We start from the raw sequence: 100,876 nt of genomic DNA, 5'->3' as shown, positions 1-100,876 counted from the left end.
CCAAAGCGCCCATACGGTTCGTTTTGTTCCTAGTTTCAACATAACCCTGTCGGATACAGATCAGCTTGCCGTCCTTATGGCCTGCCTGCTGGGCATCGTCTTAGGGTATTCACCAATATTTTTATGACGGAAAGTCCTCTATCTTTCCTCCTCAAATGATAAAATTTGGGAGGTTAATCATGAAGCTCGCGAAGTGTTTAAGCGCCTTGGCCTTGGGCTCCGCCCTATGGGCAGGCACGGCCCAAGCCGAAGACGGCACGTTTAGCCAAAAATCCCTCACCCCTGAAGTCGCCGTTCAGTTGGCGCAGGCCACGTTGGAGGCATGTCGGGCTGAAGGCTATCAAATCGCCGTGGCCGTGGTGGACCGGGGCGGCAATTTGCAGGCTTTGATCCGGGACCGCTTTGCCGGGCCCCACACCCCCGTGACGGCGGAGCGTAAGGCTTATACGGCGCTGAGTTTTAAAGCCAACACCACGGACCTAGCCGCCAGCACCCAACCGGGTATGGCGTCCAGCGGCACGCGGGGCATTCCTAAGGTCTTGATGCTGGGTGGCGGCGTGATGATCGAGTCTGGCGGCTCGCTTTTGGGCGGCATCGGTGTCAGCGGCGCGCCGTCCGGTGAAGCGGATCAGGGCTGCGCCGAAGTTGGGCTGGAAGCCATCGAAGACGTATTGGGGTTCTAAACAAAAAGCCCCGGATGACCGATCATCCGGGGCTTTGTCGTTCTTAAACGTGCTTAAGCGTCATCCACATTGATGGGAACGCCCGGCGCATGTTTGGTGGCGCGCACGGACAGAGCGGACTTCACGTGGGAAACGTTGTCGGCTGCGGTCAATTTGTTGGTGAGAAAGTTTTGGTATTCTTCCCAATCCGGTGCCACGACTTTGAGCAAGAAATCGATCTCACCCACCAGCATGTGACATTCGCGCACTTCCGGCCAGGACCGCACCAGGTTTTCAAACGCATCCAGGTCTGAATCCGCTTGGCTTTTGAGGCCCACATGGGCAAAAACCGTGACGTTGTAGCCCAACGCACGGGCGTCGAGATCTGCGTGGTAGCCTTGGATAAAGCCCGCTTCTTCCAATGCGCGCACGCGGCGCAAACACGGTGGGGCGGAAATTCCAGCGCGGCGCGCCAGTTCCACGTTGGTGATGCGGCCATCAGACTGCAGATCGTGCAGAATGCGGCGGTCGATTTGATCGAGTTTCACACGCGAATCGGACATTTTATTCGGGGCTCCTTTTTCATCGGAGTAATTATATTACGCGAAGCACCTAAGCAAGCGGAAAGCGCCAAAACCATGAAAATTCCATGAAATTCCCGGTTTTCCACGCCTAATCCGTCTCGACGACTGGACGCGCCCAAACCCTGGGCTTATCTTAGGGCAACTTTATTTCCGGCTTTGAGGATTCGCGCCCAAAGCCCATACATTACATGGAGACCCCGTTCATATGTCCACGACGCATCACACCAAAACCTTGATTGTCGGTTCAGGCCCTGCAGGCTGCACGGCGGCGATTTACGCCGCGCGCGCCATGTTGGAGCCGATTATGGTGCGCGGACTGCAACCGGGTGGACAGCTGACCATCACCACGGACGTGGAAAACTATCCGGGCTTTGCCGAAACCATCCAAGGCCCATGGCTGATGGAAGAAATGGAAGCCCAAGCCAAGAACGTCGGCACAACCATCATTGACGACATCATTACCGAAGCCGATCTGTCTTCGCGTCCCTTCAAACTGACGGGCGACAGCGGCGACATCTACACCTGTGACACCCTGATTATTTCCACCGGCGCTTCGGCCAAGTGGTTGGGTCTGGAAACGGAAGAGACCTTTATGGGGCTTGGCGTTTCAGCGTGTGCCACGTGTGACGGGTTCTTCTATCGTGGCAAAGAGGTCGCGGTCGTCGGCGGGGGCAACACGGCTGTGGAAGAAGCTTTGTATCTCACCAACCACGCGTCCAAAGTCACGCTGATCCACCGCCGCGACGAGCTGCGCTCTGAAAAAATTCTGCAAGATCGTCTGCTCAAACACGACAAGGTCGAAGTTCTGTGGGACACCACACTGGACGAAATTCTCGGCAACAAGCCGGGCGGGGCCGAGCTGCCATTGGGCGGATCCATGACACCGCCGGGTGTGACGGGCTTGAGCCTCAAAAACGTCAAGACCGGTGAAATGAGCACCCTTAACGTGGACGGCGTGTTCATTGCCATCGGCCACAGCCCCAACACCGACCTGTTCAAAGGCCAGCTGGACATGGACGATGGCGGCTACATTCTGACCAAGCCCGGCACGCCGATGACATCGATCCCCGGCGTGTTCGCTGCGGGTGACGTTCAAGACCACACGTACCAACAAGCCGTGACCGCAGCGGGTTCGGGCTGCATGGCCGCACTGGACGCTGAACGCTTCATTAGCGAGTTGGACGACTAAGCCGACACGGCTGAAAAAGACTGGAAAAGACGATGGACCGCCTGCGCGACCCCGATACCGGTGTAATGGACTGGGATAAACTCCGCATTTTCCATGCGGTCGCAGAAGCCGGCAGCTTCACCCACGCGGGCGAAATGCTGAATCTCAGCCAATCGGCGGTCTCGCGCCAAATCTCTGCGCTGGAAGACAGCCTGGGCGTGGCCTTGTTCCATCGCCACGCGCGCGGCCTGATTTTGACCGAGCAAGGCGAGCTGTTGGACGCCACGACCAAAGAAATGTTCGCCAAGCTTGCGTTCGCCACCGCGCAAATTCGCGATTCCCGCGAACGTCCGCAAGGTGAGCTGCGCGTCACGACGTCTACGGGTTTGGGCTCCATCTGGTTGACGCCGCGCATCAAAGACTTTGTCGAACAATACCCGGACATTGACCTGTCTGTGGTGCTGTCGGAAGACGAGCTCGACATTTCCATGCGCCAAGCCGATGTCGCCATCCGCTTGCGCCCGCCGACCCAGCCGGATTTGATCCAACGCTTGTTAATGGAAGTGCACTACCGCGTCTACGCTTCGCCCAGCTACATCAAGAAATACGGCATGCCGCGCACGCCCGAAGACTTGGATAACCACCGTTTGGTGATTTACGGCGAAGACGCCATGCCACCCGTGTCCAACCTCAACTGGTTGATGGAATTGGGCGACACCGGTAAAGAACGCCACCCAGCACTACGGGTGAACAACATCTACGGCATTTATCGCGCCGTGCGCGGCGGCATTGGCATTGGCGCCCTGCCCGACTACATGACCAGCCACGCCGAAGACATGATCCAGTTGTTCCCCGAAATCAAAGGGCCCAGCTTCAACACCTACTTCGTCTATCCCGAAGAGCTGCGTAAATCGACCAGAGTCGGCGTTTTTCACGACTTTTTGCTGAGCCGCATCCGCTCAGGGCGCTAACCCCTGCGCAAAAAGCATACCCAAATCGATATTTTTTCCGTCACGAAAACGTCACAATCCCCCTGTTTTCAACACGTTCAAACTCCAATTAGCCAAAAGAATGCGCAGAAATGCGCTCTTTTGACCCAAAATCATGCAAATCGTTACAATGGTCATGCAACAGATGCATGGCTGCCTTTCGAAAGTGTCTGTAGTGCACTGCAGCACAAAACCGTATATTCAACTCAGTTCGATGCTGCATCGCAGCAAAGAACTTCCGGGCCACATGGCTCGGATGGGCTCCCGGTTCCACCATCCCCTTATCACCCTCCCCCGGGAATTCTGGAACCGGTTAGAGCCCCACGTCTCCCAGACGTGAAGCCTCCCTGTTAGACTCGCCCTGGATCCTTGTGATCCAGGGCTTTTTTTTGGTTTGGCCTCAGCCCCACCTGTGGTTCTATAGTTCCCTGAATTCACAGGGAAAACAACATGACCACCAGCCACTCTTGGATCGAACGCTTTCCAGCGTTATCAGCGCTCGGCGACGAGGTCGCGGGGCGCTTAGGCGAGATGAGCCAAATTGTGGAGTTACCTGCCAAAACCACGGTATTTCACCCAGGAGACGAACCCCAGAACTTCTTGCTGGTATTGGACGGCGTGGTGCGCGTACAGATGACGAGTGAGACCGGGCGCGAGATCGTGCTTTATCGGGTTGATCCCGGAGAAACGTGCATTCTCACCACCACGTGCTTGCTGGGTCATTCCGCCTATAACGCCGAAGGGATCACCGAAAGCCCGGTCACAGCCGTCGCCATTCCTGCCAAACACTTTCATGAGATCATCGGCCTGTCCCCGATGCTGCGCGACTTTGTGTTCCAATCTTATGGTGAGCGCCTCACACACCTGCTGAGCCTTGTGGAAGAGGTCGTGTTCGCCCGCCTGGAGGTCCGCGTCGCCAGATTGCTGTTGGAACGCTCCGACGCGCACGGCGTTTTAACCTTGACCCACCAACAATTAGCTGTGGAATTGGGCACCGCGCGCGAAGTTATCAGCCGACAGCTCAAGGAATTTGAGCGCCAAGGCTTGGTCAATCTCAAGCGCGGGAGCGTCGAATTGGCGGATGTAGATGCGCTCGGCAGACTCGCCAGCTCCTAATTTTTGGTGTTATGTGACAACGTTACAGACTTAAGGGGGGAGAGGTATTAAGCTCATCCTCAATTCACGCGATATACCTGAGCTAAATAAAGGAGTTTTTCCATGAACGTCGGTAGCATTGATCGCATTTTGCGCATCCTCATTGGCGTCGTCGCCGTCACTTTCGCTCTGCTGAGTAGCCACCCGCTGGCCATCTGGGGTGCGTTGGGCGTTATTCCGCTGTTTACGGCCGTTGCTGGCTGGTGCCCGCTGTACATGCCGCTGGGCATCAGCACCTGCGCCAAAGAAGAATAGGACCGATTCGCGGCCTCACCCGCCCATAATGGCGTTTTGGCCCTGAAGGTTCAGAAAAAGGCCCGGATTCTCGTGTGAATCCGGGCCTTTTTTATCAACTTTTGTGATCAAAAAAATTTATGGCTTCAATATAAAGTTATGGATAAGCCTGTATTTTATCGATTTATCAATTAGATACCCACACCGGACATACGAGTTTGTCATATCATTTTTTACTGGACAGTTAATTAGAGTTTGCTTATATTAGGATCATACGATGTACCAACAAAGTTTGTTGCATCGGGAGACCGTAGGGCTACCTCCCCTCCCCCCTCTGACACCTTACGGATTCTCCTTAAGAGACTCTCTGTCTCCCCCAGGACAGAGACCTCCCTTTCGAACTGGCCGGGCTCTTTGAGCCCGGCCATTTTTTTCTTCGAAATCCTAAAAGATCAGTTCGCGCGGCTGGACACCACTTGATCGGCGTATTTGCCCGTCAATTCCTGTAAATGGTCATAGCGGAAGTGGAACGTACCTACGCCCAAGGTTTGGGAACGCAGATCAATGATCAGATCGTGCATTTCAGACGCCGGCAGATGCGCCGTCACTTCATCCCAACCGTGCCAGTTCTCACGCGGCTGAAACCCCAAAATCTGTCCCCGCCGAGACGAGATAATCCGCTGGGCATTGGACGTGTAACTGGTGGGTACGGACACCCGCACCTCGCAGATGGGCTCCAGCAATACCGGTTGGCAATTGGGCATGGCTTCGCGCATGGCCTGTTGTGCCGCCTTCTTAAACGCATAGTCCGAACTGTCCACCGCATGGTGCTGGCCGTCGGTCAAGGTCACGTGAATGTCGACCACCGGGAAGCCCAAGGGGCCGCGGCTGAGATACTCGCTCACGCCGGCCTCAACAGCCCCAATATATTGACGCGGGACCGATCCGCCGTGAACGGCCTGTTCAAAAGTAAAACCTTCACCCCGGCCTTGCGGTTTGATGGCGATTTCCACATCCCCGAACTCACCGTGTCCGCCAGATTGCTTTTTGTGACGTGCGCGGTGCGTCGCACTTTTGCGGATGGTTTCTTTATAAGGCACTTGCGGTCGTTTGGCCGACACATCCAAAGCATGACGCCCGGTGAGCTTATCCATGGCGATGCGCAAATGCATTTCGCCTTGACCCCACAGTACCAACTCACCCGTGACTTGGTCGTGTTCAAGTGTCAACGATGGATCTTCGTCGCACAGCTTGTGAATGGCGGCGGTGAGTTTCACTTCATCCGCGCCTGCGCCCATATCAATGGCCACGGAATAAAGCGGTGTGAGCGGCTCGGGCCAATCTGAACCGCCTGTACCGAGGCTATCTCCGGTCTTGGCTTTGTCTAAGCGGCCTAAAGCAACCACCTCGCCTGCTTGGCCTTTTTTCACTTTGTCGAACTTCTGGCCTTGCACATGGTACAGACCCGAAACGCGGCCTTGGGCAAAATCCTGACCGTCTTTGATTTCCCCTGACCAAATGCGCGCGATGGAGATCTTGCCCATGTGGCCTGCATGCAGGGTTTTGAACACACGCGCCGTGGAACCGCCGACGCCCAGGCGTTCGACCGTTTCCGACACGTCAGGGCTTTCATGGCGCAACGCCTTCCACAAACGGCGAATGCCGTTGTCGTGTTCGGCGGAGCCAAAAAACACCGGAACGATGTCATCGTGGGCTAAGTCGCGCGACAAGTTGTCATAGACCTCTTCTGTGGAGGGATTGACGTTTTCCAGCAGTTCTTCCAACAGCGTGTCGTCGAAGTCGGCCAAAGTTTCCAACATCTCTTCGCGGGCACCCATTTCCTGTTCAATGGCACTGTCGGGGATTTCGATCAGTTCGGATTGCGCGTGGTCGTTCCATTTGAACGCGCGCTCGGACACCAAATCGATATGCCCCGTGACGTGCCCGTCTTCGCGAATGGGGATTTCGCGCAGCACCAAAGGGTGCTTGGAATGTTCCTGAAGCGCTTCCAGCGTGGCTTTCACACTGCCGCCGTCTTGGTCCATTTTGTTGACAAAGACCATGTGCGGCACGTCGTGTTCGTCCAACAACCGCAGCGCAGGACCAACCGTGAGCGCTTTTTCAGGATCGGCTTCGCACACCACAATCGCGGCGTCGGCAATCATCAAAGTGTTTAAACTGTCTTGGAGAAGTTCGACCGAGCCGGGACAATCGATAATGGTCCAGGGGTCGTCTAAATATGTGCAGTGCGCGATGTTGAGCTCGGTCGACATTTCCCGGGCCCGGGCTTCTGGTGCCCCATCCCCGACGGTATTGCCGTCGCGCACGCTGCCTTTGCGGTGAATTTCACCCGCCGCCATGAGCAGGCTTTCCATCAATGTGGTTTTTCCAGATAAGTATGGACCAACAAGCGCCACGCAACGGGGCGCAGAATGGGTCTTTGCCATCAACAACCTCCCTTTCCCATTAGAAGCCGTGCGGCACACCCGGCCGCAACGGCCTTATTTCTTGTTTTCGTTATCTTTATGGGAAAATGGTACGACTCTTACGCCCAGAATCCAAGGCCCCAAGGGGCGACATCGCAAAATTGTCATTGTTCAAAGAATTGACAGACGCTGACATTCTCCATAGGCTAATTGTACTACCTCCCCAGATTATGCAATAATAAGACAAATATACCTTTTGGTATATTGAGTGGGGAATACAATTGAGTGGACCAGACCAACACAATGCGCAAGGCATGAGCCTTTCGCGCGTATCGATGATAGCCGGTATCGGCCTGATCGCCGTCATCTTTATCGTCGCAGCTTTTTCGACACCAACGTTGATGCATGTCAAAGGCATGACCACGGCCCAATCAAGCAATGCACCGCGCGCCAATGAACAGCAACGCCTCGCCATGGTGGCTGAACACATGTCGAAATACGGTCAGCAAGCCATCGAAGCGGCTGACGCTGAAACCCGTGCGCTTGCGCTGACGCATTTCAAAGAAAACGCCGCTGAGATTTTGAGCTCCGACGTCATTGCCGACAAAACCATTGTCGAAGAAGCCGTCACCGCCATCGACACAGCAGCCGCCAAGACCCAAGAAATCGACGCGTTGTTGATGCAACAAAACAAAGGTGTCGACCGTATGCCCAAGCTGGTGGACGACATCTCCATCACGCTGGCCCCGGTGTTGGACGAAGACTTGTCTTCGGACACGGACGCTCTGATTGGTGCCCAGCAGATGTTGTTGGCGCTCTATCGTGGTCAAAACGTGATGAAATTGGTCCCCCACGCCAATGATCCGAAAAAGGCCCGCCTGCACCACATCGCGTTTCGCGGCGCTTACAACTTGGTCAAACAAGCCAATGAACGCTTGGCCGACACCACCGAGGATTTGTCCAACCTGCCCGGGCAGATGGACGAAATGAAGTCCTTGGAGGCCATCTTCAAACTGCGCACGCAAATCATCGAAAAACAAACCGAAGCCGAAGCCGCCACTTTGGTCGCGCAGACGAAGCTGACCGAAACGGTGAAGAACCTGGTCGAAGCCGCGAACACCGCGTCTCAATCCATCATCCATGACGCCGCCGAAATCGACAACGAAACCACGTTCTTGATGACAGTATTGCTCATCGGCGCGCTGCTTTTGCTGGTGGCTATGGTTGGTATGGGGCTGGTCATGCAAGTGCAGATTTTGCGCCCGCTTCACGTCTATGCCGAACAGCTGCGAGAATTGGTGAAAGGTAACCTCACCAACGATCCTATCGATACAACGTCGAAAATCGCCGAATTCCACGATATCGGCGAAGCGGCAGACAGTTTGCGCAACATGATGGCTGAACGCGCTCAAGCCATTAAAGCCGAAGAAGAACGCAAACGCCGTGACGCCGAAGAACGCCATGAGGCCCGCCAGCAAATGGCCGACAACTTCGAACGCGCCATCACCGGTGTGGTGGATGCCCTGACCAAAGCAGCCACGGACATGCAAGAGGCCGCCGAAGGCCTGAACGAAACGGCGGAACGCACCTCGAGCCGTTCGTCTTCTGTGACCAGCGCGTCGGAACAGGCCTCTGCCAACGTGCAAACCGTGGCGTCCGCGTCCGAAGAACTCACGGCGTCCATCGGTGAAATCCGCCGCCAAGTGTCGCAATCGACCCAAGTGGCAGGCTCGGCTGTGGTCGAAGTGGACGGCGCCAACGACAAAGTCCAAGGCTTGGCCCTGGCCGCCAGCAAAATCGGCGAGGTCGTGGCGCTCATTACCGACATTGCCGACCAGACCAATTTGTTGGCGTTGAACGCAACCATCGAAGCCGCGCGGGCGGGCGAAGCGGGCAAGGGCTTTGCGGTTGTTGCCTCTGAAGTGAAAAACCTCGCCAATCAAACGGCCAAAGCGACGGAAGAAATCTCGTCCCAAATCGGTGGCATACAAGGGGCCACGGATGACGCCGTGCGCGCCATCGGCTCCATTGGGGAAACCATCAACCAGATCAGCGGCATTACGTCCACGGTGGCGTCGGCTGTCGAAGAGCAAGGGGCTGCGACGCAAGAAATTTCGCGCAACGTTGATCAAGCCTCGCGTGGCACGCAAGAGGTCTCGCAAAACATTGCCGAGGTTAACGAAGCCGCCATCGACACTGGAACGGCTGCCGAACAGTTGTTGGATTCAGCCAAAAACGTGGCCCAGCAATCAGTGTTGCTGAACCACGAGGTGACCAAGATCTTGACCGAATTCAGGGGCGACGAGTCCGCCGCCGACGCTTAAGACGCGGGATCGCTGGGGGTATCGCTGGGTGCATCGCCCCCGTCCGTGGGATCGGTCGGGGCTGGGTCTGCGGGGGTGTCCCCTGTGCTCGCCGTTTTGCCTGTATAAGCGTTCATCAACGTCGTCGCCAAGGTCTGCACCGGCTCAGGCGCGGAGTTCGTGATGGCGGTGGTGATGGCCGTTTCGGTGTCGGACCATTTGCTGTCCAACATGGATTTATAAATCGCCGTCGCGTCCGTTTCGGACACCGGCACGGTGAGGCTGAACGTCACGGTGTTGGTGAACGCCGTGTAATCCGTCGCAATATCTATGTCGACACTATTGAAGTTCATGGTTTAGGCCCTCACGATTTTGGGGTGTCGTTGGACTGTTTTTTGGCGGGCGCCTGCTTTTGCGGCGCGGCGCTGATCAAGAAATCCAGCGCACCGGACACAGCCACGGGGGCAAAGGTCTTGGCCTGAGCTTTCAGTGAATTCCAATCGCCCCCGTCCATGGCCGCCTTAATGGCCTTGGCCTGATTGGGCGGCACGGGAATATCCAACTCAAAATGAATCCGCGCCGTCTGCATGGTGCAGTCGGCCTCGAATGCAACGGTCACAACGTCCATCGCCATGTGCGTTTCTCCCCAAATGGTTCAAACAAGTCCTTGTCGTAAGGGAAGACGGGGGAGGGGCTGGTTTGTGATGAATAACTTGTCTCAAATCAAATTGCCCTCGATAGAGTTGTATTTTCGACAGTCTGTATTGACAAAAACGCCACTTGTTTATTGTAAATAACGCATATATATTTTTGCAAATAACGCATTTTCTAAACTGATAATCTCGCACAAAAAATGGCTGAAAACGACATAATTCTGCCCAGATGGCAATCTCAAACGATCCAAACAGCAATGGCGGAACGGCGCGTACTTTTGCTGGTTGGTCCACGTCAGTGTGGCAAAACCACATTACTGGGAGACCTCAATGTGAAGGGCGCGGAACTTCGCACACTTGATGACCCAACATTACTCACGCTAGCTCAAAGTGATCCCAAGAGCTTCGTTTCCCATCAATCAAGCTTATTGATGATTGACGAAATTCAACGTGCACCTGCATTGCTTCCCGTCATCAAACAGGTTGTCGATCAAAATAGGCGCCCTGGGCAATTTCTTTTGACGGGATCGGCAAATATTCAAAGTTTACCTACGGTACAAGAATCTCTCGCGGGACGAGTCACAAAAATCAGGCTACGCCCCCTTAGCCAAGGCGAAATTAAAAAAAATACCCCAAAATTTCTCAAAAAGGCCTTTGCAGGCGACTTCAACTACAGTTGGGAAGTCTATAATCGTGACCAAATCATGGAAATCGCCTTTCGCGGAGGATTTCCTGAGACCATCCACATGGAACCTCGTGCCCGCCGAAAGTGGCACAAAGACTATATCGACGCTTTGTTGGAGCGTGACCTCAAAGATATCGCCAAAATCCGAAGAAAAGAGGCCATGGCCGACTTGGTTAAAGTCATGGCATCGTGGTCATCAAAGTATATGGACATCTCTGCAATCGGGGCCAAGTTGTCTCTTCAACGCCAAACGCTGGAAACCTACATCAATGCCCTAGAGACGCTGTACTTGGTCGAACGCGTGCCCCCTTGGACAAAAACCGATTACCAACGTGTCGGCAAACATGCCAAAGGGTTCATGAGCGATAGCGGTTTAATGACCTCACTATTGGGATGGAACGCAGATCAGGTGCGTTTGGATTCAGACCGTATAGGTAAGCTATTTGAGACTTTTGTCTTTGCCGAACTCTCCACGCTAATAGACATTGGTGGTGAGGATTATCAGCTGTATCAGTACCGTGATCGTACGAAACACGAAATCGACTTCTTGATCGAACGCTCAGACGGTGCCTTGCTTGGCGTGGAAGTCAAAGCTTCAACGGTTGTTCAAGAAAACGATTTCAAACACCTCAGATGGTTCAAAGACAACCTGATCGGAGATAGACCTTTTGTCGGCATTGTTCTTTATGCTGGTGAATTTTCTGGTTCCATGGGCAACAATATGTTTGCCGTCCCATACGGTGCCCTATGGTAAAATAGTCTCATAAAAAACGGCCCTCAAAACTGAGGGCCGTTTTTGTTTGAAGAGGTATACGCTTACGACAGCGCCGCACAGAACTTTTGGATGCGGGTGCAGGCTTCCGTCAGCGCTTCGTTGGACGTGGCATACGACACGCGGAAGTACGGGCTGAGGCCGAAGGCTTCGCCGTGCACGGCTGCGACGCCTTCGCTTTCCAGCAGGGCCGTGACGAAGTCTGCGTCCGTTTCGATCTTCTTGCCGTCCGGCGTGGATTTGCCGATGCAGCCTGCGATGGAGGGGTAGACGTAAAACGCACCTTCCGGCATGGCGCAGGTGATGCCTTCGGCTTCGTTGAGCAGTTTCACCACCAAGTCTTTGCGCTCGGCAAAGGCGGCGTTGTTGCCGACCATGAAGCTGTGATCGCCGTTCAATGCTTCCACAGCGGCCCACTGTGCGATGGAGGTCGCGTGGGTAGAGCTTTGGGACTGGACTTTGTTCATGGCTTTGATGACGTCTGCCGGACCCGCCGCGTAACCGATGCGCCAGCCCGTCATGCAATAGGCTTTGGACACGCCGTTCAGCGTCATGGTGCGCTCAAACAAACCCGGTTCCACCTGAGCGGGCGTGACAAATTCGAACTCATCGAACACGATGTGTTCGTACATGTCGTCGGTCATGACCCAGACGTGGCTGTTTTCGGGCTTCATGAGAACGTCGGTCAACGCTTTCATGTCGTCGCGCGTGTACGCCGCACCCGTCGGGTTGGACGGCGAGTTCAAGATCAGCCATTTGGTTTTGGGCGTGATGGCGGCTTCAAGTTTTTCCGGCGTCAATTTAAAGCCGTCTTCCACCGGGCATTCGACAAACACCGGCGTGCCTTCGGCCAACAGCGTGATGTCCGGATAAGACACCCAGTACGGAGCCGGGATGATGACTTCGTCGTCCGGGTTCACGGTGGCCATGAACAAGTTGTAGATGGACTGCTTGCCGCCGGACGCCACTTGGATTTGATCCGGCGTGTAGTCCAAATCGTTGTCGCGTTTGAGCTTGTCGCAAATGGCTTGGCGCAGTTCGACAATGCCGGGCACGGCGGTGTATTTGGTCTTGCCCGCGTCGATGGCGGCTTTGGCAGCCGCTTTGATGTGATCCGGGGTATCGAAATCCGGCTCACCAGCGCCAAGACCGATAACGTCACGGCCAGCAGCTTTCAGCTCGGCAGCTTTCGTGGACACGGCAATGGTGGGAGACGGTTTGATGCGGCTCAAACGATCAGCGATAACGGACATGTTATGACCTCTTAATAAAAGTGGATGTACAGCGCGAAATTACGCCGAACCGACCCAAACCGCAATACGCGATTGGGTGGGTAATTGCGCTTTAAATCTCAGGTATTTAGCTGGCTTTCGGTTTGTCGAAGACAATGCCGTAGTGATACGGCGGCAGCTCGACCACACCGTGGAGACGGAATCCGACGGGCAAGACTTCGTCCATCACCGCTTCGGGTGTCATGCGCATCACCGTTTCGGGGCCGCGGGGCTCGCCCAGGACCGTGGTGTCTTCGCGCGGACGGAAGTGCCAGTTGACGATGGCCAACTGCCCGCCCGGTTTTAAGATGTTGAAGACTTCGCGCGCCATGCGTTGTTTTTCCGGACAGCCGTGAAACGTGTTGGCGATCAGCACATATTCCGGCGGCTGGGGCATTTTGCCTTGCAACGTCGTGGCGTCGCCTTCAACCCAGCGGATGGTGCCGTTGGCCACCCCGGCACGGTGGGCGCGGTGTTTGGCTTGTTCCAGCATGGCCGGGTCCAAATCCAGGCCCGTCACCTTGCCCATGCCGCCGACGATGTGCGCCAAGGACGTGGTAAAGTGACCGTCACCACAACACAAATCCAACACAGATGTTCCAAAATCGATGCCCAATCGGCGCAGGACGCCTTCCGGGTCCGGCCACAGGGCCTTCCACCAATCGCTATCCGGCATTCCCGTCGCCGGGAATTTCGCAGGATGGTTCATATTTGATCCCGTCAACTGACGGCTCCCCTTTATATTTATTCCGAAATTTATAGCCGGATTCTCATTTTTAGGCGAGTCGCCAAGGCCCTTGCGCCTGTGGATAAACGGCCTATAACAAAACCATGAACGATCTCGTCAAACCAGGGTTTCACCCCGACGCCCAACCCGCCCCCCAGCCCAAACCTGGGGAAGGCCAACCGTTTGAGCTGGTTAGCGATTTTGAACCCGCAGGCGATCAGCCCCAAGCCATTGTGGAGCTGGTCGAAGGCCTGAACGCAGGCGAAAAAGATCAAGTTCTTCTGGGTGTTACGGGATCGGGCAAGACCTTCACCATCGCCCATGCCATCGCCCAAGTGGCAAGGCCGGCGCTGGTTCTGGCGCCCAACAAGACACTCGCCGCGCAGCTTTATGCGGAGATGAAAGAGTTCTTCCCCCACAATGCGGTGGAATATTTCGTCTCGTATTATGACTATTACCAGCCCGAAGCTTACGTGCCGCGCACCGACACCTACATTGAAAAAGACGCGTCCATCAACGAACAAATCGATCGCATGCGCCACTCGGCCACGCGGGCCCTGTTCGAGCGGCGCGACGTGATCATCGTCGCATCGGTGTCGTGTATCTACGGTATCGGCTCGGCCGAAACCTACGCCGACATGGTGGTGAAGCTGGTTGCGGGCCAAGACTACGACCAAAACGACGTGCTGAAATCCCTCGTCACACTGCAATACAATCGCAACGACGCCGCGTTCGGACGCGGGACCTTTCGGGTGCGCGGCGACGTGGTTGAGATTTTCCCCAGCCACTATGAAGACCGGGCGTGGAAGCTGAGCTTTTTCGGTGATGAATTGGAGGCGATCTATGAGGTCGATTCGCTCACGGGTGAAAAAACCAATGAGCTGGAAGCCATCACCATCTATCCCAACTCCCACTACGTCACGCCGCGCCCGACCTTGATCCAGGCCATGCCGCAAATCAAGGCAGAGCTGAAAGACCAAGTGGAAAAATTCCGGGCGGAAAACAAACTTATAGAAGCCCAGCGCATCGAAGAGCGCACCACGTTTGATCTGGAAATGATGGAAACCACTGGGCATTGCAACGGGATTGAGAACTATTCGCGCTACTTAACCGGGCGCAATCCGGGTGAGCCGCCGCCGACGCTGTTTGAGTATCTCCCCGAAGACGCGGTGATGATCGCGGACGAAAGCCACGTCTCCATCCCGCAAATCGGCGGCATGTACAAAGGTGACTTCAACCGCAAAACGACCTTGGCAAGCTTCGGCTTTCGTTTGCCGTCGTGCGTCGACAACCGCCCGCTCAAATTCGATGAGTGGGAAGCCATGCGCCCGCAGACCATTTTGGTCTCCGCCACCCCAGGGCCTTGGGAAATGGAGCGCACCGGCGGTGTCTTCACCGAACAAGTGGTGCGCCCGACGGGCCTGACGGACCCCGACACCATCGTGCGCCCGGTCGCCGAACAGGTCGATGACCTGTTGCACGAATGCAAAGAGGCTGCGGCCAAGGCGCAACGCGTGCTGGTTACGGTGCTCACCAAAAAGATGGCCGAAGAGCTGACGGAATACATGCACGAACACGGCGTGCGAGTACGTTACATGCACTCCGATATTGATACGTTGGAGCGCATCGAGATCATTCGCGATTTACGCCTCGGCGCGTTTGACGTTCTGGTGGGCATCAACTTGTTGCGTGAAGGTTTGGACATTCCCGAATGCGCCCTGGTGGCCATTTTGGATGCAGACAAAGAAGGCTTCTTGCGTTCCAAGACTTCGTTGGTGCAAACCATCGGCCGCGCGGCGCGCAACATCGAAGGCCGGGTGATTTTGTACGCCGACAAGATGACCGACAGTCTCAAATACGCCATCGATGAAACCAACCGCCGCCGCGCCAAGCAAGAAGCCTATAACTTGGAGCACGGCATCACGCCTGAGAGCGTCAAAAAACACATCACGGACGCCCTGGGCTCGGTTTACGAACAAGACTACGTCACCGTGGACACGGGTGCGTCCGGCGACGACAACTTGGTGGGCAAATCGCTCAAAGATCATATGGTGGATCTGGACAAGCGCATGAAGCAAGCGGCTGCGGACTTGGAGTTCGAAGAAGCCGCACGTCTGCGCGACGAAATCCGCAGGCTGGAAGCCCACGAGCTTGGCTTGGACCGCGCCGGTGTGTCAAAATCAGCCGCGCAAAAAGCCGGAGCGGGGCGCAAAAAGAAAAAGAAACGCACAGGCGTTTAAGAATTTGGATTAGAGATTGATGCGTAAAGTTTTGTTGTTTGTCATCCGGGTTTTGTCCCTGCCCCTTTACATCATTCCGGCGAAGTTGCGCTTAGGCCTGATCAAGGGGTTGATGGTTTTGGATTCCCGCGTAGGCGGGCCGGACGACGCCATGCGCCGCCAGTTCCAAATTTTGGACATGGCGGAAAAAGTCATTGCCGAACGCGCCCTGGCCTTTGGTGAGGGCATCCACCCCAAACACCGCCTGACGCGCTATCACGACTTTTTTGTCGACAATATTGAAAACGCCAGCACGGTCTTAGACGTGGGTTGCGGGTATGGCGCCTTGGCGCGCTCCATCGCTGCGCGGGTGGACGGGGCGAAGGTCACCGGCATCGACAGTGACGAACCGCGCCTCACCCAAGCGCAAACCACCGACAATCCCGACGGCGTGAACTTTGTTTTGGGCGATGCATTGAAAGACCTGCCGGACGGGTCCTGGGACGTCATGGTGCTGTCCAACGTTTGGGAACACATCGAAGACCGCGTGGGCTTCATGCGAGGCCTGCTTGCCAAAGTACAACCCACCAAAGTCCTGATCCGTGTCCCGGTGTTTGAGCGCAATTGGCATCTGCCCATGCGCAAAGAATTGGGCATCGGATACTTTTCCGACGACACGCACTTTATCGAACACACCCTGGCTGAGTTCAAAGACGAAACCGAGCAGTCAGGCCTTCACATCCTCAGCCAAGACATCCGCTGGGGTGAGATTTGGGCCGTATGCAAGCCCGTGGGGCATGGCTAAATGCGCGTTGGCGACACCACCCAGCTAGACACCCCGGCAGGCGTCGCCAAAGACGCCCACGGCGACATCTGTCGTTTAGCCGAAGGGCGCAAGGTTCTCAACGTCGGGGCAGCGGGGAACGCACGCTATTATCGTGATCACGGTCACGACGGCTGGCTGCATGCCCGCTTAAACGGTGTTGCCTCCGAACTTGTGGGGCTCGATCTCGACCAAGAAGAAGTCAACGCCGCTAACGCGCTGGGGTTCGCGGTTAAGCTTGGCAATTGTGAAGTCGCAGACCTGGGCCAAACCTTCGACCTCATCATTTTGGCCGATGTGTTGGAGCACGTGGACAATCCCACGCGGGCCCTGCAAAACCTGATGACGCACTTAAATCCAAGCGGCAAAATTGTCATCACCACGCCCAACGCCACGTTCTTTGGCAATGTCACCAATGCCCTGCTGAGGCGCGGCCCGAACGTCTATTGGGACCACGTGAACCTGTACACACCGGAAAACATCCAGGCCTTGTGCGACCGCCACGGCTGGCGCTTGTCCCGCTCGGCGATGTACTCCTTAACGGACGCACGCACGACGACCAACACAATCAAAAGCGCGATTATCCACATGGCCGCAGGACTTTTTCCGAGACTCCACGCCGCATTTCTTTGCATAATCGAGCCTATCGATTAACCCAGGACCACCGACCATGTTTGGACCCAACAGTAAAGTCCCGCTTCGCTCCACCGCCGTGGCATGTGCTGTGCTGCGTCCCGAAGGCGACTTTTTCGAAGTCCTGGTCATGTGCCGCACGTTGGAACCGCTCGACGGGGTTTGGTCCTTGGTCACCGGGCACGTGGACGAAGGCGAAGAAGCCTGGGCGGCGGCGCATCGCGAAGTCATCGAAGAAACCGGGCTGACACCCACGTCGTTTTACACCGCCAACTATGTGGACCAATGGTACAACGCGCATGTAAACGTGATTGAGTTGGTGCCCATCTTCGTCGCCTACGTAAACGCAGGTTCCGAGGTGCACATGAACGATGAGCATTCCGAATACAAATGGCTGCCCATCCGCCGCGCCATCGACCACATCCCGTTTCACGGCCACAAAGTCGCCCTCGACCACATCCGCCACGCGTTCATCGAAAATGAGCCGCCGAAGTGGTTGAAGGTTAGCATCTAAACAAAAAAAGCCCACAAGAAAAGCCCGGAGGTTTTCGCCTCCGGGCTTTTCTGATTGTGTCGGTCGTTTAGCCGTTGCGGATGTTGTCGAGGAACTTATCGACTTCGGAGCGCAAGGTTTCAGACTGAATGCTCAGTTCGTTCGCCGCGCCCAACAACTGGGAAGCGGACGAGCCCGTTTCGCCGGCAGCCGATTGCACGCTGGCGATGTTCGAAGACACTTCAGACGTGCCCGCCGAGGCTTGCTCAACGTTGCGCGCAATTTCTTGCGTCGCGGCCCCTTGTTCTTCAACAGCAGACGCAATGGTCGAAGCGATTTCGTTCATCTGCGTGATGATGTTGCCAATGGATCCGATGGCCGTGACGGCGTCTTGGGTTGCCCCCTGGATGCCGCCGATTTGAGACGAGATTTCTTCCGTCGCTTTGGCCGTTTGGTTCGCCAGATTTTTGACTTCGGACGCCACAACCGCGAAGCCTTTGCCCGCTTCACCAGCGCGCGCCGCCTCAATGGTTGCGTTCAAGGCCAACAGGTTGGTCTGATCCGCAATGTCGGTGATCAAGGCCACAACCTCGCCGATTTTTTGCGACGAGTTTGCCAAGCCGAGAACCTGTTCGTTGGCACTTTCAACTTCAGCCACAGCCGTGGACGAAATCTGCGTCGATTGCGCAACTTGGCGTGAGATTTCGGAGATCGAGCTGGACAGCTCTTCCGACGCACTCGCCACCGTTTGCACATTGGTCGCCGCTTCTTCCGAAGCCGACGCAACCGCGACGGATTGCTTCGACGTTTGTTCTGCCGTGGCGGACAAGGCCGTTGCCGAAGACTGCATTTCGGTCGCAGCCGACGACACGGTGTTGACCACACCGCCGACACTGTTTTCAAAATCGTCCGCCATGGACAGCATCAGATCACGCCGTTCGCGCGCTTGACGTTCTTCGTTGGCTTTCTGTTTGGCTTCCAAACGTTTCACTTCGATGGCGTTCTCTTTGAAGACTTGAACCGCTGAGGCCATTTCACCAATTTCATCCGCACGATCCCGAGAAGGAATTTCAGCGTCCAAGTTGCCCCCAGCGAGGACCCCCATGGAACCGGTCATGCCAACGATGGGATTAGCAACACTTTTAGCGATGAAGAAGCCTGCTGCTGCGATCAAGATCGTGCCAACTGCGGCAATGATCAAGATTTCGAGCTGCAACGTCGTCACCGCGTCAAAGGCTTCGGCTTCGTCGATTTGCGACACAGCCACCCAGTTCAATCCCTCAAACTCGATTGGAATGTAACTGGTGATAATGTCGTGGCCCGTGATATCTTTGAAGTAGCCTTCCCCGGTTTCACCACCAAATGCACGGTCGATATAATCCCCCGTCATTTCGAAGCCCATGCGCAGGTTTTCATTTTCTGACAACATGGCCGGAACAGAGGTCCGCAAAGAGACCAAACCGTCTTTGTCGCCCAGAAAGTATGTGTCCCCTGTTTCACCCATACCGGAACGCTCATTGGCAATGGCCTCCAGCGGGGCTTCGGGAATGCGGAATGCCACAAAGCCGATCATCTTGCCGGACGGGTTGTGAATCGGTGCGCCCATGAAGCCCGTGAACTTATTGTCGTTGGGCTCATACGGAGAGAAGTCAACGACTTCAACCTTTCCGCTTTCCCGTACTTTATGCCACAATTCATTCAAGGGGGAATCGACGTACGGACCGTTCGGATCCAAGCCGATATTGGTACCAAGCTCCGGACCTTGAAGTGCTGTGTACATCACGTGACCGTGCGAGGTGCAGACCATATACAGTTCGTCGTAGCCGTATGACTTTGCAAATTTAGCCAGCGGCCCGCCATAATCTTCCCAGATCTGTTTGTATTCGTCCGTGGAAACATCGTACGCCCCATCTGGTGGCGTATTCATTTTCACGTGGTAAACACGCAACGCTTCAAAGGCATCGTAAACAAATTCGCTTTCGCCCAAAGCGGTGATATCGGTGCGGGTGCGTTTAAGCAGTGCTTCGACTTGCGACTTCTTGATTTTTTTTACCGCATCGAGCTGATTGAAGGCTTGTTCTTCGAGCGCGCTGCCGGCTTCGTGTTCAGACACAATGCCAACAATCGCAAATGGCAATAGCCCGATCAGCAAGTACGAGACGATCAGTTTGGGGGTCAATCGTAATGACATAGCTCGTTCCCTCAAGACATTTTTATATTAGTAAATTCTACTACAGAGCCGCATACAATCAACTCTTTTCGGAATAAAAAACCGAAAATTCAATGGCTTATCATCACACTAATTCATTATGAAGAGGACAGAATGTCCGGCGTTTGCATCCAGACCAAATGCCACCCCGACGGCCCGGCCGTGCCCGTGTCGTCGCGCTGCAAACATACAATCGTCGCCGGTGTGAACCCCACTTGCAGACCGTCTTCTGTTCCCGTCAGCAAGCGTGCCGCGATGCGCTCCATGAACGGCAAATGTCCGACGACGCAGATATCGCCCCCTGCCGCTTGTGCGCCGTGATAGAGATGGTCGGTGCTGTCGTTGGGGCTTAAGCCTTCCATTTCCAACGTAGAGTGCCCCGGCCAAATGGCGTTGGCCAAGATATTCGCTGTTTCTTGCGCACGTTTTTTCCCCGAATGCACGACCTCGTCCACGCGCACTCCGGCCACGTCCAGAAAAGCCGCCATGCGCACCGCGTCGGCCACGCCCTTTTCGCTTAAGGGCCGTTCTGGGTTGTCGGCTTTGGACAACGCATCGGCGTGTTGCACAAGGTACAGTTTCATCACAGCTGCTCCCTCAATCCTCCATGGTTTTGGGGCCGCGGATGATGCGCGGATTGAGCATCCAACGCAGCACCCAGTTGTCGCCCCATTTGGCCGGGCTCAGCGCCATCACCGAGCCTGTTTTCACCTCGACCAAGTCGTTTCCCGGCTTGCCCGTCACAAGTTGAGAAACCGCCGAGCCCATGAACGGTTCGTGCCCGCAGACGATTGTGGGCTCTTTCCAGCTCTCCGCCAATTTGGCGAAGGCTTTCACATCACCCCATGGCTCAATGCCGGATAGGAGTTCCGGTTCGACTTTCGGGGCCAAATGAAGGCCCAAAATTTCCGCCGTTTCGTGCGCACGAACCAGACCAGAATGGAAGATGTGTTTGATCGGAATGTCCTGGCGTGCCATATGTTGGCCGATCATGTCCACATCATAGCGTCCGCGCGGCGACAAATGACGGTTGGCGTCTTCGTCCGCTCCAAACTCGGCCTTACCGTGGCGCACCAAATATAATCGCATGTAAACTCCCTATCCGTGACCCCCAGCGCTTATCAGAGGATTTCAGCACATCCCAGTTCTCCAAACAACGCATCAATTGGATCAGTAAAGTGTGCTTAAACATGCCTTTTCAATGAAAGATTGACCGTGCTACGCGAAACGGACTATTTTCAGAACAACCTCATAAACAAATAATGTGGACTTGAGACGTGGACTTCATTCAGTGGAACGAAAATTACAAGGTCGGCCATAAGGTCGTGGACTTTGACCACATCACCCTGGTCAACATCACCAACGACTTGTTTATGCGGGTCGAGCGCGGTGCTAAAAACGCCGAAATCGCGAGCATTATCCATCACCTGATCGATTATGTAGAACGCCATTTTGAGCGCGAAGAAGAGCTGTTTTTGAACTCCGCATATCCGGACAAAGACAAGCATCTGGACATGCACAATGACATTCGCAAAACTGTGAAGGACATTGCGACGATCTACCAAACCAATCCAGATGCCATCAACATCCGTGAAGTCTTGGAATTTCTAAAAAAGTGGCTCACCAATCACATCATGAGGGCCGACCAAGGCTACGCCGAGTACCTGGAAAACTAATTCCCGCCACTTAAATCCCAGAGCTTAAGCCCCGCGCGCCGCGTCGTGCACAACCTTGCCCAAAATGGTGGCCGGGACGACACATGTGCTGCCTTCGTCGGCCATGATTTCGGTGGCGCGGTTGTAGATGTCCATAACCAAGTCGGCCAAGTCGATGCTGAGGCCCTTGGGTAGCTTGGAAAACAGACCGTCCATCTGCACCACCAAACGCTCAATGCCGATGCGCAGTTCGACTTCGCTTTCTGCATTTTTGGAAATGTCGGCCACTTTGCGCGCCAGCACCAAGACGAAGCCTTTGCTCCAACACGTGATGCGCGCCTTGTCGCCCTGGGCGGACAGCAGCTCCATATCCTCAACGGTGAGCTGTTGAGCAATGGCCGTGGCGTCCAGTCCTTTGGACACGGCGTCATAGAGCTTCAAGATAAGCTCGGACAACACATAGCCCCGGCATTTCGTGCCTTTTGGGCACAGTAAGCAGTTCTTCATTTAGGTCCCCATAGATGTTCGTTTACAAGCCCCAAGGCTTGGCCCTTCTCCCTGTCGGGATATGTTACACAAATTGGAAAAGGACGACAAAACAAAACGGGCCCCCGCAAAGGAGCCCGTTTTATAGATTTAGCTGGTCAGCTGGATCAGTGAGCCGCAGGGCTTGCGCCCAGAGCACCCAGCATGGCTTCAGCCGTTGCGATTTCTGCTTCGGCGTTGGCTTTTTCCACGTCGCTGGATGCTTTTTCCAAAGCCGCTTGAGCCGCTTCGAGACGGGCTTGTGCGGTTTCTTCGTTGAGCTCCATCACGGACGTGGCTTCTTCCGCCAACAGCGTGCAACGGTCGGGCGTGACTTCAACGAAACCGCCGGAGACGAAAATGCTTTCCATCACCTTGCCGTTTTCGTGGATGTCCACCACACCCGGGCGCACGGTTCCGATCAGCGGCGTGTGACCCGCCAATACACCGATGTCACCTTCGGAGCACGGTACGACGACCATGTCCACACCTTGGGATTTAACCAGGCGTTCCGGTGAGACCAGTTCGAATTCGACCCGTTCGGCCATGTGCTTTACTCCAACTTAAGAGAGGATTAGGCAGCTTCCGCAGCCATTTCCTTCGCTTTTTCGATCGCTTCGTCGATGGTGCCAACCATGTAGAAGGCCGCTTCGGGAAGGTGATCGTATTCGCCTTCGACGATGCCTTTAAAGCCTTTGATGGTGTCTTCCAAGGAAACCAGTTTACCCGGGGAACCCGTGAAAACTTCAGCAACGTGGAACGGTTGGGACAAGAAGCGTTGGATTTTGCGTGCGCGAGCAACGATCATTTTGTCTTCTTCGGACAGTTCGTCCATACCCAAGATCGCGATGATGTCTTGCAGACCTTTGTAGGTTTGCAGAACCTGCTGAACTTCGGTGGCAACGCCGTAGTGTTCTTCACCAACAACGCGCGGATCCAAAACGCGGGACGTGGAGTCCAGCGGATCAACAGCCGGGTAGATGCCGAGCTCGGCGATCTGACGGGACAAAACCGTGGTTGCGTCCAAGTGAGCAAACGAGGTTGCCGGTGCGGGGTCAGTCAAGTCATCCGCAGGAACGTAGATAGCTTGCACAGACGTCACAGAACCTTTTTTGGTGGAGGTAATGCGTTCTTGCAAAGCACCCATGTCTGTGGCCAACGTCGGCTGGTAACCCACAGCAGACGGGATACGACCCAACAAAGCGGACACTTCGGAACCAGCTTGAGTGAAGCGGAAGATGTTATCCACGAAGAACAACACGTCCTGGCCTTCTTGGTCGCGGAAGTATTCAGCCAGCGTCAGACCCGTCAGAGCCACACGTGCACGTGCTCCCGGCGGTTCGTTCATCTGACCATAAACCAGGGCAGCTTTGGAGCCGTCACCTTCGAGGTCGATAACGCCGGATTCGATCATTTCGTGGTACAGATCGTTACCTTCACGGGTACGTTCACCAACACCGGCAAACACGGAATAACCACCGTGGCCTTTTGCGATGTTGTTGATCAGTTCCATAATCAGAACCGTTTTACCCACACCAGCACCGCCGAACAGACCGATCTTACCGCCTTTGGCGTAAGGGCCGATCAAGTCAACGACTTTGATGCCGGTTTCCAGGATTTCCGCGTCCGTAGACTGGTCTGCGAATTCCGGGGCTTCGTTGTGGATCGGTGCGGTTGCTTTGGTTTCAACCGGGCCACGTTCGTCAATCGGCTCGCCGATGACGTTCATGATACGGCCCAGCGTTTCCGGACCAACGGGAACCGAGATCGGCTCGCCGGTGTCGTGAACTTCTGCGCCGCGTTGAATACCGTCGGTAGAGTCCATAGCAATCGTGCGAACGACGTTTTCGCCCAAGTGCTGTGCAACTTCCAAAACCAGGCGTTTGCCTTCGTGCTCAAGATCCAAAGCGGTCAGGATGTTGGGAAGGTCTCCCGACGGGAAACGCACGTCGACAACGGCGCCCAAAACCTGAGTGATATGTCCGATGTTTGCCATCGCTGTAGCTCCTTAAAGGTATCAGCGTATTCTTACAGCGCTTCCGCGCCGGAGATAATTTCAATCAATTCACTGGTGATCGCCGCCTGACGCGAACGGTTGTACGTCAGCGTCAACTTGTCGATCATGTCCCCAGCGTTGCGGGTAGCGTTGTCCATAGCGGTCATGCGTGCGCCGTGTTCGGACGCCGAGCTTTCCAACATAGCTTGGAAAACTTGAACACCGAGGTTCTTGGGAAGCAAGACTTCCAAGATTTCGGTTTCTTCGGGTTCGAATTCGTACGCAGCTTTCAGCTCACCGTCGTCAGCCGGGTCCATTGCATCGTCCGATGCAAACGGGATCAGCTGGGTGTTCGTGACGATTTGCGTCATGGCCGATTGGAATTTGTTGAAGACGATGGAGCAGACATCAAACTCGCCTGCTTCATACATTTCCGTGATCTTATCGGATACGGCGGTTGCTTCGGCGTATTGGATGCCCTTCTTGCCGCCGACACCAATGACGCTATCAACGATATCGCCTTTGAATTCAGCTTTCAGAAGGTCCGCACCTTTGCGCCCGACACACAACAGTTTCACCGTTTTGCCTTCGCCCTTCATCTCGTGAACGAGACGACGGGATTCGCGAACGATGGAGCCGTTGAAGCCGCCACACAGGCCACGGTCCGAAGTGAAAACGACCAACAAATGCGTCTGGTCGTTACCGTTACCGGCAAGAAGCTCCGGACCACCTTCCTGACCGGCGAAAGAGCCGGCAAGGGAACGCAGCACCGTGTCCATGCGCTCGGAATAAGCGCGAGCGGACTCGGCGGCCTCCTGGGCGCGACGGAGTTTAGCCGCCGCAACCATTTTCATGGCCGAAGTGATCTTGCGCGTCGATTTGACGCTGTCGATCCGGTTTTTTAGGTCCTTAAGGTTAGGCATGAGACGTTGTCCCGCTCCGTTCCTAAGCTCTCAAATTAAGCAAACGTTTTAGTGAAGTCTTCGATGAACTTCGCCAGTTTGCCTTCGGTTTCTTCAGACAGCGCTTTCTCATCGCGGATGGTGGCCAGGATGTCGGCACCTTTGGAGCGGAACTCGCCGAGCAAAGCATGCTCGTAACGGGTCACGTCTTTGGTGTCGATCTTATCCAGGTAGCCTTTAACACCCGAGTAGATAATCGCAACCTGCTCTTCAACGGTGAGCGGGCTGTACTGCGGCTGCTTCAAAAGCTCGGTCAAACGTGCACCACGGGCCAGCAGTTTCTGCGTCGCCGGATCCAAGTCGGATGCGAACTGCGCAAACGCTGCCATTTCACGGTACTGAGCCAGTTCCAACTTAATGGAGCCAGCAACCTGCTTCATGGCTTTCACCTGAGCGGATGAACCCACACGAGACACCGACAGACCGACGTTCACAGCCGGGCGGATGCCTTTGTAGAAGAGTTCCGATTCCAAGAAGATCTGACCGTCGGTGATGGAAATCACGTTGGTCGGAATGTATGCGGACACGTCACCAGCTTGGGTTTCGATGACCGGCAGAGCCGTCAAAGAACCGTTGCCGGCTTTGTCGCCCAGCTTACAGGCGCGTTCCAACAAGCGAGAGTGCAAGTAGAACACGTCACCCGGATAAGCTTCGCGGCCCGGCGGGCGGCGCAGCAACAGAGACATTTGGCGATACGCAACAGCTTGCTTGGTCAAATCATCGTAGAAGATGACCGCGTGCTGGCCATTGTCGCGGAAGAATTCACCGATGGTCGCACCCGTGTACGGTGCCAAGAACTGCATCGGAGCCGGGTCGGAAGCGGTAGCCGCCACAACCACGGAGTATTCCATCGCGCCGTTCTCTTCGAGAGATTTCACCAACTGAGCAACCGTGGAGCGCTTCTGACCGACAGCCACATAGATGCAGAACAGCTTCTCGCTGTCCTCCGTCGCGGCGTCGTTAATGCTTTTTTGGTTGATGATGGTGTCGATGATCACGGCGGTTTTACCGGTTTGGCGGTCACCAATGATCAATTCACGTTGGCCGCGGCCAATGGGGATCAGAGAGTCGATCGCTTTCAAACCCGTTTGCATCGGTTCGTGAACCGATTTACGCGGGATGATGCCCGGGGCTTTCACTTCAACACGACTGCGGGTCGCGTCTTCGATCGGGCCTTTACCGTCGATGGGGTTGCCGAGACCGTCGACAACACGGCCCAGAAGGCCTTTGCCGGTCGGTACGTCAACGATTTCACCGGTACGTTTAACAGTGTCGCCTTCTTTGATGGTACGGTCATCGCCGAAGATAACAACACCAACGTTGTCTTCTTCGAGGTTGAGCGCCATGCCTTTAATGGCGCCCGGGAACTCGACCATTTCACCGGCTTGGACATTGTCCAAACCGTAAACGCGAGCGATACCGTCACCAACGGACAGGACCTGACCAACCTCAGCAACTTCTGCTTCGGTTCCAAAATTAGCGATTTGATCTTTCAGAATTGCGGAAATTTCCGCGGCACGGATATCCATTATCCAATCCCCTTCATTGAGAGGTGTAGTTGCTGCAACTGGGTTTTAAGCGACGAGTCGATCATGCGGGAGCCGACCTTGACGATCATGCCGCCAAGCAGACTTTCGTCCACCTCGGCCTCCACGGAGACATTGGTCCCCACTGCTTTTTTCAACACGTCGGAAACGGCAGAGAGTTGAGCATCGCTCAACGTCTTCGCCGAAACAATCTGCGCCGTGGCTTCGCCCCGGCGGTGAGATAACTGACTGAGAAACGCCTTGATCATGCTGTCCAGCGCAAACAAGCGACGGTTTTGAGCGACGGTTCCAACGAAGTTGGACGTGAGCTCATCCATTCCGGCTTTGTCGGCAATGGCCGTCATAACCTTGGCTTGTTCGGAGCGGGAAAGGACCGGCGAGGAAAGGACAGAGCCCAATTCTTCGCTGTCTTGGATCAAAGACCCCAATGCTTTGAGGTCTTCGGCGACTTTGTCCAGCTTGTTTGCGGACTCGGCCAGCTCGAATAGAGCTTTGGCGTAGCGGCCCGCAAGGCCGGTTGTACCTGTGGTCTCGGATGACACCTGGGAGAATCCCTGACCTGAGTGTTAGCCTGAGGGGCCTTAGTGGCCCCCTTTTCATGAATGTCGCACCGCTGCATAAAGTGTTCATGCTGCTAGTGCGAACGCGGTGTTATCTATCACACGGTTTTGGGCCTTGCAAGACGACTCTTCGGATATTTTTTTGCCCGGAATTCTTAGGCTTTGGCAGGTTTGTGACAAACTGCCGTACATGCCATTTTGCACATATTAGCCACCGCCGAAATGAACCCTCTCAAAAATTTCACAAATGGCGGAATTCCGCCCATAATTCACATACAAAAAGCAGCTTTTGGAGACGTTCTAGATTCTGCATAGATTCCGCAGGTGCGAAATCGGTTCAATTTTAGGCTTACAAAAAACTTTGCGGATCGACGTCGATTTGGATTCGGGCACCCTTGACGCGGGTGACGCGGCCTAACCATTCGCTCACAATTTTTTGCGGTGCAACACCAGATTCCAGTTTCATGAGCAATCTGTGGCGAAATTTGCCCCGCAATTGGGCCAAAGGGGCGGGTGCCGGGCCCAAAACTTGGACCCCGTCATATCTGGGCGCCGAACGCGCCAGGTTGGCGGCCTGATTTTCCACATCGATGACGTTTTTCCCCGACACAATCAGCGACACCAAGCGTCCGAACGGCGGCATGGAGAGTTCTTCGCGCGCGCGGATCTCTTCGGCAATGAAGCTGTCGCGCACGCCGGACTTCATCGCCTGCATCACCGCATGGTCGGGCTGAAACGTCTGCACCAGCACGCGGCCAGGCTTGTCCCCGCGCCCGGCGCGCCCGGCGACTTGATACAAAAGCTGATAAGTCCGCTCCGCCGCACGCAGATCGCCCCCGGCCAGACCGAGGTCCCCATCCACCACGCCCACGAGGGTCAACAGCGGAAAGTGGTAGCCCTTTGCCACCAATTGCGTGCCGATAATTAAGTCCACGTCGTGACGCTCAATTTTCTCCACCAACGCTTGGGCGGCCATGGGTCCGGTAATGGTGTCGGAGCTCGCCATGGCTAAGCGGGCGTCGGGGAACGTGTTCATGGCCTCTTCGGCCAAGCGCTCCACCCCCGGCCCGCACGCGGCAAAGGTGCCTTCGCAAGAACATTCGGGGCACTGGGTGGGCATCTGAATGTTGTGGCCGCAGTGGTGACACTGCAAACGCCCCCGCACCCGGTGTTCCACCAGCCACGCCGAACAGTTGGGACATTTCATGCGAAACCCGCAGGTCCGACACAGGGTCAGCGGCGCATAGCCGCGCCGGTTCAAAAACAGCATGGCCTGCTGGCCCGCTTCGAAGGTTTGGGTGAGCGCCTCTTGCAAACTGGGCGACAACCAGCGCGTCGCGGGCAGCTTTTCCTTGCGCATGTCGATCAAGTCGAGCTCCGGCAGAACCGCACCGCCATGGCGTTCGGGCAAATGCAACAGGGCATATTTGCCGGTTTGTGCATTGATCACGCTTTCCAGCGATGGCGTGGCCGAGGCCAAACAAACCGGGATTTTCCCCAAGTGCCCACGGACAACCGCCATGTCCCGGGCATGATAGATAACGCCCTCTTCTTGTTTAAAGGCCGGGTCGTGTTCTTCGTCCACGACAATCAGGGCCAAATCTTTGTAAGGCAGAAACAAAGCCGAGCGTGCACCGACCACGACGCTGGCCCGTCCGTCCGCCACCGCGCGCCACGTTTCGCGCCGTTCGCGCTGGCCCAGGTCTGAATGCCACTGGGCCGGGCGCGCGTCAAAACGCTTTTCAAACCGCGCCAGCCACTGTGACCCCAGCGCGATTTCCGGCAACAACACCAAAACCTGTTTGCCCTGGCGCACAGCTTCGGCGACGGCTTCGAAATAGACCTCGGTCTTGCCCGAGCCCGGCACGCCGTCCAGCAGCATGGATGTATAGCGTTCCCGCCCCACCTTCGCCGCCATTTGGTCGGCGGCATATTTCTGTGCTGGCGACAGCTCTGGCCCCGCTTTGTCCGGGTCGGGTCGATCGAAGTGCTGAGGCCGGACCTGTTGGGCTTCGACCAGCGCGCCTTGTTTGGCGAGCCCCGCAACGACCGCAGGCGAGCACCCGGCCTCCAACGCCGCTTCGGACGCGGTGAGCGGCGGGCCGTCTTTGAGAACCTTCAACACACTTTCGCGGGTCTTGGTCATTTTGATGTCAGGCAGCGGGTCGGCCACACGGTAGGCCTTCACCCCCTTGGGCGGTTCAATGGCGTCGGTCACACTCATGGCCATCTTTAAAACGGCACCCTGAGACGACAAGGTGTAGCTCGCGACCCAATCGACGAATTTGCGCGAGACTTCGCTCATGGGCGGGGCGGGCAACTTTTCAAAGACGGCGCGCAATTTACTGTCCGCGACGTCCCCCGCGCCTTCGCCCCAAACCACGCCGATGAGCTTGCGCGGCCCCAATGGCACGCGCACAAAATCGCCGGGGCGCAGGCTTAGGCCTGGCGGGACTTTATAGTCATAGACCTTACCCAACGGCACCGGCAGCAAAACGCCGCACCGTTCACCTGGTCCCATTTCCATCGAATCGTCACTCATGGCCCTAAGCTTAAGTCCAAATGCTTGGAAGGAAAGCCTTAACGAATATGGATCAGAATATGAACCCATCGATTCGCCCCATCAACCGGGGCATTTGCGCGAGATGCCTAAACAGGGGCCAGAGGGACGACCATGAGCAGCACACAACACGCCAAATCCTTTTTAAGTGAGGATGAAATCGGCCAATACTTGGTGAAACACCCGGATTTCTTTTCCAGAAACCCGGACGTTTTGGTGCAGATGAACGGCCCCGTGGCGCTGGAGCGCCCCGACGGCGCGATCGATTTCCAAGCCGCCATGGTCGACAAAATGCGCGACGAGATGCAGAACCTGACGGCCTGCGCCCAAGACGTGATTGAGACCAGCCGCACCAACATGACCTACCTGACGCGCACCCACGCGGCGACCTTGGCCTTGTTGTCGGCCCAAGACGCCGAGCACATGGCGCGCATCATGACCCAAGATTTACCGCTGTTGCTGGACGTGGATTGCGTCAGCTTCGGCTTCGAACAAGACTATAAAGCCGAAGCCGCGCTGCGCCTGCCCGGCGTCAAAATGCTGCCGTTCCATTATCTGGATGCGACTTTGGGTGAAGGCGCCGATGTGGCTTTGGTCCGTGACATGCTGGATGACGGCACCGTGTTTGGCGAAGACAGCACCATGGTGCGTTCCGCAGCCCTTGCCCGTTTGCGGCCCAACGCGACACTGGCGGGCGGTGTGCTTGCCTTAGGTTCCTCCATCCCCGGCGCGTTCCACCCGGGCCAAGGCACCGACTTGCTCAACTTCTTGGCGCGGGTCACTGAAAAGCTGTTCACCAAATGGCTGTCCCAGGGCTAAACGGTACACCTCTGCAAGACGTTCCGGCGGCGCCGGATGTTGTGAATGCGCTGTCCAAGTGGCTGGATTGGCTCAGCCATGAAAAACGCTATAGCCCCCACACAATCGACAATTACCTACGCGATTGTGCAAAGTTTCTGAGCTTTCTCAGCGCCCACAAAGGCCGCGCGCCCGACCTCAATATGTTGGACAACCTCAAAGCCCTGGATTTTCGCAGTTGGCTGGCGCGGCTCAATGACGCCGGGAAAAGCCGCACCACCATGGCCCGCCAGTTTTCATCGCTGCGCACCCTTTATAAATATCTTGAGCGCGAAGGGCTGGTGAACAACGCCGCCGTTCACGCTGTGCGCACGCCCAAGCTGCCTAAATCTGTGCCCAAGGCGTTGACCATGGAAGACGCCCTGGAAATGGTCGAAACCGTGAGCCAACTCAGCGACGAGCCCTGGGTTGGTAAGCGTGATGAAGCGTTGTTGAAACTGCTGTACGGCTGTGGTCTGCGCATCAGCGAAGCCCTGAACCTCAACGTCTGTGACATTCCCGCAGGCGACACCATGACCATCACCGGCAAAGGCAACAAGCAACGCGTCGTGCCGGTCCTGCCTGCCGTCAAATCCGCCATTGAAGCCTACGTCAAAGCATCGCCCTACCCGCAGACCCAGGACAGCCCGCTGTTTTTGGGCGTGCGTGGAAAACGCCTTAACCCCGGCACCGCCGAAGCCCAAGTGCGCAAAATCCGCGCGCTGATGGGTTTGCCCGATTCCGTCACCCCGCATGCGCTCCGCCACAGCTTCGCCACGCACCTGCTCAGCGGTGGCGGAGACTTGCGCACCATCCAAGAATTGATGGGCCACGAGACCCTATCCACCACCCAGCGCTACACCGATGTCGACGCCCAACGCCTGCATGCGGTTTACTCCACAGCGCACCCGCGCGCCAAACGCCGGCGTTGAAGACTTAAAGACCCACCACACCCCGCACCAAGTCCTTCAAACCCCACGCAAAAACCGTGGGCGCATAGTACTGCCCTTGTTTTGAGCTTTTCTAATATAAAACTGATCAACTGATAAAAAACGAAGGGGAGAACGACACCATGAAACGTACGATATCCGTCGTGCTTGTGAGCTTGGCTGCGCTGTTCGGCGCAACCTCAACGGCCATGGCTGAAACCGTCATGAAACCGTTCATATTGTCGTCGGTGGAATCCGGTTCCGTCGAAGCGCGCAAAGCTCAGGTTTCTGCAAAATTGGACCAAGCCGGGTTCGACATTGTTGGCACTTATGCACCGTTCGCCGGGGCGGAGGTTTTGATTGTCACCAATGACCATCTGAAAAAACAAGCCGCCAAAACCGAATTTGGGGCTTATGGCGCGGCGCAGCGCATCTCCATCACCGATATGAACGGCGAAATTCAAGTCGCCTACACCAACCCTGCCTATATGGCGGCGGCTTATCGCATGGACGCCGATATGGCCCCCGTTGCCCAAGCCCTGGAAACGGCGCTGGGCAATCAAGGTGAATTTGGCCCCGAAGAAGGCATGACGGCGGATGATCTGGAAGACTATCACTACATGTTTTTGATGCCCTACTTCGACGACCCGAACCGTTTGGGCTCCGCCAAATCGTACACGGAGATGGTCGAACGTATCGAAACCAACCTCGCCCAAGGTGTCGGCGGAGCCAGCAAGGTGTATCGCATTGACATCCCCGGCAAGGAATCCACCGTCTTTGGCATTGGCCTAAAAGGTGAAGGCGAAGAGGGCCGCCAGCAAGACGATGCTTGGGTCATGAGTGAGATTGACTTCAAACCAACCCGGTCCACCGCGCACCTGCCGGTCGAAATCGTGGTCAGCGGAAAATTCGCCTGGGCGTTGTCCGCGCGCTTTCGCATCGCCATCAATTTCCCCGATCTGAGCATGACCGGGGACAACAGCTTTATGAATATCATGGGTGCACCCATTGCCATTCAAAAGGCCCAGACCCTGGTTGCCGGGGGCACGTACACCGGTGACGGTAAGTATGCAGACTAACAAGCGTCCAAGTTTAAGCCGCTGGCAACATATGACTTTCTCTATGTTGCCAGCGGTTTTCTCAATCTGACGCAGACCTGACTTATAGGCTTCACGCAATCACAATCAAATTGTTCCAATTGCCTGATAGTTCTAAGTATGGTTAAATTCGATCAACCATAAGGAGAGCGCGCGTGAATTCCTTACATCCCGTACAGCTTGACCCTGTAGACTCGCAAAACTGCCTGGACGAGATCACACGCCGTGCGGCCCGTGTGGCCTTAGGGGGGCATGATGCTGTGCGCGTGCCATACATCTGCCAATTGTCAGGGTCGGCAGAAGAGTTGATGTTGATCAGCACCTTCGCCGCTGAGCGCATGGTTGTCGCCACCAACGGTCAAATTGACGTTCTCGAGGCCCGCTTACTGGCGTTGGTGCATATCGCCAAACTCTGCATCACGGACATTGCCGAATTGATGCACATGTCCACCAAACGTTGCCAAGTCCTGTTGGACGACTTGGAGCGGCGCGGCTTGGTATTTTCCCACAACGTCGACGGTATGGCGTGTTACGTCCAAAACGAAGGCGAAGTCCACAGCCAGTTCACCGATTTGGCCTTAGGCGCGTTGCACGCTTAAAACATTTGTTTTTCCACACGCATTCTGACTGTTGTGTCAGACACGTTCGCATTATCTTGAAGCCATAGAAAAGGGATGGCGTTTTACACATGGTCGTTTTCACACGGGATCGAAGAATTCTCCATGCTCTGTGGCGAAGTGGCCCCAGGTTTGGCTGCGCACGCGCCCTTTTGGTTATCGTGTCGATTGTTGCTTGGGCCTCTCCATCCCTGGCGAAAGATGACAGCAAAGATTTCAGCTACAAAGTTTTGGGCCAAACCATTCCGACCTACGAAGGTCGCCTTGATCGCGACAAAGTGGACGCGTCGAGAAAAACCAGAAGCCGCCCGGGCGTGTTCAAAGGGAATTACGTCGGGTGCAAAAAGCGCGAAGACATCCTGGCCTACAACCAAGCCAAAACAGACGATGACCGAAAGCTGATGTCCAAAATCAAAACGCGGGGGCGGTGCGTTCTGTTGTCGGGACGCAGCTATCGCCCCGTGATTGTCGGGTATGACACCAGTGCCGTTATCTTAACAAAAGACCGCTCGGGCACTTTGACCTGGGTGATGACCCTCGCACTGGTGGTTGCCCCCCCGCCATCCCGGCCTGCATTTTTTCAATATGACGATTAAGCAGAACGCAAGATTTTCGCCTTAATCTTGTTCATTCCAAGGCTTGGGGATGAAACAAGATGCTGAAAGAAATCCTTTTCCTAACCACCGGCAACCTTCATGGTTGGGCCACGCGTCTCATATCTGGCTTATGTGCTGATTTGGAAAACGTCGGCCTGACCGTTGAGCGGGTCGCCTTGGATCAACTGGCCCGTGAAGACATTAATCTTCTCCTCGATAAGCTTGCAACGCCGTCTGAAGATCGTCTTTTGATAACGTTCAACGGCCGGGTTGAGTTTCCAGGCCAACTTCCCAATGGCGAACCTTATAAGCTGGGGTGTCGCCACTTGTGCTGGATCGTGGACAATCCGGGGGCTCATTTACAAGCTCTGCGCCGGCTCCCACCCGATACATACATCGGCGTCATTGACGAAAGCCATATATCCGCGCTGCGCTGGCTTGATTTGGATCTTCAAGGTCTCTTTGTTCCGCACAAACCCGACAGCTTGTCCATTGACTTCGCGTCTCAAAGCAACAGAACAAATGCCGTCGCCGTTCCAGGAAACATTGGTCCCGTCCTGTCCTGCGAGGCCTTCAAAAGCCAAAACCCGCCCCAGCTGCACCCCTACATTGAGGCCGCCTGTGCAGCCGCCGAAACGCTCAGCCGCAAACCTGGCGTCGTCCATGACCTATTTCAAGACAGCTGCACGTCTGTAGGCGCCAACATGGCTGAGCTCAATGCCGATCTGCGTTCCGGTTTGTTGTCGTATATCGAGAGCACAGGACAAAATCTGGCGCGACGCAGATTGATCAAAGCCCTTGCCAATCACGTTGAAGTGGATGTCTTTGGTGACGTTGCAAACCCCGCCGAATTCGACGGCAAAACCATCTACTTCCATGGCGTAAGCGATTATGAAACCGTCTTAAGCGCATGTGGCACACGGCAAGCCGTGGCGAATGTCACGCCAAAGTATGCCAGTGGCGCGACAGAACGCGTATGGGATGCCTTAACACAAGGCGCACTGGTTTTATCCACGCAGACAACGCAGCTGTCGGGCGCGTCAGATATCCCAGGGGTTCGTTTTATCGACTTGGAATTGGACGATGAAGACCTGTCACGCTCTTTAGCTAAATGGGTCCAAGGTGACGCGCTTTCAAAAGAACGTGCACGACTGGCGGACCAGACATATACAAACGATCCAACCCAGTCCCGCGCCCAGCACATCGTCAATTATTTTTCCGATTGAGAGACACGCATTGCCCCCATTGCCCCGTCAACAATGGGGTATTGGCTATACCAACGCTCACCGATAGATAGAGCTTGTCCTCCCGGTTTAAACAGTGCTTTAATTTATGTATGATGAAACGCACATTCTATCTTTTCACAGCCATTGTCTTTCTCAACGCTTGTGATGATAGCCCTGAAAAATCTGTGACTTCTGAATTGGCCGCCGGGGAAGCAATCTATCAAGAGCATTGCGCCCAGTGTCACGGGCCGGACCTTCAAGGACAGCCCAACTGGCAGGTCCAAAACGCGGACGGGACCGTGCCCGCCGCGCCGCTAAACGGCGAAGGACGGGCCTGGAAGCTCAGCGACGACTTGCTGTTTCGCTCCATCAAATTGGGAGGCACGTCCATCGTTCCATCCAATTTTCCAAGCAACATGCCAAGTTTTCAAGAGCATCTCACAGACGAACAAATCTGGATCGTGCTGCGCTATATCAAAAACCGCTGGACCCCCATGGCCCGCGCGCGCCAAGAACGCATGAATACGAAATAAGTCTGCAGACGCAAAAGGCCGCGCGACCCATGGGGATCGCGCGGCCTCGAAACCTTACGGTCGAATTGACCTTACGGCTTTTTCGGCGTGGTGTAAGGAACTTCTTTTTGGAACTCAACCCACGTGGTTTTGTAACCGACGTAGCCTTTTTCGTTCGGCTCCATTTGGGTCGTGGTCAGGTATTCGGTTTTACCTTCAGGAACCTTATCACGCATGCTTACGTTAGCCATGAATTCACCTCTCGTTAGACAGTCGAGACCCCCTCAACCAGCGACAGCGCTGAACGTGATCCCAACAGATTTTTCTCATATTTCGAAAACATAATATACAGATTAGGCTCAAACATGCAAATCCCCTTTTTTCAGGGGCCAAATTTGCCCAAAATCCAACAAAAAAGGGCTCAAAAACAATCCAACGCATTTCGATCTCTGAACGAGCGTCCCCGACAAACCATAAGGAGACATTTCGTTCAATTCTGATAGGCTGAGCCTGATCAATCCATGGTTTCGGCAAGCCACAGAAACTCTTGCAAAAGTGATTGCAATAACCGTACGTTACACTGGGGGATAAAAAATGCTCGGAAATCCGTTTATGAGAAACACAGGTATTTACCTCGTTCTCTTGATCGTTTTCGCTAGCGGTTTTGCCCACGCTAAAAATCTAGATGATAAACACATGCCCGCAGCGGTGCAGAAGCCGGTCCTGCCCATCGTCTATCATCCAAATTACAACATCCGTTTTCTCGGTCTCGAAAATTTTCACCCATTCGACACGCGAAAATACGAAAAGATTTATGACTATCTTGAAGGCGCTGGTCTATTCGACCGATTTGATCCCGTGCAAGCATCAATGCCAAGTGAGGCCGATCTCTTGCGGGTGCATCCACCAGCGCATTTAGCTTATTTAACAACTGCATCAGCAGCAGCGAAGTACACGGAAATGTCAACATTGGCATACCTGCCCAATGATTTAATCGACAATGTACTGACCTCTCGCCAACGGCTGGCCACCGGCGGAACGGTCATTGCTGCTCAGCTTGCATTGAAACACGGATGGTCAATCAACTTAGGTGGGGGGTATCACCATGCCGGGCAAACGACTGCTGAGGGATTTTGCGCCTATGCCGATGTGCCCATTGCCATCGAACATGTTCGGGCGAACAGCTTAGGCCCAAAGAAATTCCTGATCATTGATTTCGACGCACACCAAGGCAACGGGCATGAAAGCATCTATGGCGATGATCCAAACGTGAGAATTTTGGATGCCTTCAACGCGCAGGTATATCCCTATGCCCAGCACCTTTACGGCGCAATTGATTGGTCCGTTAAACTCGGTATGGGCACGCCAACAGAAGTCTATCTTCGGACAATCAAAAATGCCCTACACAGCGCCACAACGCAGTATCGGCCTGATTTGATTTTTTATTATGCTGGCTCCGACATCCTGAGCGGGGATCCTTTAGGTGGATTGGACGTCTCTCCAGAGGGTATGGCAGCCCGCGACCTTGCCGTTTTCCTTGCCGCAAAAGAGCTGGAAATTCCGATCGTCATGACCCTCTCTGGCGGGTATCAGAAATCCAATGCCGATCACATCGGCAAGTCCATCATAGGTATCCTGACAGCTTTTGATCTTTTGTAGACCGCCCGATCAACCCTTGATACCCGAAACTTAGCGTCGTTGTGGCGGTCGCTGTTCTGGATCAAATCCAACAAAAAGGGCGCGGAATGGCTCCGCGCCCTTTTGATACTGAAAACGTCTGGATTAGACGTGTATAGCGCGTCCCAAGCAAGCTAGGGCGGCTTCTTTGACCGCCTCGGACGTGCCGGGGTGGGCGTGGGATGTGCGGGCGATGTCTTCGGACGAGCCGCCGAATTCCATCGCCAACGCGACTTCTTGGATCAGCTCACCTGCACCCGGGCCGATGATGTGTGCGCCCAAGACCTGGTCGGTTTTGGCGTCGGCCAAAATCTTCACGAAGCCTTCGGTGTTGCCCACCGCACGCGCGCGCGAATTCGCCATGAACGGGAACTTGCCGACGGTGTAGTCAATGCCGTCTTTTTTGAGGCCTTCTTCGGTGCGACCCAAAGCGGCAATTTCCGGCTCCACATAGACAACGCCGGGGATGGCGCCGTAGTTCACGTGGCCGGCTTGACCGTCCAAGGTTTCGACCAAGGCGATACCTTCTTCTTCGGCTTTGTGGGCCAGCATCATGCCGCCGATGACGTCGCCGATGGCGTAGATGCCCGGAACGTTGGTGTTGAAGTGACCGTCGGTTTTCACAAACCCGCGCTCATCCGTTTCCACGCCCGCTTTGTCCAGACCCAGATTGTCCGTGAACGGACGACGGCCAATGGCCACCAGAACCACGTCGGCTTTAAGCTCTTGCGCGTCGCCACCCGCAGCCGGTTCGACCGTTAGCGTCACGCCGCTTTTGGACGTTTTCGCCGCCGTGACTTTGGTGCCGGTTTTGAAGTTCATGCCTTGCTTTTTCAGCGTGCGCTGGGCTTGCTTGACCACTTCACCGTCCATGCCCGGCAAAATCGCGGGCAGGAATTCGACCACGGTGACGTCCGCGCCCAACCGGCGCCAGACCGAACCCAGCTCCAAACCGATAACACCGCCGCCGATGACGACCATGGATTTGGGAACTTTGGGCAGGCTCAATGCACCCGTTGACGTGACGATTTGTTTTTCGTCGATGTCCACACCCGGCAGCGGAGCAGGCTCGGAACCCGTTGCGATGATGATGTGTTTGCCGGTGTAGGTGTCGGAACCCACTTTGATTTCACCGGGTTTGGTGAATTCGGCAGCGCCGACAATACGGGTGATTTTGTTCTTTTTGAACAGGAAGTCGATGCCCTTGGTCAGATCGCCGACCACGGCGTCTTTGCGCCCCAGCATGGCTTTCAGATCCAGCTTGGGCTTGGCAACTTTCACACCGTGGGCTTCCATGCCGTGCGCCGCTTCTTCATAAAGATGCGAAGACTGCAGCAACGCTTTGGACGGAATACAGCCCACGTTCAAACACGTCCCGCCCAGCGTTTCGCGTTTGTCGACGCACGCCGTGTTGAAACCCAATTGCGCGGCGCGGATGGCGGCGACGTAACCGCCCGGCCCGCCGCCGATGATGATGACGTCAAATGCGTTATCGGCCATTTGTTAAATCCTCACCTTTTCTCTTAAGCGTCCAACAGGATGCGTTCGGGATCTTCCAAGCACTCTTTAACGCGCACCAGGAAGGTCACTGCTTCGCGACCGTCAACGATGCGGTGATCGTAAGACAGCGCCAAGTACATCATCGGACGAGCTTCGATAGAACCGTCTGCCATGACCATGGGGCGTTGCTGAATTTTGTGCATGCCCAAGATGCCCGATTGCGGCGGGTTCAAGATCGGCGTGGACAACAACGAACCGAAGATGCCGCCGTTGGTGATGGTGAACGTACCGCCCGCCATTTCGTCCATGGTCAAACGGCCTTCACGGGCACGCGTGCCATAATCGGTGATGGACTGTTCGATGCCGGCAAAACCCAACGTGTCACAGTCGCGAACCACCGGAACCACCAGACCGTTTTCGGTGCCGACAGCGATGCCGACGTCATAGTGGTTTTTGTAGATGATGTCGTCGCCGTTGATCTCAGCGTTGATCGCCGGCAACTCACGCAGTGCGGTAACGCACGCTTTGGTGAAGAACGACATGAAGCCCAGCTTGACGCCGTGTTTCTTCAAGAAGTCGTCTTTCAAACGATTGCGGCATTCCATCACGTTGGTCATGTCGACTTCGTTGAACGTGGTCAGCATGGCCGCCGTGTTTTGCGCTTCTTTCAAGCGTTCGGCAATGCGGCGACGCAGACGTGTCATGGGCACGCGTTCTTCGCGCGGGCCGACCGGGCGCGGCGGATACTGTGCCGGGCTTGGTGCTGCGACGCTGGCCGAAGCATTGGCTGCAGCTTCAGACGGGCTTTGTGCCGGAGCCGAGACAGCTGCGGGTGCCGGAGCAGCCTTGGCCGTTTCCAAATGCGCCAACACGTCGCCTTTGACGATGCGGCCATCTTTGCCGGTGCCGCGAATGGCCGACGGGTTGATGTTGTTTTCGGTGATCAGCTTTTGCACCGCCGGGGACAGCTGATCCGCAGCCGACGTGCTGGCCGCAGCAGGTGCAGCTGCAGGTGCCGGAGCTGCAGCAGGTGCCGGAGCTTCAGCCGCAGGGGCCGGAGCCGCCGGAGCAGCCGCTGCGCCGCTTTCATCAATGGTGCCTAAGATTGTGTCGAGCTCAACATCGGTGCCTTCAGGGGCGGCGACGTTGCTGAGCGTGCCAGCAGCCGGGGCCGGAACCTCGACCGTGACTTTATCGGTTTCCAACTCGACAATGGGTTCGTCTTGCGCCACGGCTTCGCCCGGTTGTTTAAACCATTTTGCGACCGTTGCTTCAGTGACCGATTCCCCCAGAACAGGCACTTTAATATCGGTAGCCATTTTTTTGACCTCTCACTTCCATACTGCCCTTTTCGGGCATCTAAAATTCGTTCGTTAACTTAGTATTGGGGACGTTGGTGCGGCTGCACCAAGTCTTCCAGGTTTCCAGACAAGGCTTGGTCCACGATCCATTTCTGCTCTTCGTGGTGGCGCGAATTGAGACCCGTCGCCGGGCTCGCAGCACCACGGCGACCAACATAGTTGGTGACCAAGTGATCGTTGTTCAAATCGCGCAAGATGGTGTCGAGCCGTTGACCGACAAAGAACCATGCACCCATGTTGGCCGGTTCTTCCTGACACCAAACCACGTCGGCGTGCGGATAACGGCCAAGTTGTTGCATGAGACCTTTCCACGGGAACGGATAGATTTGTTCCAAACGCACAATGGCGACGTCTTTGATCTCACGCTTGCGGCGTTCTTCCAACAGATCGTAATAAACCTTGCCGGAGCAGACCACGACACGCCGGACCTCTTTGTCCAAGACCAAGTTGTCGTGTTCCGGCAAAACGCGGCGGAAACGCGTGCCCGGACCCATTTCGCCCAAGTTGGACGTCACCAACTTGTGACGCAGCAAAGACTTCGGCGACATGACGATCAGCGGTTTGCGCAAGTTGCGGCACAGCTGACGGCGCATGACGTGGAAGAACTGCGCAGGCGTCGTGACGTTGACCACTTGCCAGTTGTCTTCGGCAGACAATTGCAGGTAACGCTCCAACCGTGCGGAAGAGTGTTCCGGCCCCTGGCCTTCATAGCCGTGGGGCAGCAACATCACCAAGCCCGACATACGCAGCCACTTGGTTTCACCGGATGACACGAATTGGTCGATGATGACCTGTGCACCGTTGGCGAAATCGCCGAACTGAGCTTCCCAAATGGTCAGGCAGTGCGGATCGGACAGGGAGTAGCCGTATTCAAAGCCCAACACGCCGGCCTCTGACAACGGGCTGTCGATGACTTCGTAGTGCGCCTGGTCGCCCGGGCGAATGTTGTTGAGCGGGATGTAGCGCTCTTCGTTTTCTTGATCCACCAAGACCGAGTGACGATGCGAGAACGTACCACGACCGGAATCCTGACCCGACAAACGCACACCGTGACCTTGCACCAAAAGTGTGCCGTAAGCCAAAGCTTCCGCCGTGGCCCAATCGACGCCTTCTTGGGTTTCGATCATTTTGCGCTTGGCTTTGAACTGGCGCAAAATTTTGGTGTTGGTGTGGAACAGTTCCGGCGGTTCGGAAATGGCGTGGCCGACTTCGCGCAGCAACTCCATTTCACACGACGTGTCGTCGTCGCGCATTTCTTCCGGACCTTCCAGATAGAACAGCCCAGCCCATTTGCCTTCCAACCAATCGGCTTTGTTCGGTTTGTAACCGGCTGCCGATTGGCGTTCTTTTTCCAAGAACCCGGCAAAATCACCTGTCATCCGATCGGATTCGGCTTCGGTAATGACACCTTCGCCCACCAACTTCTGCGCATAGATTTCGCGCGTGGTCGGATGGTTGGCGATGGTCTTGTACATCACCGGGTTGGTGAACATGGGCTCGTCACCTTCGTTATGGCCGTGGCGGCGATAACAGAACATGTCGATGACCACATCCTTTTTAAATTCCTGACGGAACTCAGCGGCGATGCGTGATACGTGAACCACGGCTTCGGGGTCGTCGCCGTTGACGTGGAAAATCGGTGCTTGGATCATCTTCGCCACATCCGACGGATAAGGCGAGGACCGCGAATACGACGGGTGCGTCGTAAAGCCGATTTGGTTGTTGATGATGATGTGCACCGTGCCGCCGGTCTCATAGCCGCGAAGCTGCGACAGATCCAGCGTTTCCGGAACCAACCCTTGGCCTGCAAACGCGGCGTCACCGTGCAGCAAGATGCCCATGACTTGGTCACGTTTAGTGTCACCCTTTTGACGCTGCTTGGCGCGCACCTTCCCCAAAACAACCGGGTTGACGCATTCCAAGTGAGACGGGTTGGCTGTCAGAGACAAGTGAATGCTCTCACCGTCAAACACACGGTCAGCCGATGCGCCCAAGTGATACTTCACGTCGCCGGACACGTCGAGTTCGTCTGGCACGACCGACTTGCCCAAAAACTCGGCGAAGATCGACATGTAGGGTTTGCGCATGACCGAAGCCAAGACGTTCAAGCGGCCCCGGTGGGCCATGCCCATGATAACCGACTTAATGCCCAACTGGCCGCCGCGCTTGATGATTTGTTCAATGGCGGGGATCACACTTTCGCCACCGTCCAAACTGAAACGTTTGGTGCCTTTGAACTTCACGTCCAGGAATTTCTCGAAACCTTCCGATTCCACCAAGCGTTCCAAGATGGCGCGCTTGCCTTTGAGCGTGAAGTCGGTCTGGTTGCGGATACCTTCGATACGGCGCTGGATCCAGGCTTTTTCATCCGGTTCCTGGATGTGCATGAATTCCACGCCGACGGACGAACAGTAGGTGTCTTTCAACACCTGCAAGATTTCGCGCAGCGTTGCCGTTTCCAGGCCCAACACGTTGTCGATGAAGATCGGACGATCCAGATCGGCGTCGGTAAAACCATACGTGCGGTAATCAAGCTCGGGGTGCTGGGTGCGCCCTTCCAAACCCAACGGGTCGAAGTTCGCAATCAAGTGACCGCGCACACGATATGTGCGGATCAACATCAAGGCACGAATGGTGTCCTTCGTTGCTGCACGAATGGTGTCTGCATTGGGTGCGGCGGCTCCGACCATTTGCGGCATGTATGCCACGTTTTGCGCCATGTGCGCTTGTTCGGATTTCGGTCCGGCTTCGGCTTCAAGCAAGCCGCTAGAACTGAACTGGCCAACGACGCCTGTGTCGCTCGGTGACCAGGAAGCGCCTGTGAGATCGACGAGAATTTCACGTTCTTCGTCATCCAAGGCGGAGAAATAATCCTGCCAGGTCTGATCGACCGTTTTGGGATTCTCCGTAAACCGGGCATAGAGCTCGGCTACGTATTGCGCGTTAGCGCCTGAAAGAAATGTATCCGCGGATGCCATGATCCCTATTTTCGGGCCGCCCGGTCTTAGGGCCAGATCGTCCCGCCTCTGATTGTAAGTCCCCAGAAAATTTCGCCCGGCAAGCTACCTCAACTTGCCGGGCGAAACCGAATGCTCTAGCCCTTCAGGACATCCAGCATTGTTTTACCGAGCGTCGCCGGTGAGTCTGCGACGGAAATTCCGGCGCTCTTCATGGCTTCGATCTTATCGCCTGCGGTTCCTTTGCCGCCCGCGATGATCGCACCCGCGTGACCCATGCGGCGTCCCGGAGGTGCCGTAACGCCGGCGATGAAGCCGACCACAGGTTTTTTGGTTTTGGACTGTTTCAAGAACTCTGCCGCTTCTTCTTCAGCAGAGCCGCCGATTTCACCGATCATGATGATGCTTTCGGTTTCGTCGTCACCTAAGAACATGTCCAAGCAGTCGATGAAGTTGGTGCCATTGACCGGATCGCCGCCGATACCGATGCAGGTCGTTTGACCCAAACCGGCTGCGGTGGTTTGACCCACAGCTTCGTACGTCAACGTACCGGAACGCGATACGATGCCGACGGTGCCACGGGTGTGAATGTGACCCGGCATGATGCCGATTTTGCATTCACCCGGCGTGATGACGCCCGGACAGTTCGGGCCGACCAAACGGGTGTTGGAATTTTCCAACGCACGCTTGACGCGGACCATGTCCACAACGGGAATGCCTTCGGTGATGCAAACAGCCAGTTCGACTTCGGCGTCGATGGCTTCCAAGATGGCGTCCGCAGCGAACGGCGGCGGCACATAAATCACGGAAGCATTGGCGCCGGTTTGATCGACAGCGTCAGCAACGGTGTCGTAAACCGGAAGGTCCAAGTGCTTAGTGCCACCTTTGCCCGGCGTAACGCCACCGACCATGTTGGTGCCATAAGCAATGGCTTGTTCGGAGTGGAAGGTGCCCTGCGCGCCGGTGAAGCCCTGACAGATGACCTTGGTATCTTTACCTACGAGTACAGACATCTTACGCGGCCTCCTTCACGGCTTTGACAATTTTCTCGGCAGCGTCGGACAAGTCGTCTGCGGAAACGATCGGCAGACCCGATTCTTCCAAGATCTTCTTGCCCAGCTCCACGTTGGTGCCTTCGAGGCGAACCACCAGCGGAACGTTCAGGCTGACTTCGCGAGCCGCTGCGACAACGCCTTCGGCGATGACGTCGCAGCGCATGATGCCGCCGAAGATGTTGACCAAGATGCCTTCGACGTTGCTGTCGGACAGGATCAGTTTGAACGCTGTGGTGACGCGTTCTTTGGTGGCCCCGCCTCCAACGTCCAAGAAGTTCGCCGGATCGCCGCCGAACAGCTTGATGATGTCCATGGTGGCCATAGCCAAACCTGCACCGTTGACCATACAACCGATGTTGCCGTCCAACTTAATGTAGTTCAGGTCGTGGCGTGCCGCTTCCAGCTCAGCCGGATCTTCTTCGTCTTCGTCGCGCAGTTCAGCCACGTCTTTTTGACGGAACAGAGCGTTGTCGTCGAAGTTCATCTTGGCGTCCAGCGCCATGACAGCGCCTTCGCCGGTGACGACCAGCGGGTTGATTTCCATCATCGAAGCATCGAGATCGTTGAACGCTTTGTACATGCCCAACATCAACTTCACACCCGCGCCGACCTGCTTGCCTTCAAGGCCCAGGGCGAACGCCACTTGACGGGCGTGGAACGGCAGCATGCCGGTCGCCGGATCAATGGTGACGGTGACGATTTTTTCAGGCGTTTTTTCGGCGACTTCTTCGATGTCCATGCCGCCCTCGGTGGACGCCATGATGGTCACGCGAGACGTTGCGCGATCAATCAGGTAGCTGAGGTACAGTTCCCGGGCGATGTCGCAGCCTTCTTCGATGTAGACGCGCTTGACTTCTTTGCCTTCCGGACCCGTTTGATGGGTGACCAGTTGCATGCCCAGCATGTCGTTTGCGGTGTCGCGGACGTCTTCGATGGATTTCACCACTTTGACGCCGCCGCCTTTGCCGCGTCCACCTGCGTGGATCTGGGCTTTGACGACGTACACCGGACCTTCCAGTTCTTTGGCAACGGCTTCAGCCTCGGGCGCGGTGTAAGCCACCTTGCCGTTCGGCACAGCGACGCCAAATTTGGCGAGCAGCTGTTTAGCCTGATACTCGTGAATGTTCATTTGACTTTCCTCTCAGACCTTAAGGGGTCTGCCCTCGGTTATTATTTCTTGGTCGCAGCTTTTTTCTTAGCAGGGGCTTTCTTTTTTGCAGGAGCCTTTTTCTTAGCCGCAGCTTTTTTCTTAGCAGGCGCTTTTTTCGCAGCTGCTTTGTCTTTAGCACCAAGCTTCTTGATGGTATCGACCAGACCAAACACAGACTTCACAGATTTGTTGAAGAGCGCTTTTTCGGTGCGGTCCAATTTAATTTCGATGATTTTTTCGACACCTTTGGCACCAATCACAACCGGAACGCCGACGTACATGTTTTTGACGCCATACTGGCCTTTCAAGAATGCAGCGCACGGCAGAACGGCTTTTTTGTCTTTCAGGTAAGCTTCAGCCATTTGAATGCCTGCAGCCGCCGGAGCGTAGTAAGCCGAACCGGTTTTTAACAAACCAACGATTTCAGCACCGCCATCGCGGGTACGCTGAACGATTTCGTCGATGCGTTTTTGGGTGGTCCATTTCATGTCGATCAAGTCGGTCACCGGGATGCCGCCAACGGTAGAGTAGCGGGGCAGCGGAACCATGGTGTCGCCGTGACCGCCCAGAACGAATGCGGAAACGTCTTCAACGGAAACACCGAACTCTTCAGCCAAGAACAAACGCATGCGACCGCCGTCCAAAACGCCAGCCATGCCGACGACCATGTGGTGCGGCAGGCCGGAAGCTTCGCGCAGCGCCCAAACCATGGCGTCCAGCGGGTTGGTGATGCAGATCACGAACGCTTTCGGTGCGTATTTTTTGATGCCTTCGCCGACTTGCTTCATGACGCTGACGTTGATGGACAGCAAGTCGTCGCGGCTCATGCCGGGCTTGCGTGCAACGCCTGCGGTGACGATGACCACGTCAGCACCTTTGATGCCAGCGTAGCTTTTGGTGCCTTTGAGAGATGCGTTAAAGCCTTCAATCGGGCCAGACTGTGCGATGTCCAAAGATTTACCTTGGGGAACACCGTCCATGATGTCGAACATCACGATGTCGCCAAGATCTTTTGTCGCGGCCAAGTGAGCCAGCGTGCCGCCAATATTACCAGCGCCGATGAGTGCAATTTTGTTGCGTGCCATTGGAATAACCCTATCCCTGTCTTTGAGCGTTCGTAGAATTCAATAAAAGAACGCCCTGTGAGTGTTTAACTAAACCCACCAGGACCCTACCCGGCCCCGGCGGAGCGTGCGCGCATGTTGCGGCGCACAAAAATCTGCCAGTTTCGTAGCGCAATTTGACCTCCCAAACAAGGCAAAACTGCCCAAAGGGGTGGGATTCATTTCAAATCACACATTCATGTCGTTTTTCTCGGCCTATTCCCCCCTCAACCAACGCGTTTCGCGTGTTGTCGTTGCATGTAAGACTCCGATTGCATCTCCACAAGGCGGGATGCGGTTCTCTCGAACTCAAAGGACCCCTCGCCTTCGTTGTAGAGGTCCATGGGCCCCACGTCTGCTGAGCAAATCAGCTTGACGTGGCCTTCGTACATGGCGTCGATCAGCGTCACGAAACGCCGCGCCACATCTTTGTTGTCCGGTCCCATTTCGGGGATGGACGGAATGATGATGGTGTGAAATCGCCGGGACAGTTCCAGATAGTCCGCCGGGCCCAAGGGCCGTCCGCAGATGTCTTCGAACGCGACCATGGCCACACCTTGCGCAGCCTTGGGCACAGCCACGTCGCGGCCTTGCACCGGGATGGAGGCGGCGTGCGGGCGCGCACCGTGGGTCAGCGTTTCGAACGCCTCGTCCAACTTTTGGCGCGCGGCTTCGTCGTCGGGATAGAGGAACACTTCCAACTGTTTGAGGTGCTCAAGACGGTAATCGGTGCGGCCATCCAGTTGCAGCACGTCCATTTTGTCTTCGATCAAGTCGATGAACGGCAAGAACTTTTCGCGCTGCAGGCCGTCCTTGTACAAGTCTTGCGGCGGGCGGTTCGAGGTCGAGACCACGACCACACCTTCTTCGAACAAAACTTCGAACAGGCGCGACAAGATCATCGCATCGGCAATGTCGGTGACTTGGAATTCATCAAAGCAGAGCAGCGTCGCTTCATTGGCGAGTTGTTCGGCAATGGGGGGAATGGGGTCCGCTTCACGACCTTTGAATTTTCGGTATTCATTGAGGCGGATGTGGACTTGCTGCATGAAGGCATGGAAGTGCACCCGGCGTTTGCGCTTCACGGGAGCGTCTTCGTAAAACATATCCATCAGCATGGATTTGCCCCGGCCCACGCCGCCATAAAAATAGAGGCCCTGGGGCGGGTCTTCGCGCCTGCGTCCCAGACCGAATCGTTCCTTCCAGCCCATCTGGCCGGATTGGCGCTGATAAGCTTGGAGCGCTTTGAACAGGCTTTGGAGTTTTTCAACGGCAAGGGCTTGCGCCGGATCGTGCTTCAATTCCTTTGAAGCAATCCGGGCGCGGTATTCGAAAAGCGGACCTGCCGGGACCAAATCCCCAACGTCGGACATCGGTTATCGTTACCCTCATTTCGCATCTGCACAATGCATAACGTAGGCATTCGAACCCCCCGTGTAAATAACTGTTTTTACTGTACTTTAAGCCTCTAATATTAGAAATCGCTTCAATATGTAACTCTTTTGTGACGTGGCACGAACACAGGGGCGCATCCGTCGCTTGCCCGGGCCCTGAGAAGCAGGCAGACTGTCAAGAATCCTAGAGCACATGGGGGTACACCGTGATCGGTGAAAGTCTTTTGGCCCACGAGCCAGCCGTCCGTCTATCGGCCTTTTTCGGCATCTTCGCCGTCATGGCGGCGTTGGAGCTGTTGGCGCCGCGTCGCGAATTGACGGTGTCTAAGGGGCTGCGGTGGTTTTCTAACCTCGGCATCGTTGCGCTCAACACCGCCATCGCACGGGTGATTTTCCCCATGGCCCCGGTGGCGTTTGCCTTTGTGTGTGCTGAAAACGGCTGGGGTGTTTTGAATATTTTAGACTGGAACGGCTGGCTGGAATTGGCCTTGGCCGTGGTCTTGCTGGATTTTTTCATCTGGCTGCAACACGTCATGGTTCATGCGATCCCCATGCTGTGGCGCTTGCACCGCATGCACCATACGGACTTGGATTACGACGTCACCACCGGGGCGCGGTTTCACCCGGTTGAGATTTTGCTGTCGTTTGGCATTAAGTTCTGTGTCATCGCCCTGTTGGGCGCAAGCCCGGTGGCCGTGCTGGTTTTCGAAGTCATCTTGAACGCCATGGCCATGTTCAATCATGCGAACTTTAAATTGCCGCTGGGGTTGGATGCGGTTTTGCGCCTGTTGGTGGTGACACCGGACATGCACCGGGTGCACCATTCGGCCATACCGCGCGAATGCAATTCCAACTTCGGCTTCAACCTGTCTGTGTGGGATCGCGTCTTCGCCACCTACACGGCCCAGCCGGAATTGGGCCACGAAGGCATGCAGATTGGCTTGGATATGTTTCGCGAGGAAAAAGATGAACGTTTGGATCAAATGCTGATCCAACCGTTGCGCGATGCCAAAGGCGAGTACGCCATTAACCGAAGGGATTGGGACTGATGGTGATGAAAGCCGGACGCGAAAGCGCTGAGTTTAATTTCGACGTTCAACACATCGGCCTGGATTTGGACTTTCACCACCCCAAAGGCCGACAGTTGCGTCTGGCCGACCAAGTGGTGGCGCAGTTTGAGCAAGACCGCGAGCACGCTGAGATTTTCATCCAAAATGCCTCGGGCGACGGTTTTTCCACCGAAGAGCTGCTCAGTTGGTTTTTGATGCAAAGCCAAACAACACTGGCACAACATGTCCCTGAAAAAGCTTTAACAGAAGCCTTGGACACGGGTGCGGGTTACGTGTTTGTGACCTTTCCCATACGATTTGAAGAAAACACCTTTCACATGCTTACCGAAGACGGCGCACAGGATTTGTCCGCGCTTAAAGTTATGTCGAAAGTCACCATTGAAAAACGCGTAAAGGACTAGCTATGGAAGACAATCGCAGCCCCGAAGAGATCATCAAAGCCCAACGCATGATGGTCTCCATCTTCGGCTTCGCCACGTTGATGTCGACCATCTGGATGACCTTGATGGCCTTCAGCGGCATCACCATGGGCCAAGAACAAGGCGGGGAAACGTTCGCACAAATTCTCACCTATTGGGGCATGGCTTCACCGCTGGTGTGGATTTTTTGCAATGTCATGGCGTTTACCAAAATCAATCGCGGAGACGCAGACGGGGCGAAGTATTATCCGCTGATCCCGGCCTTTTGGGCGATCATTTGGTTTGCAGCGCAGGTTTCGGGTTAGCTCAGAATCGGCTGAATTTTTGCCAAAAGCTCTTGGGCAGAAACGGGCTTGGTCAATAAGTCCACTTTGGATTGGGAAATCTTATCCAAATCTGCGGGAAGCGTATTGCCGGACAGAATGATGCACGGCACCTCTTTCCCCCACTGTGCCGTGCAGGTTTGAAACAGCTCCAACCCGTTCATTTTTTCGTCCAACTGGTAATCGAACAACAACAAATCCGGAAGTTTCTGCGTTTTGATGGCGAGCAGCATGGTTTCGTGCGCAGAGCTCATGGCGATCACGCGCACACCCCAACTGTTCAACAACAACTTCATGGCACTGCGCACAGCTGCATCATCTTCGGCAAGCCACACAAGGCCGTTGAGGCTGGGCTTGGTGTCGTCGAGTTTCAGCTTCGGCCTCAACACCAAAGATTTCGGGTCTGCATCCAAAGGAATGAGCAACGAAAAGATCGAGCCCGCATCGGGCGTCGACGTCAAAGAAATCGGATGCTCTAAAATTTCCGCCGTCCGGCGCACGATGGACAGCCCAAGCCCCAAGCCCTTGGCGCGCTGACGTCCTGGGTTGTTCAATTGGTAGAAATCGTCGAAAATGCGTTCCTGTTCATCCCGGGGGATGCCCACCCCATTGTCGCAAACTTCCAGGCGCAGCATATTCTCGTGTTTGCGACACCCCACGACCACGCGCCCGCCTTCCGAATAGCGCACCGCGTTTGAAACCAGGTTATCAACGATTTGTTTCAACAAAATGGGGTCGCTCTTCACATGGTACGAGCTTGGCACAACGGTTAGCTTCACCCCACGATCACCGGCAAAGGTCGAATACGTTTTCGTCACATGCAACAACACGTCATCAATGGCAAACACCGAAATATCTTTTTTCACGATGTTGGCTTCCAGCTTGGACATGTCCAGCAACGCATTCAACAATTCACCCAACCCACCGATGGCCTGTTCGATGTTGTCGAGAAAGAACAGGTTCTTCTCCGCACTGTCCAGTGCTTTGCTGGCCAGCCCTGAACGCAACACTTCACAAAACAACTTAATCGCCTGAAGCGGCTGGCGCAGGTCGTGGCTAGCCGCAGCCAAGAACTGGCTTTTGGACTGGTTGGCCAGCTTCGCTTCGCTCAAGGCCGACAGCACATCGGCTTCACGCTTTTTCGCGTCCTTGGTGCTGGCGTCCAACATTTGTGCGACGCGTTTGATTTCCAACGGGCCGTGCACGTCGAAATCCGTGTGATCGCCTGCGGCATGGGCCTGGACTTCGTCATAAAGTTTGTTGAGCGGCTTGACCAAGCGGGTGTGGATGAACATCCAGGTCAACAAAACCACCAAGGCCGTCAGCATCAAAGTCCCGATCAACAGCGGCATACGCCACGCCAAAATGTCGTTGGTTTGATGAGAAATCTCCAAGGCTTTGTTGCGCGACTGGAAATAGATTTCATTGGCGATATAGATCATGCGATCCGCAAGGCGTTTAAAATGGGCAATTTGACCATCCAAAACGGCGTCTAAACGCAGTTCTTGCGACCGCAACGACAGCGCTTCGGGTTGGGCAAACTCTTTGATCGGTGAGGTATCCAAGAGCCCGCTCAGCAAGGGGCTTAGGTTCCGTTCCCAACGGTGATAGGCATTTTGCGTTTGCGCCGCGAACAACAGTTGGATCAAGGTCACCGCCCGATGGTCGTCCTGGGTCAACCTGTGTTGTCCGGGCCTGCGCAAAATTGCTTCTAATTCTTGGAGCTGATGAGTGAGCTCATCACGCACCTGGGTTCGCTGGGATGAGTTCTCGCCAATCTGCGCCGCCAGTACCGAAAATTCGACCACCGTTACGTTCAAGGTTGCCCAAAGTTCGTGGTCAACGTCCATACCTTCCAACTGGTCAATGTCCGTATTCAACTGCTCGGTCCGGTCGCGCACAGCACGATACGCGGATTCGTGAGAGGCAATAGACTTTGCGCCGACCAACGAAGAGGTCATGGCGCTCAACGTTCCGGTTCTTTCCGCAAGTTCCAAAGCGCGCGAAATCAGTTCCAAGTGAGACGTGCTGATTTCGTTGAGATCTTGGCGCACCACCGTCAAGGTCGCCAAGGCAAACACCAACCCTGCTGCAATAATGGTGACGGAAATCACAAACAGCGCATAGAGTTGGGAAGAGAAGCGAAAACGCCCCTGGGCCTTTTCTTTGTGTGCGCTGTCTTGAAGCTGCATGGTGTGCCAGCCTAAAAAATATGGTGAATCAACCGGGTTATATGTTAAGGGATATTGTATCTTTGACTAGGCCGAATGGAATTGTCTAATGCGCTTAATTTACTTGTTTTTTGGCTTTCTGCTTGCCAGCACAACCACAGTAAATGCGGGCATCACGCTCCAGTCAACCCTTGAGCGAGGGTACGTGCGGTGTGGCATCGGCGAAACCACCCACTTGGGCTTTACGTTCCACAACACCAATGGGCGGGTTGAAGGTTTCGACATCGATTTCTGCCGCGTTGTCGCGTCGGCTTTGTTTGGCGATCCCGACCGCGTGGATTTTAGTGTGGTCAGCAATGAAAAGCGCCTCACGCTTTTGTCCGCTGGCGAATACGACGTTTTGTATCGCACCACCACATGGACATTGATGCGAGACGCCGGCACAGGCTTGGACTTTGCCGGCGTCAACATGTATGACGGGCAAGGCTTTATGGTGCACGCCGACAGTGGGGTCACCACTTTGGCGGACCTGGGCCCTGCAAACATCTGCGTGAACGCCGACACCACGACGCATAAGAACCTTGAAGACTACATCAAGCTTCACAAAAAACCGTGGACGGTTGAGCTGGGCTCCAACGAAGACATTTTGAAAAACAACTTCTTCACCCGCAAATGCGACGCCTATACCGATGATCGCTCTGGCTTGGCCTCCATCCGCGCCAGTGATGCACCCCTGCCCGAACGCATCCGCATTTTACCCGACACCATTTCCAAAGAGCCTTTGGGCGCGGTCGTGCGCAACGACGACCCACAGTGGTTCGACATCGTCAAATGGTCGTTGCTCGCCACTGTCGAAGCCGAAGAACTGGGCTTGAATTCCAAAAACATCGACGCTGCCAAAACGGCGACGTCCCCCGCGTTGCGTCGCTTTACGGGACAAACGTCTGAGTTAGGCGATGCCTTGGGTCTGCCCCAAGATTGGGCCTACAACGTGATCAAACACGTCGGCAATTATGGTGAAATCTTTGAACGCAATGTCGGCGAGCAAACGCCACTGGGATTGAGCCGCGGGTTGAACAACCTGTGGACCAAAGGCGGTTTGATGTACGCCCCGCCCTTTCGTTAATCGGCGTTGAGTTCCGCCATGCGATACTCGGCAGCATTTTTATCGGACGCAACCAAATCCACACGGCCCAGATTCAGCAGTTTAAACGCGGCTTCTTCACTGGGGACTTCGTGCACGGACACGCCACGCTTTTTTAAATAATCCGTCTTCGCTGTTCAGTTGGATGTCGGCACGATGGCTTTTTCGGTCAATGTGCACGGCAAAATCGATAAGGGTGCCAATCCACGTGAACAAGTCTTCCCGGTCCGGCGTGCGCGCGACGGAAAACAAAACTGAGTTGGGTGTGTTTTGAACAGTGGAGTACGCCCGCGCCCCAGCAAGCGCGAAAATCAAAACAGAGTATATCCACAAGAAAAAGGCCGCCCCAAAAGGAGCGGCCTGTTCTTTGATTTGAACCAACTTTGGTTTAGCGGCGCTTCAACAGCAAGTGTTTGATTTCGCCGATGGCCTTGCCCGGGCTTAAGTGTTTCGGGCAGGTGTTGGTGCAGTTCATGATCGTGTGGCAGCGATACAAGCGGAACGGATCGTCCAAGTTATCCAGACGCTCACCCTTGGCTTCGTCGCGGCTGTCCGCAATCCAACGGTAGGCTTGCAGCAAGATGGCCGGGCCTAAGTAACGATCACCGTTCCACCAATAGCTCGGGCAGCTGGTTTGGCAGCAAAAACACAAGATGCATTCCCACATCCCGTCGAGCTTTTCACGCTCTTCCACCGATTGCAGACGTTCCGCCGTCGGTGCGGGGGTGTCGGACTTCATCCACGGTTGGATCGAAGCGTACTGCGCGTAAGGCACAGACAAATCCGGAACCAAGTCCTTGATCACCGGCATGTGCGGCAGCGGATAGACTTTGATGTCGCCGCGAATGTCCGCAATCGGCTTGGTGCACGCCAACGTGTTGGTGCCGTCGATGTTAAACGCGCACGAGCCACACACACCTTCGCGGCAAGACCGGCGGAAGGTGAGCGTGGAATCCAGCTCGTTCTTGATCTTGACCAAGCCGTCCAAAACCATCGGACCGCATTTGTCGAGATCGACTTCGAAGGTATCCAAACGCGGATTTTCACCGCTGTCCGGGTCATAACGATAGACCTTGAACTTGCGGATGTTCGTCGCACCCTCAGGGGCTTTGACGTACTTGCCTTCAACGACTTTCGAGTTTGCGGGAAGACTGAGTTCAACCATTTTCTTTCTCCTCTTCCCCTCTTAGTACACGCGTGCTTTGGGTTCGATGTATTCGACTTCGTCCGTGAGCGTCCAGGTGTGGACCGGGCGATAGTCGAGCTTGACCTTGTTTTGTTCCAGATCAAGCCACGAAACCGTGTGCTTCATCCAGGTCTCGTCATTGCGATCCGGGAAGTCGTCGCGGGCATGTGCGCCACGGCTTTCTTCGCGGTTCAAGGCCGAGTGAACGGTGGCTTGCGCACAAGCCAACAAGTTGTCCAGTTCCAACGCTTCGTTCAGGTCCGAGTTCCAGATCATGGAGCGGTCCTTCACGTCGACTTCGGAGAAGCCCGAGCGAATGTCGTCGATCTTCTTCTGACCGTCGTTCAAGACGCCCGCTTCGCGGAACACGGCGGCGTTGCGCTGCATAGTGCGTTGCATGTCGTCGCGGATAGAGGCAACCGACAATGCGCCGTCTGCGTGACGCAGCTTGTCCAAACGATCCAGCGCTTTGTCGGCGCTGTCTTTGGGCAGTTGCTTTTGCTCTTCGCCAGGCTTCAAGGTTTCTTTCGCGCGGATTGCAGCCGCACGACCGAACACCACGATGTCCAACAGAGAGTTCGTACCCAAACGGTTCGCACCATGGACCGACACGCAGGCCGCTTCGCCAATGGCCATCAGGCCGGGGCAAACCGCATCCGGGTCGTCTGCGGTCGGGCGCAGCACTTCACCGTAAATGTTGGTGGGAATGCCGCCCATGTTGTAGTGCACCGTCGGGATCACGGGGATCGGTTCGCGGGTCACATCAACACCGGCAAAGACCTTGGCACTTTCCGAAATGCCGGGCAGACGCATGTTCAAGGTATCGGCACCTAAGTGTTCCAAGTGCAGCATGATGTGGTCTTGTTCGTCGCCCACACCGCGGCCTTCTTGGATTTCCATGGTCATGGCGCGCGACACAACGTCGCGCGATGCCAAGTCCTTGGCGGTCGGGGCGTAACGTTCCATGAACCGTTCACCGTTGGCGTTGGTGAGGTAGCCACCTTCACCGCGAGCGCCTTCGGTGATCAGCACACCCGCGCCGTAAATGCCGGTCGGGTGGAACTGAACGAATTCCATGTCCTGCAGCGGAAGACCGGCACGTGCCACCATGCCGTGGCCGTCGCCGGTGCAGGTGTGCGCCGACGTGCAAGAGAACCAAGCCCGGCCATACCCACCCGACGCCAGCACGGTTTGCTGGGCGCGGAAACGGTGGATGGAGCCGTCTTCCATGTTCCATGCGATCACACCGCGGCAGTTGCCTTCGTCGTCCATGATCAGATCAAGGGCGATGAACTCGACGAAAAATTCCGCGTCGTGCTTCAAGCTTTGTTGATAGAGCGTGTGAAGAATGGCGTGACCCGTACGGTCGGCGGCTGCGCAGGCGCGCGGCACCGGGGCTTCGCCCATGTTCTTCATGTGACCGCCAAAGGGACGTTGGTAGATTTTACCTTCTTCCGTGCGCGAAAACGGCACACCGAAGTGCTCCAGCTCGTACACGGCCGGAACCGCGTTGCGGCACATATATTCAATGGCGTCTTGGTCACCCAACCAGTCGGACCCTTTGACCGTGTCGTACATGTGCCACTGCCAGCTGTCTTCGTCCATGTTGCCCAGCGCAGCGCCTATGCCGCCCTGTGCCGCCACGGTGTGAGACCGGGTTGGGAAAACTTTGGTGATACAGGCCGTCTTGAGGCCCGCTTGGGTCATACCGAACGTGGCGCGCAGACCCGCACCACCTGCGCCGATGACGACGCAATCGTATGTGTGATCAGTAATCTGATAAGATTTTGTCATAGCGCGTTACCCAGCAATCGAGATTTTGAAAATGGCGAAGATGGCACCGAAGCCAAACACGACAGCGCCGTATTTGACAAATAGCAAAAGGCCAACCTTCCAAATTTCGGAATGGATGTAGTCTTCAATCACGACCTGCAGGCCCAATTGCGCGTGGTGGAACATGGTGACCACCAACAAAACCAACAATACCGAGTTGCCAAACTCGCCCGCCCACGCGGTGAACGAAGCGTAATCCGAACCGGTCAACGAAATGACGGAAATGACGAACCACAGTGCCAACGGCAGCAGAGCGACGGCGCTCATGCGCTGTGCCCACCAGTGGTGCACGCCTTCCTTAGTGGAACCCAGACCACGCACGCGGCCCAGTTTCGATTGCAAGATGCGTTGCTCCTGAGGAGTGTTAATCATTGTATCCGCTCCTCCTTAAAGCTTATCGACATGGCCGTAAGCCATGAGCCAGGTGATAATCGTCAGCGCAGCAGCAACCAGCACGCTCAGCAAGCCGGTGAAGCGCACCGTCGGCAGGTCGAAACCCAAACGCATGTCCCAGCCGATGTGACGGATGCCGTTGCACATGTGATAAAACAGCGCAAACGTGAAGCCGAACAACACCAAACGGCCAAACCAGGATTCCAGCAAGGCCTGGGCGCGTTCAAAGGCTTCGGGGCCGTATGCAGCGGAAATCAGCCAATAGGCCAACAACAACGCGGCGAACGACAAGGCGACGCCGGTGATCCGGTGCAAAATCGACAGGACGGATGTGATTTGCGGGCGATAAACCTGCAAATGTGGTGATAGAGGTCTGTTCGTGTCAGGCATGAGCAGTGCTCCCCTCCCTTCCAGAGGTCCAATGAAACCCGTCCCCCAACGGGTATGATATCAATGCTTCACAGTATCTAAGTGGATCGTGTCCGATCTATTTTCCACTTAAACACGGCGCGGCATCAAAACAGTATAGTCAAAATCCAAAACGACAGCCGGATCGTATTTTCCTTCGTCGTCTTTGTACGGGAAGCCCTGGGCGTTTTGATCTTTCAAACCCACCGTGCGCAGGCGCAAAGCGCCCAGGCCCGGATGACCCGGAACTTCCATTTTTTCCAAAACTTCCGACCACGCATAAACGGTGTTACCCGCAAAGATCGGAGCGACGTGACGCCCGCCGTTGATGGCGGCCACCTTGAACGCATTGCCCAATCCGTTGAACGTGATGGACCGGCAAATCGAAATCACATGTCCACCATAGACGATCCGCTTGCCAAAGCGGCCATCTTTTTCTGTGTGCTGGTTAAAATGCACCCGCGCGGTGTTTTGATAGAGGCGTGTCGCCAAAGCATGTTCGGCTTCTTCGACGGTGAAACCATCAACGTGATCGATTTTTTCGCCGGCTTCGTAGTCTTCCCAAACGAACGGGCTTCCGGCCAAGGTGAAGTCGTATTCCTTCATGTCCAAATCGGTCGGTGCGGCCAAGTGTTCGGCGGTGACGGCCTTGGGCAGGTCGGGAACAACCGTTTCAGGTGCGGGGTTGGACGGGTCTTTTTTGTTGACCATCACCCAGCGCACGAAGTCGGCAACCACTTCGCCTTTTTGGTTTTCGCCCACGGTGTGCACGTAAACCACACCCGTTTTGCCGTTGGAGTTTTCTTTCAAACCGATGACTTCGGATTTCGCCGTCAGGGTGTCGCCTGCATAAACCGGGGCGACCATGCGACCGTTGGCGTAGCCCAAGTTGGCAACCGCGTTGAGCGAAATGTCAGGCACGGACTTGCCAAACACCACGTGAAAAACCAGCAGGTCATCCATAGGCGCGGCTTCGTATCCGATGTCCATGGCGAACGTGTCGCCGGACTGAACCGCAAAGCGCGAACCGTACAGGGCGCAGTACAACGCCACATCGCCTTCGGTGACGGTGCGCGGCGTGGCGTGCGCGATCAACTGGCCGAGTTTAAAATCTTCAAAAAAGTTTCCGGTGCCGATTTTGTTGGACATGTTTTTTCGTGTCTCCCTTACCCAGCGTCCGCCAGGTCGGCTTCCATTTGTGAAATCAGATCGGACAGGGCGACCAAGCGTTTGGCTTCGGCAACGTGAAGATTCTCCACCAATTTGCCGTCAACCACAACCACGCCTTTGCCTTCAGCCTGGGCGGCTTCGAACGCGTCGATGATGGTTTTGGACCACGCGACGGCCTTCTCGCTCGGCCCGAAGACTTCATTGGCTTTGCCGACGGTTTTCGGGTGGATCAGGGTTTTGCCGTCAAAGCCCATTTCCAGGCCTTGCTGACAGGAATAGGCAAAGCCTTCGTCATCGGCCAAGTCCAAGTGAACGCCGTCCACAATCGCCAAGCCGTAAGCCCGCGCAACCAAAACGCAGTGGCTCAAAGAAGACTGGAACGGTACGCGTTCACGGGTGTGGTGGCCGTGCATATCTTTGGCCAAGTCCGACGTGCCCATGACAAAGCCGCCAACGCGGTCGCTAGCGGCGCCAATGTCTTGCGCGTTCAAAATGCCCAAGGGTGTTTCCATCATGCACCAGATTTTTTGTTCTGCCGGAGCACCGGCAGCGTCCATGATGCGTTCGGCCTGGCGAATCATGCCTGCGTCTTCGACCTTCGGCAGCAAAATGCCGTCGGCACCGGACGCGGCCGCCGCGACGATGTCGTCATAGCCCCAAGGTGTGTCCAAACCGTTGGTGCGGACCAAGATTTCGCGCTGTCCGTAACCGCCTTCACCCAAAGCTGCAACGATCTGTTCGCGGGCCTGCTCTTTGGCGTCCGGCGCAACAGCGTCTTCCAAATCCATAATCAGAGCGTCACACGCAAGCGTGCGACCTTTTTCAAGGGCGCGGGCGTTGGAACCCGGCATATACAGAACACTACGGCGCGGACGCGCGGTCGTCGGCATGGGGAGGCCTCCACTGATAGATCTATTTTTTTGTGGGTGCGAATTATTATTGTGCACCTGCGAAGGGTGCAATATGCCCTTGTTGAGCCCTCAAGGCAAGCCCCGGTTTTCAACGCAAGGATGCCGCACTGACAGGCCACTAACCACCTTCAACTGCTGGTTAAATTAGCAAAAAGTGCAATATCTTGATATTGCCGCCCAATCGCCCGGTAAAACTGTATTTTGCGGGCCCCTTGAGCCCGGTTTTCGGCGGTGCAAACCAACTGGGCCCAACCGCACGAAGATGCCGCCCCCTCGGGAATAGATCCCCAATTGTTCAAGCTGCACACTTTTCTCTCGCACCCGCTCACGCGCAAACCATATATAAGGGCAAGCTAAATTGAGTTGTAATCTTATTTGTGTTACCATTAAAAGAAAGCAAGCTGTGCTTGAGGAGGACGAGATGGGACAACAATGTTACCTGTCCAAGATCAAGTTCCTGATCGTTGATGACAACACGTTCATGCGCACGATCATTCGGCGCATTCTCATGGCGTTGGGCGTACACGATGTGTTAGAAGCCCGTGACGGTGCCGAGGCGCTTCAAATCTTGCAATCTTGTCCGGTCGACATCGTCTTGTTGGATTGGGAAATGACCCCGTTCGATGGGATCGAGTTTGCGCATATGGTGCGCACGTCCGACGACATTCAAACCCCCTACATGCCCATCATCATGATTTCTGGATATTCAGAGTATTGGCGCATTTCCGCCGCGCGCGATGCTGGTGTGACGGAATTTCTGGTCAAACCGATTTCGGCCAATTCCCTGTTCTCACGCATTCGAAATGTGATCGAAAATCCGCGCCCATTTGTGGCTGCACCGGGATTTTTTGGTCCGGACCGCCGCCGTCATGATGTCGCCCACGATGAAGAACGACGCGAACACGGCCCCAACGAAATCGCACCGGATCGCTCCATGAGCCAGGACGAAATCAACACATATTTCAATTCAGAACCGGGTGCGGCCCGTTTGGCCAAATATCATTCTGAAAACGAAGAAGACATACATTCACAAACGCATTAGACTCAAAGATACATAACCGAATGGCCTGATTATGTGTCCTGTATTTACAAGCAAAACAGACAAATCCGACGACGAACACGGCTATCTTCATAATCTGCAATTTCTTGTGGTCGAAGACAGCAGTTTCATGCGCGAGATTTTGCGCGAAGTGCTGATGCATTTTGACGTGCGTCAAATCCGCGAAGCCAACGACGGAGCCGAAGCGCTTTCCATCATGAAGACATGGTCGCCGGATATCATCTTACTCGATTGGGAAATGCAGCCCTTCGATGGGATCGAATTCACCCGCACCGTCCGCAATCAAGTGGATAGTGAAGACCGCTTCGTCCCCATTATCATGGTGTCGGCGCACTCGGAATTTTGGCGCATTCAACAGGCCCGCAACGTCGGCGTGAACGAGTTTTTGGTCAAACCCGTATCACCGAGATCCCTGTTTTCGCGCATCCGCGCCGTGATCGAACGCCCGCGCCAATACATCAGTGCACCGGGCTTTTTTGGTCCCGACCGTCGTCGCCAAGACCTACAAACCGCCCAAGAGCGCCGCGCCGACAACCAGGAAATCTCGGTCCCCGACGAACAGCTTATGGAACAAGACCAAATCAACGCCATGTTCAACCCAGACTCCGACCACCCCGACGATCAGGTGCAAGAGCCAACGGCCAAGCCCTAACGCAAAAATGCCCCGACGCAGGCGCCGGGGCGTTTTCTTTTAACATGTCTGATCTGGCTTATTTGCCCAAATAGTCACTCGCTAAAATCTCGGCGATTTGCACCGTGTTCAGCGCCGCGCCTTTGCGCAAGTTGTCGGACACGCACCAGAAGTTCAACGCGTTCTCCGTTGAGGCGTCATCGCGAATGCGCGAGATATAAACCGCGTCTTCGCCCGCGCACTCTGCCGGGGTGACGTAGCCCTCGTCTTGGCGGTGGTCCACCACGACGCAACCGGGCGCTTCGCTCAAAGCTTCGCGGGCTTGGTCGGCGGACACTTCGCGTTCGAATTCCACGTTGACCATTTCGGCGTGACCGATAAACACCGGGACGCGCACGCAGTTGGCGCAGACTTTGATCTTCGGATCCAAAATCTTCTTGGTTTCGACGACCATTTTCCATTCTTCTTTGGTTTGGCCGTCGTCCATGAATTTGTCGATGTGCGGGATGACGTTGAACGCGATTTGCTTGGTGAAGTTCTCACGATGCTTCTCCGCCGGTTCGTTCATATAGACGCCGCGGGTTTGGTTGAACAGCTCGTCCATGGCCGACTTGCCACCACCGGAAACGGACTGATACGTAGAAACCACGACGCGCATGATCGTGCCCAAGTCGTGCAGCGGCTTCAACGCCACCAACATTTGGATGGTGGAGCAGTTGGGGTTGGCGATGATGCCCTTTTTCTTATAGTCCGCGATGGCTTCAGGGTTCACTTCGGGAACCACCAGCGGCACGTCCGGGTCCATGCGAAAATGCGACGTGTTGTCCACGACCACAGCCCCCGCAGCCGCAGCTTTGGGGGAAAACTCGGCAGACACCGAAGCGCCCGGGCTGGACAGCACGATGTCGGTTCCGGTGAAGTCATACGTTGCCAAGTCTTCGCATTTCAGCGTTTTGTCATCGCCATAAGCGACTTCTTTGCCGACGGACCGATGGCTGGCCAGCGCGACGACTTCGTCGGCCGGAAAGTTGCGATCGACCATCGTTTGCATCATTTCGCGGCCCACATTGCCCGTGGCACCGACGACGGCGACTTTAAAACCCATTTTCTTCTTCTCCTATGTAAGAGCCTTTGGAAGTGCTCCAAGGGCCCCATACACCGAAGCCCGCGGAGCTGTCCGCGGGCCTGGTTGCATTCTAAGCAAAACCGAAAGCCCGCTAAACAGCAGTCTTGGTGGTTTTGGTGGTGGTTTTTGCAAAGGACAGCCCAAGCACGGGCGCGCCAGCGGCAGGTGCCGTGGCGGAGAAATTCTCAAAATGTGCCGAAACGTGGCTCATGTCTTGTCCTTAGCTTTAAATCTTGGGGGATTTGTAGCGGGATTTGAGGGGTATGGCAAGGGAATGCTTTAGCCATTTACTCAACCCAGTTCCGACTTTATGATTGTGCGCGCTTCATCTATGCATACATTTGATTGAGGATTTTGATTAGTGACATTAAAAAAAATCTGGGTTGCCTCCACTGTATTAAGCGCTGTCGCTATCCTCAGCGGCTGTCAAACGACGAACACCGCTTCTCCACATGACACTTGGCTCATCAGTCTCGTTAAAAAGCACTGTGCAGGGCCCAGAGCAGCAACGAGCATCGAAAATTATCTCAACGATGTTGAGATTTGGACAGCTTCAGCGCCGGACCAAGACGGTTGGATCAAGGCCAAGGCATACCGACGCAGTCAGGGTCTCGATATATATGCCAACACCAAAACGTCTGAATTGGCCTGTTCAACGGCAGAATGGAACGACGGTCAAGCCAGCGCAAAGCACTTTATTGCGACTATACCCCCTTACGGGAAGTAGGAAATCATGCCGACAAAACTTATATTTTTCCCCGTCTTTCTAGCTCTGGCCGTTGGGGGCTGTCAGACAAGTGGGTATGCACCTGGTGTGGACCCAAGCGTGGGGCGATTTGCCCAATATGTGATTTCAAGGACTTGTCGCATTGTCCATACCAATAATAGTTCTTCAGACGGGCACGCCCCAAATCCCGACAACCTCCTGATCAATACACTCTCAACTGAAGCAGACGGCTGGACGGTAATCGATTTCACATATTATACCTACAGCAACCAACGACTGGACGGGAATGCCATATACAGCCCGGATCGACGCATGGGAACCTGCTCTACGAACAGAGATAATGCGAGATCGTTGAAAGATGGATTTTACCCATAGCTCCCGTCACAAATAATACCTGACCAGCAAAAAGCCGGGCCTCTTTCGAGACCCGGCTTTCTTTGTTTTTCAGAACTTTGAAAAAGCTTAATTCAGCTTCTCCAGCTCCTCGATCACCGCATCGCCCATTTCAGATGTGCTGATTTGGGTGCAGCCGTCGGTCATGATGTCTCCGGTGCGCAGGCCTCGGGCCAGCACGCTTTGCACCGCGCTGTCCAACTGATCCGCGTCATCGCCCATGTCGAAGCTGTAACGCAACATCATGGAGTGGCTGAGCAGCATGGCCAGCGGGTTGGCTTTGCCTTCGCCCGCGATGTCGGGGGCCGAGCCGTGGACCGGTTCGTACATGGACGGGATGCGGCCCGTTTTTGGATCTTTGGTGCCCAAGCTTGCGGACGGCAACATGCCCAGCGAGCCCGTGAGCATGGCGGCGCAATCGGACAGCAGATCGCCGAACAGGTTGTCGGTGACGATGACGTCGAATTGGCCCGGCCAGCGCACCAGCTGCATGGCGCAGTTGTCGGCGTACATGTTGCCAAGCTCGACATCGCTGAATTCAGCTTCATGCAGTTCTTTGACAACCTTGCGCCAGAACAGACCTGATTCCATCACGTTGGCTTTTTCAACGGAGGTCACTTTGTTGTTGCGTTTCTTGGCCAAGTCAAACGCCACACGGGCCACGCGGGTGATTTCGTTTTCGTTGTAGATTTGCGTATCCAAACCATAACGCACACCGTCGCGCAGTTCTTCACCGCGGGGCTCGCCGAAGTACACACCGGCGGTGAGTTCGCGCACAATCATGATGTCCAAACCGCGCACGACCTCGGGCTTCAAGGTGGAGCTGTCGATCAGCGCGTCGAACACCAACGCCGGGCGCAGGTTGGCGAACAGGTCGAGCTCTTTGCGCAAAGCCAGCAGACCGGCTTCGGGACGGTGTTCGCGGGCCATGCTTGTGTCGTTGTCCCACTTCGGACCGCCCACTGCGCCCAGCATCACAGCGTCGGCGGCTTTGGCTTTTTCAATTGTTTCATCGGTGACGGCACATTTGTGCACGTCGTAACACGCACCGCCGACCAGGTCTTCTTCGATCTGAAAGCCGGTATCGCGTTTGTCGTTGGACCAGTCGATGACCTTTTTGACTTCGTTCATCACTTCCGGGCCGATGCCGTCGCCGGCGACCATCAAAATATTTTTGGTGTTGGACACGTTTTTTCTTCCTCAAATGAAAGGGGCGACCCCAAAAGAGCCGCCCAAAAATGATGTGGTGCGATTAGCGAAACAACCAGGGTTGGTCGGCTTTGCGTTTGGCTTCGAAGTCTTCGATCTTGTCGGACTTCTGCTTGGTCAAACCAATGTCGTCCAGACCTTCCAACAGGCAGTGCTTGCGGAACGGATCGATGTCGAACTTCACTTCGCCGCCGTCCGGACCCGTGATGGTTTGGGTTTCCAAGTCCACGCTCAAAGTGGCGTTGGCGCCGCGTTCGGCGTCGTCCATCAATTTGCCAAGGGTTTCTTCGTCAACGCGGATCGGCAGCATGCCGTTCTTGAACGCGTTGTTGTAGAAGATGTCGGCAAAACTGGTGGAGATGATGACTTTGATGCCAAAGTCGTTCAACGCCCACGGCGCGTGTTCGCGCGACGAGCCGCAACCGAAGTTGTCGCCCGCGACAATGATGGTGGCTTTGCGATAGGCGTCTTTGTTCAAGACGAAGTCCGGGTTTTCAGACCCGTCGTCCAGGTAACGCATTTCGTCAAACAGGTGCACACCCAAACCTTCGCGCTTGATGGTTTTCAAGAACTGCTTGGGGATGATCATGTCGGTGTCGATGTTGCGGATCGGCATCGGGGCGGCAACACCGGTGAGTTTGGTGAATTTTTCCATCGGTCTGTTTCCCTTAACCCAGCTTGCGCACGTCGGTGAGGCAGCCCGCAATCGCGGCGGCTGCGGCCATGGCGGGGCTGACGAGGTGTGTGCGTCCGCCTTTGCCTTGACGGCCTTCGAAATTGCGGTTGGATGTGGATGCACAACGGTCACCCGGGCTCAAACGGTCGTCGTTCATGGCCAAGCACATGGAACAGCCCGGCTCGCGCCATTCAAAGCCTGCCTCAACAAAAATCTTGTCCAGACCTTCTTCTTCGGCTTGTTCTTTGACCAAACCGGATCCGGGAACAGCCAACGCACGCACGCCTTCTTTGACCTTGCGGCCTTTGGCGATGCTTGCTGCTTCGCGGAAGTCTTCGATGCGCCCATTGGTGCACGACCCGATAAAGACCGTGTTGATTTCCACGCCTTCGATGGGCTGACCGGCTTTGAAGTCCATGTAACCAATGGCGCGTTCAATCGACGTTTTCTTTTCAGGGTTGGCTTCGTCCGCCGGGTTCGGAACGTTCTCTTCGATGGACAGAACGTTTTCCGGCGACGTGCCCCAGGTGATTTGCGGCGCCATGTCGGTGACGTCGAGCTCGATCACTTCGTCATATTCGGCCCCTTCGTCGGTGTGCAACGTCTTCCAGTAATCCACCGCTTGTTCCCAAGCCGCACCTTTGGGTGCCATGGGACGGCCCATGATGTACTCAAACGTTTTTTCGTCCGGTGCAATCAAGCCTGCACGCGCGCCGCCTTCGATGGTCATGTTGCAGACCGTCATGCGGCCTTCCATGGACAGGGCTTCGATGGCTTCGCCCGCATATTCGACCACGTAACCCGTGCCGCCTGCGGTGCCGATTTTACCAATGATCGCCAAGACGATGTCTTTGGCAGAGCAGTGATCCGGCAAGGTGCCCGTCACTTTGATCAGCATGTTTTTAGCCGGCTTTTGCAACAGCGTTTGCGTCGCCAACACGTGCTCGACTTCCGACGTGCCGATGCCGAACGCCAGCGCGCCGAACGCGCCGTGGGTCGCCGTGTGACTGTCGCCGCATACGATCGTGGTGCCGGGAAGCGTGAAGCCTTGCTCAGGACCAACGATGTGCACCACGCCTTGGCGGATGTCATCGGTTTTGAAGTACGGCACACCAAACGCTTCGACGTTGCTTTCCAAGGTTTCGACTTGAACGCGGCTTTCGGGGTTGGCAATGCCTTTGGACCGGTCCGTGGTGGGCACGTTGTGATCGGCCACAGCCAGCGTCGCGTCCGGGCGATGCACGTCGCGCCCGGCGGTGCGTAGACCTTCAAACGCCTGGGGGCTGGTGACTTCATGAACCAGGTGACGGTCGATGTAGATGAGGCAGGTGCCCCCCTCTTCGCCATCGTCTTGCACGTCCACCAAATGGGCATCCCAGATTTTATCGAATAAGGTCTTTGGCATTTTCAGGGCCTGTCTTGTTCCAAGTTACGTTCAAGGTCGCGATTTATTAAGCACGCCATTCCACAGCCGAGACCGCCCGGGAACGGATGTCCCAGACGGTCCAGCATTGGAAAAGCGCCAAAAGAAGAAAGAGGCTTATTCGCCGTCTTTTGCTTCAGCTGCTTTGGCTTCTTTTTTCGCTTTCGCAGCAGCGTCGCGCTCGGCTTTGACGGCTGCAGCAGCAGCGTGATCGGCTTGCGTGAGCTTCGCTTTGTGACCGTCTTTTTGTTCTGCGATACGTGCAGATTTACCGGTACGGCCACGCAGGTAGTACAGTTTGGCACGGCGAACGTCACCACGACGCACGACTTCAACAGCCGCAACGTTGGGCGAGTAGATCGGGAACACACGTTCCACACCTTCGCCGGACGCAATTTTGCGAACCGTAAACGCGGAGTTCAGACCTGCGTTTTTGCGCGCAATGCAAACGCCTTCAAAGGCCTGCAAACGCTCACGCGAGCCTTCAACCACTTTCACTTGAACGCGAACGGTATCACCCGGACCGAAATCCGGAATGTCTTTGTCCGCAGTGAGCTTGGACACCTGCTCTTGTTCGAGCTGTTCGATGATGTTCATGGCACTCATCCTTCTTTTACCAATTCTTCGACCGGATCATCTCCGGTGAAACTTTCAATTCAAAACTCAGTTCTCGTCACGTTCAGCAGCTTGATAGGCTTCCCATAAATCCGGGCGTCTTTCCCGGGTGATGGCTTCGGCCTGTTCGCGCCGCCAAGCGCGTATGTTTGCGTGGTGGCCGGACAACAACATGTCCGGCACTTTGCGACCCGCCCAGTCTTGGGGCCGCGTGAAGTGGGGATACTCTAATAACCCCGCTTCGAAACTTTCCTCTTCGTGCGAGCTGTCAGACCCCATCACGCCTGGGATCAGACGCACGCACGCGTCCATCAGTATCAGCGCCGCCAATTCCCCGCCCGACAACACGTAGTCGCCGACCGAGATTTCCTCGGCTTCATGAGCGTCCAGCACACGCTGGTCCACACCTTCAAAGCGTCCGCACAAAACCGCAACACCCGGCCCTTCGGCCAGCTCCCGCACTCGTTTCTGAGTGAGCGGGCGACCCCGGGGGGTCATGTAGATCAGCGGCACATCGCCACCGAACGTGGTCTTGGCATGATTGATCGCGGGATCAACCACATCGGGACGCATCACCATGCCTGCCCCACCGCCAAAAGGTGTGTCGTCCACGTTGCGGTGTTTGTCGAAACCGAAGTCCCGAATATCCACCGTGTCCATGGACCACAGCCCATCTTCCATCGCTTTGCCAGCCAATGACTGACCGAGCGAGCCCGGAAACATTTCCGGAAAGAGTGTCAACGCCACCGCTCGCCAAGGAGCTTTGGTTTCACTGCCACTCATCAAACCGTTCCGTCTTGCGGTTCCGGATCGCCCGGTTCCAGCAAACCTTCAGGGGGGTCTATGACCACCCGTTTGGCATCAAGGTCCACCAATGGCACTGCGGCCTTGGTAAATGGCACCAGCACGTTTCCGTGCTCTGGTGATTTGACCTCTAAGAACGGTCCTCCGCCATAATCGTTGGCTTCGACAACTTGTCCGAACGCAGAACCGTCCGTGAATTCTGCATCCAACCCAGCGAGATCAGAAAAGTAGTACTCATCTTCTCCCGTTTCGGGCAGTCGGTCCCGGGCTACATAGAGCTTTTGACCGTTCAGTGCTTCAGCCGCTTCGCGGTCCTCGACACCCTTGATACGAACAACAAGTTGTTCTTTGTGCTTGCCTGTGACCTTCAGCTCGAACGCTTTCTCACCGTTTTCATCAGTGAGCGTCCCATACGCGGCCAGCGCTTTTGCGTCAGCGGTAAAACTTTTGACGCGAAGCTCGCCTTTCAGACCGCGTGCCGAACCTAACAGTCCAACACAAATCAAGTCCTCTTGCGGGCGGCGTGAGCGCGGATCAGCCATAAGCCAGCACCTTTAGCCAACAGATCTCAGCAGAGATCTCGCCAAGGGCCTTAGCCCTCAGCAGCTTCCTCAGCCACAGCGTCTTCTGCCGGAGCTTCTTCTGCCGGGGCAGCAGCAGCTTCGGCGGCTTCAGCAGCGGCTGCAGCAGCAGCTTCTTCAGCTTCCTTAGCTTTTTGCGCTTTTTCTTCCATGCGTTCCAAAGCTTTAGCCTTCGGCTTGTTCTTTTTGGTTTGCTCAGGAATGGCGGGTTTATCGCCCAGGCCAGCGGCAAACAAGAAACGAGCCACACGGTCAGACGGCTGTGCGCCTTGACCGATCCAATGCTTCACGCGCTCAGCGTCGAGCTTGATGCGATCAGCATGGTCTTTAGCCAACATCGGGTTGTACGTGCCGATCCGCTCGATAAAGCGGCCGTCACGCGGGCTGCGGGAATCCGCAACAACGATGCGGTAGTAGGGACGCTTTTTCGCGCCGCCACGGGAAAGTCGAATACGCAGAGACATTTTTCTCGCTATCCTTTTTCTCAATTTTGCCCTTCCGAAGAAGGACGTTGGTTAATCCAAAAAACTCAAGTCGCCGTCTTATTTAAAAGGCGGCATCATTCCAGGCGGGAGGCCACCCGGCGGCATATCAGGCATGCCGCCACCTCCCATTCCAGGCAATCCGGCCAGACCTTTGCCGCCCATCTTGCCCATTTTCTTCATCATCTTGCTCATTTGGGTAAACTGTTTGAGCAAGCGGTTCACGTCCGTCACCGTGGTGCCGGAACCGGCCGCGATGCGTTTGCGCCGCGAGCCGTTGATCAGTTTCGGGTTTTTGCGTTCGCGCGGCGTCATGGAGCGAATAATCGCTTCTTGACGCGCGATTTTCTTTTCGTCGATGTCGGCGTTGGCAATTTGCTTTTTCATCTTGCCCATGCCCGGCAGCATGCCCATCAGGCCTTTCAGATCGCCCATCTTGCGCAGCTGGCCGATTTGGTTGGCCATGTCTTCCAAGGTGAACTGGCCCTTCATCATCTTCTTGGCTTGGGCTTCGGCTTCTTCTTGGTCGATGACTTGGGCTGCACGCTCCACCAAGCCCACAACGTCGCCTTGGCCCAGGATGGAACCGGCAACACGACGGGCGTCAAACGCATCCAACTCATCGATTTTTTCACCAACGCCCAAGAATTTAATCGGGGTGTCGGTGACGGCCTTCATGGACAGGGCTGCACCACCGCGCGCATCACCGTCCACACGGGTCAGCACGATGCCGGAAATGCCGACCTTGTCGTTAAATTCTTTGGCGACGTTGACGCTGTCTTGACCGATCAAGGCGTCGGTGACCAGCAGGGTTTCACCCGGGTTCGTCGCATCGCGGACCTGTTGGACTTCGCTCATCAATTCTTCGTCGATGTGCAAACGGCCAGCGGTGTCCAGCATGACCACGTCGTAGCCTTCGGTGCGGCCCACGTGCATGGCGCGCTTTGCGATGGCAACGGGTTGCTCACCAAAGACGATGGGCAGAACGCTCAAACCGTTTTGATCGCCCAATTGCTGCAGCTGTTGTTGCGCAGCCGGGCGGTAGACGTCCAAGGACGCCATCAGAACTTTTTTCTTTTCCAGACGCGTCAGGCGGGACGCGATCTTGGCCGTGGTGGTGGTTTTACCGGAACCTTGCAAACCGACCATCAGGACCGCGTTGGGCGGGTTGCCACCCACGCGCAGCGGCTCGGCGTCCGCGCCCAACATGTCCACCAAGTGGTCGTGCACCACTTTGATGACCAATTGACCCGGCGTGACGGAGCGCAGGATCTTTTCGCCAACCGCTTCTTCGGAAACCTTGGCGATAAAATCTTTGACCACGGGCAGAGCGACGTCGGCTTCGAGCAGCGCCACGCGCACTTCGCGCATGGCGTCTTTGATATCAGACTCCTTCAGCGCGCCGCGTTTTGTGAGCTTGTCGAATACACCGCCAAGCTTATCGCTCAATCCTTCGAACATACGTTCAAACCCTTAGAATCCATTTCGTCTTCCCATGCCCATTCGCACACAAAATGCCAAACGCAAAACGCGCCAGTGTGCGAAACTCGCAGACTGGCGGCACCCCTCAAGGTGAATTCGGTTCAGCAGATAGAGCTGATTGGGTGCGGGTATGTACCCTTCTCAAGCCCCCGAAGTCAACCGTTTTTCCCCAAATATCTAGCCCTTAAGGCGGGACAAAAAGCCATTTACCCCTATCGTATAATTCATATGATGAATAAAAATCGAACAGCTCATGGTTCAAATTGGTTGAAATGATATCCTGTTTGGTTGTTTTATAGATTGTCAAAATTAATTAACCCATTGTTTCTGGAGAATTACGAATGAGCCGCAGACCCCCCAAAGAGGCCCCGGATCCTATTGATCTACATGTTGGGCAGCGTCTGAAAGCACGTCGCGTCGGCTTACGCATCAGCCAATCCGAAATCGGAAAGGCTTTGGGCGTGACGTTCCAGCAAATTCAGAAATATGAAAACGGCGCCAACCGTGTCGGTGCAAGTAACCTGTTCAAGCTTTCCCAAGCTTTGAACGTCAACGTGGGCTATTTTTTCGAGGACATGCCAGACGCCTCGAAAATCAAGTCCTTATCCGACCAACCGGCCGCTGAATTCAATCATGACCCGATGACCCAGCCTGAATCCATCAAGCTGGTTCATAACTACTTCCGCATCGCTGCGCCAGGCGTGCGGTCTCGGGTTTTTCAGCTGGTCAAATCTATTGCAGATGCTGAGGAACTGAACCCCAGCGAAGACTAAAGCGTAGACAATAGAGATCACGGGACAATAAACGTCGCATCTTTATGGTGCGGCGTTTTGCCACCCCCATGCACACCAAATAAGTGCACGGTATTTTTAAGTATACCCTTTGGTGCACAACTCATATAGTGTATGGGTAGTTAGTTACAACTAAAACACTGTACTCATCCTCATATGCCCTCAAATCCCCATACCCCTTCGACGCAAAACGGGCGCATAGACCCGGAACTGGAAGCCATGATCGCAACCCGTCTCAAGGCCCTTCGCCGGGCGTTGGGGATCAGCGCCACCACGTTGGATCGTAAAGCGGGCTTCAATGTTGGGACAACCGGTCGGCTGGAGCGGGGCGATCAACGCATTTACAGCACCCACCTTTTCGAAATTTGTCGTTTAACGGGCCTCGCGATGGAATACTTTTTTACGCCGTCGGGGCTGAACGAAAAACCGATCTTCACCACCGAGCACGAATTGGAGCAACAAGAATTCTTGCTGAACTTCATGCGCATCAAGGACCCGGTGGTGCGCTCAGAGCTCACCGCCCTGATCCACGCTTTGGTTCTGGGCAAATGACGTCACACGTCGACGAGTGAAATCGAAGTGATGGAATTGGCTTCACTGACGGTGGCTTGGAACACGTTGTCGTTGATGTCGATGGTAAAATCTTCAGAAGCGTCACCATCAAAGTCGAGATGAATTTGGTAATCCCCACTGAGGTTGACCAGCGCAATGGAATCTTCCGTGCCGGTTCCGTTGCTTAAAGCCGTCGGCAGGGCCGTTCCATCGCGAACGCTCGAGACCAACGCTCCGCCAATTTTCAACTGGCCCATCAACTCTTGATAAAAATTGATGGTGTCGCCTTGATAAGCATCCGTCGTGTCGAACCCACCCGTTTCCAGGTCGTCTGAGCCAAGAGTTCTGGAGTAATAGACAAAGACATCATTACCCAAACCACCGGTGAGCGTGTCATTCCCAGCCCCGCCAATGAGCGTGTCCGTACCCGCGCCGCCATTGATGATGTCGTTGCCATCGCGCCCATTGAGGACATTGGCGTTGCTATCGCCCGTCATGTCGTCGGCGTAAATGGATCCGGCAGCGTTCTCAAAACTCAAGAGAATGTCCGACCCTTGAGACGAGCTGATCACTTGCGATGTGGTGCCGTCTTGCACGCTGAGATCAACGGTGATGGCGTCGGATGAATGATTGTAATCGATGGTGTCCGTTCCAGCTCCCCCATCAATGGTTTCGTCACCGCCGTAACTCATCACCGTTTCGTATTGGCTGGTACCAATGTCTTGGGTGCCGGAAAGAAGTTCGACGGCGTCAATCTCGTCCCAATTGTAAATGTTGCTGGTATAGATTTTGATACCGTCAACCAGATACGAGGTGGCTTCAAAGCGCAGGGCAAACTGACTTTCATATCCAAGCGTATCGTTGTAATTCAATTTTTCCGACGTATCGTGGCCCGTCCATATGGTGTTGTATTTACCGTTCGCATCAATCAGATCGACTTGATAGACAAAGCCGTTGTTGTACGATTCATAGATCGTCAGGCCCGTGGCATACACGGCCGTGTCATAGGTCACTTCCAACCAATCGGGGGTGCCGTCATCATAATCGTCGGCCGTCCAGGCGGTTTCGATATCGCCATAGGTGAATGTATTCGGCTCATCTTTCGCTTGGTCTGCGCTCCAGTCATCCGGTGATGGGTTGTATTCCGTTGAGGCCGTTGCACCCGTTGCCCATTGGGAGAAAGGCGTGTCATCTGTTGAAGTGGAGCTTTCCTCTTCAACAACCACGGTTTGATCGTCGTCGTCGTTGTCGCCAACCTCTTCCTCTTCTTCTTGTGTATCATCGTTCAATGATTCGATGAGGTCGATCAAAAACTCTTCGTCAAACCCGCTTAGCCCCGCGCTGCCAAACCCTATGGGGCCATCGGCAAAAAAATTGAGTCCGAGGTCATTCAACAACGGATCGTTCTCCCCAAACAAGGAATCGCCAGCCAACAGGTTTTCCCCTGGAGGACCATCTCCCGCGACGGTATCCGCCGTATCGGCGGTGCCGGATTGTGGGTCTTGGTTCTCGGCATTAGGATCTTCATTGCCCTCGCCGCCCCCATCTTGACCCGCGTTTTGCTGAACTTGCTCAAATTCTTGGGATTGCGCTGTAAAGGCCGTGTCGGCGAGGGAGCTAAACGCCTGGGCCTGTTCCGCCTGAGCAGCAGCCACTTCGGCTTCAGCAGCCAAGGCGTTCGCATCAGCCGCAGCGGCATCGGCAGCGGCCTGAGCTTGGGTGGCGGCAAAGGCCTCTGCTTCTGCCTGGGCGGCAACTTGTTTGGCTTCGACAGCCAACGCTTCGGCCTCGGCAGCAGCAGCTTCGGCGGCGGCCATGGCTTCGGCGTCTCCGCTGGCTTCGGCGGCGGCCAGGGCGGCCTCGGCAGCGGCAGCGGCGGCTTCGGCTTCGGCGGCAGCGGCGGCGGCTTCGGCTCCCGCGGTCGCGGCAGCTTCTTCGGCGGCGGCGGCTTCAGCTTCAGCAGCGGCGGCCTCAGCTTCGGCGGCGGCGGCTTCGGCTTCAGCCTGGGCGGCCTCGTCGGCGGCTCTCTCGGCCTTTTGTTCAGCCTGCTTGGCGACCGCCTTCACAACCTTGGTCAAAACTTTGGCGTGGGCTTGTTGAATTTGTTGCTCGGTCAGAATCTGCACCGGACGCACAGTGCCGTCAGCGCCCACAGACGTGGTCGCGCCATATTGGTTCAGGACAACGGAATTACCCGACGGTGTAACCAAGACGATCTCGCCAATGCCGCCGTCCACGTCTTTGACCAAAGTGGCGTTCTTCACAGCGCCGTTTTGGTCCATTTCAATAATCAAGGTGGACCCGCGAATGCCGATGGTCGCCGTCGGTGTCGATAGCGCCATGCCGTCGGGGGAGGTTTTGGCAATTTGCCCACTGACCATGGAAAAAACGCCCTGGACCACCTTGGCATTGAACACGCCGTCTTGGGTGTCGGGGTCATAGACCATTTCATCCATGACCATCTGGCCGTCATTTTCCAAGGTGAAGACCGTGTCATCCACAAAGATCACGCCGATGCTGCCGTCTGCACCCGTTTCAATGACGTCGCCTTGGAAAATGGAATCCCCTGTATTGAGGGCGACTTGGCTGCCATCAATCCGGGTTGCTGTGACCGAACCTTCTAAGTCGCTGACTTGGCCGATGGGTTCACTTTGAGCGACGCCGGGGCCTGAATCGGTCGAGACACCGTCAATGGACAATTGCGCCACTCGAACGCCATCGGGTACGCCCACATCAAGACCAATACCCTCACCCGACAGTTCAAACCCTTTTGGAACGCTCAAGCTCAACGCGCCATTGTCCAGAACATGGCTGGGCACAACAAAGTCGCTGCCCTGCGGGGCGCGGCCTTCAAGCTCACGTAATGACTGTTTTTGCGGGTCCAATTGTTTCATGCGCATTGCCTAATCAAGAACCCACAAGTAATAATCTCTATGGTTTTATTAGCTGGTAATTCCAGTCAAGAAGTTCAAATTAATTGAAATAATCGACCAAGCTAAATCCATCATTAACTTTATTTATGAATAAATAATCAAGAATATTAAGCCCTAATTTTTGGATGGTTATTATAGGTGATTGATTAATACTTACGCGAACATCTATTAGTTGATCTAAGCGCCGCAATGGCTATGCGTCCCTGAAAGGCGATAGACAGGCAATTTTCTGGACTTTTGGGCATTTCCCCCCCATATAAAGCCCCCTATGAGCACTCTGGCTTTCATAAAGATGCACGGGCTCGGCAACGACTTCGTCATCATTGACGGACGTGGCGACGGATTTTCGTTGTCGCGCGATGGCGTGCGCGCCATTGCAGACCGCCGCCGTGGCGTGGGCTGCGATCAATTGATCGTGATGGAAAACCCGACATCGGTGGACTCGGACGTGTTCATGCGCATCTACAATCCCGACGGTTCCGAAAGCGGCGCATGCGGTAATGCAACGCGCTGCGTGGCGTCTTTGATTATGGAAGAGCGCGCGGAAAGCCACATCATCATTGAAACCATTTCCGGCTTGCTCGATTGCGAAAATTTGGGCGACGGTTTGTACAGTGTGGACATGGGCCCGGCACGCTTAGATTGGCGCGACATTCCCGTGTCTGAAGCCTGCGACACCGAACACTTGAACATTGAGGCCGGACCCCTGAAAAACCCCGTCGGGGTTAACATGGGCAATCCCCACGCCGTGTTCATGGTCGATAACGCCGAAGCCATTGACCTAGAAGTCTTCGGCCCCTTGATCGAGCACCACAAACTGTTCCCCGAGCGCACCAACGTCGAAGCCGTTCATATCATAGACGAAAGCCATATCCGCATGCGGGTGTGGGAACGCAGCGCGGGCATCACGCAAGCCTGTGGATCGGGTGCCTGTGCCGCATTGGTCGCCACCGCGCGCCGGGGCCTCACGGGCCGCAAAGCCGATGTGGTTTTGGACGGCGGCACGCTGACCATTGAATGGCTGCCCGACAACAACGTATTGATGACCGGCCCCGTCGCCACCAGCTTCAGCGGCACCATCAGTTCCGCATTGTGGGAGCAAGACGGATGAGCACCCGCGAACAGAGCCGCGACATCATCACGCTGGGGTGTCGTCTGAACTCCTTGGAATCTGAAGTCATGCGCGATGAAATGGCCAAGGCGGGCGTGAACGACGCTGTGATCGTCAACACCTGCGCCGTCACGGCTGAAGCCGAACGCCAAGCGCGCCAGACCATTCGCCGCATCAAACGCGAACGCCCCGAAGCCCGCATCATCGTCACCGGCTGTGCCGCCCAACTGGACCCGACAAAATTCGCCGAAATGGACGAGGTTGAGCGCGTCGTCGGGAACCTTGAAAAACTCAACGGCGATACTTTGTTGGGTGCTGGTCAGAACGAAGCAACCTCCATCGTCGTCTCCGACATCAACGACGTGCGCGAAACCGCAGGCCATCTGGTTTCCGGCCTGGAAGGCCGCACGCGTGCGTTTGTGATGATCCAACAAGGCTGCGACAACGACTGCACGTTCTGCATCATTCCTGCCGCACGCGGCCCCAACCGTTCTGTGCCCATGGATCACATCGTCCAACAAGTGCACAAACTGGTGGATGCCGGGCATTTGGAAGTCGTACTCACAGGCGTCGACATTGCTGCTTACGGATCGGACACAGGCCTGTGCGATGAAAACGGCACGGGCTTGACAGCTGTCATTCGCGCGATCATGAACGCCGTGCCGGACTTGGCGCGCTTGCGGTTGAGCTCCTTGGACCCGGCCCGCCTGGATGATGAATTTTTTGCCCTGTTGGAAAGCGAGCCGCGCTTGATGGCGCACCTGCACCTCAGCCTGCAATCCGCCGACGACTTGGTGCTCAAACGCATGAAGCGCCGTCACGCTGTCTCTGACGTCAAAGCCTTGGCCCTACGCGCGCGCCAAGCGCGCGCCGACGTGGTGTTCGGCGCGGACCTGATCGCGGGCTTTCCCACCGAAACCGACGCGCAATTCGAAACCACGCGCATGAATGTCGAAGAGATGGGGCTGCAGTACCTACACGTTTTCCCCTACTCGCCTCGCCCCGGCACACCGGCGGCGAAGATGCCGCAAGTCGGCGGAGACGTTGCAAAAGCGCGCGCCAAAATTTTGCGTGAAACAGGTGAGGCCAATCTGGCACTCCACTTAGACGCGCTCTGCAATACCGAACAAACCGTGCTGGTCGAAAAACCCGACTTCGGGCGCACCGAGAGTTTTGCGCCTGTCCGACTGGACGGCACTTTCACCCCCGGCACCCTTGCCTCTGTCCAACTTGCCGGGCACAAAGGCGGTGAGCTTTTCACCCCTCTCACGGATAAGAATTGGGCAGCGGAATAAATGGGTTGGTTTGACAGACTGAAAGCGGGCTTGGGCAAGACCTCGTCCCGCCTCACCGGTGGCATCGGCGATTTGTTCACCGGCAAGCGCCGCTTGGACGATGACACGCTGGAAGAGCTGGAAGAGGTTTTGATCACCGCCGACATGGGGGTCACCACAGCTGCAAAAATTGCAGCCAACTTCGCCAAAACCCGCTTTGATCAAGAAATCACCGATGAAGAGGTGCGCGAAACCTTCGCCGCCGACATCACTGAAATCTTGGAGCCCGTCGCCAAGCCTCTCAACATTCGCGCCGATCTCAAACCCCACGTGGTTTTGGTTTGTGGTGTGAACGGTGCGGGCAAAACCACCACCATCGGCAAGCTTGCCAAACAGTTCAAAGACGAAGGCAAGTCCCTCATGCTGGCTGCCGGTGATACGTTTCGCGCCGCCGCCATCGAACAACTGCAAGTTTGGGGGGAGCGCACCAACACCCCCGTCATCGCCCGCGACATCGGAGCGGACGCAGCAGTCCTAGCTTATGACGCCGTCGAACAAGCCTCGCAAGACGGCGTAGGATGTGTTGTTGATCGACACCGCCCGGCGGCCGCAAAACAAAATCCACTTGATGGAAGAGCTGGAAAAGATCGTGCGTGTGATCAAAAAACTCAATCCCGACGCACCGCATGACGTCTTGTTGGTCTTAGACGCCACCGTTGGCCAAAACGCCCACGCCCAGGTGGACACCTTCCGCCAAGCGGTCGACGTCACAGACTTGGTCATGACCAAATTGGACGGCACCGCCAAAGGTGGTGTGGTTGTGGCGCTGGCCGACAAGTTTGGGCTGCCCGTGCATGCCATCGGCGTCGGCGAAGGCGCAGACGATCTGCGCCCGTTCGCAGCCCGTGACTTTGCCTGCAATCTGATGGGGCTGGATTAACTTAGTTCTAGTTTGGCGGCGTTTCGTTGCCGTTGGCGGCATCTTCGCTGGGCAACGTCAATTCACCATCGGGATCGTTTTCCAACATTTCCGCCACCGTGTCGTAAGTTTCGGCATTGGCTTCCATTTGATCTTTAAGATCGGGATTGTTGGTGCCGATATCGCGAAAAAATGTCGCGGCGTTGCGAAGAAGGTTGGCGGCGATGGCGGTGTGGCTGGCCATAAAACGATCTTTCCGTCTTTAGTTTCGTCAGAATCTCTGTGTTCGCCACCACCCTAGCACGGCCAAACCCCGCGCACAAAAAAGCCCTGCAAAGCAGGGCCCGTGATCAGCAGCGTGTTTTCGTTAGACCTTTAGATCTAAATAAAACCCCCGTGGGACATCCGTGCGCAGCGGTTTGTCGGATGACAGAATGCGGTCCAGACGATTGAGCGAGGCGATGTTTTCCGGGCTGTCGACCGCATTCAAAACAGACGCGCGACGATTGACCTCGTCTGCGTTTTGATAGCCGTTTTGTTGCGCACCCGCGTTCGAGCCCCGCGCTTGCACGGTGGGGCGGACGACAGGTGTGGAAACGTTCGTAATATCAGCCATAACGCCCAGGGTGCCAGAAAATGGTTAACAAAAGATTACCTTGGGTTGGAAAACCCTGCAAATAGAATCGTTTAGAGCCCCCACGCAATCGCTGTGCAAAGTGACGGCGGTGGTATTTTTACCACAGAGGACACAGAGAGCAGAGAGTGCGCAGAGTTTTTTAATTTTAGCTCTGTGTCCTCTGTGGTGAAAAAACAGCCTCACCACGTCCCCGTAGCCAGGGTTATGCCCCCAGATTTCACTAAATTCTCTCCAGAAACACAGAGACCCGCCCATCACAAGGATGGAACGGGTCTGCGTTGGTAGACTTGCCTAGGTTATCACGCTCACTTTCTGCGAAACGCGAAGTTTTGGTCAGGCTTCAACGTCAACCACTTCACCACGCCCATCTTGCGAGCTAGCCGCATCGTGGGCATCCTGTGCTGCAGAGTTGGTCTGCTGAACGGATTGAGCTGCCTGATTGGCAACCTCCGTGACAGCAGCTGCTGCAACATGCTCCGCCTGTACAGTCTGGCGAAGAGCGACAAGTGCTTGTTGAACGTTGAGGGCTGAACCAGCTGAGTTAACAGACATATCGGCTCTCCTTTCTCGGAACCCGGGTTTAAGTAGCTTTGAGCCACCAAACCACAGTTCTAAAGCAACGTTTCTGTCGCTATTGTGGGACAATTCGTGTCCCACGCTAGTGTCTGTCGCTTGTGCTACAGCCTTTTAAGCAAGTCCGTAACACAGACGCTGACTCTATATTTATAACATAACTCACCAGGGATGTGAAGACACCTTCTTAAAGCACTGAAAACGTGCATAAAAACACCCCCCGACCCAAAAGCCGGGGGTGCTTAAAATTGTGTTGGAGTCTTGTGCTTAGCCTTCCAGCGCGGCCACGCCCGGGAGCGTTTTGCCTTCGATCCATTCCAAGAATGCACCGCCTGCCGTGGAGATGTAGCTAAAGTCGTCCGCCGCACCCGCATGGGCCAGAGCCGCCACCGTGTCGCCACCACCGGCGACAGAGCGCAACGTGCCCGCTTTGGTCAGGCGTGCTGCGGCTTGGGCAGCAGCGTTGGTGCCTGTGTCAAACGGTTCGATTTCGAACGCACCGAACGGGCCGTTCCAAACCAAGGTCTTGCAGCCTTCCAGGCGTTTTTCAACGTCGGCGATGGTGTCCGGACCGATGTCCAAAGCCATCATGTCGGACGGAATGGCGTCGATGGCGACCACTTGGTTGTCGGCGTTGGCCGCAAATTCCTTCGCCACCACCACGTCAACCGGCAGAACGATTTCGCAACCGTTTGCGGCGGCGTCGGCAACGATTTTCTTGGCATCGTCCGCCATGTCTTTTTCGCACAAGCTGGAACCCACATCATGGCCGTTGGCGAACAAGAAGGTGTTGGCCATGCCGCCACCGATGATGATCATGTCGACTTTCTTGGACAAGTTGCCCAGCACTTCCATCTTGGTGGACACTTTTGCGCCACCCACAACAGCCGCAACCGGCTTTTGCGGCGTACCCAAAGCGGCACCTAAGGCTTCCAGCTCCGCCTGCATCAAACGGCCAGCAGCTGCGGGCAGCTTGCGGGCCAGCGCTTCGGTCGAAGCGTGTGCACGGTGGGCGGTGGAAAACGCGTCGTTGACGTAGACGTCGCCCAGCTCGGCCAAGCTCGAAGCAAAGCCGTCGTCGTTGTCGGTTTCTTCGGCGTGGAAGCGCACGTTTTCCAGCATGGCGACGTCACCGTCGTTCATGGCGGCGATGGTGGATTTGGCACTGTCACCGATGGTATCGGTGGCGAACGCAACGTCTTTGCCCAATGCAGATGCCATGGCTTCGGCCACCGGCTTCAACGACATTTCAGGCACGACTTGGCCCTTCGGACGACCGAAGTGCGTCAGCAACACGACTTTGGCGCCTTTGGCGGCCAAGTCGGCAATGGTGGAAACGGAACGGTCGATGCGGGTGGTGTCGGTGGGCTTGCCGTCGGCCATGGGAACGTTCAAGTCCGCGCGGACCAAAACGGTTTTTCCAGCCACATCAAGATCGTCAATGGTTTTGAAAGTGCTCATGGTTTTTCCTTCACGCAGGCCCAGCCTGCTTCCCTGTTTTCGCTCTTCTCTACATTTGTGGACATATCCGGTCGGCTGGGGAGGAAGGCCGTCGGCGTCTTTCTTGTGTGTTTTATGGGGGGACTCTCAACAAAAGGCAAGAGGAGAAAATGCCCTGCCTATAAGGGCCTACCTTATTGGGCGGGCAGGCGTAATCGGGCTTCCAGGCCGCCAAAGTCTGACCGTCTCAGCCGCAAAGAGCCGTGATAAAGCTCCGCCAACTCCAACACGATGGCGAGGCCCAAACCGCTGCCGGGCGTGGCCTCGTCCAGGCGCTTGCCGCGTTGCAAGACGGTGTCGGTGGCTTCATCCGCAATACCCGGACCATCGTCGGCAATGCGGATCAAAACTTGACGGCCGTCGCGCTGGGCCGTGACCTCGACTTTGGACGCCGCCCACTTACACGCATTGTCCAACAGGTTGCCGAGCATTTCGTCTAAGTCTTCACGCTCGCCCGCCACACGAAAACCGTCCAGAGCATTCAGGGAAATCGCAACCCCTGCCCCATCGTTTTTGTTTTGGTAGATGCGCACCAAGGTGCGTTGCAGCGGGGTTAAGACCTCGGCTAAGTCCAGCACTTGCCCAGGAGCCGCCAAGCCCCCTGCCGCACGCGCGCGGGCCAGGTGGCGCTTGACCAGTTCGTTCATGGACTGGACCTGTTCGCGCACGATGCGCGGGCTGTTTTCGTCCAGCTTGTCCGCTTCGTTGCTCAACACCGCCAAGGGCGTTTTCAGCGCGTGCGCCAAGTTGCCCGTGTGGGTGCGGGCGCGTTCGATCACTTGTGCATTGTGGTCCAACAAACTGTTGAGGTCGTTCACAAGGGCTTCGACTTCGGAGGGAAACTCGCCGTCCATCTTAGCCGCTTCGCCCGCGTGAACGTCCGCGAGTTTTGTGCGCACCAAACTTAGCGGCCTCAAACCCCAAATGATTTGAAGCACCACGGCGACCAATAGACCTAGCCCCAGCACCAACATTGACACAGCCAACGCTTCACTGAACTCAACGGCGGCGTCTTCGATAACGTCCAAGGGGCCTGCGTAGGCGATGGATACGGGTTGGCTGAAATTGGACAGCTGATAGGTTTTCACCACCATGCGGAGCTCCTCACCCCCGGGGCCCGAGGCGTTGTAAGCCTTCACTTCGCCAGAGGCCGGTTCACGCACGTCTTCCAACACTTGATCCCAAAGCGAGCGCGAGCGTTCCACCGCGCCGCCGTCGACGCTGAGCTGCCAATACCAGCCCGAAAGCGGACGGTTGTAGTTGGGGTTCGCCGGGCGTTCGCGCATGGTGGCGCGCCCGTTCACCACTTCGACAAACGCCAGGGTGTCGGCGATGTTGCGTTCCAGCTCGGCGTCGAAAGAACGTTCAACGTGCTGTTCGAAGTGCGCCGCCAAAACCCAACCGCCCACGGCCAAGGCCGTCACAATCCACGCCAAAGACAAAATGATCAGGCGTAAGGAAACGGAGCGGCCCAACACGTTTTGCATCCATTAGGCCTCAGGTTCGCCGAACGAATAGCCGCGTCCACGGTGGGTTTGTATAAGCGCGGGCTGGAGCTTTTTGCGCAAGCGCGCAATGAACACTTCAATGGTGTTGGAATCGCGGTCGAAGTCTTGGTCGTAGACATGCTCGATAAGCTCGGTCTGTGAAATCACGCTGCCTTGATGGTGCATGAAGTACGACAACACTTTCAGCTCGTGCGCGGTCAGGGTTACGGCCTCGCCTTCAAACGTAACCTTGCCCGATTTTGTATCCAGCTCCACCGGACCGCAGCTGAGCATTGAGGTCGCGTGCCCCGCCGTGCGACGGATGAGTGCCCGCACCCGCGCCAACAGCTCTTCCATATGAAACGGTTTGGTGAGGTAGTCGTCCGCCCCTGCGTCAAACCCGCCGACCTTTTCGGACCAGTTGTCGCGCGCGGTTAAAATCAACACCGGCATGTCGCGCCCGTCTTTGCGCCAGCCACTCAAGACCGTGATGCCGTCCACTTTGGGCAGGCCCAGGTCCAGAACCACCGCATCATAGGGTTCGGTATCGCCTAAAAACGCGCCTTCTTCGCCGTCCGGGGCTTGGTCCACGGTATAACCCGCGTCTGTGAGCGCGCCTGCGACTTGTTCGCGCAAATCCTGTTCGTCTTCGACCACCAAAACACGCATGTGTGATCCCCTCCCGCTTTAATGCTCGACGTCTAAGATTTTCAACGTCTTCGCGTCCAGCTCAACCTCAAGAACGCGCCCATCCTTTTGCAGCACTTTAATCTCGTAGATTAACCCGCCGTATTCGTCTTCCAGTTCGACCTCAATCACTTCGCCACCAAATTCTTTGTCGACAACTTTCAGCGCTTTGGCCAAGGGCTCAATCTCACCTTTCAAGACGGCTTCGCGGGCGCGTTCTTGATCCAGTTTATCCCCGTCCGCCTGCACAGCGGGGCTTGCCAAGACGGCAGCGCCGAAACAGGTTGCAAAAACCAGCGAAATCCAAGAGCTCAATTTCATATGCCACCTCATATCCACAAGAAGTAACCGCCGACCGCAAGGCCTATGGCAATCGCGATCGCCGGACGGATAAACCCGATGGGCTTGATCTCTTTGTCGGCTTCATCACCAGACACATGCTTCTTGCCGGTGAACATAGCACGCACCAAATTTTCCCGCGAGATCAAACCGTGCACCACAACACCGCCAACATGCAATGCCACCAGGGGGATCCAAAAATGGCCCAAGCCTTCGTGCAGCTCGCCCATCCAGCCGCCCCCGATAAAGGCCAAAGGCCCAACGTAGCCGTCTTCGGACGTCATCAGCCCTGACAAGGAAATTACCATGACCGTCGCCAGCAACGCCACGACCATCCAGCCGCCCAGGGGGTTGTGGCCGACGTGGTGGGGCGGGCGAAACTGCAACAGCTTTTTGGCGTAGTCACCGACGGTTTCAGGCCCGTGTACAAAATCGTCAAAGCGCGCATAGCGGCTGCCCCACACACCCCAAACCAAGCGAAAGGCCACCAAGCCCAAAACGGCAGTACCCGTGTAAATATGCACCCAAAAAATGCTCGCCCCCGCTTCGGCGGAGATAAACGCGACAAGGATTAAACTCGCCAAGCTCCAATGGAAAAAGCGGGTGGGCATGTCCCAAACTTTGATGGTGCGTTTTGTGCTTTGATCGGTTGTCATCTCTTCTGTCCGCGGCTGAATTTAAACTGTGGACATCATAGCCTCTAGATATGAACCCAAGCTGAACACCCCCCTTCAGCTTGAGTTCAGCTTGCCGACGTTAGGGTGTGCAAAATGATTGCAGGAGAAATTCATGAAAATCGTAACAGCACTCACCGCCGCCCTGCTTGTCGCCACCTTGACGACAGCCGCACAAGCCGGGCCACGCGACGACATCGTACAAAGCTTTATGGCCCAAGGTGCTGCGTCCGGTGACGCCGCGCGCGGCCAAAAACTCTTCACCACCAAGTTCGGCCTCGGCAAGCCCGAGACCCCCAGCTGCACCACATGCCATGGCGCAACGCCGTTCACCAGCGGAGAGACCCGCACCGGCAAAGTGATTGAGCCCATGGCCGTGTCCAAAACGCCCGCGCGCTACACCGATCCCAAAAAGGTCGCAAAATGGTTCCGCCGCAACTGCAATTCCGTCTTGGGACGTGAATGCACCGCGCAAGAAAAAGTCGACTTCATAACGTATATGTCGGGGCAGTAGGTCTTGCTTAAGACCCACCCAAACGTTTGATGTTGGCTTCGGCCTCGGCCAAGCCTTCGGCGTTGCCCAGCACGCGATAAGCCTGGGCCAAGCGTTTCCAGCCCGCCAAGTCGTCGGGGTTTTCTTTGAGCTTGTCGGCCAAACGTTCGACCATCGCCTGGATCATGGCGTTTTGGTCCTCCGCAGACATCTGCTGTGCGTCTTGGACTTGCTCCGCCGTCGGCCCCGGTGCAGGTGCGGGGGCGGGTTCAGGCTCTGCCACCTCCATGGGCGGCAGCATGGTCACTTGGGGAACGTCAATGCCAAGCCCCGCCGCCAGGCCTTGCATACGGGATTGGATTTGCGCCACCCATTCGGCGTTTTCCGGCGAGACCTTCAACAGGGCCACATACTCATCCAAGGCACCTTGCAAATCGTCTTTTTGTTGCTTGGCCAACGCTAAGTAGAAGTAGGAACGCGGATCGGCGGGGTCTTTGTCTTGGACCTCAACCAACAGGTCCGAAGCCAACTTGCTCACCACCGATCCGTCTTCGATGATCAACGCTTCCGCCCAGGCGGCCAAAGCTTGGGGATGGCGGTTGGTCAGGCCTGCAACTTTTTCATAAGCCCCAGCAGCATCGCCATAGCGTTGGCCCATTTCATAGATTTCAGCCAGCACCAGCCAGCCTTCGACGTCGTTGGGCTCTTTGGCCAGACGCTCTTCCAGATCTTTCAACAATTGCATGGCGCGGGCGCGGTCTTCGGCGTTGGCGGCGGCGTTGGCAATGTCGCTTTGTTTTTGATCCATTTGGCGTTGAGCCAAGGGCTGATCCGGCAAAGATGGCTGGCCCAAGGATAAATATGTGCCCAGTGCGCCCAGCGGCAAGATGACCATGATCGCAATCATCAACGCCTGGGTCATTTTCGGATCGCGCGTTTCGGCGATTTCCAGACCGCTGTTTTTGTCTTCGGCTGCGGCCAGCATGCGCCGTTCAATTTCGGTGCGTGCGGCCAAGGCCTGGTCTTCGCTCAACACACCGCGTTCCATGTCGCGCTCGATCTCACCCAGCTGGTCTTTGTAGACCGTCAGGTCGAACTCGGCGCGTTCAGGCGCTGCGCTGTCGGGCGCCCGGCGCGCCAACGGCACAATCAAAAAAGCGAGCGCGCCCAAAATACAAGCCGCGACGGCTACCCAGAGAAGCGTCATGCGTCGTTTTCCTTCAAAAGTTTATCCAGGCGGCGGCGCTCATCATCGCTGAGCGGTTCGGCTTGCACACCCGCGACGACCTCACCCCCACCGGATTTGCGGCGGCGGAAAATCATCACCAACGCGAACACACCAAATACAGCGATGGCACCAGGGCCGATCCACAACACCAGGGTCGAGGCTTTAAACGGCGGGTCCAACAACACAAAGTCGCCATAGCGATCCACCATGTAGGCCATGACTTCGTCGTTGCTGTCGCCTGCGGTGATGCGGTCGCGCACCAAGATGCGCATGTCGCGGGCCAGCTCGGCATTGGAATCGTCAATGGCTTGGTTTTGACAGACCACACAGCGCAGTTGCTTGCCCACTTCACGGGCGCGCGCTTCTAAGGCCGGGTCTTTTAAGATTTCATCGGGCTCGACAGCTTGGGCTGCAAACGGCAGCACAAAGCTCACGACCAGAGCCAACAGGAGTGTCCGCATTAAGCTGGCTCCTCTTTCAATTTTTGGATCAAGGGCCACAGAGTTTCTGCCCAATTGTCTGGCGTGATGGGACCGATTTGTTTGTAGCGGATCACACCCTTCTTATCGACAATGAAGCTTTCGGGCGCCCCCGTCACACCAAACGCAATAGCAGCGACGGATTTGGGATCGTCACCGACCAGGGTGTAGGGGTCACCGTACCGCGCCAACCACTTCGGGCCAGCGTCCGGCTTTTTCTCCCGCCAATCGAGGCCATAAACCGGCACCAGGTTTTGCTCTTTGATGCGCACCAAAAAGGGGTGCTCGATCTGACAGGCCACGCACCAAGAGCCAAAGATATTGACGATGGTGACTTGGCCCAGCAAATCCTTCGTGCCCCAACCGCGATCACGGCCTTGGATGGCGGCAAGATCAAACTGCGGCACCGGACGGTTGATCAGCACGGACGGCAGTTTGTCCACCGTCTCACCGCTTTGCACGCGGTAGAGCTGCTTGACGGAAAATCCGCCGACAACCAACAAAATCAGCAGCGGCAGGAAAAACAGGAACTTCTTCATCACACTCTCACCCCTTATTCAGCCGGGGCGGCTTGGGCATTGGGTTTGGGCTTGGCCTTGGATTTTTCCGGCGCACCGATGCGATGACGGCGGTCGGTCAAGCTGATGAGGGAACCCAACACCAACATGCTGGACCCCAGCCACAACCACAAAACCAACGGGTTGTTGTAAATCCGCACCACGTAACCGTCTCCATTTTCTTCCTTGTTGCCCAAAGCAACGTAGAGATCTTGGAAAAACATGGTCTGAATGGCCGCTTCGGTCGTGGGACGAGCCTCGACCTTATAGATGCGGTTTTCCGGATAGAGATACGTGTAGTGTTCGCCGTTTTGCGAAACCTCAACAGCGCCCGCTTGGGCCACATAGTTCGGGCCTTGCACATCGCGCACACCGCGAAGGGTGTAAGTGAAACCCGCCAAATCGATGGAGTCGTTGACCTTCATCACTTGGATGCTTTCCACCCGCCAAACGGTGGAACCGATCATGCCCGCAATGGCGATACCAAGGCCCACGTGCGCGCACGTCATGCCCCAGCTGGAGCGCGGAAGACTACCCAAACGACGCAGGCTGGAACCAAAGTCGGTTTTGAACAACTTAATGCGCACGGCAATTTCCGTGAGCGTGCCCACAACCAACCACGCCGATAACCCCGTGCCCAGCACGGACAGAACGCTGTCCGTATCAACGATGACAAAACACACCAAGATTGTGACGACAGAAACCGCCAAAGCCACAAACAATTGCTTCATGGCGCGCGGCACGTCGCCGCGTTTCCACGACATCAAGGGCCCAAACGCCATAACGACGACCATGGGCACCATCAGCGGGATAAAGACCGAGTTGAAGAAAGGCGGACCGACGGAGACTTTGCCGCCACCCAAGGCATCCAAGAACAGCGGATACAACGTGCCCAACAACACCACGGCAGCCGCCACGGTCATCAGCAGATTGTTCATCAGCAACGAGCCTTCACGCGAGACCGGCTGGAACAAACCGCCTGCCTTCAACTGCGGGCCACGCAAGGCAAACAGGGTGAACGAACCGCCCACGACCAACAGCAACAGCGCCAAGATAAACACACCGCGCGCGGGGTCGGAGGCAAACGAGTGCACCGAGGACAATACGCCCGAGCGCACAATAAAGGTGCCCAGCAAAGAGAACGAAAACGCCACGATGCTCAAAAAGATCGTCCAGCCCTTCAAGGTGTTGCGTTTTTCCACAACGATGGAGCTGTGCAGCAAAGCCGTGCCCACCAACCACGGCATGAACGATGCGTTTTCAACCGGGTCCCAGAACCACCAGCCACCCCAGCCGAGCTCATAATACGCCCACCAAGACCCCAGCACGATGCCGACGGTCAAAAAGCCCCAAGCGGCCAAGGTCCACGGACGCACCCAACGCGCCCACGCAGCGTCCACACGGCCTTCGATCAAAGCGGCAATGGCAAACGAGAACGCAATGGAGAAGCCCACATAGCCCAGATACAAGAACGGTGGGTGGAACGCCAATCCCGGGTCTTGCAGCAACGGGTTTAGACCGTTGCCGTCCATAGGCGGCGGAAATACGCGCACAAACGGGTTGGAGGTGAGCAAGATAAACAGATAAAAGCCCAGCGCGATCATCGCTTGGATACCCAAAACCCGCGCACGCAGGCTGGGCGGCAAGTTGCGGCCAAACGCGGCCACGGCCAAGCCGTAAAACGCCAAGATCAACACCCACAACATCATCGAGCCTTCGTGGTTGCCCCACACGCCCGAAATTTTATAGAGCATCGGTTTGGTCGAATGCGAGTTTGCCGCCACGTTCAGGACCGAAAAATCGGACACCACATAGGCATACGTCAGGGCCAAAAACGACAGCGTCGCAAACAGCGCCTGCGCGATGGCAGCCGGTCCAGCCAAATTCATCCACTGGGCATTGCCGCGCGCGGCCCCCACCAGGGGCACAACGGTTTGGAACAGGGCGACCATCAGCCCCAAGATCAACAGGAAGTGGCCAAGCTCTACAATCATTTAATTTGCGCCTTCCTCATCGCCCTTCCACTGGCCGGACTTCTTCAACGCGTCCACGGCTTCGGCGGGCATATAGTTTTCATCGTGTTTGGCCAAAACTTCGTCGGCTTGGAATTTGCCGTCGACCATCTTGCCTAAGGTGACGATGCCTTGGCCTTCGCGGAACAGGTCCGGCAACAGGCCTTCGTAAACGACGTCCACGGAGTTATCGACGTCCGTCACCCGAAAGCGCACGACGGCAGAGCCTTCGGTACGCTGGACCGAGCCGTCCTCGACCAAGCCGCCCAAGCGCACGCTTTGGGTCGGCGGCGGCGGTGCGGTGACCAAGTCCGTCGGGCTTTTGAACAAGGAGACACCGTCGCTCAACGCATTGAGCACCAAGCCCACGGCCAAGCCGATCAGGGCCAGAGCCACAAGAACAAAGGTGAGACGCTTATGCTTTCGCTTCATCGCCATGGGGGGTCTCCTCAGGTTTCGCTCTGTTTGGGCCGACTTCGGCTTTCAGGCGTTTAAACGTTTTTTCGGTGGAATTGAGCGAGCGCAAGCTGGCGATCAACAAAACCAACATGATCACGGCGGTCAGGCCATAAGACGGCCAGACGTAAGCGGCGTAACCACCCATGGATAAGAATTCGCTCATGGTCTTTCCTCCTTACCCGTGAATTTGCTTCAGGCGCAAAATCCGCACCTTGTTTTCGGTCAATTCTTGGCGCACACGCACCAACATCACCCAGACGTAGTACGTCTTGAACGCCACCGCCATGATTAACAGCGGCCACAGCATGTCCGGGTGAATGCTCGGACCGTCCATTTTGAGAACCGAGGACGGCTGATGCAGGGTGTTCCACCAATCGACGGAAAATTTGATGATCGGCAGGTTCACCGCACCGACCAAAGCCAGCACAGCGGACGCTTTTGCGCCGCGTGCGCGATCATCAAACGCGCCTTGCAGCGCCATGTAACCGATGTACAAGAAAAACAAAATCAGCATGGACGTCAGGCGCGCATCCCACACCCACCACGTGCCCCACATGGGCTTGCCCCAAAGGGCACCTGTCGCCAGCGCCAAAAACGTGAAGGCTGCGCCAATGGGTGCGGTGGCTTTGGCGGCCACGTCGGCCAAAGGATGCTTCCAAATCAAGGCGACACCGGACGCGATGGCCATAGCGGCATAACAAAACATACCCATCCAGGCCGCCGGCACGTGCACGTACATGATTTTCACGCTTTCGCCCTGCTGATAATCGGCGGGCGCGGTGAAAAAGGTCATATAGAGACCGACGGCGAATAAAATAATCGTGATCCAGGCCATCCACGGTTGGATGATCCCGGCCAACTTCAAAAAACGGGTTGGATTGGCAAAACGGTGCATAGGTCCCCTGACAGCTGTTCTTTATCTTCTGTATTCGCTCTCGTTTGTAACTGTTCCAAGGCGAATTTGCCAGATACTGCGACTCTCAAATGGCCGAAATGTGGCAAGATGCCTGGAAAGCCTCAATTCTATTCCAGTGACTGACGTAAGCCCGCTGCCGCCGCCCAAGGCGTTAACGCCAGGGCGCCCACCAACATGGCCGCCAAAAACAGCACATGCGGGCGCACAGCCTGATCGAAAATGGCTGCATCCACGGCGGAAACACCAAAAATCAGGACTGGGATGTAAAGCGGCAAAACCAGCAAGGACAGCAACACGCCACCCCGGCGCGATCCCAAAATCAACGCGGCCCCCACCGCACCGATGAGGCTCAACGTCGGTGTACCTAGCGCCAAGGCCAGCATCAACGCGCCGAAGCCTTCCATGGGCAACTGCATCAACACCGCCAACAAGGGTGCCGTGATGATCAACGGCAATCCCGTGGTCAGCCAATGCGCCACGACTTTCGCCAACACGGTCACTTCCAGCGGGATCGGGGCCAAAGCCAGCAATTCCAAAGACCCGTCTTCGTAATCGGTCTGAAACAAGCGTTCCAACGACAACATGGAAGACAGCAACGCCGCCACCCAAATGGTGCCGCCTGCGATCTTCGCCAACGTGTTGGGCTCGGGCCCGACGCCGAAGGGGAACAGCACCACGGCGATGACAAAAAACGCCACCACCATCAGGCTGTCCATGCCTTGGCGGAAAGCCAGGGCCAGATCGCGTTTGACGAGTTCTAAAAATACCTTCATGCCCGCCTCACACCATCACGTTTTCGTCAAACGACGCTTTGTAGGCAAAATCGGACACATCCAACGTCGTTGATCCCGGTGTGTTCACATCCGCGTGGGTCGACAACACCACCATGCCGCCGCCGTCGCGGTGACGCTGAACGGCGTCTTCCAGGCGTTTGATGGTGGCTTTGTCCAGCGCGGTGGTGGGCTCGTCCAACAGCCACAGGGGGGCCGGTGCGGCGATGATGCGCGCCAAGTTCACCCGGCGCTTTTGCCCCGCCGACATAAAGCGGCCGGGCACGTCATAAAGATGCTTGATGTCAAACACGTCCAACGCGTCCATCACGGTGTCTTCACCGCCGCCGCGCACATGGGCCCAAAATTCAATGTTTTCCGCCGCCGTCAGTACGGGCTTCACCGCGTCATGGTGGCCAACGTAATGCAGCCGTCCGCCGTGCTCGTCAATGTCGTCCAGGGCCTCTTCGGGCTCGGCACCTTCGTTTGCCCACAGCATGTTTCCACCCGCCGGGCGCAACAGCCCGGCCATCATGCGCAACAGCGAAGATTTGCCGCAACCATTGGGGCCGATCAAGATCAGCGCACCGCCGGGAGAAAGCTCAAAATTCAAGCCGTGAAACACAACGCGTTCACTGCGCACACAGGTGAGTTTCTCACCCCAAAACTGTTTGGTGGAAGCTGTGGTCATGGAAGGTCGTACGAATTCCTTGTTGCGGGCTAAACCTTAGCCGAAATCTGCCCAAACACCAGCAAAAACGGGCACTTAAAAAGAGGCGTTCACAAAAAAGAAGGCCGGGTGATAAACACCCGGCCAGTTTTTCAGCACTGCAAGTCAAGATTGGGGTGGTTTCTCAATAAAAAGGGCAGTCTTGGGAGGAGCCTTTTCCTTCAGGAGAAACACAGTCGAAGTCTTTGACTAAAACGTCGTAGGAGCCTTCGACAAACGACCGTCCAACGTCTCTGGGGGAGGGGGGAAGGGGTTGGCCGTTTGTTGAGTATGATTAGAGCCCCCAATTGTGGTTGGAATGTGTCACAATCTGGGAATTGTCGTGAAATCGTCTCGGAAAATTGTCTCATTTATCCATCTTTTCCAAGGCATTGGTGATTTGCTATACTGTGGCCATGATTCGCAAAACCCGCATACTTCTGGCCCTGTTCGCCGCCCTGTTCGTTTTGGGCACCCTGCCCGTTCAGGCCAGCTATCAAGACGGCCTGAAACTGGTGCGCCAAGGCAAATGGTCGCGCGCCATTTTGGAATTCGAACAAATGGTCGCGGCCAACCATGCGCCGTCCCAGTTTAGTCTCGCCTTAATCTACCACTTGGGCCGGGGCGTACCACGCGACTTTGAAAAGGCCTATAACCTCTACCGTGTGTCCTCCCTGCAAGGCCACGCCCCAGCCCTCAACAACATCGGCATGATGTATTTGAACGGCGAACATGTCCAAAAAAACCAGTGGGTTGCCTTTAAGCTGTTCGAACGCGCCAGCGCCGAACACTCCCAAGCCAAAGACAATTTGGGACAGTGTTATCAAAACGGTTGGGGGGTTGAGCAAGACATCGGCCAAGCCATCAACTTCTTCGAACTGGCGGGTGCTGAAGGCTATAAGCTCGGCTACTACCACTTGGCGCAAATTTATGAAAAGGGTGTCGCCGAACAAAAGGTTGATATGGAAGAAGCCGTTAAATGGTACGAAATCGCCGGGGAAGCGTCGTATGCCAGAGGTTTCTACCGCTTAGGCGAAATCTATGAAGAAGGCATCGGCATCCCGCCCGACAAACAAGCGGCCTTGGGCTGGTACGAAAAAGCCCTGGATATGGACTACACGCCCGCGTTTACGAAGGTGCGTGAGCTGAGCAATTGAGGCTTAAGCCGCGCCTTTTTCATACCAAGCCTTGGTCGCATTGACGATACGCACCACCGACAGCATCACCGGAACTTCCACCAACACCCCCACGACCGTCGCCAAAGCAGCACCGGAATCGAAGCCAAACAGGCCAATGGCCGTCGCCACGGCCAGCTCAAAAAAGTTGCTTGCCCCGATCAAGGCCGACGGGGCCGCCACACAATGGGCGACACCGAACTTGCGGTTCAACACGTAAGCCAAGCCTGAGTTGAAGTAGACCTGGATCAAAATCGGTATGGCGAGCAAGACGATGACCATGGGTTGGGCCAAAATCTGTTCACCTTGAAACCCGAACAGCAAAACCAACGTTGCCAACAAAGCCAGAAGCGAGATGGGATGGGTAAAACCGAGCACCCGCGCCAAAGCGGCTTCCCCGCCTTGCTTGATCAAATACGCCCGCCAAGCCTGGGCCAAGATCACCGGAACGACGATGAACACCAGGACTGAGATCAGCAACGTATCCCACGGCACAAGAATAGACGACAACCCCAACAACAAACCCACAATGGGGGCAAACGCGAACACCATAATGAGGTCGTTAAGCGCCACTTGGGTGAGGGTAAAGTGCGGCTCCCCATCCGAAAGGTTGCTCCACACGAACACCATGGCGGTGCACGGTGCTGCGGCCAAAATGATCAGGCCCGCGATGTAGGACTCGATCTGATCGGCGGGCAACATATCGTGAAACAAATAGCCGATGAACAACGCCCCCAAAGCCGCCATGGAAAACGGCTTCACCCCCCAGTTGATGAACAAGGTCACACCGACGCCCCGCCAATGTTCCTTGACGTGGTGCAGAGCGCGAAAGTCGATCTTGAGCAGCATCGGGATGATCATCAGCCAGATCAACACCGCCACCGGCATGTTCACCTGCGCGACTTCGGCTTTACCGACCAAATGAAACGGTGCGGGAAAGAAATGTCCCAAACCGATCCCAGCCACAATGCACAGCCCAACCCAAGCCGTAAGGTAGCGTTCAAAGGTGCCAAGTTCAGCGCCTTCTGCCTTTTTAGCGGTGACGTCGCATTGTGCTGTCATTTAGGACTCCTGGGCCAGATCGTCGAGGCGTTTTTGCAAGGACAAACGGTCAATAGCAGCCAATGGCAAATTGGTAAAGATGGAGATCCGCTGGTTGAGCATGCGATACGTGTCGTTAAAGGCCTGGGCAATCTCACTGTCCGTGCCCGTCGCTTGAACCGGGTCGGGAATGCCCCAATGCGCCGTCATCGGCTGACCGGGCCACACTGGGCAGGTTTCTTTCGCAGCGTCGTCGCACACAGTGAAGACAAAATCCATCACCGGGGCATCTTCGGCGGCGAACTCATCCCAGTTTTTCGAGCGCAAAATCTGGGTCGGATAATTCATTGAGGACAACAACTGCAAAGCACGTGGATGAACCTCGCCAACTGCGCCGCTTGCGGCGCTGAAGCCCTTGAACTTTCCGAGCCCTTCGCGATTGATGATGCTTTCGCCCATAATGGAGCGCGCGGAATTGCCCGTGCATAAGAATAAGACATTGAACACTTTATCTGCGGTCATGATCGGATTCCCCCTGTCGCTGAACAACGCTTTGGCTTCAAAGCCACAGGCCTCAATATTTCATGATTTGTTGAAGGTGAGATGACAGAAAAAAGACGGCTCCCAGAGTGACCTGAGAGCCGCCTTTTCAATTTGATGTCACCACCGCTTACATGATGCAGTTTTTGGCAAAATCGGTCGCTTCGTTCGCAGACCAATCACCTTTCGGCTTTTCTTTCATCTGTTCGCACCATTCAGGTGAACCCACTTCCGGTGCGCAAGCTGCAACGCCCAGACCAAACAGAGCAACGAAACCCAAGGTGATAACTTTTTTCAATACGGACATTTAAAAACCCTCTTTCGAATATGTTGCCCTATTAAAGAGCACGCTCCATCACCGATGCAAGTCGTTTTGCAAACGCTGCCGGATCTTCGGGCGTTTCGCCTTCGGCGATGCGGGCTTGGTCCAGCAACAGGTGGGCCGCGTCTTTCAACAACGCATCGTCGCCGTCAGAACCCGCACGCTCGGACAGTTTTTGCACGATGGTATGATTGGGGTTCAGCTCCATCACGCGCGGCATACCGGTCGTCATTTGACCCGTGCGGCGCAGCAGGCGTTCCATGTTCACATCCATGTCGCCCTCATCCGCCACCAAGCACACCGGGCTTTCGGTCAAGCGTTTGGACGGGCGCACGTCTTTGATGGCGTCACCCAGCTCCAGCTTAATCGCCGCGATGAGTGTGTCCAAAACCGGCTCGTCTTTTTTATCGTCGGCTTTGTCGTCCGCATCGTCGCCTTTGACGTCATCCAAGTCCGCCGAGCCGCGGGTGATGGATTTCAGCGGTTTGGCGTCAAACTCTTGGATGTGTTGCAGCCAGAACTCGTCCACCGGGTCGGTGAACAGCAGGACTTCCACACCTTTGGCCTTGAAGCCTTCCAAGTGCGGCGAGTTTTTGACCTGGGCTTCGTCTTCCCCGGTCAGGTAATAGATGGCGTCTTGGCCCTCTTTCATGCGCTCCACATATCCGGCCAAGGATGTCAGTCCCTCTTCGCCTGTGGAGTTAAAACGCGCCAGCTCCAACAACTTGTCGCGATTGGTGAAGTCGTCCACCAGGCCTTCTTTCAGCACAATGCCGAAGTTGCCCCAGAACTCAGCAAAACCGTCTGCGTCTTTCTCAGATTTCTTCTTCAGCTCGCCCAAGACTTTTTTGACCAAGCCCGAACGGATTTTGGCCAACTTCGGATCCGTCTGCAGCATTTCGCGCGAAATGTTGAGCGACAGGTCTTCTGAATCCACCACACCACGCAAGAAGCGCAAATACGCAGGCAGCAAACCTTCAGCCTGTTCCGTGATGAACACCCGGTTCACATAGAGCTTCACGTGGCTCTTGCGTTCCGGATCGAAAATATCGAACGGGCGCATGGACGGAATGAAAAGCAGATTGGTGTAGTTCACCACACCTTCGATGCGGTTGTGGATGGTGACCCACGGATCATCAAACGCATGGGCGGAGTGATGGTAGAACTCTTTATATTGTTCCGCCGTGACGTCTTGCGGTGCACGGGTCCAGATGGCGGACGCGGCGTTGAGCGTGTCTTCGCCTGCTTCGCCCTCTTCCGTCTTGGTGCCCAAGGTCACCGGGAAGCCGATGTGGTCGGAGTACGTTTTGACGATGTTGCGCACGCGTGCGTCTTCCAAAAACTCGCCCGCGTCGTCTTTCATGTGCAAGACCACGGTGGTGCCGCGCTCGGCGCGTTCGGCGGTTTCGATGGAAAACTCACCCTTGCCGTCGGAAATCCACAGCCAGCCTTCGGCTTCTCCGGCTTTACGGGTGGTGACTTCGACTTTGTCCGAAACCATAAACGCGGAATAAAAGCCCACGCCGAACTGGCCGATAAGCCCTAAGTCTTTCTTGTCGTCCTTGCCCAGCTGTTCGATGAACTGCCCGGTGCCGGAACTGGCAATGGTGCCGAGCGTCGCCAACAAATCGTCGTGGTTCATGCCCACGCCGTTGTCGGACACGGTCAAGGTCTTGGTATCTTCATCGATGCTGAGCGCGATTTTGAAGTCGCTATCGTCTTCAATCAGCGACGGCGCGGTGAGCGCTTGGTGGCGCAGCTTGTCACACGCGTCGGACGCGTTGGAGATCAGCTCGCGCAGGAAAATTTCCCGGTTCGAATACAATGAGCCCGCAACAATATCGAGTAGGCGGCTCACTTCGGTTTGAAACGAAAAGGTTTCTTTGGTCATGTGCGAAAGGTTCCCTCACAACAATAATGGTCTTAGTCGCGCGTGATATGGGACAATTTCTTTCGCGATGCAAGCCCTGCGTTATTTGGCCTTGGAAACCCGCGTGTAATGGTCCGGGTGCAAGGCGTGATCGACCACGTCTTCTAAGTGATCCAAATGCATCTGATGAACGAAGCCATGGACGCTCACAGGTTGGCGCGCTTCGTTATGATCTGGATGATAAATCAAGCGCGTAAACACAGCCGCGATGAGGCACGCCACAGCGCAAATGGTGAACGCCAAGGGGAAGTCCCCCATATCGCCCAAGACCCCACCCAAAATCGGCCCAACGATGCCGCCAAGGCCGTAGGACAAAAAGATGAAGGGGTAATTCACGCCGACCTTGTCATTGCCGAAGATGTCCGCCGTCAACGTCGGGAACAGGGCAAAATTGCCGCCGAAATTAAACCCGATCAGCAGCGCACCCAGATACAATAAGTATTCGTTCCCGGCCATATGGGGGAAGGCAAACAGAAAGACCGCCTGCGTCCCGGCCATAATGCCGACGGACCGGCGCCTGCCGACTTTGTCGCTCAGCGTGCCCCAGGCAATGCGCCCAATGCCGTTGGCCAAGCTGAAAAAGACCGCCATGGCTGTGCCGGCTATGGCGCTGGCTTCTATGTCTGAATACCCCGCAGCCAACAGGGCCTCCATGGGATAAAGCTTCATCAAGCCGATGGACATCAACCCGGCCCCGGCACTCACGGCAAAGATCATAAAAATCAAGTAGAACTGCGGCGTATGAAACATCTCCGCCACCGAAAAATTGTCGCTGCCTTTCACCGCTTGGGGAGAAGACGCAACAAAGCCGTCGGGCAGCCAGCCCTTGGGCGGCATGCGCATCCAAATGCTGCCGATCAACGTTAAAACCGCAAACGCCACGCCGTAAAACACAAACGTATCGGCCAGCCCAAAGTCTTCGATCAAACGCCCCCAGGTGCCGGCGATTTTCACCCAGCCCATGGCGCCAAAACCAAAACCAGCCACGGCTAAACCTGTGATCAAGCCTTTGCGGTCGGGAAACCACTGCATGCCCACGGCGATGGGCACCACATATCCAAGCCCGATGCCTGTGCCGCCGATCAAGCCGACGCCCAAACAGACAACCCAAAAATCCTGCCCGCCCAGCAGACCTGCCAAAACGTAACCCGCACCCAGCGTCAAACCGCCCGCTATGGCCAAGGGCCGTGGGCCGAACTTGGTCATGGCTTTTCCGGCGAACACCATCACGACCGCAAAGCTGACCAGACCGACGGCAAAAACGATTTGAGTGTCGAGCTTGCTCCAGCCCGAAGCCTTCAAAGCGGGTGTAAACACCGACCAGGCATAAATCGCGCCCAGGTTCAGTTGAATCAAGATGGCGCCCAGAACGACAAACCAACGGTTGGGAGAGGAAGAGGGGGTCATCCGCGTTGAGCCCTATGCTTTTGGGGGAGGAGGAAGGGATTGAGAACGGCCAAAGTATCAGAGGAATATGAAGTTTTTGCAACTGCGAACACGCACGCAGGCGTCAAACTTGCTCTGAACCGTCCTTCACCAGCTTCTCGCCGCCCAAAAGGTCTTCAACAAAATAGGCGACCAATTCCGTGCGTCCGTGCACGCCCGCCTTGCGGTATATGGCGTTGCTTTGGCTTTTGACGGTGCCGGGGCGGGTGTCGCGCAGGTCGCATATTTCCTGCACGCTGTAACCTTTGATCAGCAAAAACGCGATTTCGCGTTCCGAGGGGCTTAACAGCCAATCGTCGAACTTGGCTTCGACAATGTGGGCAAACTCACCCGTCGCCGCCTGAACCGTGACTTGAAAACCTTCGCGTTCGCGAAACAACACGCCCAACACCGTGCCGATGGCGATCAACGCCACGCCCAAGCTCAGCACCGAGATCAATTCCAAGACATTGTGATCCAGCCAGCTGGTGTCGATGTCGATATAAAGGAAATCCGCCGCTACATCGATCAGCAAAAACACCTCGCAAAAGGCTGTCACAACAAACGCGACGGCGAGAATCTTGCCCCACGTCTTGCTCGCAAATTTTGTGCTGTTGTTCGACACGATGATCGGGTTCCCCTGCCCTGATTTTTTATCTTGGGCCAAAAAGTACGACTTTCATAGCTCCCCACCCCGTATAACCCGGGTTTTAGGCTAAAGGTTTATGTCAAAAAAACCATGAACGTTATGTGTAATGATAGAGTCGCACATCAGCTTATGCACAGAAAATGCGGCAATTACAGTACATTAGCGTCTGCTCATGTACGATAAATCATTTGCCGATTGCGCTTAAGGAGTTTGTTTCTTGGACCTGGGAGGGATCTTATGAAATCCACAATTACGAAATTGTACACAGCTGCTGCCCTGGGGGCGTGCTTATTTATATCTGAACCGTCAATGGCTTCAGATTATGACGATATGGAAGACACGCATGCTGCGGTCATGAGTGTTCTCGATCAATACGATATTGAAGTGCCGTATGATTACATCGCCACGTTGATGCGCTTGCCCAACGCCTTTGGTGAAGGGGCTGCATGTGTCGTTTGCCATACATCCAACGACCCGAAAAAGAGCCCCGCAGGTTTGGACCTGTCCACGTGCGAGGGCATCAAGAAGGGCAGCGTAAACGGCCCGATTATCGTTCCTGGCGATTTCCACAAAGGCAATTTCCGCCGCCGGATGCGGGACAACCGCATGCCTTTGGGTGTCCGCTTTGACGTTCCAAGCGATTTGCCTGCGATCTTGGAAATCAAAAAATGGATCGAAAACGGCGCCAAAAACGACGACCAATTCAAGCAAAAGGTTCTGCCGACGTTCAAAGATCCGACGGCTTACGGTGGCGAACAGGCGTGTACGGAATGCCACATGTCCAACCAAGAGCCGCCCAGCTTCCACGAACTGGACATGACGACTTATGAAGGCATCATGCTCGGCGCGGACAGTGTCGCCAAAGCCGAAGAAGGCAAACCGCCGGTTAAGATTGTTATTCCCGGCGAGGTGATGAAAAGCAAGCTGTACCTTCGCTTGGTTGAAAACCGTATGCCTGGCGGCATTGGTGCCAGTGAAGACCGCGATCACCCGAACCTTCAGCTCATGTTCGAATGGATCGAACACGGCGCTAAATGTGACTAACATTGGCTAGTTCACCAATGACACGACGGCAAAGACGTCACCACGTTCACATCTTCATCGTTTGTATGGTGATGTGTCTGGTGACGTCTTTTCTTTCAACCCGACTGGCCGCGCAAGACCTAAACGCATCATATGACGTGTTGCAAAGCTGGCAGTCGGACAACACCAGCTTACGCCCCACAACCTTCGCTGATGGCATTGTTTATGTCGCCGGGGACGTGAGTTTGGAAGCTTGGGATGTAAAAACAGGCCGCCGGGTCTGGTCCCACAAATTGGACAAAGGGGCTGATTTTCGCCCCCGCATCGCTGGGCATTTGGTTCTCGCCTTAGGGCGGAGCTACATCACCGCCTTGGACCGAAAAACCGGACACGTCGCTTGGTCCATGAAGCCTGAGCGAACGCCGGGGCTGCGCTTTGATCCCGTCGGCGCCCCGTTCGTTCACAACAATCACATTTATCTTGGCATTGGGCCGTTTATGACGGCGTTGGACCTATCAGGCGAGGTCGTCTGGTCCCATCCGACGGAGGAAAAGAAGGGCATTTGGTATGCCCCCACAACCTACGACGACGACACGGTCTTGTTCGGTCCGGGCGACGGCAAGCTCTACGCCATGGACACGGACACCGGGGCCACGAAGTGGGTCACCGACAACGCCAAAAAATGGCAGTATCTGAGACAACTTCATGTATCCGCCAACACCATCGTTGCGGGGGGGTATAAGGACAATCTGTTTGGCGTGGATGCCCAAACGGGAAAAGTTGTGTGGGACTGGTATTCGGGGAACTTCATCAATTCGCACTTGGTCTATGGCGACGCCACATATCTGTGGTCGCCGACAGGCTGGGTCTATGCCCTGAATGCGCACTCAGGTGAGATTAACTGGCGCGCCAAAAGCGATTACTTCCCCAAGGCCAGCGGCAAAAGACGGCCCTGGGCCCCTGTCATGGCGGAGCTCGTGGCCAATGACGCTGGGGTTTACGTTTTGGACATGAAAAACGTTTTGCATGTCTTGGATCATCAAAGTGGGACGGAAACAGCGGCCATCTCGTTCGAAGACCGCCTGCGCCCCTTTGTCACCCTCACCGATGTGCCTGACGAAATGTTTCTGGGCACAAACACCGGGAAAATTCTGCACGTAAAGCTGAAAAACTCGAAGCCCTGATTTTCTCAACCGGAGACCTTAAGACATGTTCAGATCGACACTCAAAGTCTTGGGGCTCCTCTCAACGCTCTTTGCATCGAACGCACTGCTTGCAGCGGACGCCTCCCCAGACATGTTGGCTGGGGGGTGCATGGCGTGTCATGGCCCGAACGGCGCCAGTGCGGGCCCCGCGATCCCGACGATTTCAGGGTTAACGAAAGACTATTTGAAATTCACCTTGGCGGACTTCAAATCCGGTTCGCGCCAATCCACCATCATGGGCCGCATGGCCAAGGGCTACACGGAAAGCGAAATTGAGGTTCTGTCTGCATATTTCAGCGCACAACCTTTTGTGATGGTTGAAAACGCCTTTTCCCCTGAAAAAGCCGCCAAAGGCAAAGAGCTCCACGCGCTGTATTGCGAACAATGTCACACCGGAAATGGGCGCG

Annotated in this window: 99 protein-coding genes and 2 pseudogenes (1 of these 101 only partly in view); 36 read left to right on the top strand and 65 right to left on the bottom strand. The window is 55.7% G+C overall.

The features are described from left to right. The first annotated feature begins 179 nt into the window (after window positions 1-179). Entirely contained in the window at window positions 180-683 is a 504-nt protein-coding gene (locus V5T82_RS13150) for a GlcG/HbpS family heme-binding protein (RefSeq protein ID WP_332896108.1), read from the top strand. A 53-nt stretch (window positions 684-736) separates the two neighbouring features. On the opposite strand, the gene V5T82_RS13145 is transcribed toward V5T82_RS13150, so the two are convergent. Beyond that, window positions 737-1,225: an Lrp/AsnC family transcriptional regulator gene (locus tag V5T82_RS13145; RefSeq protein ID WP_332896107.1), complete on the bottom strand. Its 489-nt coding sequence runs from the start codon at window positions 1,223-1,225 to the stop codon at window positions 737-739. A 226-nt stretch (window positions 1,226-1,451) separates the two neighbouring features. On the opposite strand from V5T82_RS13145, the gene trxB reads away from it, so the two are divergent. From trxB to V5T82_RS13125, 4 genes are all read left to right on the top strand, one after another. Next, complete coding sequence (gene trxB, locus V5T82_RS13140) at window positions 1,452-2,435, top strand: thioredoxin-disulfide reductase (RefSeq protein WP_332896106.1); 984 nt, start codon at window positions 1,452-1,454, stop codon at window positions 2,433-2,435. A gap of 65 nt (window positions 2,436-2,500) precedes the next feature. Continuing rightward, entirely contained in the window at window positions 2,501-3,385 is an 885-nt protein-coding gene (locus V5T82_RS13135) for a LysR family transcriptional regulator (protein WP_332896112.1), read from the top strand. 468 nt (window positions 3,386-3,853) lie between these two features. Then, window positions 3,854-4,519 (top strand): Crp/Fnr family transcriptional regulator, encoded by a 666-nt coding sequence (locus V5T82_RS13130; protein WP_332896105.1) that lies wholly within the window; start codon window positions 3,854-3,856, stop codon window positions 4,517-4,519. Between the two features lie 102 nt (window positions 4,520-4,621). Then, window positions 4,622-4,813 (top strand): YgaP family membrane protein, encoded by a 192-nt coding sequence (locus V5T82_RS13125; protein WP_332896104.1) that lies wholly within the window; start codon window positions 4,622-4,624, stop codon window positions 4,811-4,813. Window positions 4,814-5,244: 431 nt separating this feature from the next. Here the strand turns inward: V5T82_RS13125 and V5T82_RS13120 are convergent, their stop codons facing one another. Then, on the bottom strand, window positions 5,245-7,239 hold the full coding sequence (locus tag V5T82_RS13120) for an elongation factor G (protein ID WP_332896103.1): 1,995 nt from the start codon (window positions 7,237-7,239) through the stop codon (window positions 5,245-5,247). Window positions 7,240-7,499: 260 nt separating this feature from the next. Here V5T82_RS13120 and V5T82_RS13115 point away from each other — a divergent pair, with 260 nt between their 5' ends. Continuing rightward, entirely contained in the window at window positions 7,500-9,542 is a 2,043-nt protein-coding gene (locus V5T82_RS13115) for a methyl-accepting chemotaxis protein (protein ID WP_332896102.1), read from the top strand. On the opposite strand, the gene V5T82_RS13110 is transcribed toward V5T82_RS13115, so the two are convergent. Together V5T82_RS13110 and V5T82_RS13105 are read right to left on the bottom strand one after the other, a co-directional pair. Beyond that, window positions 9,539-9,874: a hypothetical protein gene (locus V5T82_RS13110; protein ID WP_332896101.1), complete on the bottom strand. Its 336-nt coding sequence runs from the start codon at window positions 9,872-9,874 to the stop codon at window positions 9,539-9,541. The genes V5T82_RS13115 and V5T82_RS13110 overlap by 4 nt on opposite strands. Before the next feature lie 11 nt (window positions 9,875-9,885). Continuing rightward, a complete protein-coding gene (locus V5T82_RS13105; protein WP_332896100.1) occupies window positions 9,886-10,155 on the bottom strand; it encodes a hypothetical protein in 270 nt (89 codons plus the stop codon). Window positions 10,156-10,374: 219 nt separating this feature from the next. On the opposite strand from V5T82_RS13105, the gene V5T82_RS13100 reads away from it, so the two are divergent. Beyond that, window positions 10,375-11,613, top strand: a complete 1,239-nt coding sequence (locus V5T82_RS13100; RefSeq protein WP_332896099.1) for an ATP-binding protein — start codon at window positions 10,375-10,377, stop codon at window positions 11,611-11,613. A 62-nt stretch (window positions 11,614-11,675) separates the two neighbouring features. Here the strand turns inward: V5T82_RS13100 and V5T82_RS13095 are convergent, their stop codons facing one another. Beyond that, window positions 11,676-12,884: a pyridoxal phosphate-dependent aminotransferase gene (locus V5T82_RS13095; protein ID WP_332896098.1), complete on the bottom strand. Its 1,209-nt coding sequence runs from the start codon at window positions 12,882-12,884 to the stop codon at window positions 11,676-11,678. Window positions 12,885-12,990: 106 nt separating this feature from the next. Further along, on the bottom strand, window positions 12,991-13,611 hold the full coding sequence (locus tag V5T82_RS13090; RefSeq protein WP_332896097.1) for a class I SAM-dependent methyltransferase: 621 nt from the start codon (window positions 13,609-13,611) through the stop codon (window positions 12,991-12,993). Window positions 13,612-13,733: 122 nt separating this feature from the next. Here V5T82_RS13090 and uvrB point away from each other — a divergent pair, with 122 nt between their 5' ends. The 4 genes from uvrB to V5T82_RS13070 are packed head-to-tail and all read left to right on the top strand — an operon-like array spanning window position 13,734 to window position 17,818. Then, window positions 13,734-15,869, top strand: coding sequence for an excinuclease ABC subunit UvrB (gene uvrB, locus V5T82_RS13085; RefSeq protein WP_332896096.1), 2,136 nt, complete (start codon window positions 13,734-13,736; stop codon window positions 15,867-15,869). Window positions 15,870-15,888: 19 nt separating this feature from the next. Further along, a complete protein-coding gene (locus tag V5T82_RS13080; RefSeq protein WP_332896095.1) occupies window positions 15,889-16,653 on the top strand; it encodes a class I SAM-dependent methyltransferase in 765 nt (254 codons plus the stop codon). Further along, window positions 16,654-17,325: a class I SAM-dependent methyltransferase gene (locus tag V5T82_RS13075; RefSeq protein ID WP_332896094.1), complete on the top strand. Its 672-nt coding sequence runs from the start codon at window positions 16,654-16,656 to the stop codon at window positions 17,323-17,325. 16 nt (window positions 17,326-17,341) lie between these two features. Then, entirely contained in the window at window positions 17,342-17,818 is a 477-nt protein-coding gene (locus tag V5T82_RS13070) for an NUDIX domain-containing protein (protein ID WP_332896093.1), read from the top strand. A gap of 67 nt (window positions 17,819-17,885) precedes the next feature. Here V5T82_RS13070 and V5T82_RS13065 read toward each other — a convergent pair whose 3' ends face one another. From V5T82_RS13065 to sixA (V5T82_RS13055), 3 genes are all read right to left on the bottom strand, one after another. Further along, window positions 17,886-19,988 carry a methyl-accepting chemotaxis protein gene (locus tag V5T82_RS13065; protein ID WP_332896092.1) on the bottom strand — a complete coding sequence of 701 codons (2,103 nt, stop codon included), beginning with the start codon at window positions 19,986-19,988 and terminating at the stop codon, window positions 17,886-17,888. A gap of 116 nt (window positions 19,989-20,104) precedes the next feature. Then, entirely contained in the window at window positions 20,105-20,590 is a 486-nt protein-coding gene (sixA, locus tag V5T82_RS13060; RefSeq protein ID WP_332896091.1) for a phosphohistidine phosphatase SixA, read from the bottom strand. 13 nt (window positions 20,591-20,603) lie between these two features. Next, window positions 20,604-21,095 (bottom strand): phosphohistidine phosphatase SixA, encoded by a 492-nt coding sequence (gene sixA / locus V5T82_RS13055; protein ID WP_332896090.1) that lies wholly within the window; start codon window positions 21,093-21,095, stop codon window positions 20,604-20,606. A gap of 188 nt (window positions 21,096-21,283) precedes the next feature. Between sixA (V5T82_RS13055) and V5T82_RS13050 the strand changes: the two genes are divergently transcribed. After that, window positions 21,284-21,682, top strand: coding sequence for a bacteriohemerythrin (locus V5T82_RS13050; RefSeq protein WP_332896089.1), 399 nt, complete (start codon window positions 21,284-21,286; stop codon window positions 21,680-21,682). A 24-nt stretch (window positions 21,683-21,706) separates the two neighbouring features. On the opposite strand, the gene V5T82_RS13045 is transcribed toward V5T82_RS13050, so the two are convergent. The 7 genes from V5T82_RS13045 to V5T82_RS13015 form a co-directional block, all read right to left on the bottom strand. Continuing rightward, window positions 21,707-22,168, bottom strand: a complete 462-nt coding sequence (locus V5T82_RS13045; protein WP_332896088.1) for a hypothetical protein — start codon at window positions 22,166-22,168, stop codon at window positions 21,707-21,709. Window positions 22,169-22,314: 146 nt separating this feature from the next. Further along, a complete protein-coding gene (locus tag V5T82_RS13040) occupies window positions 22,315-22,734 on the bottom strand; it encodes a F0F1 ATP synthase subunit epsilon (protein ID WP_332896087.1) in 420 nt (139 codons plus the stop codon). A gap of 26 nt (window positions 22,735-22,760) precedes the next feature. Beyond that, window positions 22,761-24,182, bottom strand: a complete 1,422-nt coding sequence (gene atpD / locus V5T82_RS13035) for a F0F1 ATP synthase subunit beta (RefSeq protein ID WP_332896086.1) — start codon at window positions 24,180-24,182, stop codon at window positions 22,761-22,763. Window positions 24,183-24,214: 32 nt separating this feature from the next. Beyond that, window positions 24,215-25,105, bottom strand: coding sequence for a F0F1 ATP synthase subunit gamma (locus V5T82_RS13030; RefSeq protein WP_332896085.1), 891 nt, complete (start codon window positions 25,103-25,105; stop codon window positions 24,215-24,217). A 35-nt stretch (window positions 25,106-25,140) separates the two neighbouring features. Continuing rightward, window positions 25,141-26,673 carry a F0F1 ATP synthase subunit alpha gene (gene atpA / locus V5T82_RS13025; RefSeq protein ID WP_332896084.1) on the bottom strand — a complete coding sequence of 511 codons (1,533 nt, stop codon included), beginning with the start codon at window positions 26,671-26,673 and terminating at the stop codon, window positions 25,141-25,143. Next, complete coding sequence (locus V5T82_RS13020) at window positions 26,673-27,233, bottom strand: F0F1 ATP synthase subunit delta (RefSeq protein WP_332896083.1); 561 nt, start codon at window positions 27,231-27,233, stop codon at window positions 26,673-26,675. The genes atpA and V5T82_RS13020 overlap by 1 nt, the downstream gene beginning before the upstream one ends. 367 nt (window positions 27,234-27,600) lie before the next feature. Next, entirely contained in the window at window positions 27,601-29,793 is a 2,193-nt protein-coding gene (locus tag V5T82_RS13015) for a primosomal protein N' (RefSeq protein ID WP_332896082.1), read from the bottom strand. 132 nt (window positions 29,794-29,925) lie between these two features. On the opposite strand from V5T82_RS13015, the gene V5T82_RS13010 reads away from it, so the two are divergent. The 7 genes from V5T82_RS13010 to V5T82_RS12980 all read left to right on the top strand — a co-directional run bounded on the left by V5T82_RS13010 (window position 29,926) and on the right by V5T82_RS12980 (window position 35,646). Continuing rightward, the gene (locus V5T82_RS13010) at window positions 29,926-30,630 is read left to right on the top strand and encodes a DUF484 family protein (protein WP_332896081.1); all 705 of its coding nucleotides are present in this window, start codon (window positions 29,926-29,928) and stop codon (window positions 30,628-30,630) included. Beyond that, window positions 30,612-31,580, top strand: coding sequence for a tyrosine recombinase XerC (locus tag V5T82_RS13005; protein WP_332896080.1), 969 nt, complete (start codon window positions 30,612-30,614; stop codon window positions 31,578-31,580). Before V5T82_RS13010 ends, V5T82_RS13005 begins: the two co-directional genes overlap by 19 nt. Window positions 31,581-31,720: 140 nt before the next feature. Next, the gene (locus V5T82_RS13000; RefSeq protein WP_332896079.1) at window positions 31,721-32,656 is read left to right on the top strand and encodes a hypothetical protein; all 936 of its coding nucleotides are present in this window, start codon (window positions 31,721-31,723) and stop codon (window positions 32,654-32,656) included. A 173-nt stretch (window positions 32,657-32,829) separates the two neighbouring features. Next, the gene (locus V5T82_RS12995; protein WP_332896078.1) at window positions 32,830-33,273 is read left to right on the top strand and encodes a hypothetical protein; all 444 of its coding nucleotides are present in this window, start codon (window positions 32,830-32,832) and stop codon (window positions 33,271-33,273) included. 179 nt (window positions 33,274-33,452) lie between these two features. Beyond that, window positions 33,453-33,887 (top strand): hypothetical protein, encoded by a 435-nt coding sequence (locus tag V5T82_RS12990; RefSeq protein ID WP_332896077.1) that lies wholly within the window; start codon window positions 33,453-33,455, stop codon window positions 33,885-33,887. Between the two features lie 59 nt (window positions 33,888-33,946). Continuing rightward, entirely contained in the window at window positions 33,947-35,113 is a 1,167-nt protein-coding gene (locus V5T82_RS12985) for a hypothetical protein (RefSeq protein WP_332896076.1), read from the top strand. Window positions 35,114-35,298: 185 nt separating this feature from the next. Continuing rightward, complete coding sequence (locus V5T82_RS12980; RefSeq protein ID WP_332896075.1) at window positions 35,299-35,646, top strand: c-type cytochrome; 348 nt, start codon at window positions 35,299-35,301, stop codon at window positions 35,644-35,646. 71 nt (window positions 35,647-35,717) lie between these two features. On the opposite strand, the gene V5T82_RS12975 is transcribed toward V5T82_RS12980, so the two are convergent. Then, the gene (locus V5T82_RS12975) at window positions 35,718-35,876 is read right to left on the bottom strand and encodes a hypothetical protein (protein ID WP_332896074.1); all 159 of its coding nucleotides are present in this window, start codon (window positions 35,874-35,876) and stop codon (window positions 35,718-35,720) included. A 343-nt stretch (window positions 35,877-36,219) separates the two neighbouring features. On the opposite strand from V5T82_RS12975, the gene V5T82_RS12970 reads away from it, so the two are divergent. Further along, a complete protein-coding gene (locus V5T82_RS12970) occupies window positions 36,220-37,284 on the top strand; it encodes a histone deacetylase family protein (RefSeq protein WP_332896073.1) in 1,065 nt (354 codons plus the stop codon). A gap of 123 nt (window positions 37,285-37,407) precedes the next feature. Here the strand turns inward: V5T82_RS12970 and lpdA are convergent, their stop codons facing one another. The 7 genes and pseudogenes from lpdA to zapE form a co-directional block, all read right to left on the bottom strand. Continuing rightward, window positions 37,408-38,802 carry a dihydrolipoyl dehydrogenase gene (lpdA, locus tag V5T82_RS12965; RefSeq protein ID WP_332896072.1) on the bottom strand — a complete coding sequence of 465 codons (1,395 nt, stop codon included), beginning with the start codon at window positions 38,800-38,802 and terminating at the stop codon, window positions 37,408-37,410. Between the two features lie 23 nt (window positions 38,803-38,825). After that, window positions 38,826-40,121: a 2-oxoglutarate dehydrogenase complex dihydrolipoyllysine-residue succinyltransferase gene (odhB, locus tag V5T82_RS12960; protein WP_332896071.1), complete on the bottom strand. Its 1,296-nt coding sequence runs from the start codon at window positions 40,119-40,121 to the stop codon at window positions 38,826-38,828. A 59-nt stretch (window positions 40,122-40,180) separates the two neighbouring features. Further along, window positions 40,181-43,141 (bottom strand): 2-oxoglutarate dehydrogenase E1 component, encoded by a 2,961-nt coding sequence (locus V5T82_RS12955; RefSeq protein ID WP_332896070.1) that lies wholly within the window; start codon window positions 43,139-43,141, stop codon window positions 40,181-40,183. Window positions 43,142-43,257: 116 nt separating this feature from the next. Further along, complete coding sequence (gene sucD / locus V5T82_RS12950; protein WP_332896069.1) at window positions 43,258-44,133, bottom strand: succinate--CoA ligase subunit alpha; 876 nt, start codon at window positions 44,131-44,133, stop codon at window positions 43,258-43,260. A gap of 1 nt (window position 44,134) precedes the next feature. Next, window positions 44,135-45,304, bottom strand: a complete 1,170-nt coding sequence (sucC, locus tag V5T82_RS12945) for an ADP-forming succinate--CoA ligase subunit beta (protein WP_332896068.1) — start codon at window positions 45,302-45,304, stop codon at window positions 44,135-44,137. A gap of 161 nt (window positions 45,305-45,465) precedes the next feature. Continuing rightward, window positions 45,466-46,410, bottom strand: a pseudogene (gene mdh, locus V5T82_RS12940) (malate dehydrogenase); the annotation flags it as partial. A 245-nt stretch (window positions 46,411-46,655) separates the two neighbouring features. Further along, a complete protein-coding gene (gene zapE / locus V5T82_RS12935; protein WP_332896067.1) occupies window positions 46,656-47,801 on the bottom strand; it encodes a cell division protein ZapE in 1,146 nt (381 codons plus the stop codon). A gap of 227 nt (window positions 47,802-48,028) precedes the next feature. On the opposite strand from zapE, the gene V5T82_RS12930 reads away from it, so the two are divergent. Genes V5T82_RS12930 through V5T82_RS12920 form a run of 3 tightly spaced genes read left to right on the top strand, consistent with a single transcriptional unit; the run spans window position 48,029 to window position 49,616 of the window. After that, on the top strand, window positions 48,029-48,871 hold the full coding sequence (locus tag V5T82_RS12930) for a sterol desaturase family protein (protein WP_332896066.1): 843 nt from the start codon (window positions 48,029-48,031) through the stop codon (window positions 48,869-48,871). Then, the gene (locus tag V5T82_RS12925) at window positions 48,871-49,293 is read left to right on the top strand and encodes a hypothetical protein (RefSeq protein WP_332896065.1); all 423 of its coding nucleotides are present in this window, start codon (window positions 48,871-48,873) and stop codon (window positions 49,291-49,293) included. Before V5T82_RS12930 ends, V5T82_RS12925 begins: the two co-directional genes overlap by 1 nt. A 2-nt stretch (window positions 49,294-49,295) precedes the next feature. After that, window positions 49,296-49,616 (top strand): hypothetical protein, encoded by a 321-nt coding sequence (locus V5T82_RS12920; protein WP_332896064.1) that lies wholly within the window; start codon window positions 49,296-49,298, stop codon window positions 49,614-49,616. Here V5T82_RS12920 and V5T82_RS12915 read toward each other — a convergent pair. Continuing rightward, entirely contained in the window at window positions 49,613-51,826 is a 2,214-nt protein-coding gene (locus tag V5T82_RS12915) for an ATP-binding response regulator (RefSeq protein ID WP_332896063.1), read from the bottom strand. The genes V5T82_RS12920 and V5T82_RS12915 overlap by 4 nt on opposite strands. A gap of 88 nt (window positions 51,827-51,914) precedes the next feature. Here V5T82_RS12915 and V5T82_RS12910 point away from each other — a divergent pair, with 88 nt between their 5' ends. After that, window positions 51,915-52,931, top strand: coding sequence for an amino acid ABC transporter substrate-binding protein (locus tag V5T82_RS12910; RefSeq protein ID WP_332896062.1), 1,017 nt, complete (start codon window positions 51,915-51,917; stop codon window positions 52,929-52,931). A gap of 96 nt (window positions 52,932-53,027) precedes the next feature. Here the strand turns inward: V5T82_RS12910 and V5T82_RS12905 are convergent, their stop codons facing one another. The 7 genes from V5T82_RS12905 to V5T82_RS12875 form a co-directional block, all read right to left on the bottom strand. Further along, window positions 53,028-53,264 (bottom strand): hypothetical protein, encoded by a 237-nt coding sequence (locus tag V5T82_RS12905; protein ID WP_332896061.1) that lies wholly within the window; start codon window positions 53,262-53,264, stop codon window positions 53,028-53,030. A 73-nt stretch (window positions 53,265-53,337) separates the two neighbouring features. Continuing rightward, window positions 53,338-54,114, bottom strand: a complete 777-nt coding sequence (locus V5T82_RS12900; RefSeq protein WP_332896060.1) for a succinate dehydrogenase iron-sulfur subunit — start codon at window positions 54,112-54,114, stop codon at window positions 53,338-53,340. A gap of 21 nt (window positions 54,115-54,135) precedes the next feature. Continuing rightward, window positions 54,136-55,929 (bottom strand): succinate dehydrogenase flavoprotein subunit, encoded by a 1,794-nt coding sequence (sdhA, locus tag V5T82_RS12895; protein WP_332896059.1) that lies wholly within the window; start codon window positions 55,927-55,929, stop codon window positions 54,136-54,138. A 6-nt stretch (window positions 55,930-55,935) separates the two neighbouring features. Then, entirely contained in the window at window positions 55,936-56,340 is a 405-nt protein-coding gene (gene sdhD / locus V5T82_RS12890) for a succinate dehydrogenase, hydrophobic membrane anchor protein (RefSeq protein ID WP_332896058.1), read from the bottom strand. 15 nt (window positions 56,341-56,355) lie between these two features. Next, complete coding sequence (sdhC, locus tag V5T82_RS12885) at window positions 56,356-56,751, bottom strand: succinate dehydrogenase, cytochrome b556 subunit (RefSeq protein WP_332896057.1); 396 nt, start codon at window positions 56,749-56,751, stop codon at window positions 56,356-56,358. A gap of 108 nt (window positions 56,752-56,859) precedes the next feature. Continuing rightward, window positions 56,860-57,918, bottom strand: coding sequence for a MaoC family dehydratase (locus tag V5T82_RS12880; protein WP_332896056.1), 1,059 nt, complete (start codon window positions 57,916-57,918; stop codon window positions 56,860-56,862). A 17-nt stretch (window positions 57,919-57,935) separates the two neighbouring features. Next, a complete protein-coding gene (locus tag V5T82_RS12875) occupies window positions 57,936-58,829 on the bottom strand; it encodes an HpcH/HpaI aldolase/citrate lyase family protein (protein ID WP_332896055.1) in 894 nt (297 codons plus the stop codon). A 442-nt stretch (window positions 58,830-59,271) separates the two neighbouring features. On the opposite strand from V5T82_RS12875, the gene V5T82_RS12870 reads away from it, so the two are divergent. Together V5T82_RS12870 and V5T82_RS12865 are read left to right on the top strand one after the other, a co-directional pair. Continuing rightward, window positions 59,272-59,892 (top strand): response regulator, encoded by a 621-nt coding sequence (locus V5T82_RS12870; protein WP_332896054.1) that lies wholly within the window; start codon window positions 59,272-59,274, stop codon window positions 59,890-59,892. Between the two features lie 31 nt (window positions 59,893-59,923). Further along, the gene (locus tag V5T82_RS12865; RefSeq protein WP_332896053.1) at window positions 59,924-60,562 is read left to right on the top strand and encodes a response regulator; all 639 of its coding nucleotides are present in this window, start codon (window positions 59,924-59,926) and stop codon (window positions 60,560-60,562) included. A 58-nt stretch (window positions 60,563-60,620) separates the two neighbouring features. On the opposite strand, the gene V5T82_RS12860 is transcribed toward V5T82_RS12865, so the two are convergent. The 9 genes from V5T82_RS12860 to ffh all read right to left on the bottom strand — a co-directional run bounded on the left by V5T82_RS12860 (window position 60,621) and on the right by ffh (window position 70,038). Beyond that, window positions 60,621-61,646 carry an aspartate-semialdehyde dehydrogenase gene (locus V5T82_RS12860; protein ID WP_332896052.1) on the bottom strand — a complete coding sequence of 342 codons (1,026 nt, stop codon included), beginning with the start codon at window positions 61,644-61,646 and terminating at the stop codon, window positions 60,621-60,623. 1,210 nt (window positions 61,647-62,856) lie between these two features. Next, window positions 62,857-63,975 carry a 3-isopropylmalate dehydrogenase gene (leuB, locus tag V5T82_RS12855; RefSeq protein ID WP_332896051.1) on the bottom strand — a complete coding sequence of 373 codons (1,119 nt, stop codon included), beginning with the start codon at window positions 63,973-63,975 and terminating at the stop codon, window positions 62,857-62,859. A 64-nt stretch (window positions 63,976-64,039) separates the two neighbouring features. Next, window positions 64,040-64,651, bottom strand: a complete 612-nt coding sequence (gene leuD, locus V5T82_RS12850; protein WP_332896050.1) for a 3-isopropylmalate dehydratase small subunit — start codon at window positions 64,649-64,651, stop codon at window positions 64,040-64,042. Window positions 64,652-64,664: 13 nt separating this feature from the next. Further along, window positions 64,665-66,083 carry a 3-isopropylmalate dehydratase large subunit gene (gene leuC, locus V5T82_RS12845; RefSeq protein WP_332896111.1) on the bottom strand — a complete coding sequence of 473 codons (1,419 nt, stop codon included), beginning with the start codon at window positions 66,081-66,083 and terminating at the stop codon, window positions 64,665-64,667. Window positions 66,084-66,212: 129 nt separating this feature from the next. Further along, window positions 66,213-66,692, bottom strand: a complete 480-nt coding sequence (rplS, locus tag V5T82_RS12840) for a 50S ribosomal protein L19 (RefSeq protein ID WP_332896049.1) — start codon at window positions 66,690-66,692, stop codon at window positions 66,213-66,215. A 66-nt stretch (window positions 66,693-66,758) separates the two neighbouring features. Further along, window positions 66,759-67,493, bottom strand: a complete 735-nt coding sequence (gene trmD / locus V5T82_RS12835; RefSeq protein WP_332896048.1) for a tRNA (guanosine(37)-N1)-methyltransferase TrmD — start codon at window positions 67,491-67,493, stop codon at window positions 66,759-66,761. After that, on the bottom strand, window positions 67,493-68,056 hold the full coding sequence (rimM, locus tag V5T82_RS12830) for a ribosome maturation factor RimM (RefSeq protein ID WP_332896047.1): 564 nt from the start codon (window positions 68,054-68,056) through the stop codon (window positions 67,493-67,495). The genes trmD and rimM overlap by 1 nt, the downstream gene beginning before the upstream one ends. Window positions 68,057-68,106: 50 nt before the next feature. Continuing rightward, complete coding sequence (gene rpsP, locus V5T82_RS12825; protein ID WP_332896046.1) at window positions 68,107-68,559, bottom strand: 30S ribosomal protein S16; 453 nt, start codon at window positions 68,557-68,559, stop codon at window positions 68,107-68,109. A 78-nt stretch (window positions 68,560-68,637) separates the two neighbouring features. Further along, window positions 68,638-70,038 (bottom strand): signal recognition particle protein, encoded by a 1,401-nt coding sequence (gene ffh, locus V5T82_RS12820; RefSeq protein ID WP_332896045.1) that lies wholly within the window; start codon window positions 70,036-70,038, stop codon window positions 68,638-68,640. 362 nt (window positions 70,039-70,400) lie between these two features. Between ffh and V5T82_RS12815 the strand changes: the two genes are divergently transcribed. Beyond that, a complete protein-coding gene (locus V5T82_RS12815) occupies window positions 70,401-70,832 on the top strand; it encodes a helix-turn-helix domain-containing protein (RefSeq protein WP_332896044.1) in 432 nt (143 codons plus the stop codon). A 237-nt stretch (window positions 70,833-71,069) separates the two neighbouring features. After that, entirely contained in the window at window positions 71,070-71,402 is a 333-nt protein-coding gene (locus tag V5T82_RS12810; protein ID WP_332896043.1) for a helix-turn-helix domain-containing protein, read from the top strand. Window positions 71,403-71,404: 2 nt separating this feature from the next. Here V5T82_RS12810 and V5T82_RS12805 read toward each other — a convergent pair whose 3' ends face one another. Next, window positions 71,405-74,296: a hypothetical protein gene (locus V5T82_RS12805; protein ID WP_332896042.1), complete on the bottom strand. Its 2,892-nt coding sequence runs from the start codon at window positions 74,294-74,296 to the stop codon at window positions 71,405-71,407. Window positions 74,297-74,603: 307 nt separating this feature from the next. On the opposite strand from V5T82_RS12805, the gene dapF reads away from it, so the two are divergent. The 3 genes and pseudogenes from dapF (at window position 74,604) to ftsY (ending at window position 77,660) form a co-directional block, all read left to right on the top strand. Then, window positions 74,604-75,446 carry a diaminopimelate epimerase gene (dapF, locus tag V5T82_RS12800; RefSeq protein ID WP_332896041.1) on the top strand — a complete coding sequence of 281 codons (843 nt, stop codon included), beginning with the start codon at window positions 74,604-74,606 and terminating at the stop codon, window positions 75,444-75,446. Beyond that, window positions 75,443-76,741, top strand: coding sequence for a tRNA (N(6)-L-threonylcarbamoyladenosine(37)-C(2))-methylthiotransferase MtaB (mtaB, locus tag V5T82_RS12795; RefSeq protein WP_332896040.1), 1,299 nt, complete (start codon window positions 75,443-75,445; stop codon window positions 76,739-76,741). The genes dapF and mtaB overlap by 4 nt, the downstream gene beginning before the upstream one ends. Then, window positions 76,742-77,660: pseudogene (gene ftsY / locus V5T82_RS12790) on the top strand (signal recognition particle-docking protein FtsY). It abuts the gene before it with no gap. Window positions 77,661-77,667: 7 nt separating this feature from the next. Here the strand turns inward: ftsY and V5T82_RS12780 are convergent. From V5T82_RS12780 to V5T82_RS12745, 8 genes are all read right to left on the bottom strand, one after another. After that, window positions 77,668-77,883 carry a hypothetical protein gene (locus V5T82_RS12780; RefSeq protein WP_332896037.1) on the bottom strand — a complete coding sequence of 72 codons (216 nt, stop codon included), beginning with the start codon at window positions 77,881-77,883 and terminating at the stop codon, window positions 77,668-77,670. Window positions 77,884-78,006: 123 nt separating this feature from the next. Beyond that, a complete protein-coding gene (locus V5T82_RS12775; RefSeq protein ID WP_332896036.1) occupies window positions 78,007-78,255 on the bottom strand; it encodes a hypothetical protein in 249 nt (82 codons plus the stop codon). Window positions 78,256-78,609: 354 nt separating this feature from the next. Beyond that, complete coding sequence (locus tag V5T82_RS12770) at window positions 78,610-78,828, bottom strand: hypothetical protein (RefSeq protein ID WP_332896035.1); 219 nt, start codon at window positions 78,826-78,828, stop codon at window positions 78,610-78,612. Window positions 78,829-79,116: 288 nt separating this feature from the next. Further along, window positions 79,117-80,310: a phosphoglycerate kinase gene (locus V5T82_RS12765; RefSeq protein ID WP_332896034.1), complete on the bottom strand. Its 1,194-nt coding sequence runs from the start codon at window positions 80,308-80,310 to the stop codon at window positions 79,117-79,119. 173 nt (window positions 80,311-80,483) lie between these two features. Continuing rightward, window positions 80,484-81,836, bottom strand: coding sequence for a sensor histidine kinase (locus V5T82_RS12760; protein ID WP_332896033.1), 1,353 nt, complete (start codon window positions 81,834-81,836; stop codon window positions 80,484-80,486). A gap of 3 nt (window positions 81,837-81,839) precedes the next feature. Further along, window positions 81,840-82,505: a response regulator transcription factor gene (locus tag V5T82_RS12755; protein WP_332896032.1), complete on the bottom strand. Its 666-nt coding sequence runs from the start codon at window positions 82,503-82,505 to the stop codon at window positions 81,840-81,842. Window positions 82,506-82,523: 18 nt separating this feature from the next. Next, entirely contained in the window at window positions 82,524-82,844 is a 321-nt protein-coding gene (locus V5T82_RS12750) for a PepSY domain-containing protein (RefSeq protein WP_332896031.1), read from the bottom strand. 8 nt (window positions 82,845-82,852) lie between these two features. Beyond that, entirely contained in the window at window positions 82,853-83,518 is a 666-nt protein-coding gene (locus tag V5T82_RS12745; RefSeq protein ID WP_332896030.1) for a cytochrome b/b6 domain-containing protein, read from the bottom strand. Between the two features lie 133 nt (window positions 83,519-83,651). On the opposite strand from V5T82_RS12745, the gene V5T82_RS12740 reads away from it, so the two are divergent. Further along, window positions 83,652-84,050: a DUF1924 domain-containing protein gene (locus V5T82_RS12740; protein ID WP_332896029.1), complete on the top strand. Its 399-nt coding sequence runs from the start codon at window positions 83,652-83,654 to the stop codon at window positions 84,048-84,050. 7 nt (window positions 84,051-84,057) lie between these two features. Here the strand turns inward: V5T82_RS12740 and ccmI are convergent, their stop codons facing one another. The 9 genes from ccmI to ccmA form a co-directional block, all read right to left on the bottom strand. After that, a complete protein-coding gene (gene ccmI, locus V5T82_RS12735; RefSeq protein WP_332896028.1) occupies window positions 84,058-85,236 on the bottom strand; it encodes a c-type cytochrome biogenesis protein CcmI in 1,179 nt (392 codons plus the stop codon). Beyond that, entirely contained in the window at window positions 85,233-85,718 is a 486-nt protein-coding gene (locus tag V5T82_RS12730; RefSeq protein WP_332896027.1) for a cytochrome c-type biogenesis protein, read from the bottom strand. Before V5T82_RS12730 ends, ccmI begins: the two co-directional genes overlap by 4 nt. Next, window positions 85,718-86,275: a DsbE family thiol:disulfide interchange protein gene (locus V5T82_RS12725; RefSeq protein ID WP_332896110.1), complete on the bottom strand. Its 558-nt coding sequence runs from the start codon at window positions 86,273-86,275 to the stop codon at window positions 85,718-85,720. The genes V5T82_RS12730 and V5T82_RS12725 overlap by 1 nt, the downstream gene beginning before the upstream one ends. A gap of 14 nt (window positions 86,276-86,289) precedes the next feature. Beyond that, complete coding sequence (locus V5T82_RS12720; RefSeq protein ID WP_332896026.1) at window positions 86,290-88,287, bottom strand: heme lyase CcmF/NrfE family subunit; 1,998 nt, start codon at window positions 88,285-88,287, stop codon at window positions 86,290-86,292. Next, on the bottom strand, window positions 88,288-88,743 hold the full coding sequence (gene ccmE, locus V5T82_RS12715) for a cytochrome c maturation protein CcmE (RefSeq protein WP_332896025.1): 456 nt from the start codon (window positions 88,741-88,743) through the stop codon (window positions 88,288-88,290). Beyond that, on the bottom strand, window positions 88,721-88,927 hold the full coding sequence (gene ccmD / locus V5T82_RS12710) for a heme exporter protein CcmD (RefSeq protein ID WP_332896024.1): 207 nt from the start codon (window positions 88,925-88,927) through the stop codon (window positions 88,721-88,723). The genes ccmE and ccmD overlap by 23 nt, the downstream gene beginning before the upstream one ends. 12 nt (window positions 88,928-88,939) lie before the next feature. Next, a complete protein-coding gene (locus V5T82_RS12705) occupies window positions 88,940-89,659 on the bottom strand; it encodes a heme ABC transporter permease (protein ID WP_332896023.1) in 720 nt (239 codons plus the stop codon). A gap of 128 nt (window positions 89,660-89,787) precedes the next feature. Further along, window positions 89,788-90,453, bottom strand: a complete 666-nt coding sequence (ccmB, locus tag V5T82_RS12700) for a heme exporter protein CcmB (protein ID WP_332896022.1) — start codon at window positions 90,451-90,453, stop codon at window positions 89,788-89,790. A 7-nt stretch (window positions 90,454-90,460) separates the two neighbouring features. Then, window positions 90,461-91,141 (bottom strand): heme ABC exporter ATP-binding protein CcmA, encoded by a 681-nt coding sequence (gene ccmA / locus V5T82_RS12695; RefSeq protein WP_332896021.1) that lies wholly within the window; start codon window positions 91,139-91,141, stop codon window positions 90,461-90,463. 380 nt (window positions 91,142-91,521) lie between these two features. Between ccmA and V5T82_RS12690 the strand changes: the two genes are divergently transcribed. After that, window positions 91,522-92,316 carry a tetratricopeptide repeat protein gene (locus V5T82_RS12690; protein ID WP_332896020.1) on the top strand — a complete coding sequence of 265 codons (795 nt, stop codon included), beginning with the start codon at window positions 91,522-91,524 and terminating at the stop codon, window positions 92,314-92,316. 3 nt (window positions 92,317-92,319) lie between these two features. Here V5T82_RS12690 and arsB read toward each other — a convergent pair whose 3' ends face one another. The 6 genes from arsB to V5T82_RS12660 form a co-directional block, all read right to left on the bottom strand. Further along, window positions 92,320-93,396, bottom strand: a complete 1,077-nt coding sequence (gene arsB, locus V5T82_RS12685; RefSeq protein ID WP_332896019.1) for an ACR3 family arsenite efflux transporter — start codon at window positions 93,394-93,396, stop codon at window positions 92,320-92,322. Then, window positions 93,397-93,897, bottom strand: coding sequence for an arsenate reductase ArsC (locus V5T82_RS12680; protein WP_332896018.1), 501 nt, complete (start codon window positions 93,895-93,897; stop codon window positions 93,397-93,399). Between the two features lie 148 nt (window positions 93,898-94,045). Beyond that, window positions 94,046-94,222 carry a DUF3012 domain-containing protein gene (locus V5T82_RS12675; protein ID WP_332896017.1) on the bottom strand — a complete coding sequence of 59 codons (177 nt, stop codon included), beginning with the start codon at window positions 94,220-94,222 and terminating at the stop codon, window positions 94,046-94,048. A gap of 31 nt (window positions 94,223-94,253) precedes the next feature. Next, window positions 94,254-96,128, bottom strand: coding sequence for a molecular chaperone HtpG (gene htpG, locus V5T82_RS12670; protein ID WP_332896016.1), 1,875 nt, complete (start codon window positions 96,126-96,128; stop codon window positions 94,254-94,256). An 81-nt stretch (window positions 96,129-96,209) separates the two neighbouring features. After that, entirely contained in the window at window positions 96,210-97,574 is a 1,365-nt protein-coding gene (locus tag V5T82_RS12665; protein WP_332896015.1) for an L-lactate MFS transporter, read from the bottom strand. A gap of 103 nt (window positions 97,575-97,677) precedes the next feature. Further along, window positions 97,678-98,217, bottom strand: coding sequence for a helix-turn-helix transcriptional regulator (locus V5T82_RS12660; RefSeq protein WP_332896014.1), 540 nt, complete (start codon window positions 98,215-98,217; stop codon window positions 97,678-97,680). 333 nt (window positions 98,218-98,550) lie between these two features. On the opposite strand from V5T82_RS12660, the gene V5T82_RS12655 reads away from it, so the two are divergent. The 3 genes from V5T82_RS12655 to V5T82_RS12645 all read left to right on the top strand — a co-directional run. Further along, a complete protein-coding gene (locus V5T82_RS12655) occupies window positions 98,551-99,285 on the top strand; it encodes a c-type cytochrome domain-containing protein (protein ID WP_332896013.1) in 735 nt (244 codons plus the stop codon). Between the two features lie 80 nt (window positions 99,286-99,365). After that, the gene (locus V5T82_RS12650) at window positions 99,366-100,448 is read left to right on the top strand and encodes an outer membrane protein assembly factor BamB family protein (protein WP_332896012.1); all 1,083 of its coding nucleotides are present in this window, start codon (window positions 99,366-99,368) and stop codon (window positions 100,446-100,448) included. A gap of 25 nt (window positions 100,449-100,473) precedes the next feature. Continuing rightward, window positions 100,474-100,876 carry the 5' portion of a c-type cytochrome gene (locus V5T82_RS12645; protein WP_332896011.1) on the top strand. The gene runs 194 nt beyond the window's last position, so the window shows 403 of its 597 coding nt (coding positions 1-403); its start codon is at window positions 100,474-100,476; its stop codon lies beyond the right edge, outside the window.

This window comes from Magnetovibrio sp. PR-2 (assembly GCF_036689815.1).
In the GTDB taxonomy this organism is placed as follows: Bacteria; Pseudomonadota; Alphaproteobacteria; order Rhodospirillales; family Magnetovibrionaceae; genus Magnetovibrio.
This window is presented reverse-complemented; position numbering and strand designations above follow the sequence as displayed.

Excerpts from the sequence above, each read along its gene's own strand:
- rplS (WP_332896049.1), bottom strand. The coding sequence starts at position 66,692 with ATGAACATCATCGAACAGCTCGAACAAGAGCAGGTGTCCAAGCTCACT.
- V5T82_RS12805 (WP_332896042.1), bottom strand. The coding sequence starts at position 74,296 with ATGAAACAATTGGACCCGCAAAAACAGTCATTACGTGAGCTTGAAGGC.
- V5T82_RS12730 (WP_332896027.1), bottom strand. The coding sequence starts at position 85,718 with ATGCGGACACTCCTGTTGGCTCTGGTCGTGAGCTTTGTGCTGCCGTTT.
- leuD (WP_332896050.1), bottom strand. The coding sequence starts at position 64,651 with ATGGAAAAATTCACCAAACTCACCGGTGTTGCCGCCCCGATGCCGATC.
- V5T82_RS12910 (WP_332896062.1), top strand. The coding sequence starts at position 51,915 with ATGCGCTTAATTTACTTGTTTTTTGGCTTTCTGCTTGCCAGCACAACC.
- V5T82_RS12745 (WP_332896030.1), bottom strand. The coding sequence starts at position 83,518 with ATGACAACCGATCAAAGCACAAAACGCACCATCAAAGTTTGGGACATG.
- trmD (WP_332896048.1), bottom strand. The coding sequence starts at position 67,493 with ATGAGTGGCAGTGAAACCAAAGCTCCTTGGCGAGCGGTGGCGTTGACA.
- V5T82_RS13120 (WP_332896103.1), bottom strand. The coding sequence starts at position 7,239 with ATGGCAAAGACCCATTCTGCGCCCCGTTGCGTGGCGCTTGTTGGTCCA.
- V5T82_RS12720 (WP_332896026.1), bottom strand. The coding sequence starts at position 88,287 with ATGATTGTAGAGCTTGGCCACTTCCTGTTGATCTTGGGGCTGATGGTC.
- V5T82_RS12750 (WP_332896031.1), bottom strand. The coding sequence starts at position 82,844 with ATGAAATTGAGCTCTTGGATTTCGCTGGTTTTTGCAACCTGTTTCGGC.
- V5T82_RS12755 (WP_332896032.1), bottom strand. The coding sequence starts at position 82,505 with ATGCGTGTTTTGGTGGTCGAAGACGAACAGGATTTGCGCGAACAAGTC.
- V5T82_RS12955 (WP_332896070.1), bottom strand. The coding sequence starts at position 43,141 with ATGGCATCCGCGGATACATTTCTTTCAGGCGCTAACGCGCAATACGTA.
- ffh (WP_332896045.1), bottom strand. The coding sequence starts at position 70,038 with ATGTTCGAAGGATTGAGCGATAAGCTTGGCGGTGTATTCGACAAGCTC.
- V5T82_RS13040 (WP_332896087.1), bottom strand. The coding sequence starts at position 22,734 with ATGGCCGAACGGGTCGAATTCGAACTGGTCTCACCGGAACGCCTGGTT.
- V5T82_RS13045 (WP_332896088.1), bottom strand. The coding sequence starts at position 22,168 with ATGAAGAACTGCTTACTGTGCCCAAAAGGCACGAAATGCCGGGGCTAT.
- sdhC (WP_332896057.1), bottom strand. The coding sequence starts at position 56,751 with ATGCCTGACACGAACAGACCTCTATCACCACATTTGCAGGTTTATCGC.
- ccmD (WP_332896024.1), bottom strand. The coding sequence starts at position 88,927 with ATGAGCGAATTCTTATCCATGGGTGGTTACGCCGCTTACGTCTGGCCG.
- rpsP (WP_332896046.1), bottom strand. The coding sequence starts at position 68,559 with ATGTCTCTGCGTATTCGACTTTCCCGTGGCGGCGCGAAAAAGCGTCCC.
- V5T82_RS12765 (WP_332896034.1), bottom strand. The coding sequence starts at position 80,310 with ATGAGCACTTTCAAAACCATTGACGATCTTGATGTGGCTGGAAAAACC.
- V5T82_RS12665 (WP_332896015.1), bottom strand. The coding sequence starts at position 97,574 with ATGACCCCCTCTTCCTCTCCCAACCGTTGGTTTGTCGTTCTGGGCGCC.
- V5T82_RS13110 (WP_332896101.1), bottom strand. The coding sequence starts at position 9,874 with ATGAACTTCAATAGTGTCGACATAGATATTGCGACGGATTACACGGCG.
- rimM (WP_332896047.1), bottom strand. The coding sequence starts at position 68,056 with ATGGCTGATCCGCGCTCACGCCGCCCGCAAGAGGACTTGATTTGTGTT.
- ccmB (WP_332896022.1), bottom strand. The coding sequence starts at position 90,453 with ATGAAGGTATTTTTAGAACTCGTCAAACGCGATCTGGCCCTGGCTTTC.
- V5T82_RS12870 (WP_332896054.1), top strand. The coding sequence starts at position 59,272 with ATGGGACAACAATGTTACCTGTCCAAGATCAAGTTCCTGATCGTTGAT.
- V5T82_RS13125 (WP_332896104.1), top strand. The coding sequence starts at position 4,622 with ATGAACGTCGGTAGCATTGATCGCATTTTGCGCATCCTCATTGGCGTC.
- atpD (WP_332896086.1), bottom strand. The coding sequence starts at position 24,182 with ATGGCAAACATCGGACATATCACTCAGGTTTTGGGCGCCGTTGTCGAC.
- V5T82_RS13105 (WP_332896100.1), bottom strand. The coding sequence starts at position 10,155 with ATGGCGATGGACGTTGTGACCGTTGCATTCGAGGCCGACTGCACCATG.
- V5T82_RS13080 (WP_332896095.1), top strand. The coding sequence starts at position 15,889 with ATGCGTAAAGTTTTGTTGTTTGTCATCCGGGTTTTGTCCCTGCCCCTT.
- V5T82_RS13070 (WP_332896093.1), top strand. The coding sequence starts at position 17,342 with ATGTTTGGACCCAACAGTAAAGTCCCGCTTCGCTCCACCGCCGTGGCA.
- V5T82_RS12880 (WP_332896056.1), bottom strand. The coding sequence starts at position 57,918 with ATGTCCAACAAAATCGGCACCGGAAACTTTTTTGAAGATTTTAAACTC.
- V5T82_RS12915 (WP_332896063.1), bottom strand. The coding sequence starts at position 51,826 with ATGCAGCTTCAAGACAGCGCACACAAAGAAAAGGCCCAGGGGCGTTTT.
- V5T82_RS13065 (WP_332896092.1), bottom strand. The coding sequence starts at position 19,988 with ATGTCATTACGATTGACCCCCAAACTGATCGTCTCGTACTTGCTGATC.
- V5T82_RS12725 (WP_332896110.1), bottom strand. The coding sequence starts at position 86,275 with ATGAAGAAGTTCCTGTTTTTCCTGCCGCTGCTGATTTTGTTGGTTGTC.
- sixA (WP_332896090.1), bottom strand. The coding sequence starts at position 21,095 with ATGCGATTATATTTGGTGCGCCACGGTAAGGCCGAGTTTGGAGCGGAC.
- V5T82_RS12875 (WP_332896055.1), bottom strand. The coding sequence starts at position 58,829 with ATGCCGACGACCGCGCGTCCGCGCCGTAGTGTTCTGTATATGCCGGGT.
- V5T82_RS12970 (WP_332896073.1), top strand. The coding sequence starts at position 36,220 with ATGCTCGGAAATCCGTTTATGAGAAACACAGGTATTTACCTCGTTCTC.
- uvrB (WP_332896096.1), top strand. The coding sequence starts at position 13,734 with ATGAACGATCTCGTCAAACCAGGGTTTCACCCCGACGCCCAACCCGCC.
- ccmI (WP_332896028.1), bottom strand. The coding sequence starts at position 85,236 with ATGACGCTTCTCTGGGTAGCCGTCGCGGCTTGTATTTTGGGCGCGCTC.
- V5T82_RS13015 (WP_332896082.1), bottom strand. The coding sequence starts at position 29,793 with ATGAGTGACGATTCGATGGAAATGGGACCAGGTGAACGGTGCGGCGTT.
- V5T82_RS12985 (WP_332896076.1), top strand. The coding sequence starts at position 33,947 with ATGCTGAAAGAAATCCTTTTCCTAACCACCGGCAACCTTCATGGTTGG.
- V5T82_RS13005 (WP_332896080.1), top strand. The coding sequence starts at position 30,612 with ATGGCTGTCCCAGGGCTAAACGGTACACCTCTGCAAGACGTTCCGGCG.
- V5T82_RS13090 (WP_332896097.1), bottom strand. The coding sequence starts at position 13,611 with ATGAACCATCCTGCGAAATTCCCGGCGACGGGAATGCCGGATAGCGAT.
- V5T82_RS12815 (WP_332896044.1), top strand. The coding sequence starts at position 70,401 with ATGAGCCGCAGACCCCCCAAAGAGGCCCCGGATCCTATTGATCTACAT.
- mtaB (WP_332896040.1), top strand. The coding sequence starts at position 75,443 with ATGAGCACCCGCGAACAGAGCCGCGACATCATCACGCTGGGGTGTCGT.
- trxB (WP_332896106.1), top strand. The coding sequence starts at position 1,452 with ATGTCCACGACGCATCACACCAAAACCTTGATTGTCGGTTCAGGCCCT.
- V5T82_RS12675 (WP_332896017.1), bottom strand. The coding sequence starts at position 94,222 with ATGTCCGTATTGAAAAAAGTTATCACCTTGGGTTTCGTTGCTCTGTTT.
- V5T82_RS12655 (WP_332896013.1), top strand. The coding sequence starts at position 98,551 with ATGGCTTCAGATTATGACGATATGGAAGACACGCATGCTGCGGTCATG.
- V5T82_RS12900 (WP_332896060.1), bottom strand. The coding sequence starts at position 54,114 with ATGGTTGAACTCAGTCTTCCCGCAAACTCGAAAGTCGTTGAAGGCAAG.
- sdhA (WP_332896059.1), bottom strand. The coding sequence starts at position 55,929 with ATGACAAAATCTTATCAGATTACTGATCACACATACGATTGCGTCGTC.
- ccmA (WP_332896021.1), bottom strand. The coding sequence starts at position 91,141 with ATGACCACAGCTTCCACCAAACAGTTTTGGGGTGAGAAACTCACCTGT.
- V5T82_RS13010 (WP_332896081.1), top strand. The coding sequence starts at position 29,926 with ATGAGCAGCACACAACACGCCAAATCCTTTTTAAGTGAGGATGAAATC.
- V5T82_RS13095 (WP_332896098.1), bottom strand. The coding sequence starts at position 12,884 with ATGTCCGTTATCGCTGATCGTTTGAGCCGCATCAAACCGTCTCCCACC.
- V5T82_RS12705 (WP_332896023.1), bottom strand. The coding sequence starts at position 89,659 with ATGCACCGTTTTGCCAATCCAACCCGTTTTTTGAAGTTGGCCGGGATC.
- sixA (WP_332896091.1), bottom strand. The coding sequence starts at position 20,590 with ATGAAACTGTACCTTGTGCAACACGCCGATGCGTTGTCCAAAGCCGAC.
- V5T82_RS13030 (WP_332896085.1), bottom strand. The coding sequence starts at position 25,105 with ATGCCTAACCTTAAGGACCTAAAAAACCGGATCGACAGCGTCAAATCG.
- V5T82_RS13135 (WP_332896112.1), top strand. The coding sequence starts at position 2,501 with ATGGACTGGGATAAACTCCGCATTTTCCATGCGGTCGCAGAAGCCGGC.
- V5T82_RS12925 (WP_332896065.1), top strand. The coding sequence starts at position 48,871 with ATGGTGATGAAAGCCGGACGCGAAAGCGCTGAGTTTAATTTCGACGTT.
- arsB (WP_332896019.1), bottom strand. The coding sequence starts at position 93,396 with ATGACAGCACAATGCGACGTCACCGCTAAAAAGGCAGAAGGCGCTGAA.
- V5T82_RS13130 (WP_332896105.1), top strand. The coding sequence starts at position 3,854 with ATGACCACCAGCCACTCTTGGATCGAACGCTTTCCAGCGTTATCAGCG.
- V5T82_RS12920 (WP_332896064.1), top strand. The coding sequence starts at position 49,296 with ATGGAAGACAATCGCAGCCCCGAAGAGATCATCAAAGCCCAACGCATG.
- atpA (WP_332896084.1), bottom strand. The coding sequence starts at position 26,673 with ATGGATATCCGTGCCGCGGAAATTTCCGCAATTCTGAAAGATCAAATC.
- V5T82_RS12865 (WP_332896053.1), top strand. The coding sequence starts at position 59,924 with ATGTGTCCTGTATTTACAAGCAAAACAGACAAATCCGACGACGAACAC.
- sucD (WP_332896069.1), bottom strand. The coding sequence starts at position 44,133 with ATGTCTGTACTCGTAGGTAAAGATACCAAGGTCATCTGTCAGGGCTTC.
- V5T82_RS13145 (WP_332896107.1), bottom strand. The coding sequence starts at position 1,225 with ATGTCCGATTCGCGTGTGAAACTCGATCAAATCGACCGCCGCATTCTG.
- lpdA (WP_332896072.1), bottom strand. The coding sequence starts at position 38,802 with ATGGCCGATAACGCATTTGACGTCATCATCATCGGCGGCGGGCCGGGC.
- V5T82_RS12975 (WP_332896074.1), bottom strand. The coding sequence starts at position 35,876 with ATGGCTAACGTAAGCATGCGTGATAAGGTTCCTGAAGGTAAAACCGAA.
- htpG (WP_332896016.1), bottom strand. The coding sequence starts at position 96,128 with ATGACCAAAGAAACCTTTTCGTTTCAAACCGAAGTGAGCCGCCTACTC.
- zapE (WP_332896067.1), bottom strand. The coding sequence starts at position 47,801 with ATGTCCGACGTTGGGGATTTGGTCCCGGCAGGTCCGCTTTTCGAATAC.
- V5T82_RS12770 (WP_332896035.1), bottom strand. The coding sequence starts at position 78,828 with ATGTCTGTTAACTCAGCTGGTTCAGCCCTCAACGTTCAACAAGCACTT.
- sdhD (WP_332896058.1), bottom strand. The coding sequence starts at position 56,340 with ATGATTAACACTCCTCAGGAGCAACGCATCTTGCAATCGAAACTGGGC.
- V5T82_RS13100 (WP_332896099.1), top strand. The coding sequence starts at position 10,375 with ATGGCTGAAAACGACATAATTCTGCCCAGATGGCAATCTCAAACGATC.
- V5T82_RS12860 (WP_332896052.1), bottom strand. The coding sequence starts at position 61,646 with ATGGGTTTTAAAGTCGCCGTCGTCGGTGCCACGGGCAATGTGGGCCGC.
- odhB (WP_332896071.1), bottom strand. The coding sequence starts at position 40,121 with ATGGCTACCGATATTAAAGTGCCTGTTCTGGGGGAATCGGTCACTGAA.
- V5T82_RS12740 (WP_332896029.1), top strand. The coding sequence starts at position 83,652 with ATGAAAATCGTAACAGCACTCACCGCCGCCCTGCTTGTCGCCACCTTG.
- V5T82_RS13000 (WP_332896079.1), top strand. The coding sequence starts at position 31,721 with ATGAAACGTACGATATCCGTCGTGCTTGTGAGCTTGGCTGCGCTGTTC.
- V5T82_RS12780 (WP_332896037.1), bottom strand. The coding sequence starts at position 77,883 with ATGGCCAGCCACACCGCCATCGCCGCCAACCTTCTTCGCAACGCCGCG.
- V5T82_RS12775 (WP_332896036.1), bottom strand. The coding sequence starts at position 78,255 with ATGGCTGATATTACGAACGTTTCCACACCTGTCGTCCGCCCCACCGTG.
- sucC (WP_332896068.1), bottom strand. The coding sequence starts at position 45,304 with ATGAACATTCACGAGTATCAGGCTAAACAGCTGCTCGCCAAATTTGGC.
- dapF (WP_332896041.1), top strand. The coding sequence starts at position 74,604 with ATGAGCACTCTGGCTTTCATAAAGATGCACGGGCTCGGCAACGACTTC.
- V5T82_RS13150 (WP_332896108.1), top strand. The coding sequence starts at position 180 with ATGAAGCTCGCGAAGTGTTTAAGCGCCTTGGCCTTGGGCTCCGCCCTA.
- V5T82_RS12680 (WP_332896018.1), bottom strand. The coding sequence starts at position 93,897 with ATGACCGCAGATAAAGTGTTCAATGTCTTATTCTTATGCACGGGCAAT.
- V5T82_RS12760 (WP_332896033.1), bottom strand. The coding sequence starts at position 81,836 with ATGCAAAACGTGTTGGGCCGCTCCGTTTCCTTACGCCTGATCATTTTG.
- ccmE (WP_332896025.1), bottom strand. The coding sequence starts at position 88,743 with ATGGCGATGAAGCGAAAGCATAAGCGTCTCACCTTTGTTCTTGTGGCT.
- V5T82_RS12810 (WP_332896043.1), top strand. The coding sequence starts at position 71,070 with ATGATCGCAACCCGTCTCAAGGCCCTTCGCCGGGCGTTGGGGATCAGC.
- V5T82_RS13075 (WP_332896094.1), top strand. The coding sequence starts at position 16,654 with ATGCGCGTTGGCGACACCACCCAGCTAGACACCCCGGCAGGCGTCGCC.